109 protein-coding genes, 2 tRNA genes, 1 other RNA gene and 2 other annotated features (2 of these 114 cut by a window edge) are annotated in these 112,599 nt (G+C 57.7%); of the genes, 44 read left to right on the plus strand and 68 right to left on the minus strand.

What is annotated here, in order from left to right:
- Both DXA66_RS01305 and DXA66_RS01310 read right to left on the minus strand, forming a co-directional pair.
- On the minus strand, positions 1-2,749 hold the 5' portion of the coding sequence (locus DXA66_RS01305; protein WP_118526328.1) for a UvrD-helicase domain-containing protein. Its footprint begins 974 nt before the window's first position; only the first 2,749 of its 3,723 coding nucleotides appear in the window; it begins with the start codon at positions 2,747-2,749; its stop codon lies beyond the left edge, outside the window.
- Positions 2,746-6,102 (minus strand): PD-(D/E)XK nuclease family protein, encoded by a 3,357-nt coding sequence (locus DXA66_RS01310; protein WP_118526330.1) that lies wholly within the window; start codon positions 6,100-6,102, stop codon positions 2,746-2,748. Before DXA66_RS01310 ends, DXA66_RS01305 begins: the two co-directional genes overlap by 4 nt.
- Positions 6,103-6,244: 142 nt before the next feature.
- Here DXA66_RS01310 and ruvX point away from each other — a divergent pair, with 142 nt between their 5' ends.
- A complete protein-coding gene (ruvX, locus tag DXA66_RS01315) occupies positions 6,245-6,676 on the plus strand; it encodes a Holliday junction resolvase RuvX (RefSeq protein ID WP_118526332.1) in 432 nt (143 codons plus the stop codon).
- 30 nt (positions 6,677-6,706) lie between these two features.
- On the opposite strand, the gene DXA66_RS01320 is transcribed toward ruvX, so the two are convergent.
- Positions 6,707-7,450, minus strand: a complete 744-nt coding sequence (locus DXA66_RS01320; RefSeq protein ID WP_243089008.1) for a peptidylprolyl isomerase — start codon at positions 7,448-7,450, stop codon at positions 6,707-6,709.
- 239 nt (positions 7,451-7,689) lie between these two features.
- On the opposite strand from DXA66_RS01320, the gene DXA66_RS01325 reads away from it, so the two are divergent.
- The 3 genes from DXA66_RS01325 (at position 7,690) to DXA66_RS01335 (ending at position 8,971) form a co-directional block, all read left to right on the plus strand.
- The gene (locus tag DXA66_RS01325) at positions 7,690-8,001 is read left to right on the plus strand and encodes a DUF1292 domain-containing protein (protein WP_097776541.1); all 312 of its coding nucleotides are present in this window, start codon (positions 7,690-7,692) and stop codon (positions 7,999-8,001) included.
- 22 nt (positions 8,002-8,023) lie between these two features.
- Positions 8,024-8,228, plus strand: a non-coding RNA gene (ssrS, locus tag DXA66_RS01330) — 6S RNA.
- A gap of 95 nt (positions 8,229-8,323) precedes the next feature.
- Complete coding sequence (locus tag DXA66_RS01335) at positions 8,324-8,971, plus strand: AhpC/TSA family protein (RefSeq protein ID WP_118526334.1); 648 nt, start codon at positions 8,324-8,326, stop codon at positions 8,969-8,971.
- 60 nt (positions 8,972-9,031) lie between these two features.
- Here DXA66_RS01335 and DXA66_RS01340 read toward each other — a convergent pair whose 3' ends face one another.
- From DXA66_RS01340 to DXA66_RS01355, 4 genes are read right to left on the minus strand one after another with little or no spacing between them, the layout of a single operon-like run.
- The gene (locus tag DXA66_RS01340) at positions 9,032-9,241 is read right to left on the minus strand and encodes a DUF378 domain-containing protein (RefSeq protein ID WP_242959126.1); all 210 of its coding nucleotides are present in this window, start codon (positions 9,239-9,241) and stop codon (positions 9,032-9,034) included.
- Positions 9,242-9,300: 59 nt separating this feature from the next.
- The gene (ispE, locus tag DXA66_RS01345; protein WP_097776538.1) at positions 9,301-10,176 is read right to left on the minus strand and encodes a 4-(cytidine 5'-diphospho)-2-C-methyl-D-erythritol kinase; all 876 of its coding nucleotides are present in this window, start codon (positions 10,174-10,176) and stop codon (positions 9,301-9,303) included.
- Positions 10,177-10,186: 10 nt separating this feature from the next.
- Entirely contained in the window at positions 10,187-11,371 is a 1,185-nt protein-coding gene (locus DXA66_RS01350) for a pyridoxal phosphate-dependent aminotransferase (protein WP_118526336.1), read from the minus strand.
- Complete coding sequence (locus DXA66_RS01355) at positions 11,371-11,850, minus strand: Lrp/AsnC family transcriptional regulator (protein WP_005935606.1); 480 nt, start codon at positions 11,848-11,850, stop codon at positions 11,371-11,373. The genes DXA66_RS01350 and DXA66_RS01355 overlap by 1 nt, the downstream gene beginning before the upstream one ends.
- A gap of 232 nt (positions 11,851-12,082) precedes the next feature.
- Between DXA66_RS01355 and DXA66_RS01365 the strand changes: the two genes are divergently transcribed.
- The 9 genes from DXA66_RS01365 (at position 12,083) to DXA66_RS01405 (ending at position 20,763) form a co-directional block, all read left to right on the plus strand.
- Positions 12,083-12,352, plus strand: a complete 270-nt coding sequence (locus DXA66_RS01365; protein ID WP_005944416.1) for an ACT domain-containing protein — start codon at positions 12,083-12,085, stop codon at positions 12,350-12,352.
- A gap of 24 nt (positions 12,353-12,376) precedes the next feature.
- Positions 12,377-13,738, plus strand: coding sequence for a PFL family protein (locus tag DXA66_RS01370; protein ID WP_044954086.1), 1,362 nt, complete (start codon positions 12,377-12,379; stop codon positions 13,736-13,738).
- A 65-nt stretch (positions 13,739-13,803) separates the two neighbouring features.
- Positions 13,804-14,433, plus strand: a complete 630-nt coding sequence (locus tag DXA66_RS01375; RefSeq protein ID WP_243089009.1) for a stage II sporulation protein R — start codon at positions 13,804-13,806, stop codon at positions 14,431-14,433.
- Positions 14,434-14,484: 51 nt separating this feature from the next.
- The gene (locus DXA66_RS01380) at positions 14,485-14,955 is read left to right on the plus strand and encodes a peptidoglycan-binding protein (protein ID WP_118526340.1); all 471 of its coding nucleotides are present in this window, start codon (positions 14,485-14,487) and stop codon (positions 14,953-14,955) included.
- Positions 14,956-15,268: 313 nt separating this feature from the next.
- Positions 15,269-16,411 (plus strand): exonuclease SbcCD subunit D, encoded by a 1,143-nt coding sequence (locus DXA66_RS01385; protein ID WP_118526342.1) that lies wholly within the window; start codon positions 15,269-15,271, stop codon positions 16,409-16,411.
- On the plus strand, positions 16,408-19,212 hold the full coding sequence (locus tag DXA66_RS01390; protein ID WP_118526344.1) for an AAA family ATPase: 2,805 nt from the start codon (positions 16,408-16,410) through the stop codon (positions 19,210-19,212). Before DXA66_RS01385 ends, DXA66_RS01390 begins: the two co-directional genes overlap by 4 nt.
- A 220-nt stretch (positions 19,213-19,432) precedes the next feature.
- Positions 19,433-19,861: a hypothetical protein gene (locus DXA66_RS01395; RefSeq protein WP_243089010.1), complete on the plus strand. Its 429-nt coding sequence runs from the start codon at positions 19,433-19,435 to the stop codon at positions 19,859-19,861.
- Between the two features lie 96 nt (positions 19,862-19,957).
- Positions 19,958-20,179: a YdbC family protein gene (locus DXA66_RS01400; RefSeq protein ID WP_044954026.1), complete on the plus strand. Its 222-nt coding sequence runs from the start codon at positions 19,958-19,960 to the stop codon at positions 20,177-20,179.
- Positions 20,180-20,181: 2 nt separating this feature from the next.
- The gene (locus DXA66_RS01405) at positions 20,182-20,763 is read left to right on the plus strand and encodes a hydrolase (protein ID WP_097776530.1); all 582 of its coding nucleotides are present in this window, start codon (positions 20,182-20,184) and stop codon (positions 20,761-20,763) included.
- A 65-nt stretch (positions 20,764-20,828) separates the two neighbouring features.
- Here DXA66_RS01405 and DXA66_RS01410 read toward each other — a convergent pair whose 3' ends face one another.
- From DXA66_RS01410 to DXA66_RS01430, 5 genes are all read right to left on the minus strand, one after another.
- Positions 20,829-23,177: a diguanylate cyclase gene (locus DXA66_RS01410; RefSeq protein ID WP_118526348.1), complete on the minus strand. Its 2,349-nt coding sequence runs from the start codon at positions 23,175-23,177 to the stop codon at positions 20,829-20,831.
- A gap of 146 nt (positions 23,178-23,323) precedes the next feature.
- The gene (locus DXA66_RS01415) at positions 23,324-23,845 is read right to left on the minus strand and encodes a hypothetical protein (RefSeq protein ID WP_118526350.1); all 522 of its coding nucleotides are present in this window, start codon (positions 23,843-23,845) and stop codon (positions 23,324-23,326) included.
- A gap of 53 nt (positions 23,846-23,898) precedes the next feature.
- Positions 23,899-25,071, minus strand: coding sequence for a cell division protein FtsZ (gene ftsZ / locus DXA66_RS01420; protein ID WP_097776527.1), 1,173 nt, complete (start codon positions 25,069-25,071; stop codon positions 23,899-23,901).
- Between the two features lie 108 nt (positions 25,072-25,179).
- A complete protein-coding gene (locus DXA66_RS01425; protein WP_118526352.1) occupies positions 25,180-26,484 on the minus strand; it encodes a UDP-N-acetylglucosamine 1-carboxyvinyltransferase in 1,305 nt (434 codons plus the stop codon).
- 153 nt (positions 26,485-26,637) lie between these two features.
- On the minus strand, positions 26,638-27,777 hold the full coding sequence (locus DXA66_RS01430) for an FtsW/RodA/SpoVE family cell cycle protein (RefSeq protein ID WP_118526354.1): 1,140 nt from the start codon (positions 27,775-27,777) through the stop codon (positions 26,638-26,640).
- Between the two features lie 102 nt (positions 27,778-27,879).
- Here DXA66_RS01430 and DXA66_RS01435 point away from each other — a divergent pair, with 102 nt between their 5' ends.
- A complete protein-coding gene (locus tag DXA66_RS01435; protein WP_118526356.1) occupies positions 27,880-29,769 on the plus strand; it encodes a penicillin-binding protein 2 in 1,890 nt (629 codons plus the stop codon).
- A 58-nt stretch (positions 29,770-29,827) separates the two neighbouring features.
- Here DXA66_RS01435 and DXA66_RS01440 read toward each other — a convergent pair whose 3' ends face one another.
- The gene (locus DXA66_RS01440; RefSeq protein WP_097775238.1) at positions 29,828-30,421 is read right to left on the minus strand and encodes a xanthine phosphoribosyltransferase; all 594 of its coding nucleotides are present in this window, start codon (positions 30,419-30,421) and stop codon (positions 29,828-29,830) included.
- 228 nt (positions 30,422-30,649) lie between these two features.
- On the opposite strand from DXA66_RS01440, the gene DXA66_RS01445 reads away from it, so the two are divergent.
- Positions 30,650-31,519 (plus strand): patatin family protein, encoded by an 870-nt coding sequence (locus DXA66_RS01445; RefSeq protein WP_097776523.1) that lies wholly within the window; start codon positions 30,650-30,652, stop codon positions 31,517-31,519.
- 369 nt (positions 31,520-31,888) lie between these two features.
- Here the strand turns inward: DXA66_RS01445 and DXA66_RS01450 are convergent, their stop codons facing one another.
- The 6 genes from DXA66_RS01450 to DXA66_RS01470 all read right to left on the minus strand — a co-directional run bounded on the left by DXA66_RS01450 (position 31,889) and on the right by DXA66_RS01470 (position 36,295).
- Complete coding sequence (locus DXA66_RS01450; RefSeq protein WP_118526358.1) at positions 31,889-33,466, minus strand: recombinase family protein; 1,578 nt, start codon at positions 33,464-33,466, stop codon at positions 31,889-31,891.
- Positions 33,467-33,479: 13 nt separating this feature from the next.
- Positions 33,480-33,800: a type II toxin-antitoxin system RelE/ParE family toxin gene (locus DXA66_RS01455; protein ID WP_117553375.1), complete on the minus strand. Its 321-nt coding sequence runs from the start codon at positions 33,798-33,800 to the stop codon at positions 33,480-33,482.
- Positions 33,797-34,102: a type II toxin-antitoxin system RelB/DinJ family antitoxin gene (locus DXA66_RS01460; protein WP_118526528.1), complete on the minus strand. Its 306-nt coding sequence runs from the start codon at positions 34,100-34,102 to the stop codon at positions 33,797-33,799. Before DXA66_RS01460 ends, DXA66_RS01455 begins: the two co-directional genes overlap by 4 nt.
- Before the next feature lie 324 nt (positions 34,103-34,426).
- The gene (locus tag DXA66_RS14030; protein WP_005929376.1) at positions 34,427-34,867 is read right to left on the minus strand and encodes a hypothetical protein; all 441 of its coding nucleotides are present in this window, start codon (positions 34,865-34,867) and stop codon (positions 34,427-34,429) included.
- Between the two features lie 439 nt (positions 34,868-35,306).
- The gene (locus DXA66_RS01465) at positions 35,307-35,717 is read right to left on the minus strand and encodes a hypothetical protein (RefSeq protein ID WP_015564578.1); all 411 of its coding nucleotides are present in this window, start codon (positions 35,715-35,717) and stop codon (positions 35,307-35,309) included.
- Positions 35,718-35,905: 188 nt separating this feature from the next.
- Entirely contained in the window at positions 35,906-36,295 is a 390-nt protein-coding gene (locus DXA66_RS01470; RefSeq protein WP_118526360.1) for a hypothetical protein, read from the minus strand.
- Positions 36,296-36,639: 344 nt separating this feature from the next.
- Between DXA66_RS01470 and DXA66_RS01475 the strand changes: the two genes are divergently transcribed.
- Positions 36,640-36,888 carry a DUF6061 family protein gene (locus DXA66_RS01475; protein WP_118526362.1) on the plus strand — a complete coding sequence of 83 codons (249 nt, stop codon included), beginning with the start codon at positions 36,640-36,642 and terminating at the stop codon, positions 36,886-36,888.
- A gap of 102 nt (positions 36,889-36,990) precedes the next feature.
- On the opposite strand, the gene DXA66_RS01480 is transcribed toward DXA66_RS01475, so the two are convergent.
- From DXA66_RS01480 to DXA66_RS01505, 6 genes are all read right to left on the minus strand, one after another.
- The gene (locus tag DXA66_RS01480; protein ID WP_044959580.1) at positions 36,991-37,302 is read right to left on the minus strand and encodes a hypothetical protein; all 312 of its coding nucleotides are present in this window, start codon (positions 37,300-37,302) and stop codon (positions 36,991-36,993) included.
- A gap of 268 nt (positions 37,303-37,570) precedes the next feature.
- The gene (locus tag DXA66_RS01485; protein ID WP_118526364.1) at positions 37,571-37,777 is read right to left on the minus strand and encodes a hypothetical protein; all 207 of its coding nucleotides are present in this window, start codon (positions 37,775-37,777) and stop codon (positions 37,571-37,573) included.
- Positions 37,778-37,964: 187 nt separating this feature from the next.
- Positions 37,965-38,657, minus strand: coding sequence for a DUF4367 domain-containing protein (locus tag DXA66_RS01490; RefSeq protein WP_118526366.1), 693 nt, complete (start codon positions 38,655-38,657; stop codon positions 37,965-37,967).
- A complete protein-coding gene (locus DXA66_RS01495; RefSeq protein WP_118526530.1) occupies positions 38,650-39,180 on the minus strand; it encodes an RNA polymerase sigma factor in 531 nt (176 codons plus the stop codon). The genes DXA66_RS01490 and DXA66_RS01495 overlap by 8 nt, the downstream gene beginning before the upstream one ends.
- A gap of 64 nt (positions 39,181-39,244) precedes the next feature.
- Entirely contained in the window at positions 39,245-39,910 is a 666-nt protein-coding gene (locus tag DXA66_RS01500; RefSeq protein ID WP_118526368.1) for a sigma-70 family RNA polymerase sigma factor, read from the minus strand.
- Positions 39,894-40,724: a helix-turn-helix domain-containing protein gene (locus tag DXA66_RS01505; RefSeq protein WP_118526370.1), complete on the minus strand. Its 831-nt coding sequence runs from the start codon at positions 40,722-40,724 to the stop codon at positions 39,894-39,896. Before DXA66_RS01505 ends, DXA66_RS01500 begins: the two co-directional genes overlap by 17 nt.
- Before the next feature lie 684 nt (positions 40,725-41,408).
- On the opposite strand from DXA66_RS01505, the gene DXA66_RS01515 reads away from it, so the two are divergent.
- Positions 41,409-42,674, plus strand: coding sequence for a plasmid recombination protein (locus DXA66_RS01515; RefSeq protein ID WP_118526374.1), 1,266 nt, complete (start codon positions 41,409-41,411; stop codon positions 42,672-42,674).
- Positions 42,675-42,691: 17 nt separating this feature from the next.
- On the plus strand, positions 42,692-42,871 hold the full coding sequence (locus DXA66_RS01520) for a hypothetical protein (protein WP_243089011.1): 180 nt from the start codon (positions 42,692-42,694) through the stop codon (positions 42,869-42,871).
- A gap of 97 nt (positions 42,872-42,968) precedes the next feature.
- On the opposite strand, the gene DXA66_RS01525 is transcribed toward DXA66_RS01520, so the two are convergent.
- From DXA66_RS01525 to ybaK, 20 genes are all read right to left on the minus strand, one after another.
- Positions 42,969-43,220 (minus strand): DUF6061 family protein, encoded by a 252-nt coding sequence (locus DXA66_RS01525; protein WP_118526378.1) that lies wholly within the window; start codon positions 43,218-43,220, stop codon positions 42,969-42,971.
- 152 nt (positions 43,221-43,372) lie between these two features.
- Positions 43,373-43,457: transfer RNA gene (locus tag DXA66_RS01530), tRNA-Tyr, on the minus strand.
- Positions 43,458-43,611: 154 nt separating this feature from the next.
- Positions 43,612-43,686 (minus strand) — tRNA-Thr (locus DXA66_RS01535).
- A 320-nt stretch (positions 43,687-44,006) separates the two neighbouring features.
- Entirely contained in the window at positions 44,007-44,861 is an 855-nt protein-coding gene (gene rsmA / locus DXA66_RS01540) for a 16S rRNA (adenine(1518)-N(6)/adenine(1519)-N(6))-dimethyltransferase RsmA (RefSeq protein ID WP_118526380.1), read from the minus strand.
- A 252-nt stretch (positions 44,862-45,113) separates the two neighbouring features.
- Positions 45,114-46,475, minus strand: a complete 1,362-nt coding sequence (locus DXA66_RS01545; protein ID WP_118526382.1) for a S41 family peptidase — start codon at positions 46,473-46,475, stop codon at positions 45,114-45,116.
- 150 nt (positions 46,476-46,625) lie between these two features.
- Positions 46,626-47,942, minus strand: coding sequence for a murein hydrolase activator EnvC (locus DXA66_RS01550; protein ID WP_118526384.1), 1,317 nt, complete (start codon positions 47,940-47,942; stop codon positions 46,626-46,628).
- Positions 47,943-47,958: 16 nt separating this feature from the next.
- A complete protein-coding gene (locus tag DXA66_RS01555; RefSeq protein ID WP_005944448.1) occupies positions 47,959-48,867 on the minus strand; it encodes an ABC transporter permease in 909 nt (302 codons plus the stop codon).
- The gene (ftsE, locus tag DXA66_RS01560) at positions 48,864-49,631 is read right to left on the minus strand and encodes a cell division ATP-binding protein FtsE (protein ID WP_097781588.1); all 768 of its coding nucleotides are present in this window, start codon (positions 49,629-49,631) and stop codon (positions 48,864-48,866) included. The genes DXA66_RS01555 and ftsE overlap by 4 nt, the downstream gene beginning before the upstream one ends.
- 108 nt (positions 49,632-49,739) lie before the next feature.
- Positions 49,740-50,825 (minus strand): CdaR family transcriptional regulator, encoded by a 1,086-nt coding sequence (locus DXA66_RS01565; RefSeq protein WP_005944450.1) that lies wholly within the window; start codon positions 50,823-50,825, stop codon positions 49,740-49,742.
- A 264-nt stretch (positions 50,826-51,089) separates the two neighbouring features.
- Complete coding sequence (locus tag DXA66_RS01570; protein ID WP_118526386.1) at positions 51,090-51,791, minus strand: pseudouridine synthase; 702 nt, start codon at positions 51,789-51,791, stop codon at positions 51,090-51,092.
- 290 nt (positions 51,792-52,081) lie between these two features.
- Complete coding sequence (gene purB, locus DXA66_RS01580; RefSeq protein ID WP_044954035.1) at positions 52,082-53,527, minus strand: adenylosuccinate lyase; 1,446 nt, start codon at positions 53,525-53,527, stop codon at positions 52,082-52,084.
- A 140-nt stretch (positions 53,528-53,667) separates the two neighbouring features.
- Complete coding sequence (locus DXA66_RS01585) at positions 53,668-57,360, minus strand: phosphoribosylformylglycinamidine synthase (RefSeq protein WP_118526390.1); 3,693 nt, start codon at positions 57,358-57,360, stop codon at positions 53,668-53,670.
- A gap of 183 nt (positions 57,361-57,543) precedes the next feature.
- Positions 57,544-58,848 carry a phosphoribosylamine--glycine ligase gene (gene purD, locus DXA66_RS01590; protein WP_118526392.1) on the minus strand — a complete coding sequence of 435 codons (1,305 nt, stop codon included), beginning with the start codon at positions 58,846-58,848 and terminating at the stop codon, positions 57,544-57,546.
- A 185-nt stretch (positions 58,849-59,033) separates the two neighbouring features.
- Positions 59,034-60,215, minus strand: coding sequence for a phosphoribosylaminoimidazolecarboxamide formyltransferase (locus DXA66_RS01595; protein WP_097775217.1), 1,182 nt, complete (start codon positions 60,213-60,215; stop codon positions 59,034-59,036).
- A 29-nt stretch (positions 60,216-60,244) separates the two neighbouring features.
- Complete coding sequence (locus DXA66_RS01600) at positions 60,245-61,051, minus strand: IMP cyclohydrolase (protein WP_097775216.1); 807 nt, start codon at positions 61,049-61,051, stop codon at positions 60,245-60,247.
- Positions 61,052-61,227: 176 nt separating this feature from the next.
- Entirely contained in the window at positions 61,228-61,824 is a 597-nt protein-coding gene (gene purN, locus DXA66_RS01605; RefSeq protein ID WP_005944461.1) for a phosphoribosylglycinamide formyltransferase, read from the minus strand.
- Positions 61,818-62,864: a phosphoribosylformylglycinamidine cyclo-ligase gene (purM, locus tag DXA66_RS01610; RefSeq protein WP_118526394.1), complete on the minus strand. Its 1,047-nt coding sequence runs from the start codon at positions 62,862-62,864 to the stop codon at positions 61,818-61,820. The genes purN and purM overlap by 7 nt, the downstream gene beginning before the upstream one ends.
- Before the next feature lie 4 nt (positions 62,865-62,868).
- The gene (purF, locus tag DXA66_RS01615; protein WP_118526396.1) at positions 62,869-64,347 is read right to left on the minus strand and encodes an amidophosphoribosyltransferase; all 1,479 of its coding nucleotides are present in this window, start codon (positions 64,345-64,347) and stop codon (positions 62,869-62,871) included.
- 10 nt (positions 64,348-64,357) lie between these two features.
- Positions 64,358-64,858 carry a 5-(carboxyamino)imidazole ribonucleotide mutase gene (gene purE / locus DXA66_RS01620; protein ID WP_097775213.1) on the minus strand — a complete coding sequence of 167 codons (501 nt, stop codon included), beginning with the start codon at positions 64,856-64,858 and terminating at the stop codon, positions 64,358-64,360.
- Positions 64,859-65,304: 446 nt separating this feature from the next.
- Positions 65,305-65,787: a Cys-tRNA(Pro) deacylase gene (ybaK, locus tag DXA66_RS01625; RefSeq protein WP_005944468.1), complete on the minus strand. Its 483-nt coding sequence runs from the start codon at positions 65,785-65,787 to the stop codon at positions 65,305-65,307.
- A gap of 443 nt (positions 65,788-66,230) precedes the next feature.
- On the opposite strand from ybaK, the gene aroF reads away from it, so the two are divergent.
- The 3 genes from aroF (at position 66,231) to DXA66_RS01640 (ending at position 68,963) form a co-directional block, all read left to right on the plus strand.
- Positions 66,231-67,244: a 3-deoxy-7-phosphoheptulonate synthase gene (gene aroF, locus DXA66_RS01630; RefSeq protein WP_097776488.1), complete on the plus strand. Its 1,014-nt coding sequence runs from the start codon at positions 66,231-66,233 to the stop codon at positions 67,242-67,244.
- 217 nt (positions 67,245-67,461) lie between these two features.
- Positions 67,462-67,884, plus strand: a complete 423-nt coding sequence (locus DXA66_RS01635; protein WP_118526398.1) for a DUF3783 domain-containing protein — start codon at positions 67,462-67,464, stop codon at positions 67,882-67,884.
- A complete protein-coding gene (locus DXA66_RS01640; RefSeq protein WP_118526400.1) occupies positions 67,881-68,963 on the plus strand; it encodes an FAD:protein FMN transferase in 1,083 nt (360 codons plus the stop codon). Before DXA66_RS01635 ends, DXA66_RS01640 begins: the two co-directional genes overlap by 4 nt.
- 54 nt (positions 68,964-69,017) lie before the next feature.
- Here the strand turns inward: DXA66_RS01640 and DXA66_RS01645 are convergent, their stop codons facing one another.
- From DXA66_RS01645 to fucO, 3 genes are all read right to left on the minus strand, one after another.
- Entirely contained in the window at positions 69,018-69,980 is a 963-nt protein-coding gene (locus DXA66_RS01645; protein ID WP_118526402.1) for a calcium/sodium antiporter, read from the minus strand.
- A 240-nt stretch (positions 69,981-70,220) separates the two neighbouring features.
- Positions 70,221-71,528: a putative ABC transporter permease gene (locus DXA66_RS01650; RefSeq protein WP_118526404.1), complete on the minus strand. Its 1,308-nt coding sequence runs from the start codon at positions 71,526-71,528 to the stop codon at positions 70,221-70,223.
- A 167-nt stretch (positions 71,529-71,695) separates the two neighbouring features.
- Positions 71,696-72,844 (minus strand): lactaldehyde reductase, encoded by a 1,149-nt coding sequence (gene fucO / locus DXA66_RS01655; RefSeq protein ID WP_118526406.1) that lies wholly within the window; start codon positions 72,842-72,844, stop codon positions 71,696-71,698.
- Positions 72,845-73,104: 260 nt separating this feature from the next.
- Between fucO and DXA66_RS01660 the strand changes: the two genes are divergently transcribed.
- The 3 genes from DXA66_RS01660 to DXA66_RS01670 are packed head-to-tail and all read left to right on the plus strand — an operon-like array spanning position 73,105 to position 74,982.
- Positions 73,105-73,482: a GntR family transcriptional regulator gene (locus DXA66_RS01660; RefSeq protein WP_005944480.1), complete on the plus strand. Its 378-nt coding sequence runs from the start codon at positions 73,105-73,107 to the stop codon at positions 73,480-73,482.
- Positions 73,475-74,176, plus strand: a complete 702-nt coding sequence (locus DXA66_RS01665; protein ID WP_118526408.1) for an ABC transporter ATP-binding protein — start codon at positions 73,475-73,477, stop codon at positions 74,174-74,176. The genes DXA66_RS01660 and DXA66_RS01665 overlap by 8 nt, the downstream gene beginning before the upstream one ends.
- Positions 74,170-74,982 (plus strand): hypothetical protein, encoded by an 813-nt coding sequence (locus DXA66_RS01670; protein WP_118526410.1) that lies wholly within the window; start codon positions 74,170-74,172, stop codon positions 74,980-74,982. The genes DXA66_RS01665 and DXA66_RS01670 overlap by 7 nt, the downstream gene beginning before the upstream one ends.
- A 161-nt stretch (positions 74,983-75,143) precedes the next feature.
- Here DXA66_RS01670 and DXA66_RS01675 read toward each other — a convergent pair whose 3' ends face one another.
- The 8 genes from DXA66_RS01675 to DXA66_RS01710 form a co-directional block, all read right to left on the minus strand.
- The gene (locus DXA66_RS01675; RefSeq protein ID WP_118526412.1) at positions 75,144-75,992 is read right to left on the minus strand and encodes a sugar phosphate isomerase/epimerase; all 849 of its coding nucleotides are present in this window, start codon (positions 75,990-75,992) and stop codon (positions 75,144-75,146) included.
- Positions 75,993-76,164: 172 nt separating this feature from the next.
- Entirely contained in the window at positions 76,165-76,572 is a 408-nt protein-coding gene (gene atpC / locus DXA66_RS01680; protein ID WP_118526414.1) for an ATP synthase F1 subunit epsilon, read from the minus strand.
- Positions 76,572-77,984, minus strand: a complete 1,413-nt coding sequence (gene atpD / locus DXA66_RS01685; RefSeq protein WP_118526416.1) for a F0F1 ATP synthase subunit beta — start codon at positions 77,982-77,984, stop codon at positions 76,572-76,574. Before atpD ends, atpC begins: the two co-directional genes overlap by 1 nt.
- 33 nt (positions 77,985-78,017) lie before the next feature.
- Entirely contained in the window at positions 78,018-78,899 is an 882-nt protein-coding gene (atpG, locus tag DXA66_RS01690) for an ATP synthase F1 subunit gamma (protein WP_118526418.1), read from the minus strand.
- Positions 78,886-80,613 carry a F0F1 ATP synthase subunit alpha gene (gene atpA / locus DXA66_RS01695; protein WP_118526420.1) on the minus strand — a complete coding sequence of 576 codons (1,728 nt, stop codon included), beginning with the start codon at positions 80,611-80,613 and terminating at the stop codon, positions 78,886-78,888. Before atpA ends, atpG begins: the two co-directional genes overlap by 14 nt.
- Positions 80,597-81,094, minus strand: a complete 498-nt coding sequence (locus DXA66_RS01700) for an ATP synthase F0 subunit B (RefSeq protein ID WP_118526422.1) — start codon at positions 81,092-81,094, stop codon at positions 80,597-80,599. The genes atpA and DXA66_RS01700 overlap by 17 nt, the downstream gene beginning before the upstream one ends.
- A 15-nt stretch (positions 81,095-81,109) precedes the next feature.
- Positions 81,110-81,337, minus strand: coding sequence for an ATP synthase F0 subunit C (atpE, locus tag DXA66_RS01705; protein ID WP_118526424.1), 228 nt, complete (start codon positions 81,335-81,337; stop codon positions 81,110-81,112).
- Positions 81,338-81,380: 43 nt separating this feature from the next.
- Complete coding sequence (locus DXA66_RS01710; protein WP_165853702.1) at positions 81,381-82,067, minus strand: F0F1 ATP synthase subunit A; 687 nt, start codon at positions 82,065-82,067, stop codon at positions 81,381-81,383.
- 1,546 nt (positions 82,068-83,613) lie between these two features.
- Between DXA66_RS01710 and DXA66_RS01720 the strand changes: the two genes are divergently transcribed.
- The 8 genes from DXA66_RS01720 (at position 83,614) to DXA66_RS01760 (ending at position 89,310) form a co-directional block, all read left to right on the plus strand.
- Positions 83,614-83,931: a hypothetical protein gene (locus DXA66_RS01720; protein WP_118526426.1), complete on the plus strand. Its 318-nt coding sequence runs from the start codon at positions 83,614-83,616 to the stop codon at positions 83,929-83,931.
- 19 nt (positions 83,932-83,950) lie between these two features.
- The gene (locus DXA66_RS01725; protein WP_097776475.1) at positions 83,951-84,256 is read left to right on the plus strand and encodes an SdpI family protein; all 306 of its coding nucleotides are present in this window, start codon (positions 83,951-83,953) and stop codon (positions 84,254-84,256) included.
- Positions 84,257-84,265: 9 nt separating this feature from the next.
- The gene (locus DXA66_RS01730; RefSeq protein WP_118526428.1) at positions 84,266-84,484 is read left to right on the plus strand and encodes a hypothetical protein; all 219 of its coding nucleotides are present in this window, start codon (positions 84,266-84,268) and stop codon (positions 84,482-84,484) included.
- A gap of 75 nt (positions 84,485-84,559) precedes the next feature.
- Positions 84,560-84,862: a Dabb family protein gene (locus DXA66_RS01735; protein WP_118526430.1), complete on the plus strand. Its 303-nt coding sequence runs from the start codon at positions 84,560-84,562 to the stop codon at positions 84,860-84,862.
- A gap of 45 nt (positions 84,863-84,907) precedes the next feature.
- Positions 84,908-85,148 (plus strand) — a binding site (T-box leader).
- Between the two features lie 67 nt (positions 85,149-85,215).
- On the plus strand, positions 85,216-87,213 hold the full coding sequence (gene metG, locus DXA66_RS01745) for a methionine--tRNA ligase (RefSeq protein WP_118526434.1): 1,998 nt from the start codon (positions 85,216-85,218) through the stop codon (positions 87,211-87,213).
- Positions 87,214-87,216: 3 nt separating this feature from the next.
- Positions 87,217-88,176 (plus strand): DMT family transporter, encoded by a 960-nt coding sequence (locus DXA66_RS01750; RefSeq protein WP_118526436.1) that lies wholly within the window; start codon positions 87,217-87,219, stop codon positions 88,174-88,176.
- Complete coding sequence (locus DXA66_RS01755) at positions 88,173-88,988, plus strand: TatD family hydrolase (protein ID WP_118526438.1); 816 nt, start codon at positions 88,173-88,175, stop codon at positions 88,986-88,988. The genes DXA66_RS01750 and DXA66_RS01755 overlap by 4 nt, the downstream gene beginning before the upstream one ends.
- 88 nt (positions 88,989-89,076) lie before the next feature.
- Positions 89,077-89,310, plus strand: coding sequence for a hypothetical protein (locus DXA66_RS01760; RefSeq protein ID WP_005944505.1), 234 nt, complete (start codon positions 89,077-89,079; stop codon positions 89,308-89,310).
- Between the two features lie 149 nt (positions 89,311-89,459).
- On the opposite strand, the gene DXA66_RS01765 is transcribed toward DXA66_RS01760, so the two are convergent.
- The 4 genes from DXA66_RS01765 to DXA66_RS01785 all read right to left on the minus strand — a co-directional run bounded on the left by DXA66_RS01765 (position 89,460) and on the right by DXA66_RS01785 (position 95,608).
- A complete protein-coding gene (locus tag DXA66_RS01765) occupies positions 89,460-90,272 on the minus strand; it encodes an ABC transporter ATP-binding protein (RefSeq protein WP_044954088.1) in 813 nt (270 codons plus the stop codon).
- A 7-nt stretch (positions 90,273-90,279) separates the two neighbouring features.
- Positions 90,280-91,224 (minus strand): ABC transporter permease, encoded by a 945-nt coding sequence (locus tag DXA66_RS01770; protein ID WP_118526440.1) that lies wholly within the window; start codon positions 91,222-91,224, stop codon positions 90,280-90,282.
- A 452-nt stretch (positions 91,225-91,676) separates the two neighbouring features.
- Positions 91,677-92,774, minus strand: a complete 1,098-nt coding sequence (locus DXA66_RS01780) for an ABC transporter substrate-binding protein (RefSeq protein ID WP_118526444.1) — start codon at positions 92,772-92,774, stop codon at positions 91,677-91,679.
- Positions 92,775-93,220: 446 nt separating this feature from the next.
- Positions 93,221-95,608 carry a YfhO family protein gene (locus tag DXA66_RS01785; RefSeq protein WP_118526446.1) on the minus strand — a complete coding sequence of 796 codons (2,388 nt, stop codon included), beginning with the start codon at positions 95,606-95,608 and terminating at the stop codon, positions 93,221-93,223.
- Between the two features lie 131 nt (positions 95,609-95,739).
- Here DXA66_RS01785 and yfbR point away from each other — a divergent pair, with 131 nt between their 5' ends.
- Positions 95,740-96,330: a 5'-deoxynucleotidase gene (gene yfbR / locus DXA66_RS01790; protein WP_118526448.1), complete on the plus strand. Its 591-nt coding sequence runs from the start codon at positions 95,740-95,742 to the stop codon at positions 96,328-96,330.
- An 8-nt stretch (positions 96,331-96,338) separates the two neighbouring features.
- Here yfbR and dusB read toward each other — a convergent pair whose 3' ends face one another.
- The 5 genes from dusB to DXA66_RS01820 form a co-directional block, all read right to left on the minus strand.
- Positions 96,339-97,358, minus strand: coding sequence for a tRNA dihydrouridine synthase DusB (gene dusB / locus DXA66_RS01795; RefSeq protein ID WP_097776466.1), 1,020 nt, complete (start codon positions 97,356-97,358; stop codon positions 96,339-96,341).
- Positions 97,359-97,582: 224 nt separating this feature from the next.
- The gene (gene argS, locus DXA66_RS01805) at positions 97,583-99,397 is read right to left on the minus strand and encodes an arginine--tRNA ligase (RefSeq protein ID WP_118526452.1); all 1,815 of its coding nucleotides are present in this window, start codon (positions 99,395-99,397) and stop codon (positions 97,583-97,585) included.
- 33 nt (positions 99,398-99,430) lie between these two features.
- On the minus strand, positions 99,431-99,907 hold the full coding sequence (locus DXA66_RS01810) for a DUF1934 domain-containing protein (protein WP_118526454.1): 477 nt from the start codon (positions 99,905-99,907) through the stop codon (positions 99,431-99,433).
- Between the two features lie 15 nt (positions 99,908-99,922).
- Entirely contained in the window at positions 99,923-100,750 is an 828-nt protein-coding gene (murI, locus tag DXA66_RS01815; RefSeq protein ID WP_118526456.1) for a glutamate racemase, read from the minus strand.
- Positions 100,743-101,834, minus strand: coding sequence for a D-alanine--D-alanine ligase family protein (locus DXA66_RS01820; protein WP_097775185.1), 1,092 nt, complete (start codon positions 101,832-101,834; stop codon positions 100,743-100,745). Before DXA66_RS01820 ends, murI begins: the two co-directional genes overlap by 8 nt.
- A 323-nt stretch (positions 101,835-102,157) precedes the next feature.
- Here DXA66_RS01820 and rpmG point away from each other — a divergent pair, with 323 nt between their 5' ends.
- From rpmG to DXA66_RS01865, 9 genes are all read left to right on the plus strand, one after another.
- Positions 102,158-102,307 (plus strand): 50S ribosomal protein L33, encoded by a 150-nt coding sequence (rpmG, locus tag DXA66_RS01825; RefSeq protein ID WP_005920501.1) that lies wholly within the window; start codon positions 102,158-102,160, stop codon positions 102,305-102,307.
- Positions 102,308-102,323: 16 nt separating this feature from the next.
- Entirely contained in the window at positions 102,324-102,575 is a 252-nt protein-coding gene (secE, locus tag DXA66_RS01830) for a preprotein translocase subunit SecE (protein WP_097776462.1), read from the plus strand.
- Positions 102,576-102,605: 30 nt separating this feature from the next.
- The gene (nusG, locus tag DXA66_RS01835; protein WP_005944521.1) at positions 102,606-103,139 is read left to right on the plus strand and encodes a transcription termination/antitermination protein NusG; all 534 of its coding nucleotides are present in this window, start codon (positions 102,606-102,608) and stop codon (positions 103,137-103,139) included.
- Positions 103,140-103,275: 136 nt separating this feature from the next.
- Positions 103,276-103,701, plus strand: a complete 426-nt coding sequence (gene rplK / locus DXA66_RS01840; protein WP_005920496.1) for a 50S ribosomal protein L11 — start codon at positions 103,276-103,278, stop codon at positions 103,699-103,701.
- Positions 103,702-103,758: 57 nt separating this feature from the next.
- On the plus strand, positions 103,759-104,451 hold the full coding sequence (gene rplA, locus DXA66_RS01845; RefSeq protein ID WP_005920494.1) for a 50S ribosomal protein L1: 693 nt from the start codon (positions 103,759-103,761) through the stop codon (positions 104,449-104,451).
- Between the two features lie 277 nt (positions 104,452-104,728).
- A complete protein-coding gene (gene rplJ / locus DXA66_RS01850; protein ID WP_005944524.1) occupies positions 104,729-105,244 on the plus strand; it encodes a 50S ribosomal protein L10 in 516 nt (171 codons plus the stop codon).
- A gap of 73 nt (positions 105,245-105,317) precedes the next feature.
- A complete protein-coding gene (gene rplL, locus DXA66_RS01855) occupies positions 105,318-105,692 on the plus strand; it encodes a 50S ribosomal protein L7/L12 (RefSeq protein WP_005944525.1) in 375 nt (124 codons plus the stop codon).
- Between the two features lie 179 nt (positions 105,693-105,871).
- Positions 105,872-107,008, plus strand: a complete 1,137-nt coding sequence (locus DXA66_RS01860; RefSeq protein ID WP_118526458.1) for an aldo/keto reductase — start codon at positions 105,872-105,874, stop codon at positions 107,006-107,008.
- Positions 107,009-107,059: 51 nt separating this feature from the next.
- Positions 107,060-107,830: an HAD family hydrolase gene (locus tag DXA66_RS01865; RefSeq protein WP_118526460.1), complete on the plus strand. Its 771-nt coding sequence runs from the start codon at positions 107,060-107,062 to the stop codon at positions 107,828-107,830.
- An 85-nt stretch (positions 107,831-107,915) separates the two neighbouring features.
- Here the strand turns inward: DXA66_RS01865 and DXA66_RS01870 are convergent, their stop codons facing one another.
- Positions 107,916-108,575, minus strand: coding sequence for a GntR family transcriptional regulator (locus DXA66_RS01870; RefSeq protein WP_097781559.1), 660 nt, complete (start codon positions 108,573-108,575; stop codon positions 107,916-107,918).
- Positions 108,576-108,919: 344 nt separating this feature from the next.
- On the opposite strand from DXA66_RS01870, the gene DXA66_RS01875 reads away from it, so the two are divergent.
- Together DXA66_RS01875 and asnB are read left to right on the plus strand one after the other, a co-directional pair.
- A complete protein-coding gene (locus DXA66_RS01875) occupies positions 108,920-109,405 on the plus strand; it encodes a Fur family transcriptional regulator (protein WP_097775183.1) in 486 nt (161 codons plus the stop codon).
- Positions 109,406-109,419: 14 nt separating this feature from the next.
- Positions 109,420-109,682, plus strand: a binding site (T-box leader).
- 52 nt (positions 109,683-109,734) lie between these two features.
- Positions 109,735-111,321: an asparagine synthase B gene (gene asnB, locus DXA66_RS01880; protein WP_044954057.1), complete on the plus strand. Its 1,587-nt coding sequence runs from the start codon at positions 109,735-109,737 to the stop codon at positions 111,319-111,321.
- A 456-nt stretch (positions 111,322-111,777) separates the two neighbouring features.
- Here asnB and DXA66_RS01885 read toward each other — a convergent pair whose 3' ends face one another.
- Both DXA66_RS01885 and DXA66_RS01890 read right to left on the minus strand, forming a co-directional pair.
- Positions 111,778-112,329 carry a TetR/AcrR family transcriptional regulator gene (locus tag DXA66_RS01885; protein WP_118526462.1) on the minus strand — a complete coding sequence of 184 codons (552 nt, stop codon included), beginning with the start codon at positions 112,327-112,329 and terminating at the stop codon, positions 111,778-111,780.
- A 96-nt stretch (positions 112,330-112,425) separates the two neighbouring features.
- Positions 112,426-112,599, minus strand: partial view of a transcription repressor NadR gene (locus DXA66_RS01890; RefSeq protein WP_005944532.1) — the final stretch only. It continues 345 nt past the right edge of the window; only the last 174 of its 519 coding nucleotides appear in the window; its start codon lies off the right edge, out of view; its stop codon occupies positions 112,426-112,428.

Consider the following 112,599-nt stretch of genomic DNA (forward strand, 5'->3'; position numbering starts at 1 on the left):
CGGTCTTGGTCATGCCCAGCGGCACCGTGAGGATCAGCTTATCCTGTGCACGGGTGAGCGCCACATATAAAAGGCGCATCTGCTCGCTGCGCGTTTCCTGCGCATGGACGCTGGCAAGGGCCGCGTAGGCTGCAGTCTTGTACATGCTCTCGCCCTGTTCCGGGCGCAGGCGCAGGCCCGCGCCGTATTCCCGGTGCAGCAGCACCGGCTGGTAAGTGTCGCTCAGGTTGAAGTGCCGGGCCGTGTCGCCCACGAACACCACCGGGAACTGCAGACCCTTGGAGCGATGGATGGTCATGATGGTCACACAGCCAGGCCGCGCACCGCCGGGCACAGTGTCCTGCCCGGTAGAACCGGCCTGCGTCGCCGCGTCGATGGCACGCACCAGCGCCGAGATGCCGTTTGCACCGGTCTGTGCACAGAAAGCCGCAAAGCGCCGGGCATCTTCCCGGCGGTGCGCACCGTTTTCCAGTACGCCCAGCGCAGCAAGATAGCCGGTGGAGACAAAGATCTCTTCCAGCAGCTGTTCTGCCGGAGCACTGCGGGCCATGCGCCGCAGTGCGGTGAGTCGGTCATAAAAGTCTTTCACCTTTCGGGTGAACGGCGTTTCATTGCCATTCTGCACCACCTGCAGCACTGCGCCGTACAGACTCATGCGGGAAGCCCTTTTGCCCGTTTCCTTCGCGCCCTGTTCCTCCTGCGCCTTTTTCTGCATTGCGGCGCTCTGGGCACGCAGGCGTACAAGGTCGTCGTCCGTAAAGCCGAACATCGGCCCCAGCATGGCGGCGGCAAGGTAGATATCCTGCGCCGGGTTGTCGATGACCTTCAAAAGCGAGATCAGCGGCCGGATGTGCGCTGCTTCCATCAGGTTTTCGCGCGCATCCGCATACACCGGGATGCCCCGGGCCGTGAGCGCTTCCTCATAAGCGAGGAAGTCGCCGCGCGCCGCCAGCAGGATGCAGCAATCCTCGTACTGCACCGGGCGGGTGGAGCTGCCGTCCCGCACTGGTTCGCCGTTTTTCACCAGTTCTTCAATGCGCTGGGCGATCCACGCCGCGTCGGTCTCAGCGGTGTCGTCGGGCAGGAAGTGCGCTTCCACGCTGCCTGCGTAGTCGCCGGGTGCACCGCACACCAGCCGCTGGCCGTCACCATAGGCGGTATCGCCCAGTTGGGGGGTCATGAGCTGTTCAAAGATAAAGTTGATGCCTGCCACCACCTGCGGGGCGGAGCGGAAGTTCGCATCCAGCGCCAGCAGAGCGTTTCCGCCTGCCGTACCCTCCTCCGGGCGGGGGCGGGCAGTGCCGCCGGGCAACGGTGCCCATGCGTTCAGCTTAGCCCGGAAGATGCTGGGGTCGGCCTGACGGAAGCGGTAGATGCTCTGCTTCAGGTCGCCCACAAGGAACAGGTCATCCCCCTCCGGGGAAGCAAGGCAGCGGTAAATGGCATCCTGCAAAGCGTTCGTGTCCTGATATTCGTCCACCATCACGGCGGCATAGCTCTGCCGGATGCTCTGGCACAGCGGGGTGCACACGCCATCCGGTGTGCGCAGCAGCCGCAGGGCCTGATGCTCAAAATCGCTGAATTCCAGCAGCTTGCGCTCCTTTTTCTTTGCCGAGAAGCGGGCATCAAAATCCCGCACGGCGGCAAACAGCGCCCGCAGCCGGGGCAGGGCCTCCCTGCGGTCGGCTTCGGCCTCCTCCTCGCTGCAGGAGATAAGCTCCGTGATCTGCTCGAACAGCTTGGCGGCTTCGTCCGTGCGGGTGCGCACCGCCGCCTTGTGGTCACCGGTCAGCCGTTTTTTCATACCCTTGAAGCCGGGCATCTCCTCCATGCCCAGCACGTAGGGTGTCAGCTTATCGTACAGCGGTGTCCACTGCCCTGCCGCAGCCAGCCGTTCCACCTCGCCCAGCAGGGCGGCGGCGCTTTCCAGCCGGGAGAGCGGCTCTGCAAATTTATCGTTGACACCGGCCACAGCCTTTGCCTTGGAAGCAGTGGTCTTGCCTTTTTCCTTGGCCTGTGCCTGTGCAAGGACAAAATCTTCCTTACAGTCTGCCAGCGCTGCCGTCAGCAGTTCCCGCGCGGCCTTTGCGCAGCGGGCCGCTTCCGCCAGCAGCAGGTCATGCCAGCAGGTAAAGGCAAAACCGTTTTCCTGCTGCCATGGTGCCAGATATTCGTCCAGCCTGCGGTCGTAGTCCGGCAGAGCGCGCAGAAAATCGTATACATGCAGGATGGTATTGCCTGCGGCCTGATCGGTGCGGCCCTTGCCGTAAAGGTCGGCAAAGGCACAGAAGTCCGGGTCGCGGTAGGCATTTTCCAGCGTTTCGGCCAGCGCCGAAGCCCGCAGCACCTCCACGCTGCCGGGGTCTGCCGGGGCAAAGTCCGGCGGGATGTCCAGTGCCTGAAAGTGCTTGTGCAGCAGGTCCAGACAGAACGCGTCAATGGTGCAGATAGGCGCACGCTGCAAAAGCATCCGCTGGCGGCGCAGGCTCGTGTTGTGGGGCTGCTGCTGGCTGAGCCGCAGCAGTGCCTGCCCGATGCGCGCCCGCAGCTCTGCCGCCGCCGCATTGGTAAAGGTGACGATGAGCAGTTTGTCCGCATCCACCGGGTGGTCCGGATCGGTGATGAGCCGCACCGCGCGTTCGGTCAGCACGGCCGTTTTGCCGCTGCCCGCCGCCGCGCTCACCAGCAGCGCACCACCCCGGTCCTCAATAGCAGCGCGCTGGGCCGGAGTCCATTTGGGTCCACTCATGCCTGCTCACCTTCCTTCTCGTTCTCGGTCTCTTCCGGCTCAAAAGGCTTGGCCGGGGCTTCCAGTGCCCGCTCGCCGATGCCGGTCTCGTGGCAGCAGATAAAGCTGTAGTCGCACCAGACGCAGGGGTTCCTGCCTGCGCCTGCCACCAGCGGTTCCGCAGCGATCTGTCCATCGTAAAGCTGCTGGCCCATCTGGGTGACAAGATCATCCAGATGCAGCTGGATGCGGTTGAGCTTTGCAATATCGGCACGCTTATCCTTCTGGCTGGGGCTGGGTACACCGTTGCGGTAGCCAAAGGGCAGGTAGCAGCCCGTCTCATCCGCATCCATGGCATCGAACACCTTCTGCTCGTCCCGCACAAGGCCGTCCAGCTCGTACTGCACGTCCTGCTGTGCCTGCTGGCGGTTGGTGGTCTTGGGGGCCGGGTCTGCCAGCAGATACAGCACGCCTGCCGGTTCCGCACCGGTAAAGCGGCCGCTCTTATCCCGCGTCAGGCTGAACAGATACAAAAGCATCTGGCAGTCCAGCCCGCAGTAGACCTCCTTCAGGTTCAGTTTTTTGGTGCCGGTCTTATAGTCCACCACCCGCACCCAGCGGGTGCCGTTTTCCTCCACCCACTCGTCGGCACGGTCCACCGTGCCCACCAGCTGCACCGTGCGCCCGTCCGAGAGATGATACACATGCCCGGGCACAGCGTCCTCCCCGGAGCCGATGCGCAGCTCACAGGCTGCCGGGTGGAAGCAGGACTGCTTCTGTTCGTCCCGCAGGTAGCACAAAAGGCTTGTCATGCTTTTTTTGAGCCGCGAGAGCAGATAGGCGAACCGGGCCGTATCCTCGGGCAGATAGCGCTTTGCATATTCGTCCACCAGCAGGCTGGCAAGGCCTGCCATAGCTTCGTCGTCCAGTTCCAGAAAAGGCGTCAGCGCATTGCAGGGGTTATCCGCATCCGGGTGCGGGTCCAGCGCCATCTGCAGCACCCAGTGCATCAGGGTGCCGCTCTGGTCGGCAGAAAGCTCGGCCCGTCTGCGGGGCTTCAGGCCCAGCACATACTGCAAAAAATAGCCGTAACGGCAGGTATAGTATTTTTCCAGCTGGCTGGGCGAGATGCGCAGCCGCTGCCCCAGCAGGCCGCTCAGCGCAGACAGATCGTTCACCTGCCGGGGCGGGTCCTCCTCCATGCGCTGCAGCAGCGCAAGGCCCCGGGGTGCATCCGTCTGCGGCAGACGCAGCGCCTCCGTCAGGCTGGCGCGTTCCGTGTCGGTCAGCGGCCAGCCGCCCAGCGTATCCAGTGCATCGGCGGGGGTGGCTGCAAGGTCGGGAAGCTCCAGCTCCGGTGCCGCCGGGTGCAGGGCCTCCACGATGGGTTCCAGCGCTGCGCACAGGGTCTTGCCCTGCCCCTTGGGCCAGCTGAGCCACAACCCCTTTGCCGGTGCGGTGAGGGCTTTGTAAACGCACACCTGCTCGCGCACCACGCGGTTCTCAAAGCAGTCCGGCAGATCGATCTGCTTTGCCATCAGAACATCGCGGTCGGCGTGGGTCAGAAGGCCCGTCTCGGACGGTGCACAGGGAAATTCGCCCTCCGCAAGGCCCAGCACGAACACATAGTCCGGCGCGTCCAGACGCATTTTGCCCGCGCTTGCCAGCACCACGGCATCCAGCGTCTGCGGGATGTGCCCAAGGTCCGAAGAGCGCAGCAGCAGGCTGAAAAGGTCCTCATATTCTGCAAAGGTCACGCCCTGCCCGCCCAGCAGGTGGGCCATTTCGTTGAGCAGCTGCATCACCACGTTCCACTCGCGGGCAGCTTCCTCTGCCGCCGGGATGCCCCGGGCAGTGCGGACGGCTTCCACCAGCGCTGCCTGCTGCTCTTCTGCACCCAGCTTTTTCAGGCAGAAATACAGTTCCCGGCTGATCTGTTCGGCGCTGCCGCCCCGCACCTTGCTGCGCAGTTCGTCCACGGCTGTTACCAGCAGCTGGCGGGCAGTCTCGGCATCCTCCAGCGTTTTTGCATCCTCATCGGACAGTTCATTTTCGCCGAAGCCCTTGGGGCTTTTCTCAAATTTTGTGCGCCATGCCGCCGCATTGGGTGACCAGGTATAGGCATAGTTTTCCAGCGCGCAGACCTGCGGCTCGGTCAGAGCGCACAGGCCGGTCTTGGCAAGAATGGTCAGGTTTTCGGTCATATCCGCACCGCGCAGCAGTGCCAGCAGTGCACGCACCGCCGTAGCCGGGGCGCTGAACTCCGGGGTGGTGGGTTCATCGCAGTAAAGCGGGATATCTGCCATACGGAACTCGTACCGGATGGCCGCACGGTAATCCGGGATATTGCGGCAGACCACGGCCATTTTGCCGCAGCGCACGCCCTGCCGCATCAGGCGGCGGATGGCCGCAGCGGTGCAGCGGGCTTCCTCTTCCCGGCTGGCAGCGGCAAACAGCCGCACCTCCGGCGCAGCGGGCGGCACCTCACAGGTGCCAGTCTCCAAAAGCTCTGTCACAGCCGCAAGGCCGGGCGCATCCTTATGGCGCAGGTCGCGGCGCAGCAGCTCCGGCACTGCCGCTTCAGCACCGTTTTTGCGGGCCAGCTGCCGCAGCTGTGCGGCCACCTGCTTTGCGCCGGAAAAAAGCCCCATATCCCCCGGCACCATGGGCGCACCGTCGTCGCACAGGGCCACCGTAACGGTGGGCAGCGCTGCCAGCATCGCGCCCATCAGCCGCTTTTTGGGTGCGTTGAAGGTATCGAACTCGTCAATGAACACTTCCCGCTCCCGCAGAAAGTCCGGCAGTTCGCCCCGGGCAAGAGCGGCTTCCAGCCGGTCAGCCGCCAGCTCCAGCCGGTCGGCGGGGTCCATGCCGGTGCCCGCCAGCAGCGTTTCGTACCCCTGAAAGATCAGTGCCAGCTCGCTCAGCTTGCCGCTTTCCGGCCCGCAGTCCGGCGCAAGCTCTGCCAGCTGTGCGCCGGAAAGGCCGGCACTTTTCAGCTCGTCGATGGTCTGGGCCGCCATCTGGCAGAAGGCCGCACTGCGGCGGTGGCGGTAGTAGTAATGCACATGATCCTGCAGCTCTTCCAGCGCGCGGCGCACCAGCACGGCGCGGCCCGCGTCCGAAAGGGTCTGCACCGCCGCGCCGCCCTCGGCAGAGAGGATGCGCTCGGCCAGACTGGTAAAGGAAAAGCTTTCCACCATGCCGGAAAGAGCATCGCCCAGTTCCCGGTAGATGCGGCCCTCCGTGCTGGAAGTGAACTGTTCCGGCACCAGAAGGATGCTGCGCCGGCCCTGTTCGGCCCGGGCCTTGATGCGGGAATAGAGCAGAGTGGTCTTGCCGCTGCCGGAGCCGCCTAAAACCAGTTTGAGCATGAGGCACTTCCTCCTAAAAAATCGATCTGTGTTTATTGTAACACGAAAATCCTCTCAAAAAAAGTGTGATTCTCTACCTTTTAGCCTGCAGCTGTGGTACACTTGGACCGACAAACTTTTCCACACAAGAGAGGAAGCCTGTATGAAAATTTTAGCTGTTGATTACGGCGACAGCCGCACCGGCCTTGCCACCTGTGACCGCACCGAGTTCCTTACAACGGCCATCACCCCGCAGATCACCCTGAAAGCCCGCAACAAGGTGGCGGCACGGGTGTGCGAAGTGGCCAAGGAGATCGGAGCCGAGCTGATCGTGATCGGCCTGCCGCTGAACATGGATGGTACCGAGGGCGAACGCGCCATCAAGAGCCGCAAGCTGGCAAAGACGGTCGAGATCTGGAGCGGCCTGCCGGTACGCATGTGGGACGAGCGCCAGACCACCTGCGCCGCTGCCGACCTGCTGGACGAGAGCGGCACCTTTGGCACAAAGCGCAAGGAGATTCTGGATTCGGTCAGCGCTACCGTCATTCTGGACGATTATCTTGCATGGCGGAAGGAACATCCGGGGGAGATATAAGAAAAAGGACACCTGACGGTGTCCTTTTTCTTATTCGTACTGCGTAATGCTCACGCTGTTGATGGTGATGTCCTCACTGGGCTTCTGGTTTTCGTCCACGGCGGTCTGGCCGATGGCATCCACCACGTCCATGCCCTCATACACCTGCCCCAGCACGGTATCAGTGTAGTCAAGATAAGGCGCGCCGCCGGCGGTCTGATAGGCCGAAACCACCTCCGCGCGGTAGCCCGCGCTGTTCATCTGGTCCACAAGCTCCTGCGTCACCGACTGGTCTCCCGGCAGCGTCTGCATCACGTAAAAAACGCTGGCGCACTCGCCGGAAGCATCGGTGCCCATACACAGCGCGCCAGAGTAGTGGTGCAGGCTGTCGGTGGTCTCAGCCGGGTAGCGGCTGCCGTTCCAGATGGTGCTGCCCCTGCCGTCGGCCCCCTGTCCGGCTTCCACCACAAAGCCGCTCTCCACGCGGGAGAAGGTCAGGCCGTTGTAGTAGCCTGCCTGCACAAGGCCCGCAAAGTTATCATAGGCCTGCGGGGCCTTGTCCGGGAAAAGCACCGCCTTGAACACGCCTGCCGAGGTATCGAACACCGCAATGGTGTCCCCCGCCGCAGGGTGGGCAAACTGCAGCTCTGCCGATCCCACTGCCGGGCGGTCGATTTTCTGGGCTGTACTGCCGCCGCTGCCTTTGCCAAAGTGCAGAAAGCTCCCGGCACTGCAGCCCGTCAGCACCAGCGCCGCTGCCAGCACAAACGCCGCCCATCTTTTTTTATGCATCATTTCCGCCCACGCTCCATACTCTATAGTAACCTGCACGGCACACCGTGCACAGAAGATTCAGAGGATAGTATATCATATTCTGCTGCAGAGTGCGAGAGCAAATGCGTGAAAATTTGCTGCACAATTTCTGTGCGAAAAAGCATCTTGACGAGCAGGCAAAAAAACGCTACACTATATGCAGGCCAAGCGGGCGGCACACAAACAGCCCGTTTTATGACACGATACAGGAGACAATATCTATGTCTGACGAAATCAAGAACCCTAACACCGAAGAAGATCAGCCCGACCTGATGACCCTGGAGGATGAGGACGGCAACGAGATCACATTTGAGGTGATCGATGCGCTGGACTACAAGGGTGTGCATTATCTGGCTGCTGTGGAATACGCCGAGACCGAAGAGGAAGCTGAGAATGCTCAGCTGGTCATTCTGAGCGTTGGCGAGGATGATGAAGGCGAATATCTGGATGTCGTGGACGACGACGAGCTGCTGCTGGAGCTGGGCAAGCTGTTTGAAGAGCGCCTGAGCGACGAGTACGACATCGAAGAATAATTCCAGACAAATTACCCGGCAAAACTTCCTGCCCGGCTCGATTTGTTGCGGTTTATATGATCCTACTAATCATTCAACGGGAGCCCGGAGTTCTCCGGCGGATTGCAGACCTCCCCGCCATGGGTCGACCATGGAGGTTCGATGAGGAAGCGCGAATCCGGCGACAGGGCACCCACCTGTCCGTAAGGGTAGGTTTGATTGACCGCAGACGACCGGGCGGGATCTTTTTATAGCAATCCATCCACCGCTGTCCTCTGCAAAAACAGAGACAGTGTGTGGATTTTTTTATTTTCCTGAATATGGAAAGGATGTGCATTGCGGCATGAAGTCAGAACATCTGGTTGGCACCTCCATCCCCCGTTTCACCTTTGATACCCCCACCACACCGGGCAATGATTTTTACAAGCTGTGCGAAGGGGAGCACCCTCTTGTCATGATCTTCCTGCCTGCCTTTGACCACCCTGTCACCCAGGAATACCTGACCCGCTACCTGCAAACCCTGCCCAGACTGCGCGGCGTGCGGCTGGCCTGCGTGGTGCGTTCCTCGCCCCGCATGGTGGCAAAGGCCACGCAGGGGGCCGAGTTTCCCTTCACCCTCATCTGCGACGCGCCGGGGGTGCTGTACGGCTACCTTGGCGTAGAACAGGCCCGCGGCATCCTGAGCTGGAGCTTTGCGGCCCAGCGCATCTACAAAGCGGCCAAAGAGCAGGGCTACCGCTACAACAGCAATGCTCCGCAGCAGCTGCCGCTGACGCTGGTGGTGGGCCACATGGGTAAGATCCTGTTTACCCACTCCGGCCGCAGCCAGACCGACCTGCCGGAGGACTGCGCCGCCATCCGTGAGATCACCCGCGAGGTGGTGCGCACCATGGCCGAGGACCAGCGGCGTGCACACCCCCACTGCTCCGACGAGACGCTTACTCTGCCGGATCTGGTAGGCTGGGATGATCTTGACGGAAGCAGTCATTGAGTCAACAAGCAAAAGCACCTGCAATTGGTTTTGCAAGTGCTTTTGTTTTTGCATGATTTTTCAGCTTTCAGAGGAACTATCGTCCGTAAAAAGCCCCGGGATGCCGCACAGGGCTGCGATGCCCACCAGCGTGAACACAATGCGCGACCAGATGGATGCGCTGCCGCCCAGCAGCCAGCCCACAAAATCGAACTGGAACAGCCCCACAAGGCCCCAGTTGATGCCGCCCACGATCAACAGGATCAGGCAGATTTTATAAAAGGTCTGCACAAAAAAGACCTCCTTCCCTTGCGGGCAGTATGCCCCGTGGAAAGGAGATCTATGCATTTTTATCGGCTCACCCGTGCGCCGCCGCGGTCAGGCTGCGCCACGTACACCTGCTTCCAGCGCCGCTTTGCGGCCTGTGCAGCAGCCCGTGCGGCCCCTTCGTCCCGGAATACGCCGAACACCGCCGCACCGCTGCCGGTCATCAGGGCGGTGACAGCACCATGCTCCCGCAGCAGGGTCTTGATGGCCCCGGTATCCTTTGCCCCACTGCACTCTTCCAGCGCATTGCCGGCAGCGGCACAAAGGGCATCCAGATCTCCGGCACGGATAGCGGCTTCCTGCGCTCCGCAGTCCGGGTGGATGCTGCTGCCCACCTTATCGTAAGCTGCAAAGGCTTCCGGGGTGGAAACGCCGTAGTCCGGCATCACCACCGTGAACCAGCACTCCGGCACCGGCGGCAGCGCCTTGAGAAAATCGCCCACACCCTGCACCCGGCAGGTGCCGCCCATCAGGGCAAAGGGCACGTCCGCACCGATCTTTGCGCCCAGTGCACACAGCTCACTCATGGAAAGGTGCGCACCGTACAGCTCGTTCATGCCCACCAGCACAGCGGCGGCATCGGCGCTGCCGCCTGCCATACCTGCCCGCACCGGGGTATTCTTATAGATGGTGATGTCCACCCCCGCCAGAAGGCCGGTGTAGTCAAAAAAGGCCAGCGCTGCCTTGATGGCAGTGTTTTTGTTGTTGGGGGCCACCAGACTGCCCGGCAGCCGCAAGTCCAGATAGGGACTGCGGCGCAGCACCACCCGCTCGTAGAGGGTGATAGCCTGCATGGTCATGTCCAGATCATGGTAGCCGCCCGGCAGAAGGCCCACCACATCCAGCGCCAGATTGAGCTTTGCGGGGGCCAGAACGGTCACGCAGTTGAACCTTGCCATTTGTTCCTCCTCAGATTCCGTGATAGATGCCGTTTTCCTGCAGGAATTCCCGGATGCGCCGGAGCGCTTCCTTCAGATGCTCCACGCTGTAGGCGTAGGAAATGCGGGCGTAGCCTTCGCCGGAAGCGCCAAAGGCGTCGCCGGGGATGATGGCCACATGCTTCTGTTCCAGCAGCTTCGTGCAGAAATCCTGACTGCTCATGCCCGTGCTCTTGATGCAGGGGAAGGCGTAGAACGCACCGCGCGGCTCAAAGCAGGTCAGGCCCATATCGTTAAAGGCCTTCACCACAAGGCGGCGGCGCATATTGTACTCGTCGCGCATGCGGTCGATCTCGCCGTCGCACTCCTTCAGGGCAGTGATGGCGGCGTACTGGCTGGTGGTGGGGGCACTCATGATAGCGCTCTGGTGGATCTTGGTCATGATCCGGATGATGGGTGCCGGGCCGCAGGCATAGCCCAGACGCCAGCCGGTCATGGCGTAGGTCTTGGAGAAGCCGTTCACCACGATGGTGCGCTCTGCCATGCCGGGCAGGGTAGCAATGGACACATGGGGCCGCAGGCCGTAGTTCAGCTCGGCGTAGATCTCATCCGAGAGCACCATGATGTTGGTGCCGCGCAGCACCTTGGCAACGGCTTCCAGATCCTCGCGCTCCATCACCGCGCCGGTGGGGTTGTTGGGGAAGGGCATGATGAGCAGCTTGGTGCGGGGGGTGATGGCAGCCTTCAGGGCATCGGCACGCAGGCGGAATTCGTCCTCCTGACGGCAGGCCACATGAACCGGTACACCGCCGGACAGGGTGGTGATGGGCTCGTAGCACACAAAGCAGGGCTCCGGGATGATGACCTCGTCCCCGGGCTGCACCAGCGTGCGGATGCACATATCAATGGCTTCGCTGCCGCCCACCGTGATGAGCACCTCGTGCAGCGGGTCGTAGTGCAGGCCCATGCGGCGCTCCAGATACTTTGCCACCTCGGCGCGCAGCTCCTTCAGGCCTGCGTTGGAGGTGTAGCGGGTGCGGCCATGCTCCAGACTCTCAATGCCGGCTTCGCGCACGGCCCATGGCGTTTTAAAGTCCGGCTCGCCTACGCCCAGACTGATGCACTCGGGCATTTCGGCAGCCAGATCGAAAAATTTGCGGATGCCGGAGGGGCGCATGGCCTCAGCGGCAGGCGCGATCAGCTTATCGTAGTCCATCACAGCACCGTGCACTCTCTTTCATCGATTTCTTCGTCCTGATACAGGCGGCCCTCCTTTTTATAGGTGCGCAGCACAAAGTGGGTGGCGGTGGACAGCACATCGTCCAGCGGGGACAGGCGCTTTGCCACGAACAGGGCGATCTCCTGGAAGGTCTGGCCCTTGATCACCAGCTGCAGGTCGTAGCCGCCGCTCATCAGCAGCACGCTCTCCACCTCGTCAAAGGCGGCAATGGTGGCTGCGATCTCGTCAAAGCCGCGGCTCTTCTTGGGGCTGACGTTCAGCTCGATGACGGCCTCCACACGGTTCACACCGGCCTTTTCCCAGTCCACAAGGGTCTTGTAGCCCTTGATGATGCCCTGCGCCCGGGCCAGATCGATCATGGCCGCCACCTCGGCGGGGGATTTATTCAGCATCGTGGCGATATCCTCAATGGGCAGCCGCGCATTGTCTTCCAGGATCTTCAAAAGCTGTTCCATAGTATTTTGCTCCTTCTCAGCCCGTAACCGGGAAATAAATTATTTATAAGTATAGCACAAGCTGTAAAAGATTGCACCCAATTTTTGGGATAGAATGTCTTTTTCCCTTCGTGTCTGTTCTTTTTTACAAAAAGTGTGTTCAAATTTTGCCAAATCTGCTATACTGGAATGGTAAGAGTGTGCCGGAACGCTTGCGGCACCGTTCATCAAAAGGAAAACGAGGGTGGAAACGATGAAAGCATTCATTACCGTCATTGGTCACGATACCGTGGGCGTTGTTGCCAAGGTCGCCGGTCTGTGCACCGAACTGAACATCAATATCGAGGACGTGACCCAGAGCATCCTGCAGGGCATGTTCGCCATGATCATGCTAGTGGATATCAGCAACTGCAATGTGAGCCACGAAGAGCTGCACAAGCGCACCGACGCACTGGCTGCCGAGATGGGCATGCAGATCAATGTTACCCGTCAGGAAGTTTTTGATGCCATGCACACCATCTGATGGAGGGAGTACACAGCTATGAGTATGTTTAATACCGGTGACATCCTCGAGACCATCGAGATGTTCACTCAGGACAATCTGGACGTGCGCACCGTCACCATGGGCATCAGCCTGCTGGACTGCATCGACCCGGACCCGAAGAAGGCGTGCGAGAACATCTATAACAAGATCACCACCAAGGCCGCAAACCTTGTGCCCACGGTGGAGCATATCAGTGCCGAGTACGGTATTCCCATCATCAACAAACGCATCAGTGTCACACCCATCGCCATGCTGCTGGGTGCCTGCCCGGATGCCGACCCTGTGGAGTTTGCAAAAACTCTGGATGCCGCCGGTAAAAAGGTGGGTGTAAACTTTGTGGGCGGCTACAGTGCTCTGGTGCACAAGGGCTTTTCTGCCGGTGACCGCCGCCTGATCGAGTCCATTCCCCGCGCACTGGCCGAGACCGACATCGTGTGCAGCTCGGTGAACATCGGTGCCACCAAGGCAGGACTGAATATGGATGCTGTCAAGCTCATGGGCGAGGCCGTCAAGAAGGCCAGTGAGCTGACGGCTGATCGTCAGTGCATCGGTGCCGCAAAGCTGGTGGTGTTCTGCAACGCACCGGAGGACAACCCCTTCATGGCCGGTGCATTCCACGGCCCCGGCGAGCCGGACTGTGAGATCCACGTGGGCGTTTCCGGCCCCGGCGCTGTGCGCGCTGCACTGGCCCGCCTGCCCAAGGATGCCCCCATCGACGAGGTGGCAGAGCTGGTCAAGCGCACCGCCTTCAAGATCACCCGCGTGGGCCAGCTGGTGGCCAATCTGGCTTCTCAGGCACTGGGTGTGCCCGCCGGCATCATCGATCTTTCGCTGGCACCTACCCCCGCCATCGGCGACAGTGTGGCCAACATTCTGGAAGAGATGGGCCTTGAGACCTGCGGCTGCTGCGGCACCACCGCCTGCCTCGCCCTGCTGAACGATGCCGTGAAAAAGGGCGGCGTGATGGCCTCCAACCATGTGGGCGGTCTGTCCGGTGCCTTCATCCCGGTCAGCGAGGATGCCGGCATGATCCACGCCGCCGAGACCGGATGCCTGACCATTGAAAAGCTGGAAGCCATGACCGCCGTCTGCTCGGTGGGCATCGATATGGTCATCATCCCGGGCGACACCACCCCGGCTGTCATCAGCGCCCTGATCGCCGACGAAGCTGCCATTGGCATGGTGAACAGCAAGACCACCGCCGTGCGCGTGATCCCTGCCATTGGCCGCAAGGCTGGCGAGGTGCTGGACTTTGGCGGTCTGCTGGGCTATGGCCCCATCATGGCCGTGAACCAGCACGACCCGTCCGTGTTCATCAACCGCGGCGGCCGCCTGCCTGCCCCCATGCAGTCGCTGAAGAACTAAGAGAATAAATCCACTCCAACAGGCCCATCCTCTGGATAACATTTCCAGAAGAAGGGTCTGTTTTTATGTTATCCAGAATGCTTACACGCGCTCAGATGGCTCTGCTCTGCCTTGGCCTGTTTCTCGCCCTTGCTCTGTGTGGCGCATGGCAGGCATTTGCATGGGGCCGCACCCAGCTGGACACCGGGGCGCTGGTGTGCGCCGACACCCTGCGCCTGCACATCCGGGCTGAGAGCGATTCCATTGCCAGCCAGAGCGCAAAGCTCCATGTGCGGGATGCCGTGCTTGCCTATCTGGACACCGCCTGCCCGGCACAGAGCAAACCGGAAGCGATCGCCTGGGCGGCACAGCATCTATTTGAGCTGCAGCTCACAGCCCGGCACGCGCTGGCACAGCTGGGTATCCGCACGCCGGTGCGGGTGCAGCTGGTGAACATGTACTTCGACACCCGGCGCTACGCTTCGGGCACTCTTCCCGCCGGGCGGTACGACGCTTTGCGCATCGATCTCGGTGCCGGAAAAGGCCGCAACTGGTGGTGCGTGCTCTACCCGGGCCTGTGCCGCTCTGCCTGCGGCAGTTACGCCCAGCCTGCCGAAAACGACCTGGTCTGCGGGGAGTACATCCTGCGCTTCAAAGTGGTGGAGTGGGTGCAGCAGCGCACCGCCCGCCGGGAGGACGTGGTGCTGCTTGGGTAACGCCCGGCGCTTTCGCCGCATAGCATAGGGCGAAAGGAGCGTGTGATCATTATGGCGATCCCTGCTTATTATTCCCTGCTCCAGCGCGGCTCCTCCGGGCCGGACGTAGCTCTTGTGCAGACCTGGCTCAACGGTGTGCGCGACGCCTGCACATGGTACAGCGAGCTGAAGGCCGATGGAAAATTCGGCATTTCCACCGAGAACGCCGTGAAGGAATTCCAGCTGAAAAACAAGATGAATGTGGACGGCAAGGTGGGCGCGAACACATGGAACGTGCTCTACACCCGCTACACGGCCAAGCACGGCCTGCATGTGCCCTACCCCGGCATTGCCCTGCGCAGCGGCTCTTCCGGCGGCACGGTGCGTCTGGTGCAGCAGAAGCTCAACTCTCTGGGTGAGCGGCTGACCGCCGACGGCAGGTTCGGCGCGGCAACGGCAGCGGCTGTGCAGCGGTTCCAGCGCCGCAACGGCCTTACCGCCGACGGCGTGGTCGGCGAAGGAACATGGGAGAAGATGTTCTAGTGTGAACAGCCTTGCCCTCTCAGTCTCGCTTTGCTCGACAGCTTACACCCCTTTTTGTCACCTGCGGTGACATCTTTCCCCGGCACGGGGAAAGTCTATCAAAGGGAGAGCCCTTGGCAAAACCAGAAACTTTGCGTGGACTGCCAAAGCCTCTCACTTTGGGAGAGGTGGCATTGCGCAAGCAATGACGGAGAGGGCGAGCCGCCTTACCTCGTCTGCAGGATTTTCCGTCCTGCAGACGCTTTTGTTTTCCTTGCCCCCACCCCCGCCCTGCTGTATAATAAAGAAAACTCTGAAAAGGCGGTGTTTCCGTTTGCGTTTTCTGCATCTTTCCGACCTGCATCTGGGCAAGCGGGTGTGCGAGTTCTCCATGCTGGACGACCAGCGGTACATTCTGGAACAGATCCTTTCCCTGCTGGATAAAACGCCCGTGGACGGTGTGCTGCTGGCGGGCGACCTCTACGATAAGCCCGTTCCCCCTGCCGAAGCCGTGCGCCTGCTGGACTGGTTTTTGACCCAGCTGGCCGAACGCAGGCTGCCGGTGTTCGCCATCAGCGGCAACCACGACTCCGCCGACCGCATTGCCTTCGGCTCTGCCCTGCTGCAAAACAGCCGGGTGTACGTCAGCCCGGTGTTCTCCGGTGCGCCGGTGCCCATCCCCCTCACCGACGAATACGGCACGCTGGATGTGTACCTTCTGCCCTTCCTCAAGCCCGCCATGGTGCGGCATGTCTGGCCGGACGAGCCTGTGGAGAGCTACAACGATGCCCTTGCCTGCGTGCTGCGCCACTGCCCGCCGGACCCGGCCCACCGCAGCGTGCTGGTGGCCCATCAGTTCGTGGCCGGTGCTGCCTGCTGCGAGAGCGAGGAAGTCTCGGTGGGCGGTGTGGACAGCGTGGATGCCAGCCTGTTCGATGCCTTTGACTACGTGGCGCTGGGCCACCTGCACAGCCCCCAGAAGGTGGGCCGCGATGCCGTGCGCTATTGCGGCACCCCGCTGAAATACTCCTTTTCGGAAGCAAACCAGCACAAGAGCGCCACCTTTGTGGAGTTCGGTCTCAAGGGCGAAGTTTCCATCACCACCGCGCCGCTTACCCCGAAGCACGACCTGCGGGAAGTGCGCGGCAGCTACATGGAGCTGACCGACCGCCGCAATTACGACGGCACTGCGGTGGACGACTACCTGCACATCACCCTGACCGATGAGCAGGACGTGCCGGACGCACTGGCCCGCCTGCGGGTGATCTACCCCAACCTGATGCGGTTGGACTACGATAACCTCCGCACCCGGGAAGATCAGGAGATCACCGCACCGGAGCGCGCCGAGAGCATCACCCCGCTGGAGCACTTCTCGGCGTTCTACCAGCTGCAGAACAATCAGCCGCTGACGGCGGAGCAGGCGGCATTCTGCCAGCAGCTCATTGAGGAGATCTGGAAGGAGGGCGAGGACGCATGAGACCGCTGAAGCTCACTCTTTCGGCCTTTGGCCCCTATGCCGCCGAGACGGTTCTGGAACTGGCAAAGCTGGGCAGGGGCGGCTTATACCTTGTCACCGGCGACACCGGCGCAGGCAAGACCACCCTGTTCGATGCCATTACATATGCGCTGTACGATCATTCCAGCGGCGGCGTGCGCGAGGGCGCCATGCTGCGCTGCAAATATGCCGGCCCTAAAACGCCCACCTTTGTGGAGCTGGAATTTGAGGTGAACGGCCAGCGCTATACCGTGCGCCGCAACCCGGAGTACCAGCGCCCCAAAAACCGCGGCGAGGGCATGACCACCGAGAAAGCGGATGCCACCCTCACCTATTCCGATGGCCGTCCGCCGGTGACCAAAGCCAAGGATGTGACTGCCGCCGTGCAGGAGATCATCGGGCTGGACTACAGCCAGTTCTGCCAGATCGCCATGATCGCACAGGGTCAGTTCACAAAGCTGCTCAACGCTTCCACCGAGGAGCGCAGCCGCATTTTCCGCAAGCTGTTCCGCACCCAGCGCTATGCCCGGCTGCAAGAGCGCCTGCAGGCCGAAAGCGCCGCCCTCAGCCAGCAGCGCACCACCCAGAATGCAAAGCTGGACAGTCTGCTCTCCGGCATCCGGTTTTCTCCCGACGACCCGGATGCCGATGCCCTTGCCGCACTGAACGCCCAGACCGAGCCGGAAACGGCCCTTGCCCTGCTGGAAGGTCTGCTGGCCCGCCAGCAGGCCGCGCAGGAGACCGTTGCTGCTGCCCTCAAGGACACCGAAGCCAAGCTGGACGAAGTACAACGTCAGCTGGGTGCCGCCCAGCAGGCCCGACAGCTGGCCGCACAGCTGGCCGCAAAGCAGGCAGAGCTTACCGCTGCCCTGCCTGTGCTGGAAGCTGCCCGTGCCGAGAGCGCCCGCCACGCAGGCGATGCCGCCCAGCTGGATGTTCTTGCCGGCCAGGTGACGCAGGCACAGACGGCCCTTGCCGCCTACAATGAGCTGGATGCCCTGTGCCATCAGCAGCAGGCCGCGCGGGATGCTGCCCAGCTGGCCGCTGCCAAGGCCAAAGCGAAACGCACCCAGCTGGCCGCACTGGACACAGCGCTGGCCGCTGCTGAAAAGGAGCTGACCGCGCTGGAAGATGCTCCCACCCGGCTGCTGGCCTTGCAGAACCGGGAAAAGGAGCTGGCCCAGCGCAGCACCGCCCTTACCACCCTGAACCAGCGGCTTGCCGCCTGCCAGCAGCAGGCACAAAAGGCCCACCGTGCGCAGGATGCCTACCGCACTGCCTCCGAAGCCAAGGAGCAGGCCCATGCCCGGCGGGATGCGCTGGACAAAGCCTTTCTGGACGCACAGGCCGGACTGCTGGCGCAGGCGCTGGCCGAGGGTGCGCCCTGCCCCGTGTGCGGCAGCGTCCACCACCCGGCAAAGGCCCAACTGCCCCACACAGCCCCCACGCAGGCGCAGGTGGATGCCGCCAAGCAGGAAGCCGAAAAGGCCGATGCACTGGCCCAGACTGCCAGCACTGCCGCACAGAGCGCCCTTGCCGCAGCCGACGAAGCCCGCCGCTCCCTGCGCCGGGATGCTGAGAGCCTATTGCCAGAGCGCTTCACCTCCCCGGATGGGACGGTACAGCTGACCTTCAAGGGGATGAACACTGTCCTGACGGAAGAAGCCTGTGCCCTGCACGCAGCACAGGCCGAGTGTGTCGCCGCGCTTCGGCAGGCCGAAGCAGACTGCGCCCGCCGCACCGCATTGGAGGCCGACCGTCAGGCAAAAAGCCGCCAGCGCCCGGCACTGGAACAGGCCGCCGCTGAAGCTGACAGCACCGCCGCCGCGCAGAATGCCAGCGCCGATGCGCTGGAACAGCAGGCCGCTGCCGCTCGTGCAGCCCTGCCCTATCCGCAGCGGGCCGAGGCACAGGCCGCGCTGGATGCATTGGAAGCCAGTCGCACCGCCCTGCGCACCGGCATGGAGCGGGCGCAGGCCGTCCTCAAGCGGGCGGAGCAGGCCTATGCCGCTGCCAAAGCCGCTGTGGATGCCCTGCAGACCCAGCAAGCCACTGCCGAAACCGCCGGGCCTGCCCAGCCGCTGGAATTTTTACAGGCAGAACAGGCCCGCCTTGCCGCTGCCCGGAGCGCTCTGCGCGAGCAGGCCCAGCAGCTGGCCGCACAGCGGCTGCCCAACCGTGCAGCCGCTGAAAAATACCGCACCGCTGCCGAAGCGCGCACTCAGCTTGAACAGCGCTGGCAGTGGGTGAGTGCCCTTGCCGCCACGGCGGGCGGCACCTTGACCAGCAAACAGAAGATCAAATTGGAAGCCTACATCCAGATGAACTATCTGGACCGCATCCTGCGCCACGCCAACACCCGCCTGATGCAGATGACCGCCGGGCAGTACGAGCTGGAGCGCATTGGTGCCGAGAACCAGCGCAGCCAGTCCGGCTTGGACCTTGGCATCATCGACCACTACAACGGCACCCGCCGCAGCGTCAAGACCCTTTCCGGCGGCGAAAGCTTCAAGGCATCGCTGGCGCTGGCACTGGGCCTTTCGGACGAAGTACAGAGCGCGGCAGGCGGCATCCGTCTGGACACGCTCTTCCTCGATGAGGGCTTCGGCAGTCTGGATGACGAATCGCTGGAACAGGCCATGCGCGTACTTGCAGGGCTGACCGAGGGCGACCGGCTGGTGGGCATCATCTCCCACGTAGGCGCTCTGAAAGACCGCATCGACCGACAGGTGGTGGTGCGCAAAGCCCGCACCGGCGGTTCTACCGTAGAATTGATCGTGTGAAACACCGCAGGCCTCGACACAGGACACTCCGGCAAGATGCGCGATGCCATGTCTGAAGTGCAGGCTGCAATTAAAATCGACAACGAAACTTGACGGGAAGTGCGAGGGCTGCACCACGCTGGTGGTCTGGCAAGCGCAGGCGGGACAGAGTGTCCGGTGCCAAGGCCCCTTTATAAGTTGCGTCTTTTCGGGGCATCCTATGGGCGGAGGTGATTTTCCAATGAGCTTGACGCCCTTTATCCGCCACGAGCTGGAACACCAGCCCGGCATTGCCGCCGCACCGGAAAACAGCTGCACCCGCTGCAGCCCGCCGCTAGGCAGGGAGCCGGATATCCTGCTGCCAGGCGACCCCGCTGCCCCCGGCACACAGGTGCCGCCGCACATTGAAACGCCGGGCCAGACCCCGCACCCGGACACAAACAGCGCCCCGCAGGGTGTGCCCATGACCAACGGCACCCCGGCCGCCTGTTACCAGAAGAACGCCCGGGAATTTTTGGCTGGGGATGTGCAGACCAGCGTGATGGCCCACTATGCACCCGGACTGTTCAGCACAGACCAGCACACCCATTCCTGCCATCCGGCCCCGGACGAGGATACTTCTCAGGTGCTGAGCCTTGTGGACTGGCGTGAGGATGCACCTTACGGCTAACAAAAATTTTTCAAATTATTTTTGCTCTACCTGTTGAAATCTGCGTCCGCTTCCCTTATTATGGTAGCAAACAAAGATAAAGGCAGGTTTTGCATCATGGCAGAGATCAAATATGAAGTTGTTCAGCGCATTGCAGTGCTCTCGGAGCGCCCCCGCGGCTGGGAGCGTCAGCTGAACCTCATCAGCTGGAACGACGGCGAACCCAAGTACGACATCCGCGACTGGTCCCCGGACGGCACCCGCATGGGCAAGGGCATTTCCCTGAGCCACGATGAAATGGCCATCCTCAAGGGCCTTCTGGACGATCTGGAGCTGTAAGCATGGGCGGCCGCGAAGAGTTTTTGCAGATCTGGCAGCAGCACATCACCCGCCCCGGCAGCGAAAAGCTGCTGGACTGGCTGGACCATAAGACCGATTTCTTCACGGCACCGGCCTCCACCCGGTTCCACGGTGCGTGTGAGGGCGGGCTGTGTATGCACAGCCTGAACGTCTACCATGCGCTGCACGACACCTTTTTTGCCGAGGGCGACAGCGAGGAGACCTTTGCCATCTGTGCACTGCTGCACGATCTGTGCAAGGCCAACTACTACAAGCCCGGCACCCGCAACGTGAAAAACGAAGCCACCGGCCAGTGGGAAAAGGTGCCCAGCTACAGCGTGGAGGATCTGTTCCCCTACGGCCACGGCGAAAAGAGCGTGTTCCTCATTGAGCGGTTCATGAAGCTGCACATCGAGGAAGCCGTTGCCATCCGCTGGCACATGGGCGGCTTTGACGATGCGGCCCGGGGCGGCTGCTTTGCCATCTCGGAAGCCTACGACAAGTATCCCCTTGCCGTCAAGCTGCACATCGCTGATCTGGAAGCCACCTATCTGATGGAGCACCGCACCAGCGCTGTGCGCTGAAAAAACAAAAATACCCGGACAGGCACAGCAGTGTGATACTGCAGCCTGTTCGGGCTTTGTTTTGTTTAATTTTTGCGCTCGGCCTTGTTCTGGTACATTTTTTCATCTGCCTGACGGATGGCCTCGGTGAGCGGATGCACACCGCACACACCGCCAACACTGGCCGAAAGCTCCAGCTCCGGGTAGCCTTCCACTCTGGCACTGGCCGCAGCCTCCCGCACGCGCTGTATCACATGTTCCCCGGGCCGGATGTGCGGCACCAGCAGCAGGAATTCATCGCCGCCATAGCGCACCAGCACATCGGTCTGGCGCAGGTTGCTCAGGATGGACTGTGCCACGCTCTGCAGGGCCTTATCGCCCACCAGATGGCCGAACCGGTCGTTGACCTCCTTGAAGTGATCCACGTCGATCATCACTACGCCTTCCACCTGTTCGCTCTCCGCAAGGAAGCACTCGAAGTACTGGCGGGAGTATGCCCCGGTCAGTGAATCCACAAAGGCGCTGCGGTCAAAGTTGGAGCCACGGTCCAGCAGCATCCGGCGGCCACCCATATCCAGCCAGCGTCCGTCCGAAAGCTTGGACACCATTTCCAGCACGCAGCCGCGTCCGCCCACTTCCACATACTTTGCCATGACAAAATAAGCCTGCTCGTCCTTGAACTCGATCTTGTTCAGAGATTCCTTGCGGGCAAGGGCCTTACTGGAAATGCAGTTTTCGCACCGGCCCGATTTGTTCCACACCATGTGGCAGGTGCCGGGCATCTCGGTCAGCCGGCCATCCTTGCCCAAGCTCAGCACCTTGGTGTTTTCCGGGTCCACCAGACGCACAATGTCAAAAAAGCCCTTCAGGCATTCCAGCAGTGCTTCCGGCTGGTCGCTGTTCACATTGCCCAGCATCAGCTCCTGCAGGCGGGCATGGTCATCTGTGATCTGGCCCACCACGCTTACGCAGTGGCGCACACCGGCGCGGCTCCACATGGTGTGCATCACCAGCCGGTGCAGCCGGTATTCCTGATCCACCGCGATCAGCACCGGGAATGCGGCATCCGGCTCTTCCGGCGTTGCGGCTGCAATGGCATCCAGCAGCTTGCGGCGGTCCTTGCCGGAGAGGAATGTCAGGCCCATGCCCTTATCAAAGTCCAGCTTCTGGGTTCGGTTGACCGGGTCCTCGTAGCGGTTCACCACGGTCACGCTGCCGCTGAGGATATCGTAATCGAACTGGATACCGCCGCGCTGCTCGGCATAAAAAGCGGTGCGCTCCCGTTCCAGATCCAGCAGACGCTGGGCACGATCCTCACGGGGCAGAGCTTCGCGGTGCAGGATCTCCTCCGAAAGGCGGCGGGTCTCGTGGCGGAAACCGCGGTCATACTCCGAGCGCTGCAGCTCTGTGCGCAGCAGCTCCGAGGATTCTTTCAGGCACTCCATCATCAGCGGATTGAAGCTGCCGCACTCGCCGTGCAGGATCATGTCAACGGCCTTTTCGTGGCTGTAGGCCTGCTTATAGCAGCGCTCGCTGGTCAGTGCGTCGTACACATCGGCCAGTGCCACCACCTGTGCTGCAATGGGGATCTCGTCGCCCTTGAGCCTGTCCGGGTAGCCGCCGCCGTCCCACCGCTCGTGATGCCAGCGGCAGATAGCGTGTGCCACCTTTACCAGCGGTTCGTCCTGCCCGATGGCAAGCCCCTTCAGGATCCTGGAACCCTCGGTGGTGTGGGTCTTGATGGTGGCGTACTCTTCCTCGGTCAGGCGGCCGGGCTTGTTCAGGATCTCTTCCGGGATCATGATTTTGCCGATATCGTGCAGCGCCGACGCTGTGCTGATCAGCGAGATATCACTCTCATCCAGCTGGTAACGGTCAGTCTTCTGCACCAGCTGATGCAGGAGCAGGTCGGTCAGGGTGCGGATGTGCAGCACATGCTGGCCGCTCTCGCTGTTGCGGAACTCCACCACATGGCTCAGAATGTTAATCATCAGCACACTGTTGTGCTCTTTTTCGTACACCTGATCGGTCACAAGGCGGGTAAGGCGCTTCTGCTTTGCGTAAAGCATGAGCGCATTCTTCACCCGGCGCAGCACCATGACCCGCTCGAACGGGCGGCGGATGTAATCGGCCACGCCCATATCATAGGCGCGCTCGACGCTTCGGGTGTCCTCTGCCGCGCTGATCACAATGACCGGGATTTCCTCCTGCCATGCATAGCACTGCATCACCCGCAGCACATCAAAGCCGTCCATTTCCGGCATGATCAGGTCCAGCAGCACCAGCGCGATATCGGTGCGTCTGCGCAGAATTTCGATCGCGCGCAGGCCGTTCTCGGCTTCCAGATATTCGTAGCCCTCACCCAAAATCTCCTTGAGCATGGCGCGGTTGATCTCCGAGTCATCCACGATCAGTATTTTCTGTTTTGGTTCCATCTTAACCGCTCCTCGCTCCTGTACTTCCGGCCGCAGGGTCTTCCGTTTCCTACCGGACCACAAAAAAGCTGCTGCAACAGCTTTGCGCTTTGCAGCAGCTTTTCATTTCACTCATATCTGCTTTTTGCAGATCATCCAGCTTTCTGTCATGCGCCCATCATATCGTCGAACCAGTTCATCAGCTCCACCGAGAGGTGCTCCAATCTGGTCTGGGGCTTCCAGTCCGGCTGAGCAGACTGCGGAGTCTCCGGCCCGGGCTGTGGAGGCTGTTCGGCCTCCGGCTCCGGCCGCGGACTCTGCGCTGCCGATGGTTCCGGCTGCGGGGACGTATGTGCCGCAACCGGCACAGGCCGCACAGCTTCGGCATGGCGGGCCAGCTCCTGACGCAGCTGCTCTGCATGAGCGCCCGCGCACTCAGCCTCCTGCCGCGCCTGCTCGCAGGCCGCTTCCAGCTGGGCATTTTCCTGCCGCAGCGCGGCCATCTGCCGTTCACAGGCAAACAGACGGGTCTGATAGCGCAAAATTTCCGCACTGGCCGCTGCCAGCTTTCGGTTCATCTGCTCCAGCTGGGCACACACCGCCTTGGGCGGCTCTGCCGGAGCCTTTGCCGCGGCAGACTGGGCACAGCGCTGCCGCGAACCATTGTTCTGCTGCCTGCCCTGCGCCATGGTGTCCCTCCGATCCATCCGATACGCCCGATCTGCTTATGACGGCCAGCTTTTTATCTGCGCTTGTTCAGCATGGCCATCAGCTGGTCGTAATAGCCATTATCGCTGTTGTCCTCTTCCACGGGCTTTGCAGCAGTGGGTGCCGGTGCAGCGCCGCCTGCGGCAGAAGCTGCCGGACTTGCAGTCTCGCTGCTGAACACAGCAGACGGAGTGGACTGTGCGCCGCCCATTGCATTGCTGATGCTGCTGCGCAGGTCGCTTGCGCTCTTGTTGTCAAAACCGGTAGCAACCACGGTCACACGCATCTCGTCCGAGAGGTTCTCGTCGAATGCAGTACCCCAGATGATGTTTGCATCGGGATGTGCGCTCTGGGTAATGAGACCTGCTGCAGTCTCCACATCCTCCAGACCGATGTCCGGGCTGGAAGTGATGTTGATGATCACGCCGTGTGCACCGGCAATGCTGGTCTCCAGCAGCGGAGAAGAAATAGCAGCCTTTGCGGCGTTCTCGGCCTTGCCTGCGCCCTTGGCACTGCCCACGCCCATGTGTGCGTAGCCGGCATCCTTCATGATGGAGCGCACGTCGGCAAAGTCCAGGTTGATGAAGGCGGGCACATTGATCAGAGCGGAAATGGACTCAACGCCCTGACGCAGCACGTTATCGGCTGCCTGGAAGGCATTCATCAGGGTGATCTTTTCCTGACTGATCATCTTCAGGCGCTCATTGGGAATGACGATCAGACTGTCCACATGCATGAGCAGGTTTGCAATGCCCTGCTCTGCCAGGCCCATCTTGCGCTTGCCCTCAAAGGAGAAGGGCTTGGTGACGATGCCAACGGTCAGAATGCCCAGATCATGGGCGACCTCGGCCACAACGGGTGCTGCACCGGTGCCGGTGCCGCCGCCCATGCCGGCAGTGATAAACACCATCTGGGAACCCTTGAGCGCATTTGCGATCTCGTCCTTGCTCTCTTCAGCGGCGCGCTGGCCGATCTCGGGGTCTGCACCGGCACCGCGGCCCTTGGTCAGCTTGGAACCCAGCTGCACCTTGGTGGCAGCGTGGTTCTTGGCCAGAGCCTGCTGATCGGTGTTCATTGCGATAAATTCGACGCCCTGCAGGCCGTCGCTGACCATGCGGTTGACAGCGTTGCCGCCGCCGCCGCCCACGCCGATCACCTTGATCGTCGTAACATTTTCGTCCATTTCTTCATCGAGCATGAGTGCCATAACTTTGTCCTCCATCGGATTTTATCGTAAAACTGCGCATAGCGCACAGAAATTATCTGCTTACACTTATATAACTGTATCGTATCATCTTTTTGCCCTGAATGCAAGTCAATTTTGCTTTTTTGAAGGTGTTTTTTTCTCGCTGGCGCTTTCCCGCGGCATTTCCCGCTCAATTTGGGCACCAAGTTCCGCCAGCATCTGTGCAAAACCGGCATATCCGCGGTCGATATAACCGGTTTCGGTAATGCGGCTCCGTCCCCTTGCCGCCAGCGCGGCCACCACCAGTGCCGCGCCTCCGCGCAGGTCCGCAGCCCGTGCACACGCGCCCTGCAGCTGCCGCACCGGTCGGATGTCCAGTGTGCGTCCCTGCACCTGCACAGCGGCCCCAAAAGCCGCAAAACCCTCTGCACAGCCAAATCTCCGCTCAAACACCACGTCCTCGATGCTGCTGGCGCTGTCGGCGGCAAGCATGGCAGCGGCAAGCAGCGGCGCTGCGTCCGTTGCCAGTGCCGGGTATACCCCGGTGAACACTCTGCCCGCGCCGTGCAGCGCGCCCAGCCGGGTAATGACCGCACTTTCCGGCCCTGTTTCTACCCTGCAGCCCATTTGTGCCAGAATTTCCAGCAGCGGTGCATAGGTCTCCGGCCTGCAGCCGGTCAGTTCCACCCGGCCTCCTGCCGCCGCGCAGGCACAGGCAAGGGTGGATGCCACGATGCGGTCGGCCATGGGCGCAAAGCTGCAGCTATACAGCATTCGTCTGCCCTGCACCCGGATGGTGCCGGTGCCCGCGCCCTGCACACAGCCGCCGCACCGGTTCAGGAATGCTGCCAGATCGCTGATCTCCGGTTCCCGCGCGGCCCCGCGCAGGACCGTCTCGCCCTGCGCCGCAGCTGCTGCCAGGAGCAGTGTCTCGGTAGCACCCACGCTGGGAAACCCAAGTGTGATGTCCGCACCGTGCAGCCCGGCAGGCGCTGTCAGGATCAGCCTTGCCCCCTCCTCCCGGCAGTGCACGCCCATCTGCGCAAGGCCGGAAAGGTGCAGGTCCACCGGCCTTGCACCAATGCGGCACCCGCCGGGCAGCACCGTTTCCACCCGGCCAAGCCGCGCCAGAAGCGGTGCGCAGAACAAAATGGATGCCCGCATCCGCGCGGCGGCTTCCGGCGCAAGGCGGCAGGTGGAAGGCACGCCCTGCACCGTGATGTCGCTGCCCTGCCAGCGGGCCGTGCAGCCCGCACCCTGCAAAAGCTCCACGCTGGTGTCCACATCCGCAAGATGCGGCACCTGCAGAAAACGCACCGTGCCATTGCACAAAAGGGCCGCTGCCAGCAGCGGCAGCACGCTGTTTTTGGCTGCCGGGATGTGCACTGTGCCGTTCAGCGGCATGCCGCCCGTGATGATAAGATCTCCGCCCATGCAAAAAGCCCCCGTTCCGCAAAAGATACCTCATGCTATGCGGCGCGAAGGCTTTTTGTTTATTTTGTCTGCAGTTGTGCCATTTGTTTGTCCGGTCATTTGTGGATGCACCGGCAGCGGATGCTGTCGTTTTATGGCAAGGAACGCCCGGTTTTATGTTTCCCCGCGGGACACCGACAGCACGATGCCCATTTCGCCCAGCAGCATCATCAGACTGGTGCCGCCGGAGGAAAAAAACGGCAGGCTGATGCCGGTATTGGGGATGGTGTTGGTGACTACCGCCATATTCAGCACTGCCTGCAGGGCCACCTGCACCACAAAGCCCACTACCAGCAGCGCACCGAACCGATCCGGTGCATGCGCCGCCAGCGTGATGCCCCGCCACAGCAGCAGCGCAAACAGCAGGATCACCGCGCAGGCTCCCACAAAGCCAAGCTCCTCGCACAGGATGGAAAAGATGAAGTCGTTCTGCGGTTCGGGCACGAACAGGTGCTTCTGGCGGCTGCTGCCAAGGCCAAGGCCCGCCGCGCCCCCGGAGCCGATGGCATACAGGCTCTGGATGGTCTGGTGGCCGTCGCCCAGCGGGTCGGCAAAGGGATCCAGCCATGAGCTGAGACGGCTGGCCGCGTAGGGCACAAGGTCCGGCATAATGATGATGGCAGCTCCAATGGCCGCTGCACCGCCCGCCCCGGCCAGCACGAACCACTTGAGGCCGGTGCCGCCCACGAACATGAGCACCGCGCCGATGCCCAAAATGAGCACGGTGCCGGAGAGGTGCGGTTCCAGCAGCATGAGCACGGCCACCGCTCCCAGCACCAGTGCAAAGGGCAGCACCCCCACCGCAAAGCTGCCCATGCGGTCGTGGTTGAGCGCAATGATATGCGCAAACACCAGCACCACCGCAAATTTGGCGATCTCGCTGGGCTGCAGTGTGCCCAGGCCCGGCAGCACCAGCCAGCGCTTGCAGCCGTTGTACTCCGGCATGAACAGCACCGCCGTCAGCAGTACCATTGAAAGCGCCAGCAGCGGCCATGCCAGCTTGTGGTAAACATGGTAGTCCACCCGGCTTGCCACCCACATGGCCCCGATGCCCAGCGCAGCATACAGCAGCTGCGGCCGCAGGTAGGCAAAAGCATCGCCCCGCCGGTACAGCGCCACTGCACTGCTGGCACTGCCCAGCATTACAAGGCCAAAGCCCACCAGCGTGAGCACCAGCACCAGAAACGGCAGGTCCATGGCCGGCAGATGCCGCAGCGGCAGGCCGCGCTTTGCATGGGCAGCAGCTTTGTGCATCCGTATCACCTCCGTTCCTTTATTGTACGCGGCGGCGGTGCCGGTTAGTCATATCCCCGGCACACCGGCGCATACACTTGCCCAGAGAAGGAGGTGCCTGCCATGCCAAAACCAGAGCCGCGCCTCTTGCGCACCCTGCCGGAACGGGCATTCCATGCCCGGGCACGGCTGGTGGCCGCGTTGATGTGCTGCGTCTGCTTTGCGGGGCTTGCCGCGCGGCTGGCGTATCTGCAGCTGTTTTCAGGCGACTGGTATACGAACCGTGCCCTCGGCCAGCAATTGCGCGATACTGTGGTGCCTGCCGACCGGGGCCGTATCTACAGCGCCGACGGTGTACTGCTTGCCGCCAACAGCAGCTGCTGGACATTGCGGGCCTCCCCGCGCGAGATGCCGGAGGAAAAGCTCAGCCTTGCCGCGCAGGGCCTTGCGGAAATATTGGAGCTGGACGAAGCGAAGCTGCTGGAAAAATTCAGTGACCGCACCTCCAACGACTGCCTTTTGCGCTACCGCGTGGAGCGCGACACCGCCGACCGCGTGCGGGATTTTTGTGAAGAGAACGGCATCACCGGCATCCGCATCAATCAGGACTCCAAGCGCTGGTACCCGGAGGGGGAATTTCTGGCCAGCGTGCTGGGCTTTACCAATGTAGACAACGCCGGTGTGAGCGGGCTGGAGCTGAAATATAACGATGTGCTCACCGGGCAGAATGGTGTGGTGCTCACCGCCGTCAACGCTTGGGGCTACACACTGGAGCAGAGCTACGAGACCGAAAAAGTGCCCTTGGAAGGCAGCGGCCTGCGGCTGACTGTCGATGCCAACATCCAGCATTACCTTGAAAACGCGCTGGATTATGCGGTCAAGGAGCATCATGTGGCGGCGCGCGCCGTGGGCATCGTGATGGACGTGAACACCGGGGCCGTGCTGGCCATGTCCACCACGCCCGCCTACGACCCGAACCAGCCGCGCGTGATCTACGATGCAGCCGCCCGCAAGGCCGTGGATGCCCTTACCGGCAGCGAGCGCGCTGCCGCCCTGCAGCTGGCCCAGCAGACCCAATGGCGCAACAAGGCCGTCAGCGACCTGTACGAGCCGGGCAGCGTGTTCAAGCTCATCACCTGCGCCGCCGCGCTGGATGCCGGGGCTGTGAGCAAAAACTCTACCTTTTACTGCGGCGAGTCCATCTCGGTGGCGGGCACACGGTTTCACTGCGCCAACCACAAGCGCCACGGCAGCCAGACCGTGACCCAGGCGCTGGAAAATTCCTGCAACCAGAGCTTTATCCAGATCGGCGCGCGGCTGGGCAAGGAAGCCTTCTGCGATTACTTTGCCGCTTTCGGCCTGCGGGAGCCAACCGGGGTCGATCTGCCCGCCGAGCCCAAAAAGAGTCTGTACTACACCGCCGACCGCATGGGGCCGGTGGAGCTAGCCTCCTGCGCCTTCGGCCAGAGCAGCAAGATCTCCTATATGGAAATGGCCGCAGCCGTGTGCGCTGTGGTGAACGGCGGCAGGCTGATGCAGCCTTATCTTGTCAGCGATATCCTGAACCCGGACGGCAGCATTCTGCAGCACACAGAGCCGGTATGCAGGCGGCAGGTGATCAAACCGGAAACCTCTGAAACCATGCGTGAGATGATGGAAGCTGTGGTGCTCTACGGCGGCGGGCGCAATGCCCGCATCCAAGGCTACCGGGTGGGCGGCAAGAGCGGCACCAGCCAGAAGCTGGACAGCGCCGACGAAAAAGCCCGTATTGCCAGCTTTGTGGCCGTGGCTCCCATCGACGACCCGCAGTTTTTGTGTCTGGTGTGCTTGGACGAACCCCACAGTTGGACGACTGCCGGCGGCAGCCTTTCAGCCCCGGTGTGCGCCGAGGTTCTGGAACAGACGCTGGTGTACAAGGGCGTGCCCCGCGCCGTGGAACCGGAAACCGATACCGATCCCGCCCAGACCGCTGCCGACCTGCCCGCCGACGGTGACAGCTTTGACGGGGCGTAAGCAAAAAAAGGCCCCGGAAAGGTCTTCCGACTTTCCCGGGGCTGCAATGTTTTTTTGTTTAATTCTGCTGCGGCTGCTCGCGGAAGACGATCTCGCCGGTCTCGCTGTTCATGGACTCCACAATGGCAAGGCTCTCCAGCTGGATGCCCTTGCTGCGAATCAGCTCGCCGCCCTGCTGGAAGCCCTTTTCCACAGCAATGCCGATGCCCTCCACGGTGGCGCCGGCTTCCTTGGCCAGATCCAGCAGGCCCATCAGGGCACAGCCGTTGGCAAGGAAATCGTCAATGATCAGCACATGGTCTTCCGGGGTGAGGAACTTTTTGGAGACGATCACATTGTAGATCTTTTTGTGGGTGAAGGACTGGATCTTGGTCTCGTAGTTGTTGTAGTCCAGATTGATGCTCATGGACTTTTTGGCAAATACCACCGGCACGTTGAACTCGCTGGCCACGATGGCTGCAATGCCAATGCCGCTGGCCTCGATGGTGAGCACCTTGTTGATGGGCTTGCCTGCAAACAGGCGCTTCCACTCCTTTGCCATCTCCCGGAACAGCGGAATGTCCATCTGGTGGTTGATAAAGCTATCCACCTTGAGCACATTGCCCTCGCGTACGATACCATCTTTGCGAATACGATCTTCCAGCATCTTCATAGTGCAGCAGTTCCTCCAACCTGATTTTTTCCATGCCCATGCGTTTGCAGCGCATATTTTTCTTTTTATTTCACCTAGTATACCGGATGCTCTTTCCTTTGGCAAGAGGTTTTCTTGATAAATTTATAGGTTTTCCGCTCTTGTACTTTTTACAGATTCGAGTATACTGTAGTTAATATAAGGTGTGTCCGGCATCTGTGCACCGGCGCACAGGAGGGGAGAGCATATATGAAAACGGGTCTTGTGCTGGAAGGCGGTGCCATGCGCGGCATGTTTACCGCCGGTGTTCTGGATGTACTGATGGAGCATGGCATCGTGCTGGATGGTGCCATTGGCGTTTCGGCCGGTGCGGTGTTCGGCTGCAACTACAAGTCCCATCAGATCGGCCGTGTGATCCGCTACAACACCCAGTATTGCAACGATAAGCGCTACGCAAGCTTCGGCAACCTGCTGCGCACCGGCAACCTGTACAGTGAGCAGTTCTGCTACCACACCGTGCCGGAAAAGCTGGACGTGTTCGACACAAAGGCATTTGCAGAGAACCCCATGGACTTTTTTGTGGTGTGCACCGATGTGCGTACCGGCGACCCCATCTATCACAAGTGCCGCACCGGCGATGCCGAGGATATCCAGTGGATGCAGGCATCCGCTTCCATGCCGCTGGCGGCCAAGATCGTAAAGATCGGCCATTATCAGCTGCTGGACGGCGGCATTGCCGATTCCATCCCCGTGCGGTTCTTCGAGTCCATCGGCTACAAACGCAACCTCATTGTGCTGACCCAGCCCAAGGGCTTTGTGAAAAAGAAGAACAAGATGCTGCCCGCCATCCGGGCACGCTACCTGCGCTACCCCGCTTTCGTGGAAGCCGTTGCCGACCGTCACGAGCGCTACAACGAAACGCTGGATCACATTGCCATGCTGGAGCAGACCGGCAAGGCGTTCGTCATCCGCCCGCCCATCCCGCTGGAGATCGGCTCCATGGAGCGCGATCCGCTCCAGCTGCGCCGCGTCTACGAGACCGGCCGTGCCGTTGCCGAAATTCAGGTGGATAAGATTGCCGCCTTTGTGAACGAATCCAAAGCTGCAGCGGAAGAGTAACGGCGGCACAAACAGATATCCTGCATGTGCATAGCCCCCACGGGGAAGCAGCTCTTTTGATCGAAGCGCAGGTGCGCAGCCAGAAGGTCTACATGTGATGTTTTCGCGGCATCACGAAAATGTTAACGTCAACAAAATCATGGTATAGCAGCAGCCCCGGTGAACCTGACGGTCCATCGGGGCTGTTTTTGCGCCGTCTTCTGCGACATCGCCGCAGCTGTTCGAATCCACCCGCCCAGTGAGTTTAGCCTTATCGCAAAACAAAAACCTCAACGCACTTGCATACGTTGAGGTTTTTTGGTGGGCGCGGGTGGATGTCGCGAGCCGCGCATCTAAAAAAGCCCCACAGGGGCTTTTTTACCCGCCGGACTATTCGGCGGGCCGATGCTGTTCGAATCCACCTGCCCAGTGAGTCTGGCTTTGCAGCAAAACAAAAACCTCAGCGTACTTGCATACGTTGAGGTTTTTTGGTGGAGCGAAGCAACCCAAATCCGAACCATTGCCCTCTGAGGCATCTTTGGCGGCGATTTCATCGAAAGTGATGGTTTTTGTGCCGTCTTTGTAGTTGAATGTAATCAAAACTTTTTCATCATAGAGATAAACAGCATTCACGAATGTATTGATAAGCGTCTCACGGTGGCTTTTCACGTTCGGGTCGAGCTTGCGGAACCGGGTCAGCCAGAACCGAACCTGATTTTCGCTTAACCGTGGCCGAGCGATTTTTTCTTCGGCGATCCGAACTTCAAGTTCTTTCTGCTGGGCTTCCAGCTTTTCCAAACGCGATTTGGTGGAGTTGGTCAGCACACCTGCTTGAATGGCGTTCAGCATATTTTCAATGCCGTTCTCCACCTCGCGCATCTGCTTTTCCAGCAAAGGGAGCGTGGTGTTTTCCTGATCCTGCAGCTCCATCACTTCCGCAACGATGGCATCAATCACGGCATCGTTCTGAATCAGCTTCATGGTTTCAGCCACGACCAAATCTTCCAGCCACTCTTTACGGACGGTCTTTTTCTTGCAGGTCTTGAAACGCTTCGCGGTGGCGCACTTATAATAATGATGAACGACCTTGTTTCTACCCGTACCGCACTCGCCGAACATCATGGCACCGCACATTCCGCAGAACAGCTTGGTGGTGAGCAAGTAATCGTCCTCAGCCTTGTGACGGGCAGGAGCGCGACTGTTCTTCTTGATTTTTTGCTGCACTTCTTCAAACAAGTCCTTGTCCACGATGGCCGGGATGCTGTCGGGCATCACAATGTCCTTGAAGTGGTTTTCTCCGATGTACCGTTTGTTCGTCAACAGCTTCTGAACACTGTTGTAGGTGAACTTCTGGTTGCGGTTGGTGGTCACGCCGCTGTCGTTCAGCCAGTTCATCAGTTCCTTCATAGTTGCGCCATCGTTGTACCGCTGAAAGGCTTCTACCACAAAGGGAGCTTTCAGCGGATCGACTTGAAAGAACTTCTCCTCGTCCACCTTGAAGCCAATGGGAATCGTGCCGCCGTTGTACTTGCCTTTCAGCACATTCTCAGTCATGCCGCGCACAACTTTTTCAGAAAGCTCTGCCGAGTAGTATTCAGCCATGCCGGTGAGCATACTCTTGACCATGATACCCGCAGGGCTGTCAGAGATAGGCTCCGTGGCAGATACCAGCTTAACATGGTTTCGGTCCAGCAGATACTCATAGTGTGCCGAATCATAACGGTTTCGGGCAAAGCGATCGAGTTTCCAGACCAGCACGATGTCAAACAGTCGCTTTTCGCTGTCCTTGATCATCTGCTGGAAATCCGGGCGGTTGTCGGTTTTTGCGGAAAGGGCGCGGTCAATATAATGCTTGATGACTGTGATGCCGTTCTTCTCTGCATAGGCCGTGCATTCCCGGATCTGTCCCTCGATGGATTCCTCGCGCTGGTTGTCGCTGGAATAACGGGCGTAAATCACAGCGGTCATGCGAACACCCCTTTCACTTCATTCTCCGCAGGCGGCGGACAAGGTCGGATGCACTGTACAGCACACGCGCCACCGACACGGCATCCTCGCCCACGATGTAGAACACCGAGTAGTTATCCACCAGCATCTGCCGCAGCCCTTGGGTGCGCTCCGGCTCGCTTTCCACCAGCGCACAGCGTTCCGGCAGGATGTTCAGCGACTGGATGGCTTCTGCAATGCGGTTATACTGCCCCATAGCCGTGTCAGGTTCCAGCAGACGGTCAGCAATGTAGCCGTAGATCTGCTCCATATCGCTGAGGGCTGCATGGGAAATTTTCACGTCATACTGCTTCATCTATATTGTTCCCTGAACTGTGCGAATGCGCTTGCAGCATCCACGGTGTCACCGTTCTGAATCTCCTTGATGCCTACCTGCAAGGCGGCGTGGAGCTGGTCATCGGTCATGGTGTCAGCATTGAGTGCAGCCGGTGCTTTCGGCAGGGACAGCGAGAACGGAATGCCGCCGGTCAGCGTGATCTGGCGCAGGTACATATCAATGGCGGTTGCCATCGGGATACCGAGCTGCTTCAACACATCCTCGGCTTGCTGCTTGACAGTAGGGTTCACACGAAGATTGAGTGTCATCGTTTTTTCCATGGTTATCACCTCAATGCCATTGTAACGCATTTTGCGTTGCAAGTCAATCAAGCACGAAACCTCAATTGAAAATTCTCTGTATTGTACAATATACTTATTGCCGAATTGTCGATGTTCGATATCAAAATCGCTTACTCCTCTTGCGATAGTAAGTTCCCACTGGAGTTTAGCACAATCAGAAACTATATATCCACCACCGGCTTGACGGCATTGGTTTGAGTGACCGAACATCAAAATCAAGTCATGGAGGCTCGCATATTGAGCAATCCATTTTCTTTCCACTGCATCATAGGGATAACCGGAATTCCCCAGCATCTCTTTTATTCAGGATTTTTCTACTGAAATCCGGATTCCAAATCCTCCCTCTGAGTATGCAATGCTTATCCATGTTTCATCTTTTCTTAGCAAAACGCCTGTCGAAACGCTTTCTGAAGCCGATGCCTCTTCAGCGTATCCTAAGGTTTTCAATTGGTCAATATATTTTTGTATTTCTTCTTCAGAGATATTATTATAAAAGATTGCATAATACCCAGCATTAGAACCATCCAATATATATTCTATCGTTCCACTTTCCGGCTCACAAATAAGCCTAGTGTATTCATTATCCGGCCAAACTGAAGTATAAATACATTTTACATCAGACGGATTGGTTCCTCCATGTGTAGCAAATTTTCCCTGACCTGAAAAACGAATGCAAAGAAAGACCAATATCAAAACTATAAAGGCAACCGCCATACTGCTAAAAAATTCCAATTTCTTATTCATTTGGTTTGCTCCATAATTCAAACGTACAAAGCCACGATTCTTTTCTTTCGACTCTAAAGAATCGTGGCTTTTATACCCATTATCTAATGCTTTTATTACGGAATCGTGATGTCGTAGGAAATGGAGAACTGGCCACCGTTTGCCAAAGCATTCAATTTGTTTTCAAGGAAATTATCTGCATTGGAATCACCTCCATCACGGTTTTCATTTTAGATGTTGATAATAGCAAAGCACAAATAGAAAAAAATCCACAATATTGTAGCAAGACGGAGAAAAAATGTCACCAAAACGGTGTAAGCGCAAAGCAGGGATTGGTTCTTGATCTCTGTTGTGAGAGTTCACAAACGTCCGGGGTGCTGTTGCCGGAAGGATGCTTTCTTCAATTTTCTTCCAGAATTCTCTGCAAATAGCGGGCTGTTTATGCTTCTTGAGAATCCATCTAGTGAATACCGACACCCTCCATAATCTTTTCTATCCAATTTGTGGAAGAATCATTTTTCTCACTAAATGACCCCAAATAATGTGACGAACTCTCAACCTCTATTATTACACCATCCGGCATTCTGTATTTTTCTAAACTGAGATTCAAACCTTTAAGTGGGATTGTTCTAGCCAGTTGAGGGATAGAAACTGTATGGAGAATATCAATTTTTGATAAACCTCTATACGTTTCTGTCTTTTCGGCTTCACTTAGCAACCGTTCTGCATACTGATTTGAAATAACCTGTATGCGAAATTGTTCTTTTTCATCCTCGGTCATCTCAAGTGGAACGCCGTGCAATGTGTCCACAATATAGGACGAAATTTTAGCGAAGTGCTCGTCAAAATCAGTGGTATCTTCGTTGGTCATATTTCTGTTCTACCCTCATTATAAGCTTTCCGGTCTGCTTAAAGTTACAGCTTTCAGCGTAAAGCTTCCGTAGTTTTTAATGCTAAACGATAGTTATCGAACTTTTCCACAGCTTTTGCAAAATCGTCGAGAAAAAGTTCTGTATCTTTTTCATTCGTACCACTTTACCCCATTATTAGAATTGAAAATTAGTAGCCCTTTGATATAAATAAGTAAACGATGAATCCACCCCACAAAACAACTTCAGCAATTATCAAACACTTCAAGTGTTGCTGCAATTTTTCGGGGTCAATTTCGCCTTTTTTCAGAAAATCATAAATTGAATTTCGCAATTTATCTATGTCTTCCTGCTTGATTTCCAGTTTCAAATAAAAATTTTTCCCGAAAAGGAGCTGGTGCATCCCATAATATATTGAAAGCAATATTAAAAATGAAGTAATACTTACAAGCGCTGGCTGGGTCCAGCTTATTGTCATACCTTCTACCGATGTAAGATTTCTATAAAAAATAATATCACTTAAACCAGCTACAAACAACAGAAAATTCCAAACCAAAAATGTATATAAAGTTTTCTTCATTGTCTATACCTTCTTTCACTACTGCCCACATCGCTGGCAATATCGAATTCCTACTTTATTTTTATGCTCTCAATTTTTACAAATCATCAAACCTACCCTCCTTGCTTTTTGTTTAGATAACGAAATTTAAGCCTGATTTATTTCGTTTGTCCACAAAATTTTTCAAAATCGTATGGTTGCACATAAATTTCCAGAAAGCTTGTAGCACAATCACGTTTTTTTTCTTTTTATTCAAAGAAACCACCACGGCAGTTCCAGCCACAGGTTATCCATATCCCCCACCGACTTGACGGCATTGGTTTGAGTGGCCGCACACCAAAAATCAAGTCTTGGAGGATACTATTATGACAAAATTGCTTTCCTGCCGCTACAATATGGACACCAACCGGGTGGAAGCCCGGTTCGCGGACGGTTCCACCCTTGCCATCGACTGCATCGCCATTGAGGATGAATACGGCAACACCCCGACACGGCGGGCGGAACTGGACTGGCTGCTGTACAATAAGCCGCTGGAGTATGCCCAGCTTGTGCTGGGTGGTGAGATTGAGCATTATCTCTCACTTGGCTGTGACCATGGCATATTAGAAGACTAACCTTTAATTAAAATATCCAAAGCAGACAAAACATCCCTCTACTTTGCAGTCGTTGCAAATAGAGGGATGTTTGTCATCATCACAAGATGAAAAGCTATAAATTTATTTCAATTTTCCTCCACTCTCATAATCGTGTAGAACAGATGTCCCTAGTACCAAGAGAATCACACATATAATGCAGATCCAAGGAGTATCAAACCACAGCGAAATCAGCACTGGAACACAAGAAATCGCTATTATCCAAAAACCAACAGCCAAGAATCTTGATGTCTTTTTCAAGTTGTAGTGTTTTTTCTTGCTATACGCTTCTGCGATTGAATTTTTAGGAATCACCCAAAAATAGATTCCAACAGCAACTAAAAGAATAATCACCCAAAAACTATTGACAAATTTTTCTTGATTGCTTAAAGACATTTGCACTTCCTCGGCATTACGCCCATCCTACAACATTCCATGCATTATAAGTGAACATTTCATTGTGAAAGTTCACAGCAAGAGACTGCGTTTTCCAGTCTTTCGGAACATAGCCTTCGTAGTAATTGTTGTTTTTTGCGGCAGACTTCACATCTGTTATATAATATTTATATGCTTTAAGTTCTGCATTGGAATCACCTCATATCAAGTTTGAATTCATATTCTATGCGTCAAATTGTGACTGATTTCAATGATTTTTTGGTGATGACTAAGATGTTTTATTTAGCTCATTTCGTCCAATTTGATAGATTTTCTTGTCTTGTTCTTCTACTTCAACAATAAGTCCATCTTTTTGATGATGAACAATCACCGGAATATAAGCATCCGAATCCTCAACCATCAAACAAGTGATTCCATTGTCCCATTTCTCGTCCAACTCCGTTGACAGCATAGAAATAATTTCTTCTCGTGTCATTTTGATTCGCTGTTCACCTCCATTTTTTGCTCCCAATAGGAGCTTTTGTTTAGTCAACGTAGTTCACATTGTGTTTGTGACAGCTTTTTGGGAAAAAGTTTAAGGTCTTGTCAACTTTGGATGTTTCGACAAAAAAACGCCCGCACATTTGTAAGCAATTACAAGTGTGTGGGCAAGAATTAGCCCGTCAGGAAATGCTCTCTGCAATTTTTAGAATCTCTTTACGTGGTATCTTTCCAATAATCGTATGTGAAATGCCATCTTTCTCCCATACTAGTACATATCCTGTATGTCCTCCATTATTACTCGTTCCGAGTGTGGCATCAGCTGTTCCAGCTTTAATGCGCTCATAAACCGTATGCTCATTGTCGAAAGTTTCGACTTGTCCATAGTCTTGAATTATGGAACAGTCCACATAATAAAAGATGTTCTTATCATTGGCATCAACGTAGGCATGAAGGAATGATATTTCGTTATCATATCCTTGTTCATAATCTCGTTCAAAACCGTCCGGCACATAATGATCGTTGTATCCATCCGGCAATCGTTCCAACGGCTCGCCATCCACCTGATATGTCAGCTGCATCTCAACAGGCAGGAACTTCTGAATCATCGTATAAACTGCCTTGCGGAAGTCTGCGCTTACTGCAAGTGCGCCGAGAGTTAAAATTACCAGCGTCATGGCTGCAACAAGCACTCGTTTCAGCACAGGGCGGCGTTTATGCAACGCCGCTTGCAGGCGAGCATCCCATCGGAAAGTATCCGGGTAGCGTTCTTTAAGCTGTGCCGGAGTTGGCAGCTCGTCCAGTTCTTTCTGTGCATCTGCACGGAGTGCCATCATCAAAGCTGCATCAAAAGAGATCTCTGTCCGCTCACTCACGGCTGTTCAACTCCTTCCACAATATTTTTCTTCCACGGAAAAGCCGCATCCGAACTACTTCATCTGTCAGTCCAAGCGATTCTGCAATCTCCCGGTTTGTGTAGCCCATCGCCAAAAGGCGCAGAGGATCACGGTACATCGGTTTCATCTGTCCGATCAGTTCTGTCAGGTGTTGGATGTTATCGGTGCTGACTACGGCATCATCCGGCACCGGGGCATCATCTGGTGCGTCCGGGACTTCTTCCAGCGGTTCTTCTCGCTGCTTGCGAAGCATATCGTATGCACGGCTTCTACTACAACTAACGAGATAAGCGGCGAGTTCGTGACAGTTTTCTCGATGAATTTTAGAAAAATTTTTGGTGACGTATAAAAACACCTCTTGCAGCACATCCTCTGCCAGATACGAATCGCCCATGATTTTGTAAGCAGTATGGTAGACCAGCCGCTTGTAGGTATTATATACATCTATAAATTGTTCTTCGCTGCTCCGGTCATCCAGAACTGCCAGATACATTGCCAGCATTTTCGCCCACATCCCTCTTATCGGGAGGAATTATGTCAATTTGACACAATTCCTCTCTGCCCATTCAGATAAACCACCACGGCAGTTCCAGCCAAAGGTTATCCATGGCCTGTTCCTCGGTCTTTTTTGCGCGGCCTTTTGTCAGGTGAAAGTATATCGCCGTGCCGATCAGAGGATGCTCCTCGCCATCGGTGAAGCCATAGCGGTACAGCAGATAGGTCTGCTCCCGCTGGCTCAGCCGTTTCAGTGCATCGTACAGTTCCCGGCGCGATTCCTGTTCTTCCATAATACTCTGCGGCTGCATGGCATAAGGGTCAGCTATGGCTTCAATGCGCCGCAGCTGCTCTTCTCCCGGCAGAACATCGTCCAGCGAAACACACTGATAGCACACACCATCCTTGTCCTCCGTTACCATCCGCTGTTCAAAAGCGGCAAAGGCATCCCGCACCATGTCCATCATGGCGTTGCGGATGGCAGGAGCCGCATAGGTCAGGAACTTCATGCCGCGCGCTGCATCGAACTTCGGCACAGCTTTCCATAAGCCCAGATTGCCCGCCTGTTTCAAATCGTCCGTGTCAAGGTTCAGGCCGGACTGTGCCAGATTCATGCTGCGGAAAAGGTCATTTGCCACCTTGCCAATAAAGGACTTGTTGTTTTCGATCAGGCTGTCCAGTGCGGTGGCGTCCCCTTTCTGTGCCAGCGCACAAAGCCGTTCATTCGTCTGCTTCATGGGCGTTTTCCTGCTCTGCGGCAGACTGCAAGATTCCCAGCAGACCGTTCCGCAGCTGTTCCAGTGCCTCCGGCGTGGCTCCTTCCATGCCCGAAACGCTGTCCAGCATGGCATCCACCAACTGCTCTGCCGTGATCGTTGGGTACTGCACATCCTGCCCTTTGGTCAATTCGGTGAACATTTTCTCTGCCACTTTCTTGCTCATGGCTTCCTGTTCGGCGTAATGGCTCCCAATGCCCTTTTTGATCTCCTTGACCGCCGCCATGAAGTACATTTCAATGTCATCAAGGTCGCCTTGGTGCACCGGCTTTCTCCGAAGGCTGATGTCCTTTGCGGCTTTCACTGCCTCCGGGGTCTTGACCCTTGTACGCAGCAGGGTGCTCAATGTCGTGAGCATGGCGTTCTGTGCCGCGATACCGGATGCAAAGGTATCATCAAAATACTGCGCTATGCGGTAAGTAAGCTCTGCAAAGCGAGCGTTTTCCAACAGCAGGTTGACCACCTCTGTATTGACACGCCCTGTGTAGAGGTTCTTTGCAGCTTCTACGGACAAGCCCAGTTCGGCAATGTCGTAATTTTTGCGGTCGGGGATGTTGGTTTCTCCCAGCAGGAAATCCGTGGACACATTAAACAGCCTTGCGATTTTCAGCACCTGCTCATGGGTCAGCGTCCCTTTTGCGCCGCTGATGAAGCGGCTGATGGTGCTTTTGGAGCAGCCGATTTCCTTGGCAAGCTCCGGTTGGCTGATGTTGTGCTCTTTCATCAAGTCCGCAAGACGGACGTTGGATGGTGCGGGCAGATATTCCTGTGCCATGTGGTCGGCCCTCCTTTTTGATCTTTTTCCTCATTATAATACGCTCTGCCGTTTTGTTCAATATACGGCTTTCTCTCCGCCTTTGCTGTTGCAGCCCTGCAACCAGTAAGGGCTTTTTTCTTTTTCCGTTGCAGTTTTGCCGCTTTTTCGCCTTTCCAGCAAAATTTTCCGTATATTCAGGCAGGAAGCAAAAAACACCAGAGTTCCCACTTTGGGTACTCTGGTGCAGTACATAACATCTATCTGCCCGGTGGCCGCAGGGTGCGGGGTTTTGTCGGCATCGAACCGCTTGTCCCCCCTGCCCGTAAAAAGTGCATTTTTTCACAGAAGAAGTTCGTACAACCTGTACGGTCTGTACTTGTACGCACCTGTACGGCAAATTTGCGTAAATTAAAGCGTATTATCGTTTATATTTCGGATTTTCGTACATCGTACGAACCGTACAGGCTATTTGAAGTCCGTACGCAATTTTTTCAGATGCGTACAGAGCAATCAAGTTCGCATTGTGCGAACTTGATTGTAATTCTCCCGCAGGAGACGTTCCCCCTCGGAGAGTCCTCGAAGAGCCCACTACACTTTGCAGCCCATAGGGATGAAAGTGTTATAGTGGGTTATTACACTTCCGAAGAAGTGCATCTTCGTTCCCCGTCACCTCTCGATGAACCTTGAAAGGAGGGATGCCCTTTGGCAAGAAACGATGGCGTTGACCGCACCAGCGTCCGAAATCTCGCCGTTTCGGACAAGGCCGTTGGCAACACCCAGCAGCACAATGAGCGCGAAAAGGACAGCTATCGAAACCCCGATATTATCCCCCAGCGCGCTGCATGGAACGTCCACTTCAAAAAGCCAACCGACAGCTACACTGACCTGTTCACCCAACTGGAAACCGCTGGCACGATTTCAACGCGCGGCTTGAAGCCGGATGCCACCCATTACTGCGAGCTTGTCTTTGATGTCAACTCGGCCTATTTTGACAATCACGGTGGCTACGAGTTCGCCAAGCAGTTCTATGAGGATGCCTACAAAGCAGCCGTTCAAATCGTGGGTGGTGAGCAGTATATCCTCTCGGCAGTCATGCACGCTGATGAGATCAACCGTGCCATGACCGAAGCACTAGGCAGGGAGGTCTACCACTACCACCTCCATGTGGTCTATGTACCTGTGGTGGAAAAGCAGATCCTGTGGTCGAAACGCTGCAAGGACAAGGCACTGGTCGGCACAGTCAAGGAGACCGTCATGCAGGTCAGCCGGAGCAAGAAGTGGGCATCCAAACCTCTGCTGGACGAATCGGGAAAGCCTGTTTTGCAAAAGAACGGCAAGCCAGTCCTGAAGAAGTCGTACAGCGTCCTGCAAGACGATTTCTTCAACTATATGCGTACTGCCGGGTACACCGATGTGGAGCGCGGCGAGCGTGGCAGCACCGAAGAACATCTGACTGTCACCCAGTTCAAAGTCCAGCGGGAACAGGAGCGTCTGGACAGTCTGACCGCCCAGATCGACCAGAAAGAGCAGCACCTCACCCAGACCAGCAAGACCCTTTCCAAAAAGGAGAAGGAACTCGCCGCTGTTCAGAAGAAAGCCATTATCACAAAAGATGCGCTCATTCACGCGCGGGACTTGGATGATATCGGCAAGCGCACGTTTCTCGGCAACTATTCGCTGACCGAAGATGAATTATCCGCCCTGAAAAAACAGGCCACACACGGCTATATGATGGACATTGAGAACCGCCGCCTGAAAGAAGAACTTTCCACCGCCAAGAAAGAATCTGCCCGTTGGAGCAGCAAGTACCATGACCTTTGGTACGATGTGAAGCCTTATCTGGACGCGCTTCATCATGCGCCGGAATTGGTACGCAGCTTTCTGGAAAAGGTTCTGGTTTCCAAGCAGGGGCGTACTGTGGATACACAGCAACGAAACCTCCATCGTGGACAGGATATTGAACTTTGATTTTCGGAGGACACTATTTGAGTAAAAAGAAAAAGTCTGTAAACAAATCCGGCTACCCGGATGAAGCAATCAAGTCGCTGGCACGTTGTTTCTATCCCTCTATGATGGAATTTTTCAATAGCGAAGAAGGCCAGCGTGAATATGAGGAGTGGCTGAAAGAGCAGGAAGCTCTACAAGCTTTGCCTGTTGCAGCATAAAAACAGCAGGACGTTCCCGGTAAAGGAACGCCCTGCCTTACATAGATGTATCTCACCGAGGTGTGTCCAGTTGGGCACACCTCTTATTTTTTTGTCCTTAATCTTCTAGCCCATGGCTCCCGGCTGCATTTTTCAAATATTCCTCCGGGTCACCGTTCAGAATCAAATCGGCATAGCTCAGCGGGTCATTGTAGATAAGGTAGTCCAGTTCGGTTTGCTGTGCCATGGTCACGTCCAGCGCATCCTCAACCCCGGTACAGTCGATGGAGATTTTTCTCCCATCTTGGAGAGTCAACTCCACACACCCGGTATCCATGTTAAACTTGCAGGCTCTTTCATCGTACTTCATAATCGCATCCTCCAATTCTCGTTATCGGCTTACGGTCTATGACAAGGCATCAGAGTTTTGCGCCGTCCACGGGAGCCTTCATTGTTGTACCCGAAGAAAACGAAAAATCCGAACCCTTCTCCAATCGGAAACAGGTTCGGATTTTTCTTGTTTGGTGGGCGCGGGTGGATTCGAACCACCGAAGCTGAAAGCAGCAGATTTACAGTCTGTCCCCATTGGCCACTCGGGAACACGCCCATATTCAGTTTTTGCAGTCCATGGATTGCCTGTATATATTACCACCCGGATGGTAGTTTGTCAACATCTTTTGCGGAATTTTTGGATTTTTGTGCCGAAAGCAAAAACACAAAAGCAAAAGCCGCCCAGGAATCAACGTTCCTGAGCGGCTTTTTGGAGCTGGTGACAGGAGTTGAACCTGCAACCCACTGATTACAAATCAGTTGCGCTGCCATTGCGCCACACCAGCATGGACCAAGCGGTCTTTTGATAGAATACCAAAAAACGCGCGGCTTGTCAATATCTTCTTGGCGCGCAAAAAACCCATTCCTCAAACAGTATACTATACCGTTTAACAAATGAGGTGCCATTGCCATCAGTTCATGCTTTCGTCTGCTTTTAGCATTCTTTTCTGTTGTATCACGTTTTGATACCAGGAATTTTCAACGCAATACATCGATAATAAAATCGAACCATTCGATTCTATTATCATAAAAACCCCACAGGAACCGCGGACGGCTCCTGTGAGTTTCAAAGTCTGTTGTATTCTTTTTTGAGCAGCGGGCTGCTTCACCGGGCAAGGGCCTGCTGGATCTTTGCAAAATCCTCCAGTGTGAGGGCTTCCGGGCGGATGCGGGCATCAAAACCGGCGGCTTCAATGGCGGCTGTCACCGCGTCCTTGGGCATCCCCAGGCCGCTGGCAATGGCGTTTGCAGCCGTTTTGCGGCGCTGTCCGAAGGCGGCACGCACCAGCGCAAAATAGCCTTCTTCGTCCTCCACCTGCACAGCGGGCTGCGGACGGATCTCCATGCGCACCACGGCGCTGGTCACCTTGGGGGCCGGGTAAAAACTGCCGGGCGCAGCGGTGAACATCATTTTGGAGGTGGCATAGTAGCTCACCGCGCAGCTGATGGCACTGGATGCACGGGTGCCGGGCGCAGCAGCCAGACGGTCGGCAGCTTCCTTCTGTACCATGACGGTCAGGCTTTCAATGGGCAGGCGGTCGCCCAGCAGCTTCATGACGATGGGGCTGGTGATGTAGTAGGGCAGGTTGGCGCACACAGCCACCGGCATACCGGGGAATTCTTCCGCAATAAGAGCCTTCAGGTCAACTTTCAGTACATCCTGTAATACCAGTTTGAAATTGTCCACTCCGGCCATCGTTTCGGCCAGCAGCGGCGGCAGGCGTTCGTCCACCTCAATGGACACCACCTTGGCGGCGCGCTTTGCCAGTTCCCGGGTCAGCACACCGATGCCGGGGCCGATTTCAATGACGCCATAGCGCTTATCCACGCCGCTGGCATCCACAATCTTGGGCGGCAGGCCCGGGTTGATGATAAAGTTCTGTCCAAAACCCTTGGAGAGTGCAAAATCGTATTTTTCACACAGGGCGCGGACCACCGAGAGGTCGGTCAGTTCGGGCATAGATTCCATCCTTTTTCATAGTACGATTTGAATGCCCTCCGCGTCGCTTTGGGCATATTCAGCGGAAATATTATTATAATATGGCAACCCAGCCAGACCTGCGGGTCTGGCTGGGTTGCCTTTTCACGAGAAGGGGTCGGTACGGTAAACGGGAGCGCTGCGGGGCGCTCCAAAACGCCTTTTCACGTGAGGATAAGCCGGGTTCCTTTTTACGAGAAGAAGCCCATGCAGCATTTCTGCCGGTTTTACCCTTTATTCTGCGCTGGATGCTGCTTCGCTGCCGGCTTCTGCTTCGGCGGAGGAAGCCGTTTCCTCAGAGGAAGCGTTCTCCGGCTCAGTGGCAGCGCTGTCGGCTTCTTCGGAAGCGGCAGCCGAAGAAGCTGCTTCGTTGACACCGCCCAGAGTCGTGGTACCGCTCAGCTGCTGTGCTGCGCTGACCGCACGCTGGATCTGCGGGTCATCCTCGGGGGTATAATCGTAGAAATTCGTGGTCTCTTCGGCACTGAGGGCACGCTCCACATCCACGCTCAGGCCGGTGCCATCAAAGCAGGAGCCGTCGCCGCAGATGAGCTTTGCCACCGTGATGCTCACGGCGCTGCCATCCGAAAGGCGCTGCGGGCTGCTCTGGATGGTGCCCTTGCCCATGGTGGTGGTGCCCACCAGACGTGCGCCGTTCATGGTGCGCAGGCTGGCAGCAAACAGCTCTGCCGCGCTGGCGGTGTTACCGTTGACCAGACAGACGATGGGCAGCTCCACCTTGCTCTCATCGTCGCTGCTGCCAATGATGGTTCGGTTTCCGTTCTTATCCTCGGCATAGGCCACAGTGCCTTCCGGGGCGATCAGATCGATGCAGCTGATGGCATCATCCAACACGCCGCCGCCGTTATCGCGCAGGTCGAACACAAGGCTCTGGGCGCCGCTGGTAGTGAGAGACCGGATGGCATAGTCCAGCTCGCTGGGCGTGCTGCCGTCGAACTGGCGGATCTTGATGTAACCCACGCTGTCCAGCATCTGGTAGTCCACAGTCGTGCTGGTGTAGCCGGAGTGGGTCAGGTCCGCCGTCCGGGAAGCAGCCTTGCTGTCGAGCCATGTAACATTGACGATGGTGCCGGCTTCGCCCTGCAGGCGGGACTGCACGGCATCCACCCCGGAAAGGCTCTTCACATCGGTGCCGTCAATAGCAGTGATGTAATCGCCCACCACGATACCGGCTTCCTGCGCAGGCGAGTCCTCATACACCCTGGTCACTCTGGCATAGCCGGTCTGGTCCATGCCAAGCTCCACGCCAATGCCCATCACCTTGCCGCTCTGCTGGTTCATCAGCTCGGTGTAGGCGTTGGCGGTGTAGTAACGGGCGTACTTGTCGCCGATACCCAGCAGGTAGCCTGCAGTCAGGCGGTCGTACAGCACCGTTTCATCAATGGTGTAGTAGTCGTTGCTGCGCACATAGCGGTCCACCTCGGCCACTTTGTTGTACATGCTTTCCTTTTCCTTCACGCTGCTCACCGTGCTGTCAAACAGACGCATGGCAATGAGCATGGTAATGGAAAAGGTCACGGTCATGGCAAGGATCACAATGGTGACAGCCATGCCCACAGAGATCTTACGGTTCATGCTTGCCCCTCCCTGTTAATACAGCAGCATCATGATCACACTGCTCAGCAGCGAGAGTGCAAACACGCCTGCCAGAACAAGGCAGCCGATACGCAGCCAGCGCTTGTGTTTTTGTTCGTTCATAGAATACCAGACTCCTTATAAACACACTCAGTTGTGCGGGAACGGGATATAACCGCGCGGATTGACCGCATTGGCCTTTTTGCCGCCCTTCCAGACCTCCAGATGCAGATGGTTGCCGGTAGAGTTGCCGGTAGAGCCAACGTAGCCGATCAACTCGCCCTGCTTGACATACTTGCCTGCGCTGGTGGCGACCGACCTCATGTGGCCGTACAAGGTACTGTAGGCGTTGCCGTCCGACATGCTTCCGTGGTAGATGATGACATAGTTGCCATAGCCGCCGCTGGACCAGCCCGCCACCTGCACATAGCCGCTTGCGGCTGCGTAGATGGGGGTACCGCCCGGGGCCGCCAGATCGATGCCGGCATGCAGCCTGTTGACGCCGGACACCGGATTCTTACGCCAGCCGTACTCACTGGAAATGCGGGTATAGCTCTTCAGCGGGCAGGCAAAGCCGGTAAAGCTCAGCTGCGGCTTGCTGGATGCAGCGGCCGCGATCAGCTTCTGGATCTCTTTCTTGACGGCCTCATAGTTCAGCTCGTCCGATTCAATAGCGGCCTGTGCCGTCTGCTGGGCCTTCTGGGCATCCTGTGCAGAAAGCTGCGCCGCAGAAATGCTGCTGTTCAGCTCGCTCTGCTTTGCCTTCATCTGGTAGTTCTGGGTATCCAGCTCCGCCTTCTGGCTCGTCAGCTCCTTGCGCTGGGCTTCCAGCTCCACCTTATCTGCTTCCAGAGCGCTCTTGGCAGCCTTCATGTTGTCCATGATCTCGGTATCTTTAATGGAGATATCCTGCATGACCTCGTTGAAGGTGAGCAGCTCATACAGGTCGTTCACTGCGCTCAGCATGGCCACGCTGCCGCCGTCGCGCAGCTCTTGCATGGCAGCCATGTGCTTTTTAAAATCGCCCCACTGGCTGTCGATTTCGGCCTGCTTCTGGGTGATTTCGCCTTCCTTGGCGGTGATCTTCTGCTCGGTCTGGCCAATGTTATTCTGCACAGCAGCGATCTGGGTGCTCAGCACACTGATCTGAGACTGAATGACGCCCACGCGCTCCTTCAGCTCACTTTCCAGCGCTTTTGCAGCAGCTTCCTTTTTCTTTGCGTCCGAAAGCTCCTTCTTGTGCTGGTCGATGGATTTGGAAAGGCTGTTCAGCTTGTTCTGCAGGCTGGCCATGCTGGTGGCTGCCGTGGCCGGCTGGAAGCTGACGCTTGCCGCAAGGCATACCGCCGCCAGGCACAGACTCACGCCGCGCAGCAGCTTGCTGCGGGCAGGCTCCGGCCGTGCATGGCGCGGCGTATGGCCGGGCATCTGCAGCCGGAAGGGCTTTGCATGAAGTGCTTTTTTCATGTGCAGCTCCTTTCGATCACACGTTCAGGTGCTTGCGGATGGAGAACATACTGCCCAGACCACCCACAACGGCACCGCCGATGAGGCTGTACGGGATGATAGTGGACCAGACGGCGCTCACCGGCACCAGTGCCTGACCCATGATCATTTCCCACACGCCGCCCAGACCGTCGGAGGCCTGCACCATGTAGGAGTAGCCGCCCAGACTGATCGCTGCAGTGAGCACGCCGGAGATCAGGCCCATGGCCAGACCTTCCACAACGAAGGGCAGAGTGACCAGACCGTTGGTGGCGCCCACGTACTTCATGATCTCAATTTCGCGGCGGCGCGCAAACACGCTCAGGCGGATGGTGCTGCCCACCGTGATGATGCTGACGACCATCAGCACCAGCACGATACCGCGGCCCACTTTGGTAACAGAGCGCTGCACCTGCACAAAGACGTTGGTCATTTCCACCGGGGCGGTAACGCTGTACACGCCCTGAATGGCCTGCATCTGCTTGCTCATGCTCTCCATCTGGCTCAGATCCGCGATGGAAACGCGGTAGTTGGCCTTGAAGGGGTTGTCATTTTCAAACTCATCCCACAGGGAGGAGTAATCTTCCATGTAATTGCGGTAGGTGTTCAGCACGTCCTGCTTGGAGACGAACTGCACATTGGTCACGCCGGGCATTGCCGCCAGCTTTTCGCCCACGGCCTGCGCAGTGGCATCATCACACTCCGGGTCCAGATAGACCACGGTCTCGTTCTGGCTGCCCAGATAGTTCACCATGCTGTCCACGTTCACCTCGGCAAGACTTGCAAAGGTGTTCAGGGTCATACAGACACTGAGGGACAGGATGCACACAAAGGTCATGGCCCAGTGCTTGCCCAGATTGCGGATACCGCGCCGGACCAGAAAAAAGAAGGTAGAAGGTCTCATCATACGGTGGCCGCCTCCTTTTCTGCAGTGTCAGCAGGTTCCAGCTCGGTCTCGAACAGGCGTTCTTTGCGCTCTGCGCGTGCGCGGATGGCTTCCTTGTCGGCAGGCACATCCGAAATGATGCGGCCCTTTTTCAGGGTGACGACGCGCTGGTGGAACTGGCGCACCAGCTCGTGCTCATGGGTAACGACCACCACGGTGATGCCCGTTTCGCTCACCCGCTCCAGCAGCTCCATCATTTCCAGGCTCAATTCCGGGTCGATGTTGCCGGTGGGCTCGTCCGCAATGACCAGCTTGGGGCCGTGGGCAAGGGCGCGGGCCACAGCCACGCGCTGCTGTTCACCGCCGGAAAGGGTGTCCGGATAGGCCTTGGCCTTATCCTCCAGATGCACCAGCTCCAGCATGTACTCCACACGGTCGCTGATCTCCCGGCGCTTGACGTTGGTCACATGCATGGCAAAGGCGATGTTTTCGTACACAGTCATGGTGGGGATCAGCCGGAAATCCTGAAAGATAATGCCCATCTGACGGCGCAGATACGGCACCTGATGGCGGTGCAGGCTGGCAACATCCTTGCCCAGCACGGTCACCTTGCCCTCACTGGGCAGCTCTTCGCGCAGCAGCAGCTTGAGCAGGGTGGATTTGCCTGCGCCGGAATGGCCCAGCAGGAACACGAACTCGCCGTCGTCCACATGGAGATTGATATCGTCCAGTGCCAGCGGTCCGCCCCGTTTATATTCCTTGGAAACGTGTTCTAAATCGATCATAGGGTAATATTAGCTCCTGACATTAAAATCTGTTTTCACAGCAAAAAGAACCGGCCAGCATCGGTTTCGAGCGGCCGGTTCTGCACTGCAGGCAGAGCCTGCAGCTTATTAGTATTTGGCCGGATTGTTGGACAGGTACTTCTTGACCATCAGTGCTACCTTAAAGACGATAGCATCGTCGAACTCACGCAGATCCAGGCCAGTCAGCTTTTTGATCTTTTCCAGACGATACACCAGCGTGTTGCGGTGCACAAACAGGCCGCGGCTGGTTTCAGACACATTCAGGTTATTCTCGAAGAAGCGCTGGATGGTGAACAGGGTCTCCTGATCCAGGCTTTCGATGCTGCCCTGCTTGAACACCTCGCGCAGGAACATCTCGCACACGGTGGTGGGCAGCTGATAGATCAGGCGTGCAATGCCCAGATTATCGTAGCGGATGATCTGCTTTTCGGTGTCGAACACCTTGCTCACTTCCATGGCGATCTGTGCTTCCTTAAAGGAGGTAGCCAGATCCTTCACGTTGGAGATGGGGGTGCCGATGCCCACCACAGCCTTGATGTAATGCTCGCCGGACAGGGTATCCACGATGCTGGCAGCCAGCTTTTCCATATCGGTGCGGTCGATGCCCTTGCGGATCTCCTTGACCAGCACGGTATCCGTCTCGCTGATATTGAACACAAAGTCCTTCTGCTTGTCGGGGAACAGGCTGCTGACCACATCGTAGGCGGAGATATCGCCGCCGCTGGTAACACGCACGATGAACACCACGCGGGAAACATCGGTGGCAAAGTGCAGCTCACGGGCCTTGGCATAGATATCGCCGGGCAGGATGTTATCCAGCACCACATTCTTGATAAAGTTGGACTTATCAAACTTTTCGTCGTGGTACTGCTTGATGCTCTGCAGGCTGATGGACAGCATGGCGGCAAACTGACCAGCCGTCTCGTCCACGCCTTCCACGAATACTGCATAATCATTATGCTTGGCGCTGGAGAACTGCTGATAGGTGTAGCCATCGCGCACAAAGCGGTCGCCCGCGGTCAGACGCTCCGCCATGAAACCCTCGCGCACCTCGCCGATCAGGTTCAGTTCCGAGCAGGAAATAACAGCGCCGGTCTCATCCACCACGCCGACCACCCGGTTGATCGCGTCTTTCATCTGGTAGATCACGCTTTGAAATACTCTATTGGCCATAATGGATACCCCTTTTCCTCGTTTGTGCAAACCGCAGCGGCAGCCGGTCGTGATTTTTAACAATTTAGCTGCATTACATTTTATATTTTACACAAAAGAATTTACTTTTGCAACATATTTCAACAAAAAAGATAGTTTTTTCTTGTGAATATTATCTTCAGGGGCCATTCTGAACCAAAAAAGTGCCTTTTTGCGTGGTTCTGCCCCCTATTCTACCGGAAAAATGTGTTGCTTTTTTGAAATTCGGGTGAAAAGCCGACCCTGTCAGCTGGAAATTTTTGACACTTCTTCGGCAGAAAGCTCCCGCCACTGGCCCGGTGCAAGGGCCGGGTCGAGTGCAAGGCCGCCGATGGCATCCCGGTGCAGGCCGTTCACGCCTGCGCCGTACACGCCGAACATCCGCTTGATCTGGTGGTATACGCCCTGCTTGAGCACCACCCGCACAGTGCAGCCATCGGCAGAAAGGGCCGTCACCTCCGCAGGCGAAAGCGCTGTGCCGTCGGCAAGGGTCACGCCCGCCGCAAAGCCGGTGCGCATCTGCTCGGTCAGCGGCGTGTCCAACACCACGGTGTAGGTCTTGGAGACGTGGCGCTTTGGAGCAAGGATGTCGTGGGCAAAGGTGCCGTCATCGGTCAGCAGCACAAAGCCGGTGCTGGTCTTGTCCAGCCTTCCCGCCGGGAACAGCTGCCGCCGGGGATAGGCATCCCCCACCAGATCGACCACGGTGGTGTCACGCTTGTCGGTGGAAGCGCTCACCACGCCCTCGGGCTTGTTGAGCATGATGTACACGAACTGCTGATAGCTGAGCGCCCTGCCATCCACAGCCACCGTATCGGTTTCCCTGAGCTGAGTGTCTCCCTTTTTGCAGACAGCACCGTTCACCTGCACCCGCCCTTTGGAAAGCAGCGCCTTAGCCTCGCTGCGGGTGCACTGGGCCGTCTCGGCTAAGTATTTATCCAATCGCATACGCGGTTCTCCTTTTACATAGGTTTGGAGTTTTAGTGTAACATGATAAAATGATTTGCGCAAGAGAACTCCTTCCGTCATCGCTGCGCAATGCCACTGTTCCCCTTTTTGTCACCGAAAGGTGACAAAAAGGGGAACGGCTGACGCACGAAGTTCAGCTGAAGGAGTTTTTCTTTCCGGCCCTTTTCGTGAAAAAGCAAGAAGGAGAAGCCCACAGGCTTCTCCTTCTTGCAAAACAAACTGTAACTTCCGCTGTTTATGCTCAGAGCGTAAGCGGAGAGCATTTAAAATCAAACACTCAAAGATGCGTGCTGCTCCACGGCATCGGGGTTAGCATCGAAGATGGGCTTGAGCACATTGGCGATGAACTCCTCCACCTGCTGCGGTGCACGGCCCACAAAGTTCTCCGGCACAAGGCCCGCCACGATCTCCTCGCGGGTCAGGCCAAAGGCAGGGTCGGCAGCAATACGGTCCACCATATCGTTGGGCAGGCCCTCTTCCTTGACCTGCTTGCCGGCGGCGATGGCGTGCTGGCGCAGACGCTCGTGCAGCTCCTGACGGTTGCCGCCCTTTTCCACAGCCTGCATCATGATGTTCTCGCTGGCCATGAAGGGCAGCTCTGCCATCAGACGGCTGCGCACCACCTTGGGATACACCACGATGCCGTCGGTGACGTTGAGCATGATGTTCAGGATAGCGTCGGTGGCAAGGAAGCCCTCAGCCATGGCGACACGCTTGTTGGCGCTGTCGTCCAGCGTGCGCTCAAACCACTGGGTGCCGGTGGTGAAGCTGGGGTTCAGCACATCTACCATCAGGTAGCGGCTCAGCGCGCAGATACGCTCGCAGCGCATGGGGTTGCGCTTGTAAGGCATGGCGGAGGAACCGATCTGGTTCTTTTCAAACGGCTCTTCCATCTCCTTGAAGTTAGCCAGCAGACGCAGGTCGGTGGCAAACTTCATGCAGCTCTGGCCAATGCCGGCAAGGGCGTTCAGGATGAAGGCATCCACCTTGCGGCTGTAGGTCTGGCCGGACACCGGAATGACGGCCTTGGGGTCAAAGCCCATCTCCTTGGCGATGGAAGCATCCACGGCGCGGATCTTATCGGCATCGCCCTTGAACAGCTCCATAAAGGAAGCCTGCGTGCCGGTGGTACCCTTGACACCGCGCAGCTGCAGAACAGCAAGACGGTGGTCGATCTCCTGCAGGTCCATCACCAGCTCGTTGGCCCACAGGGTGGCGCGCTTGCCCACGGTGGTGGGCTGAGCGGGCTGGCAGTGAGTGTAGGCCATGCAGGGCATGTCCTTGTATTCCTCGGCGAAGCGGCCCAGCTTTGCCAACACACCAATCAGCTTTTTGCGCACCAGTTCCAGACCCTGACGCATCACGATGATGTCGGTGTTGTCGCCCACATAGCAGCTGGTGGCACCCAGATGGATGATGCCGGCAGCCTTGGGGCACTGCTGGCCGTAGGCGTACACATGGCTCATCACGTCGTGGCGCACCAGCTTTTCGCGCTCGATGGCCACTTCATAGTTGATATCGTCCACATGGGCTTCCAGCTCAGCCACCATATCGGGGGTGATGTTGGTCAGGCCCTGCTCCATTTCGGCCCGGGCCAGCGCCACCCACAGGCGGCGCCATGTGCGGAACTTGTTATCGTCCGAGAAGATATACTGCATCTCGTCCGAGGAATAGCGGGTGGAAAAGGGGCTGATATAACGATCATGCTGAGACATTGATTGTTTCCTCCTGAAAGTGACTCCCCCAGTCGCCTTCCGGCGACAGCCCCCTCGGGGAGGGGGCCTTTCAGCCTCTCTCTCCGAGGGAGGTGGCATCGCGTCAGCGATGACGGAAGGAGTTTTTCTCTATTCTACCATCAAATCTTGAAATAGTCCACGCCGCCCTCAAAGATCGGCTGATATTTGTCACCGGTAACGTTCTTGTACAGGTACTCGCCGCTGCGCTCCGAGTGCCCCATCTTGCCGAACACACGACCATCCGGGCTGGTGATGCCTTCGATCGCCAGCACAGAGCCGTTGGGGTTATAGCGCTGGTCCATGGTGGGGTTGCCCTCGATGTCCACATACTGGGTGGCGATCTGGCCATTCTTCATGAGGGTGTCCAGCACCTCCTGCGGAGCCACGAAGCGGCCCTCGCCGTGGCTGATGGCAACGGTGAACTGTTCGCCCACCTCGCACTTGGACAGCCACGGGCTGCCGGTGGATGCAATGCGGGTGCGCACCAGCATGCTCTGGTGGCGGCCGATGGTGTTGAAGGTCAGGGTGGGATCGTAAGCGGTGATGGGGCGGATATCGCCGTAGGGGACCAGACCCAGCTTGATGAGGGCCTGGAAGCCGTTGCAGATGCCCAGCATCAGGCCGTCGCGCTGCTGCAGCAGACGGCGCACCGCCTCGGTGACTTCCGGGTTGCGGAAGAAGGATGCAATGAACTTTGCACTGCCGTCCGGCTCGTCGCCGCCGGAGAAGCCGCCGGGCAGCATGACGATCTGGCTGTTATCGATGGCCTTGACCAGTGCCTTGCAGCTCTCGGCCACGTCGGCGGGGGTCAGGTTGCGGATGACCAGGATCTCCGGGTCGGCACCGGCGCGGGCAAAGGCCTTGGCGGTGTCGTACTCGCAGTTGGTGCCCGGGAACACCGGAATGATGACCTTGGGCTTTGCCACACCGATCTTGGGTGCGGCGGGTGCAGTCAGCTTGCCGTTGATCTTTTCCACGGTGGGACCTGCCTTGCGGTAGGGGTACACCGGCTCCAGCTTGCCTTCCCAGATCTCCTGCAGCTGGGCCATATCCAGCTTTTCGCCGCAGGCTTCAAAGACGTATTCCTTGGTGGTCTCGCCCAGGATCTCACCGGCGGGCGAATCGGACACCATTTCCAGAACGATGGAACCGTACATGGGCTGGAACATCTCATGGGTGGTCTTATCCGCACGCATCTTGAAACCGATGTGGTTGCCAAGGCCCATCTTGAACAGAGCCTCGGCAATGCCGCCGTAGCCCACAGAGCAGGCGGATGCCACCATGCCCTCTTCGATCATGTCCTCCACGATCTTGTAGTTGGCCTTCAGGGAGAAGAAGTTGGGGCAGCCGGTCTCGGGGTCGATGATAGGCCGTACCAGCACCACCGTGCTCTCCGGCTTCTTGAATTCGGTGGAGACCACCTTGTTTGCCTTGCCGATGGCGGTTGCAAAGGAGACCAGCGTGGGAGGCACATCCAGCTTTTCAAAGGAGCCGGACATACTGTCCTTGCCGCCGATGGATGCAATGCCCAGACCCATCTGAGCATCCAGTGCACCCAGCAGAGCGGCCAGCGGCTTGCCCCAGCGCTCCGGGGCGGTGCCCAGACGCTCGAAATATTCCTGGAAGGTGAGGTAAGCATCCTCATAGCGGAAGCCGGAGGCCACCAGCTTGGTAACGCTCTCGATGACAGCCATCTGAGCGCCCTTGTACTGGTCTGCGCTCATCAGGAAGGGGTTGAAGCCCCATGCCATGCCGGAGCAGGTGCTGGTCTCGCCGTCCACCGGCAGCTTTGCCACCATGGCGTTCTGCGGGGTCAGCTGATAGGCACCGCCAAAGGGCATGAGCACGGTGGCGGCACCAATGGTGGAGTCGAACTGCTCAGACAGGCCCTTCTTGCTGCAGATGTTCAAATCGCCCACCATGTTCTTCATCTTCTGGCTGAAGGTCAGGCCCTCCCACTGGGGCTGCCAGACCGTGGCCTTTTCCACATGGACCTTCTGGTGCTTCTCGGCACCGTTGGAGTTCAGGAACTCGCGGCTGATGTTCACGATGGACATGCCGTTCCACACCATATTCAGGCGGGGCTCAGCCGTCACCTTTGCCACAGGAGTGGCCTCAAGGTTCTCTTCGTTGGCGAGAGCAATGAACTTGTCCACGTCCTCGGAGGCCAGCGCCACAGCCATGCGCTCCTGGCTCTCGCTGATGGCCAGCTCGGTGCCGTCCAGACCCTCGTACTTCTTGGTGACCTTGTTCAGGTCGATGTACAGGCCGTCGGCCAGCTCACCGATGGCAACGGACACACCGCCTGCACCAAAGTCGTTGCAGCGCTTGATCATCCTGCAGGCATCCTCGCGGCGGAACAGGCGCTGCAGCTTGCGCTCGATAGGAGCATTGCCCTTCTGCACCTCGGCACCGCAGTGCTCAAGGCTGTCCAGCTTGTGGGCCTTGGAAGAACCGGTAGCACCGCCCACACCATCACGGCCGGTGCGGCCGCCCAGCAGAACGATGACATCGCCGGGGGCGGGGCACTCGCGGCGGACGTGGGAAGCGGGGGTAGCGCCTACAACGGCACCGATCTCCATGCGCTTTGCCACATAGCCGGGGTGATAGATCTCGTCCACCTGACCGGTAGCAAGACCGATCTGGTTGCCGTAGGAGGAATAGCCTGCGGCAGCAGTGGTCACCAGCTTGCGCTGGGGCAGCTTGCCGGGCAGAGTCTCGCTGACCGGCTTGAGCGGGTCGCCTGCGCCGGTAACGCGCATGGCCTGATAGACGTAGCTGCGGCCGGACAGCGGGTCACGGATAGCACCGCCGATGCAGGTAGCTGCACCGCCGAAGGGCTCGATCTCGGTGGGGTGGTTGTGGGTCTCATTCTTGAACAGGAACAGCCAGTCCTCGTCCTTGCCGTTCACATCGCACTTGATCTTGACGGTGCAGGCGTTGATCTCGTCGGACTCGTCCAGATTTTTCAGGATGCCCTGCTTTTTCAGCTCCTTGGCGCCGATGGTGGCAAGGTCCATCATGCAGCGGGGCTTGTTCTCGCGGCCCAGATCGGCGCGTATGGCCATGTAGCGGTCAAAGGCCTTCTGCACGATGGCATCGTCGATCTGCACATCGTCCAGAATGGTGCCGAAGGTGGTGTGGCGGCAGTGATCGGACCAGTAGGTGTCGATCATCTTGATCTCGGTGATGGTGGGGTCACGGTGCTCAGAGCGGAAATACTTCTGGCAGAACTCGATATCGCCAAGGTCCATGGCAAGGCCGTTGTCCGCAATGAACTTTTTCAGCTGCTCTTCGTCCAGCTGGTTGAAGCCCTCCAGCACCTTGACCGGTGCGGGCACGGGGTATTCCATTTTCAGGGTCTGCCTAGTGTCCAGCGAAGCCTCGCGGGCCTCCACCGGGTTGATGACGTATTTCTTGATCTCGGCCACCTGCTCGTCGGTCAGGGTGCCTTCCAGCAGATAGACGCGGGCAGAGCGCACCAGCGGGCGCTCGCCCTGACTGATGAGCTGGATGCACTCAGCAGCGGAGTCGGCGCGCTGGTCGAACTGGCCGGGCAGATACTCCACTGCAAAGGACACGCCGTCGCTGGCGGGCAGCTCGGCATAGGTGTTATCCACCGGCGGCTCACTGAACACGGTGTTTGCACACTGGTTGAACAGTTCTTCGTCGATGCCTTCCACATCGTAGCGGTTCAGCAGACGCAGACCGGTAAGCGACTGGATGCCCAGCAGGCTGGTCAGCTCATTTTTCAGGCCGGTGGCTTCCACATCAAAGCCGGGCTTTTTTTCCACATAAATACGATAGACCATTGGGTAGGTTCCCCCTTATGATTCTAAAATTTATCTAGCGTCCTCGCCCTCTCAGGCCGCTTCGCGTCCAGCTCTCCCAAAGGGAGAGCCCTTGGCAAAACCATGGACTTTGCGTGGACTGCCAAGGCCTCCCTCTTTGGGGGAGGTGGCAGCGCGTGAGCGCTGACGGAGAGGGCGAGCCATTTATTCCTTCTCTGCCAGTGCCTTCAGGGCGCGCAGGCCGATATCGCTGCGCTTGTGCAGCTTTTCAAAGCTGATCTTCTCTGCCGCCTCATAGGCATGGCTCAGCGCATTGGTCAGCCGCGGGCCGGTGGCGGTGACACCCAGCACACGGCCGCCGGCCGTGACAAGGGTGCCGTCCTCGGTGATGGCGGTGCCGGAGTGGTAGACCGTCACGTTTTCTTCGTCGGGCAGCTGGCCGTCCACAAGGCCTGTGATGGGCTTGCCCTTCTCGTAAGCCACCGGGTAGCCGCCGGAAGCCAGAATGACGCAGGCGGCAGCACCGTCCGAGAACTTGACCTCCTCGTTTTCCAGCGTGCCGCCCGTGCAGGCCTGCATGATGTGCAGCAGGTCGCCTTCCAGCAGGGGCAGCACCACCTGCGTTTCGGGGTCACCAAAGCGGCAGTTGTACTCGATGACCTTCGGGCCGTCCGGGGTGAGCATCAGGCCGAAGTAGAGGCAGCCCTTGAAGGGGCAGCCCTCGGCGTTCATGGCCTTGATGGTGGGCAGGAAAATTTTCTCCATGCACTCAGCGGCCACTTCCGGGGTGTAGTAGGGGTTGGGAGCAATGGTGCCCATGCCGCCGGTGTTCAGGCCGGTGTCGTGGTCGTTGGCACGCTTGTGGTCCATGCTGGACACCATGGGCTTGACCACCTTGCCGTCCGTAAAGCTCAGCACACTGACCTCGGGGCCGGTGAGGAATTCCTCCACCACCACATGGTTGCCGGATGCGCCGAATTTCTTATCCAGCATGATCTCCTTGACGCCCTCGGCAGCCTGCTGCTCGTTCTCGCAGATGAGCACGCCCTTGCCCAGTGCCAGACCATCGGCCTTGATGACCACCGGGTACTTGCCCTCGGCCTTGATGTACTCCATGACCTTGGCGGGGTCGTCAAAGGTCTCGTACTTTGCGGTGGGGATGCCGTACTTCTTCATCAGGTCCTTGGAGAACACCTTGGAGGCCTCGATGCGGGCAGCGGCCTTATCCGGGCCAAAGGCCGGGATGCCCACTGCTGCCAGCGCATCCACCATGCCCAGAGCCAGCGGGTCGTCCTGCGCCACCACAACGTAATCGAACTTTTCTTCTACGGCAAAGCCCACCATGGTGTCCACATCGGTAGACTTGATGTTTTTGCACTTTGCGTCATAGCTGATGCCGCCGTTGCCGGGTGCGCACCAGATCTCGCCGCAGTCAGGGCTTTTTTTCAGTGCCTTGATGATGGCGTGCTCGCGGCCGCCGCCGCCAACCACTAAGATTTTCTTAGCCATATCGTTTTCTCCTAAACTTTCGTTCTTTCCGTCAGCTACCTCGCCCTCTCAGTCCGCTTCGCGTCCAGCTCTCCCAAAGGGAGAGCCCTTGGCAAAACCGGAAACTTTACCGTACTGCCAAAGCCTCTCCCCTTGGGAGAGGTGGCATTGCGCAAGCAATGACGGAGAGGGCGAGCCCGTTTCCCTTAGTGATGGAACAGCCGCAGGCCGCAGAAGGCCATTGCGATGCCGTACTTGTTGCAGGTGTCAATGACCTGCTGGTCGCGGATGGAGCCGCCGGGCTGCACGATGGCGGTCACGCCGGAGCGGCGGGCACGCTCGATGTTGTCGCCGAAGGGGAAGAAGGCATCCGAGCCAAGGCACACGCCGGTCACTTTGCTCAGATATTCCTTCTTTTCCTCGGCGGTCAGGGGCGCGGGCTGCTCGGTGAAGGTCTCTGCCCAAACGTCATCACCAATGACATCCTCCGGCGTATCGCCGATGTAAACATCAATGGCGTTGTCACGGTTAGGCTTTGCCACATCGTCGCGGAAGGGCAGGTTGAGCACCTTATCCATGTGGCGCAGCTGCCAGTTGTCGGCCTTCTGGCCTGCCAGACGGGTGCAGTGGATGCGGCTCTGCTGGCCTGCGCCCACGCCGATGGTCTGGCCGTGGTAGGTGTAGCATACGCTGTTGGACTGAGTATACTTCAGGGTGATGAGTGCAATGACCAGATCACGCTTCTGCTCTTCGGTCACATCCTTGTTCTCAGTGACCCAGTTGTTCAGCATGGTGTCGGCGTTGATGACCAGCTCGTTGCGGCCCTGCTCAAAGGTGATGCCGTACACCTGCTTGTGCTCGATGGGAGCGGGCTTGTAGGCCGGGTCGATGGCGACCACATTGTAGTTGCCCTTCTTCTTGCCGGACAGGATAGCCAGTGCCTCCGGCTCGTAGCCCGGGGCGATGATGCCGTCGGACACCTCGTGCTGGATCAGCTTTGCGGTGGGCACATCGCAGATGTCCGAAAGGGCGATCCAGTCGCCAAAGGAGGACATGCGGTCCGCACCGCGTGCACGGGCATAGGCATTTGCCAGCGGCGACAGCTCCATATCCGGGGCAATGTGGTACATTTTGCGTTCCACATCGGTCAGGGGCAGCCCCAGCGCTGCGCCTGCCGGGGAAACGTGCTTGAAGGAAGCTGCTGCGGGCAGACCGCAGGCAGCTTTCAGCTCCTTGACCAGCTGGATGGAGTTGAGGGCATCCAGAAAATTGATGTAGCCGGGCTTGCCGTTCAGCACAGTGACCGGCAGGTCAGAGCCATCTTCCATATAAATGCGGCTGGGCTTCTGGTTGGGGTTGCAGCCGTACTTCAGTGCCAGTTCGTTCATTGGTGCATCCTCCTTATTTCTCTATTGTTTTAGTCCTGTTTTTCCTCTGCGTCAAGCTTTTTGAGCAGTTCCAGCTCTTCGGGCAGCAGCTCCGGCTCCTCGGGGTCGTCCAGATCGCTGCACACGGCATCGTACTTGTTAAAGATCATGTCACCGGTCTCGCCGGAGTCCAGATCAATGACCCGGGCAAACAGGCTCACCTTGTTGTCCGGGTTCAGGCTGCTCCACAGACCCTGTGCAAAATCGCCGATGGTGCGGGGGCAGGCAAAGCGCAGCGGCTCACCCTCAAAGCTGGGGATGGGATTTCCGTTGTGCTTGTAGGTGCTGATGAAATGGCCCTCGCCTGCAACGGGCTGCGGATAATCAAAGAAATAGCGCTGCACGCTGTCGCCATTGCCGTCCGCAGACTTGAGAATGCTCATCTGATAGCTGCCGTCGGCGTACACCACAGCGGAGATGCGGGGGGTGTAGTTGGGGCCGTCCGGCTCAAAGGTGCGGGTGCGCAGGGCATCGGCAAAACTCTTGCCCTGACTCATCAGGTCATAAATGGTATCGGTCTGGTCGCCGTTGGTCACGATATGGGTCTTGCCCAGCGTCAGCACCGGATTGTAAATAATGAGGCTGGGGTCCTCCAGCTTCGCGGGGTCCGCTGCGATGGTGCAGATGCCGCCGCGCTCGGGCACGGGGTCAAACACGCGGTTGCGGCTGTTCTCGCTGCGGCCCATGATAAAGTAGCCAATGAACATCTGGCGGCCATCCGGAGCCATTGCCACAGCAATGCCGCGGCCGGGATACTCGTTGGATGCCAGATACTCGTTCAGGTTGATCTTTTCCATTGTTGTTCTCCTTTACGGATAACGACCTCGCCCTCTTCGTCAGCGCTGACGCGCTGCCACCTCCCCCAAAGTGGGAGGCTTTGGCAGTCCACACAAAGTTCATGGTTTTGCCAAGGGCTCTCCCTTTGGGAGAGCTGGACGCGAAGCGGCCTGAGAGGGCGAGCCAGTTTATCTCTTTACTCGATCTCTCCGCTGCACACCATAGCCACGGCCTTGGGCAGCAGCTTCCATTCGGCCTGCTCCATCACACGCTTCTGCAGCACCTCGGGGGTGTCGCCGGGCAGGATGTCCACGGCCTTCTGCAGCAGGATGGGCCCGCCGTCGCACTCTTCGTTCACGAAGTGGACGGTGGCACCGGTCACCTTACAACCCCGGGCCAGAGCCGCCTCGTGCGGACGCAGACCGTACATGCCGGGCCCGCAGAAAGACGGGATGAGTGCCGGGTGCACATTCAGGATGCGGCGGGGATACGCTTCAATGACACTGGGCCCCAGCACGGACAGAAAGCCTGCCAGCACCACCAGATCGATGTTGTGGTCTTTCAACGTTTTCAGCAGAGCTGCGTCAAAATCCTCACTACTGGCGTAATCCTTGCGGCGCACCACGCAGCCTTCCACACCGGCCTTTGCGGCCCGTTCCAGCGCATAGACACCGGGCTTGGAGGCCACCACAAGGGTGATCCTGCCGTTGGGGTTCTCGCCTCGGGCTTCGCTGTCCAGCAGAGCCTGCAGGTTGGTGCCGCCGCCGGAGACTAAAACTGCAATGTTCAGCACAGCTCCACGCCCTCACCTTCTGCAATGACGCCCAGACGGTAAGCTTCCGGCTCACCGTTTGCGTGCAGGATGTCCAGCGCCTTGTCGGCCTGCTCTGCGGGGACGGTGAGCACCATGCCAACGCCCATGTTGAAGGTGTTGAACATATCGTGCTCGGAGATATTGCCGGTCTTCTGCATCAGCTGGAACAGAGCCGGGGTGCGGACATCTGCCTTGTTGATGCGTGCGCAGCAGCCCTTTTTCAGACTGCGGGGGATGTTCTCGTAGAAGCCGCCGCCGGTGATGTGGGAAATGCCCTTCACATCCACCTCTTCCAGCACCTTGAGCACAGGCTTTACGTAGATCTTGGTGGGAGCCAGCAGGGCCTCGCCCAGCGTCTTGCCGCCCAGCTCTGCAGGGGCAGTGTGCAGCACATCGGGGTTTGCGTCAATGTCAAAGATCTTGCGCACCAGCGAGAAACCGTTGGAGTGCACACCGGTGGAAGGCAGAGCGATGATGACATCGCCGGGCTTCATGGAATCGTTGTTCAGGATTTTTTCCTTATCCACAACGCCCACGGTGAAACCGGCCAGATCGTACTCCTCCTCCGGCATCATGCCCGGGTGCTCGGCAGTCTCGCCGCCCACCAGAGAGCAGTCGGCCTGCACGCAGCCCTCAGCCACGCCCTTGACGATCTCGGCGATCTTCTCGGGAATGTTGCGGCCGCAGGCGATGTAATCCAGGAACACCAGCGGCTTTGCACCGGCGCAGATGACATCGTTCACGCACATAGCCACGCAGTCGATGCCGATGGTATCGTGCTTGTCCATGATCATGGCAATTTTCAGCTTGGTGCCCACGCCGTCGGTGCCGGAAATCAGCACCGGGTGCTTGTAGCCGGTGCAGTCCAGCTCAAACAGGCCACCAAAGCCGCCCAGACCGCCAATGCAGTGCTCGTTCATGGTGCGGGCCACATACTGCTTCATCAGTTCAACAGAGCGATAACCGGCGGTGATATCCACACCGGCGGCTGCATAGCTTTCAGAATAGCTTTTTTCCATGGTCTTACTCTCCTAACTTTTTCTCGTCCTTGGGACGGTCGTTCAGGTGGCGTTCGTGAATATCGGTGGAAAGCACCTCGTCCGGCTTCACGGCATATTCGCCGGTAAAGCAGGCGGTGCAGAATCCGCATTTTGTGTTCTTTGCAAGCTGGACAACATGCTCAGTGGAAAGGTAGCCCAGCGTATCGGCCCCGATCACTTCATTGATCTGCTCGACCGTGCGGCCGGTGGCCACCAGCAGCTTCTGATCCGGAATGTCAGTGCCGAAGTAGCAGGGGTACTTGAACGGCGGTGCCGACACCATAAAGTGCACCTCGGTGGCACCTGCGTCCCGCAGCAGCTTGATGATGCGGGCAGATGTGGTGCCGCGCACGATGGAGTCATCCACCAGCACCACACGCTTGCCCTTGACCGTGCTGGAAACGACGTTCAGCTTGATGCGCACGCTATTCTCGCGCTGCTTCTGGCTGCCCTGAATGAAGGTGCGGCCGATGTACTTATTCTTAATAAAGCCGATGCCATAGGGGATGCCGCTCTCCTGCGAGTAGCCGAGAGCTGCATCCAGACCGGAATCCGGCACGCCGATGACCACGTCCGCTTCCACGGGGTGTTCCTGTGCAAGGAACCGGCCGGCCTGCTTGCGGGCCTCGTGCACCGAGCTGCCCTCGATGATGCTGTCCGGGCGGGAGAAGTAAATAAACTCGAACACGCACATCTGGGTGTCCGGCCGACCGCAGTGATCCTTGATGCTGCGCAGCTCACCGGTTTTTGCGTCTGCCACCACGATCTCGCCGGGCTCCACGTCCCGCAGCAGGGTGGCACCGGCAGCGTCCAGTGCACAGCTCTCGCTGGCAAACACATAGCCGCCGCCGGGCAAGGTGCCGATACACAGGGGCCGGTAGCCGCGGGGGTCGCGCACTGCAATGAGCTTGGTGGCCGACATGATCACCAGACTGTAGGCACCCTCCAGCACATCCATCGTCTTGCTGATGGCGGTCTCGATGCTGCCCATGCGCAGGCGGTTGCGGGTGATCAGGTAGCAGATCACCTCGGTATCGGAGGAGCCGTGGAAGATGGCTCCTTCATTTTCCAGCTGGCGGCGCAGCTCGATGGCATTGGTCAGGTTGCCGTTGTGGCACAGTGCCATGGTGCCGCGGCCGTGCCGGACGATCATGGGTTGTGCATTGGCGCGCACACGGCTGCCTGCCGTGGCGTAGCGCACGTGACCGGTAGCCATGTGCGCATTGGGGTTTGCCAGACTTGCCAGCACCGCCGGGGTGAACACCTCGTTCACAAGGCCGAGGTCGCGGTGGCCGTTGATCACGCCATCATCGTTCACGGCGATGCCGCAGCTCTCCTGACCACGGTGCTGCAGGGCATACAGAGCCGAGTAGGCCGCAGCGGCCACATCCTCGGTACCGGCACGGTCGTAAATGCCGAAAACGCCGCATTCTTCGTGCAGCGGATATGCAAAATCAGACATTGGTTCTCCTTTACAGCTGGGCGATCTCAGCCTGCAGCTTTTCCTCTTTGGCAGCGATCTGTGCGGCCATGGCGGTGCGCTCTGCTGCCAGCTTTTCGGCCAGAGCGTCGTCGCTCAAAGCCAGAATTTCCGCAGCCAGCCATGCGGCGTTCTTGGCACCGTTCAGAGCCACCGTTGCCACCGGGATGCCGCTGGGCATCTGCACCGTGGCAAGCAGGGCATCCATGCCGTCCATGGCACCGCCCTTCATGGGAATGCCGATCACCGGCAGGGTGGTGTTGGCAGCAAAGGCACCCGCCAGATGTGCTGCCATGCCTGCTGCGCACAGGATCACGCCGAAGCCGTTGGCACGGGCGCTTTTGGCAAACTCCGCTGCCCCGGCAGGGGTGCGGTGTGCCGAAAGGATGTGCGCCTCAAAAGGGATGTCCAGCGCTTTCAGCTGGGCACATGCGCCCTTTACCACCGGCCAATCGCTGTCAGAACCCATGATCACAGCCACTTTACGAACCATATCCAAACCTCTCTTTCTCAACCGACAAACAAAAAAGGCTGCGGTACACCCGTACCACGGCCTTTAATTCTGCGTATGCTCTCCCGACGCTTTGCACAAAGTTGCACGATGCCCCTGACATGCCCGAATGTTGTTTCGACCCATGAGACCCGGCAGCATCTTCATCATTGAAGTTCTCCTCCGCAGTTCCTTGTGCTTGCGTTTTCAGGCGGCGGAAAAGCCCTTTCTGCGGGCCGCCGTCCCTGTACTACATACAGTTTACGGCAAAAAAACATCTTTGAAAAGAGTGTTCCCACAAATTCTACCTTGTGTTTTCATGCCGTCAAAAAACTTTCAAAAGTTTTGTGCAGTTTCGACATTGTTTTTCTTTTTAAGTATGACTTATATTTTAAGTATATTTTATGTAAATAGGATGCGTTAACTTTTTGTACAATAGACGGACTTTTTTAAAAAATAATTTTTGCTGTAATTGCCCGTGCAGCACGGATGAGGTCCGCTGGGGCACAGCACACCTGCGTGCCGATGCGCCCGCCGGAGACATAGACCTTCTCCTGCGTCAGCACGCTCTCATCGAACACGGTCTTATACTGCTTTTTCATGCCTACCGGGCTGCAGCCACCGCGCACATAGCCGGTGACCTTGTTGATATCGGCCACATGGATCATGGCAACGCTTTTTTCGCCCACACTGCGGGCAGCGGCTTTCAGGTCCAGCTCTGCTGCCACCGGAATGACGAACACAAAATAGTTTTTGCTATTGCCCTGCGTCACCAGCGTCTTATACACGCAGGCAGGGTCTTCGCCCATGCTGCCGGCCACATCCACACCTGCCACGGCAACGCCCTCTTCATGAGCGTACTCGTGGGCGGTGTAGGGCACCTTTTCACGTTCCAGAATGCGCATGGCATTGGTTTTTGCTTCTTTTCCCATCTCTGATATCCCCTTCTGATTGCATTAAACAGACTCCTTCCGTCATCGCTACGCGATGCCACTGCTCCCCTTTTTGTCACTTGCGTGACATCTGTTCCTCTCTTTGTCACCTGTGGTGACATTTCTCCCCGGCGCGGGGAGAATCTGTCCCGGCCGGGGGAAGTCTTTCTCATTGAGGGAGGCTTTGGCAGCCCACACAACGTTTCCTGTTTTGCCAAGGGCGCCCTCTCAGAGGGAGCTGTCGAGCGTATGCGGGACTGAAGGAGTTTTTTCTATTCTACCACTTTCTTCAAAAAAATTCAAAATTCTCTTGACTTCAGTTTCCTGAAGTGATATCATAGCGTCACACACTTCAGAACCCTGAAGTTTGACACTGCAAGCTGCGGCAAAGGAGCCGGTCTCCCTCGCCGTTTCACACGATAAGGCAAAGGAGACAAAACACTATGATCATCGTACTCAAACAGGACGCACCTGAGGTACAGGTACGCGAGTTCTGCCACGAACTGCAGGATATGGGCCTGCAGATCAACGATTCCAAGGGCAGTGAGAGCCACATTCTGGGCCTGATCGGCGACACCAAGGCCGTGGCCGAGAGCTGGGTGCTGGCAAACCCGGTGGTGGAGACCTGCCGCCGCGTGACCGAGCCTTATAAGAAGGCCAACCGCAAGTTCCACCCGGACGACAGCGTGATCGATGTGGACGGCGTAAAGATCGGCGGCGGCAGCTTTGCCGTGATCGCCGGCCCCTGCAGCATTGAGAGCGAGGAGCAGATCACCTACTGCGCACAGCGCGTAAAGGCTGCGGGTGCTTCCCTGCTGCGCGGCGGCGCATTCAAGCCCCGCACCTCGCCCTACTCCTTTCAGGGTATGCGCAGCGAGGGCCTCGACCTGCTCAAGCTGGCACGCCGTGCCACCGGTGCTCCCATCGTGACCGAGATCATGAACACCGAGCACCTGCCCCTGTTCGAGAATGTAGACCTCATTCAGGTGGGTGCCCGCAACATGCAGAACTTTGAGCTGCTCAAGGCCGTCGGCCGTCAGAACAAGCCGGTGCTGCTCAAGCGCGGCCTTGCCAATACGCTGGAAGAGTTCGTGATGAGCGCCGAGTACATCATGGCTGAGGGCAACGAGAACGTCATCCTCTGTGAGCGCGGCATCCGCACCTTTGAGACCAGCATGCGCAACACCCTCGACCTTGCCGGTGTGGTGATGCTGCACAAGATGACCCACCTTCCCGTTATTGTGGACCCCAGCCATGCCTGCGGCCACGCATGGATGGTGCCGGAGCTGGCAAAGGCCGCTGTTGCTGCCGGTGCCGATGGCCTGATGATCGAGGTGCACAACAACCCCGCCAAGGCAAAGTGCGATGGTGCCCAGAGCCTGACCCCTGACCAGTTCGACGAGCTGATGCAGTTCATTGGCAAGGAAGTGGAGTTCTTTGGCAAAAAGCTGAACTAAGGCATTTTACATCCTCCTTCAGTCTGCTGCGCAGACAGCTCCCTCAAGGAGGGAGCCTCTGGCGAACCGAAAAAACTTTCCGGTTCTGTCAAAGGCCCCATCTTTGAGGGGGCTGGCATCGCGCAGCGATGACTGGGGGAGTTTTTGTTTTCTTTTGCTCTTATTTATGGTATACTATAGTGTATTTTGAATCTGTCCTTTAAAAAGAGGTATCATTATGAAAGCACATATCGCACGCAACCAGAACGCCGGTGTCCCGCTGGTTCTGGGCTGGAACCTTTCCCCCGCCGACCGCGGCAAGCTGGAAGGCATGGCTCCTGCTTTTGGCATGAAGCTGCTGCTCGTCTCCCCTGCCGATGCGGGCAAGACCGTGGCCCAGCTGCTGGGCGAGGTGGAGACCAAGGCCGCCCGCACGCTGGTGCTGGAGCCGGGTGCCTACCCGCCGGCAGTGGTTCTGGCCAACTTCAAGGAGAAGGATGTGGACACCCTGCTGGATCTGATGAAGCAGGCACAGGTCACCATTCCGCTCAAGGCCGTTGTGACTCCCTCAAACCGCAGCTGGGTGTTCGGCGATCTGCTGGCCCACCTGCAGGAGGAGCACGCCGCCTTTACCGCCGCAAAGGAGAACCACACCGTATGAAGACCCGCGCAAACCGTTTCGTCAGCGCCCTGCTGGCCGGGGTGCTCTGCCTGAGCCTGCTGGCAGGCTGTGCCTCCAAAAAGAAAGAGCTTACCCGCTATTCCACCGTTTTTTATGATGTGTTCGATACCGTAACGCAGGTGATCGCCTACTGCGAGAGCGAGGAAGAATTCAACACCCAGATGGATGCCCTGCACGCAGACCTTATTACCTATAATCAGCTGTATGATATCTACAACGATTACCCCGGCGTGACTAACGTCAAGACCATCAACGACAATGCCGGCAGCGCTCCGGTGGAGGTGGACGACCGCATCCTCTCCATGCTGGAGCTGGCCGACCAGATGTACCAGACCACCAACGGCAAGCTGAACATTGCCATGGGCAGCGTGCTGAATATCTGGCACAATTACCGCGAAGCTGCCGAAGCCGCCGAGACGGATGCCGACAACAAGCTGCCCACCATGGAAGAGCTGGAAGCAGCCGCCCAGCACTGTGATATCAACAACGTGATCATCGACGCGGATGCCAAGACCGTTTATCTGGCCGACCCGGAAATGTCGCTGGATGTGGGCAGCGTGGGCAAGGGCTACGCCGTGGAAATGGTGTGTCAGGCTGCCGAGGCCCGCGGCCTGACCAGCGCTCTGGTGAGCGTGGGCGGCAACCTGCGCGCCATTGGTGTAAAACCGGACGGCAGCCAGTGGACCGGCGGCGTGGAAAACCCGTGGAGTTCTTCGGATGTATACACCTCGGATTCCATGCTGGACGGTGCCATCAACATGAGCGATATGGCCCTTGTGACCAGCGGCGACTACCAGCGCTACTACGTGGTGGACGGCAAGCGCTACCACCACCTGATCGACCCGAGCACCCTGTTCCCCGCTGCCTACTTTAACGGCGTGACCGTGCTGTGCAGCGACTCCGGCCTTGCCGACTGCCTGACCACCGGCCTGTTCTGCCAGCCGCTGGAGGACGGGATGAAGATCGTGGAAAGTCTGGACGGCGTGGAAGCCATGTGGTGCACACCGGATCAGCAGGTCATCACCTCTTCCGGCTGGGATTCCCATTTGAAAAAGTAACCCTTAAAACGGCAAAAGGCCGACGCAGCACTGCGTCGGCCTTTTGCCGTTTTATCAGATGGTGAACTGCACCACACAGAATGCAGCGTAGATGCACAGCAGCGCAATGCCCTGCGGGCGGCTCAGCTTGCCCTTGAAGAGGGCGGGCAGGGTGAGCAGCAGCATCACGGCGAACATGACCGGGAACTCCAGCACCAGCGATGCATTGTGGCCGAAGAGCAGGGAGTTCTGCGGGATGGTGAAGGGTGCCACCGCGGCGGAAACACCGCTCACCAGAACCAAATTGAACACGTTTGCACCAATGACATTGCCCAGCGAAAGTGCACCGTGGCCCTTTGCCAGCGAGGTGATGGCCGTTACCAGCTCCGGCAGCGAGGTGCCCAGTGCCACAAAGGTGAGCGCGATCACCGACTCCGGCACGCCCAGTGCCTGTGCGATCAGGGTGCCGTTATCCACCAGCAGATTCGCGCCCACAGCAATGAGCACCGCGCCCACGGCCAGCAAACCCAGCTCCTTGGCAAAGGATGCATTTTCTTCCGGTTCTTCCTCTTCTTCCGGGGCGGGGGCGTTCTTCATGGCCATCACGTTGCAGATGATATACGCTGCGAACATGGCCAGAAGGATCAGGCCCACCGGGCGGGAGAAGTAGCCGGTGGTGTAGGCCACCCCGGCATAGAAGGCCGCTGCCACAAAGAAAAAAAGCACCGGCGTGCGCAGGCTCTTGGGGTCTACCTTGCCCGGCTTCACCGCAATGGTGATGGCCGCAATGAGCGATGCATTGCAGATGATCGAACCGATGGCGTTGCCGTAGGCGATCTCGCCGTGGCCGGTGAGAGCCGAGGTGGTGGAGACCATCACCTCCGGCAGGGTGGTGCCGATGGACACCACGGTGGCACCGATGAGCAGCTCCGGCACATGGAAGCGACGGGCAATGCCCGTGGCACCATCCACGAACCAGTCACCGCCCTTGATGAGGCACAGCAGGCCCACGATGAACAGCAAAACAGGAATGAGCATAGTTTTTCTCCTTTTGTTTTTGGCAGAGCGGCAATAAAAAAGAGACCTTTATTACATCCTGCCCAGAAATGGGAAGGTGTAATAAAAGTCTCAAGCATCCGGTGACACAGCGGGCATTTCTGCCGGGATGTCGCTGCGCCACAGCGCACCGTTTTTGCAAAACGAGCGCCCTTTACTCCCTTTTATCCGAAACGTATTATACCGGTTTTTGCACCAAAGTGCAAGAGGAACGTTGAAATTTCAGCCAGCCTTGGCTACTTTTTTGGCATTGGGATAAATGCGCTCCATGCGGGCATCGTCAAAATGCGCATCCAGCAGCGTATCGATGCTGTTTTTGGGCGCTTCGCCGCTGGTGCGGGCATCGTAGCGGGCAAGGGCCAGCGCACTGGTGAGCATGTTCACCGCCATGAATACGGCCAGCACCGCAGTTACCCACGGGCGGATATGGCTGCGCACCTTTGCCATGCCCTTTTCCACCAGCGGATAGCCGTAGCGCATCCACGCCACCGCTGCAATGCCCCAGAAAAAGCAGTACAGCAGGTTGATGCGCCCGCCCAGATTGAACTTGAACTTGCTGTAGTCCCAGAACACGGTGCCGAACAGCAGCTCGGTGACGGCGCTGCACACGTATTCGTACACACCGCCCATGACGGTGCCGAAGGCGAACAGATAGCGGTCGCTTTTGTCCTTTTCCTGCCGCAGCAGCACTGTAGCCATCACCAGTGCCAGCCCCCACACCACGCTGAACGGCCCCCAGACCAGACTGGAGCGGCTCATCCACACGCCTGCCGTCACGCGGCAGAACACCGTCTCCACCATGTCGCCCAGAAACGCGCCGATCACGAACAGCCACAGCAGGTCGGACACGCTGAGAAAGTTCTTTTCCCCCTTCCGGAGCGCAGTCTGCTCCTGCCGGGCCGCAGCCGGGTAAGCATACTGGATGCGTTTTTCAATGTAAAGCGCGATCCTGCGGCGCAGCGTGTCCGACCGCTCCCCCAGTCTCTGGTTGAGCTGCTCCAGCATCGGGTGCCGGGCCGCATACTGCTGCACCAGCACCGCCGAACCGATCTGGTCCAGTACCGCCACCGTCAGCGAGACCCATACTGCCGGGCGCAGCAGCCAGACAGGGATATGCGCGCACAGCTGCAGCAACACATTATTGCCCCACAGCACACTTGCCGTGCCCAGCGCACCCCACAGCAGCGAATACTGCAGGCACACATAGCCGTTCAGATTGAATTTTTTTCCGGAATAGTCCCACCACTTGCGGCGGTGCAGGCGTTCCAGCAGCTTGGCGGTGATCCATTCCATCACCGTTGCCGCCATCATACAGGCAAAGAACAGGTAGACCGGCTCGGTGCGCAGGTCGCTGAAACTCACGGCCAGCAGCACACCGGTGGTACCGTAGATAAAGCAGAACGGGCCTGCCGCCGCACCGCGGTTGGCAAACCTTCCGCCCCGGATGGTCGCGACTACCGTCTCAGCCACCCAGCCCAGAAAGGAATATACTAGATAAATAACACCCAGAGTATAGAAGTTCAGCGTCATAGGCATCCTTTCGCTTGTGGAATTTTGTCGATACACTGATTGTACCCGGTTTAAGCATATTCTACAAGAGCTGTTGTGAAAAATTCACAAAAGCCGTCCTGCCTGCAAAAAGGGCCGCCGTGCATTCAAACGCACAGCGGCCCTTTCTTATTGATTCAGTTTACAGCTCACAGCTGGCTCTTATACAGCTCCACGATCTCCTCCACGCTGGTGTCGCGGGGATTGCCGGGACGGCAGGCATCTGCAAATGCGGACTCGGCGAGGAACTGGATATCCTCTTCCTTCAGGATGCCGTGCAGATTTGCGGGGATGCCCACGTCTGCGCCCAGCTGCTTGACGGCGGCGATGGTTGCATCGGCGGCAGCAGCATCGTTCATCGCATCGATGCCCACAACGCCCATGGCCTTGCCCACGGCGCGGTAGCGCTCACCGGCAACGGACTTGTTGTACTCCAGACCCACCGGCAGCAGGATGGCGCAGGCCACACCGTGCGGGGTGTCGTATAGAGCGGACAGGCCGTGTGCCATGGAGTGGACGATGCCCAGACCCACGTTGGAGAAACCCATGCCGGCGATGTACTGGCCCAGAGCCATGCCCTCGCGGCCTTCCGGGGTGTTCTGCACTGCGCCGCGCAGGCTCTGGCTGATGAGCTTGATGGCTTCCAGATGGAACATATCGGAGATGACGCAGTGGCCCTTGGTGATGTAGCCCTCGATGGCGTGGGTCAGAGCGTCCATGCCGGTGGCGGCGGTCAGGCCCTTGGGCATGGAGGACATCATATCGGGATCGACCACGGCGATCTCGGGGATATCGTTGGTATCCACGCAGACGAACTTGCGCTTCTTCTCCACATCGGTGATGACGTAGTTGATGGTGACCTCAGCAGCAGTGCCGGCGGTGGTGGGAACAGCGATGGTGAACACAGCGTGCTTCTTGGTGGGTGCAACGCCTTCCAGAGAGCGGACATCCGCAAACTCGGGGTTGTTGATGATGATGCCGATGGCCTTTGCGGTATCCATGGAGGAGCCGCCGCCGATGGTCACGATGCAGTCAGCTTCAGCAGCCTTGAAAGCGGCCACACCGTCCTGCACGTTGGCGATGGTGGGGTTGGGCTTGATCTCGCTGTAAACAGCGTAGGCAAAGTTTGCAGCATCCAGCAGGTCGGTGACCTTCTTGGTGACGCCGAACTTGATCAGGTCGGGATCGGAGCAGACGAAAGCCTTCTTGTAGCCGCGGGCGGTCAGTTCGGGAACGATGTTCTCAATGGCACCGTGGCCATGGTAGGAGATGGTATTCAGAACAATGCGGTCAGCCATAGTTATTTTTCCTCCAAATCTCTTTTCCGCCGCTTTTCGGGCGGAACTCTCTATTTTTCAGCATAACACATTGTCAAAAACTTTGCAATGTGAAATTGTTTGAATTTATTGTAAATTTTTATCAATGTGCAGTGTTTTATGGGCACTTTTTCCAATTTCCCACAGTTTTATGTTGTTTTTTCTTTTTCCCCTTGACAAACAGAGCAAATCGTGTATTATTGTATCAAGCGCTTAACACAGTAAGACGAGGAGATGATACCATGGGCGAACAGTTTGATGCCAGCCGCCCGATCTATGCCCAGCTTGTGGAACGGCTGAAGGCCCGGATCCTGGCCGGCACCTACCCGCCGGGCGGGCATCTGGATTCGGTACGGGATCTGGCCGCAGCCGCCGGGGTGAACCCAAACACGATGCAGCGGGCCCTTGCCCAGCTGGAGACGGAAGGTCTGGTGCGCACCGAACGCACCGCAGGCCGCTATGTTACGGAGGACACTGCATTGATCGAACAGCTTCGCGCCGACACCGCCCGGACGCTGGCGTCGGATTTTCTGGAAAAGATGCGCGGCATCGGCTACAGTCCCGCACAGGCAGCCGCGCTTTTGGAACACTGGGACGCAAAGGAGGACCGCAATGAGTGAACTTTTGAGCTGTGAAGCACTGACCAAGTGCTACCAGAAGGATAAGACCGCACTGGAAAATGTAGACCTGCACATCGGCTTTGGCCGCATCGTGGGGCTGCTTGGCCCCAACGGCAGCGGCAAGACCACCCTCATCAAGCTGGCAAACGGTCTGCTGCAGCCCAGTGCAGGCAGCATCCGGATCGCCGGCATGACCCCCGGGCCGGACACCAAAGCCATCGTGTCCTATCTGCCGGATGCTGACTGGCTGCCGGACTGGATGCGTGTGGAGCAGCTGGTGGAAATGTTCCACGAATTTTATGCCGATTTTGACCCCGCTAAGGCAAACGAAATGCTGGCCCGGCTGGAACTGGAACCGAAGGCGCGGCTCAAGACCCTCTCCAAGGGCAGCAAGGAAAAGGTGCAGCTGATCCTTGCCATGAGCCGTGCCGCAAAGCTCTACCTGCTGGATGAGCCCATTGGCGGCGTGGACCCTGCTGCCCGGGACTATATCCTGAGCACCATCCTGAACAACTACAGCCGGGATGCGACCGTCATTCTATCCACCCACCTCATCGGCGATATCGAGCCAATTCTGGACGAAGCCGTCTTTTTGAAGGATGGCCGGGTGTTCGCCCACCGCAATGCCGAAGAGCTGCGCGAGACCGAGGGCATGAGCGTGGATGCATATTTCCGGGAGGTATTCAAATGCTGAAACAACTGTTAAAATATGAATTCAAGGCCACCGGCCGCACCTATGGCGGGCTGTATCTGGCCCTTGTTGCGCTGGCAGTGCTGAGCGGCTTTTCCCTGCGCAGCTCTTCCAAGGACGACTTTGCATCTCTGCTGCTGTTCGCCTATATGATCGTAGCCGTTGCGGTGGCAGTGGTGTCCGTGATGACCATTGTGACCCGCTTCACCCGCAATCTGCTGGGCCGCGAAGGCTACCTGATGCACACCCTGCCGGTGACGGAAAGCCAGCTCATCCTTTCCAAGCTGATCTCCAGCGTGGTGTGGATGCTTTGCAGCAGCATCGTGGGTATTTTCTCCTTTGCGGTGATGCTGCTGGCTCTGTCTCTGAACAGCGCGGCCCTGCAGCAGCTGCCGGAGCTGTGGCAGAAAGTGGTAGAGATCTTCCGAGAGATCTTCCGCATGACCGGCAGCTCCGGGTGGCTCTGGCTGATCTTTGAAACGCTGAACGGGCTGGTGGCACTGGTGTCCAGCATCCTGTGCATCTATGCCGCTTGCATGATCGGCCACCAGTTCAAAAAGCACATGGTCCCGGCCGGTATTCTGGCATTTTTCCTGCTGTCCTTCCTGCAGAACTGGCTGAGCTCCGGTGTCAGCAGTGCCGACATGCTGCAGGCTGTTTCCTATCCCACCCTTGGCGGTGTAGATGTTTCCATTGCTGCGCCCAGTGCGTTCACCACCCTGTTCGGGCTGGCGGTCAGCATTGCCTTTGCCGCAGGGTACTTTCTGCTGACCCGCTGGCTGATGGAGCATAAGCTGGATCTGGAATGATCTTAATGTCCTCCGCTTTCGCTCTGGACATTTTCAGCGGAACTATTTCTTAATTGCAATTTGTAAAAGGCCGAACCATAAACTTCATCTGATACAAAAAACATCTGCAAGCTGCCCCATTCCGGGCAAAGCTTGCAGATGTTTTTCTTGTTATAAAGTGTTCAGCACTCGTCGTACTGCTTTTTTAGGTAGTTCAGGCATTCCACCGCGTTTTCCGGGGTGGTATTCTCCAGCGTTGCAAAGATATAGGGCTTTTCCTGCTTTGCAAACCGCAGGATGGCGCGGTAGTTCTCCATGCCTCCCTGCCCTGCACCCGTAGCAGCCAGCTGGCCGCCCGCATCTTTGCGCAGGAAATCCTTGAAGTGGATCATGGCGATGTCCTTGCCCAGAAGCTCGATGGCCTCGGCGAACACTTCCTCGCGGCGGTCCACATTTTCCATGTTCAGCAGGTTGACGGGGTCGAACAGGATCTGCAGGTTCGGGCTGCCGATCTCGTCCAGCACGGTGCGGGCGCGTCTGGCATCGTACACGATGTGCTTGACCACCGGCTCAATGGCAATGGTCACGCCGTACTGCTCGGCACAGCGCACCACCGGCTTGAAGTTCCGGATAAAAGTAGCAAGGGCTTCGTCGCTGCGGCACTCCGGGCAGAACTTGTACTCTGCGTTGGGCGCACCGGTCTCGGTGCCCACCATACCGCAGCCCAGCAGGCTTGCAAAGCGGATGTGCGCATAGTATTTTTCCTGAATGGTGTGCAGGGCATCCGCATCCGGGTGGGCAAGGTTCAGGTAGTTGCCCAGCACGGCAATGTCGATGCCGTTTTTCTCAAACAGATGCCTCAGATACAGCGCGTAGCCGGGGGTCAGGGCGCTGGGGGTGCAGGGCAGCTCCTTGAAGGATTTGCTCAGAGCCACATGGGCGCAGGTAAAGCCTTTCTGGCGCACCAGCGGCAGCACCTGTTCAACGGGCAGCTTTTCCGCGTCATGCAGACGCAGGCCGAATTGGATCATGGAAAACCTCCTCCTTTCCCGCACAACACGCGGGGTTGCATTGACCTTATTATACACGAAAGCTGCGTTCCATGGAACCGCCTGAAACAAAAAAAGAGCATCACTTTGCACCCTCAATGGATACAAATGATGCTCTTTTTGCAGATCTGGTCCTGGCAGACGCGGCTCTTTCTCAGCGCCGGTACTTTGCAGCGGCCTGCAGGCGCTGCATCGCACGGTCGAGCGCGATCTTGCTCTGATAATATTCATGCATGCTCTGCTGATGCTGCAAACGCTCTGCGGCACGGATGCGGGCAGCCTCGGCACGGTTCTTGTCGATATCCTCCGGGCGCTCGGCGCTGTCCACCAGCACCATCACATAGGCAGGCGTCACCTCGGCAATGCCGTCGCCTACCAGGATGTCCCGGCTTTCACCGTTCACCTCAAAGTGCAGGATGCCCATGTGGATGGCCACCAGTACCGGGCTGTGTCCAGCCTGTATGCCGTACACGCCATCACTGATGGGCAGCACAAGGTCTTCGCAATCGCCCTGATAGTACTCACCGCTGGACGCAGTGATGTTCAGCATGAACTTGTTCATCAGACGGCACCGCCCTTTTCTTCAGCCAGCTTTTCCGCCGCCTTCTGGCGGGCATCTTCCAGCGTACCAACGTTGAAGAACGCCCACTCCGGCAGGTCGTCGGCTTCGCCGTCCACAATGGCGGCAAAGCTGCGCACGGTATCCTGCAGGGGCACATACTTGCCCTTCAGGCCGGTAAAGTTCTCGGCCACAGCAAAGGGCTGGGACAGGAACTTCTGCAGCTTGCGGGCGCGGGCGACGGTGAGCTTGTCGTTCTCGTCCAGCTCGTCCATGCCCAGAATGGCGATGATGTCCTGCAGCTCCTGATAGCGCTGCAGAATGGACTGCACCTTGCGGGCCACGCGGTAGTGCTCCTCACCCACGATATCCGCTTCCAGAATGCGGGAGGTGGATGCCAGCGGGTCCACGGCCGGGTAAATGCCCTGCTCCACGATCTTACGGGACAGCACGGTAGTGGCATCCAGATGTGCAAAGGTGGTGGCGGGGGCTGGGTCGGTCAGGTCGTCGGCGGGGACGTAGACGGCCTGCACCGAGGTGATGGAGCCTTCCTTGGTGGAGGTGATGCGCTCCTGCAGAGCGCCCAGCTCGTTGGCCAGAGTGGGCTGATAGCCCACAGCAGAGGGCATACGGCCCATCAGAGCGGACACCTCGGAGCCTGCCTGCACGAAGCGGAAGATGTTATCAATGAACAGCAGCACGTCCTTGTGGGTCTCCTCACGGAAGTACTCTGCCATGGTCAGGCCGGTCTCGGCAACACGCATACGTGCTCCTGGGGGCTCGTTCATCTGACCAAAGACCAGTGCGGTCTTATTCAGAACACCGGACTCGTTCATCTCGCCCCAAAGGTCGCAGCCCTCGCGGGAGCGCTCGCCGACGCCGGTGAAGATGGAGTAGCCGCCGTGCTCGGTGGCCACGTTATGGATCAGTTCCTGGATCAGCACGGTCTTGCCGACGCCTGCACCGCCGAACAGACCGATCTTGCCGCCCCTTGCATAGGGGGCCAGCAGGTCGATGACCTTGATGCCGGTCTCCAGGATCTCGGTCGCGGGCTTCTGCTCCGCAAAGCTGGGGGCCTTGCGGTGGATGGGCCAATGCGGCACATCATCCACAGAGCCCTTGCCGTCGATGGGTCTGCCCAGCGGGTCGAACATGCGGCCCAGCGTGGCTTCGCCCACCGGTGCGGTCAGGCCGTGGCCGGTAGCGGTCACGGTCATGCCCTTGCCAAGACCCTCGCTGGCGGAAAGCATGATGCAGCGCACAGTGGTCTCGTTGACATGCTGTGTCACTTCCATCGTGCGCTCGGTGCCCTCAGCGGTCACGGTAAGCGCTTCCTGCAGGGCAGGCAGCCTGCCTGCGGTGAACTGCACGTCCACCACAGGGCCGGCTACGCGAATAATAGTTCCCTGTATCATACGATTGCCTCTATACTAATTTGTAAATACGTTTTATTCCGCCCGGTTCTGCACAGCAGCCGCACCGCCGATGATCTCGGTGATCTCCTGCGTGATAGAGCCCTGACGGGTGCGGTTGTACTCCAGCTGCAGCTCACGGATCATATCGTTGGCGCTCTTTGTGGCGGAATCCATGGCGGTCATGCGGGCGCTCTGCTCTGCGCAGAAGCTCTCGGTCATGGCACCAAAGATCATGCCGTGCATGTAGATGGGCGCGGTCTGCTCGAACACCGTCCATGCAGACGGGAACATCTCCACCTCGCCCTTCGGGTCGCCCAGACCCTTGGGAGCGGGCTGAAGATGGGCGCGGTCCAGCGGCAGCAGACGCACCATGGTCGGTTCGCTGGTCAGTGCATTCTCGATGCGGGTATAGATGAGATAGATCTCATCCAGCTTGCCGGTCTTGAAATCATCGATGGCATCCACCGTGATATCGCGGGCGCGCTGCAGCGTAGGCTCGGTAGCGCTGTAGTGGAAATCCTCCACCAGACGCGGGTCCTTGTGGTACAGGGCGCGGTAGCCGGTCTGACCGATCACATAGAACCGGTCGTTCTCATCCGCATTTTCCTTGAGGAACTTGATGATGTTCTGGTTGTAAGCGCCTGCCATGCCCTTATCTGCCGTCAGCACAATGTAGGCCCGCTTGGGGTTTGCGATATTGCGCTCGTGGAAGAACGGATGCACCGGCTCTTCCGGCAGGTGGGGCACCACGCGGGAAATTGTGTCGCGCATACGGTTGAAGTAGGGCGACACATTCTGGTAGTTCTTGCGCGCTTTGCGCAGCTTGGACGAGGAGATCAGATACATGGCGTTCGTGATCTTCATGGTGTCCTGAATGCTCTCAATGCGCTCCTTCAGCAGCTTACTGGACGGCATGGCTGTCGCCTCCCGCATAAGCTTTCCAGGCGTTCAGGATGGCATCGACCATATCCGGTTCGAGCTTGCCGGCAGCAGTGATCTTATCCATCGTACCGGACACATCCGCGCGGAACTGACGCACAAATGCGGAAGTTTTGGCGCGCAGCTCGGCAGTGGGCAGCTGATCCAGCATACCGTGGGAAGCCAGCACCAGCGTGACCACCTGCTCTGCATCGGACTTGGGCTGGTACAGCGGCTGCTTGAGCATTTCCGTCAGTGCCTTGCCGTGATCCAGCTGGCGGCGGGTCTCTGCATCCAGATCAGAGCTGAACTGTGCAAAGGACTCCATATCCTTGTACTGTGCCAGTTCGATACGCAGGTTTGCGTTGGCCTTCTTCATAGCCTTGGTCTGGGCAGCGCCGCCCACACGGGACACCGACAGGCCCACATTGACAGCCGGGCGGTTGCCTGCATTGAACAGGGCGCTCTCCAAAAAGATCTGGCCATCGGTGATGGAAATGACGTTGGTGGGGATGTAGGCGGAAACATCGCCTGCCTGCGTCTCAACGATGGGCAGTGCAGTGATGGAACCGCCGCCCAGCTTGTCGCTCATGCGGCAGGAGCGCTCCAGCAGACGGGAGTGCAGATAGAATACATCGCCGGGGTAAGCCTCACGGCCCGGAGAGCGGCGCAGCAGCAGAGAGATGGCACGGTAAGCCACTGCATGCTTGGACAGATCATCGTAAACGATCAGCACGCTCTTGCCCTTGGACATGAAGTATTCGGCCAGTGCGGTGCCGGCATAGGGTGCGATGTACTGCAGGGGAGCAGAATCCGAAGCAGTTGCCGCCACGATGGTGGTGTAGCTCATGGCACCGTGCTTCTGCAGATCGCCTGCCACGCGGGCGATGGAAGAAGCCTTCTGGCCGATGGCCACATAGATGCACAGCACGCCGGTGTCCTTCTGGTTCAGGATGGCATCGGTGGCAATGGAGGTCTTGCCGGTCTGGCGGTCGCCGATGATCAGCTCACGCTGGCCGCGGCCGATGGGGAACATGGAATCGATGGCGAGGATGCCGGTGTGGAGCGGAGTATCCACGCTCTGACGCTCCAGAATGCCGGGGGCCTGCTTTTCGATGGGGTTGTAGCCCACAGCTTCAATGGGGCCTTTGCCGTCGATGGGCTCGCCCAGCGGGCTGATGACACGGCCCAGAAAGGCATCGCCCACCGGGATTCCGGCACGCTTGCCGCTGCGGGTCACCAGAGTACCCACGCCCACCTTCTCGATATCGTCGAACAGCATGACACCCAGATGATCGGGTTCCACACTTTCCACCATGCCCTTTGCACCGGTGTCAAAGGTAACGATCTCGCCGTAAACGGCCTTGTCCATGCCCTTGACATCCACAACGCCGTCGGCGGCGGAAATGACCGTACCGCCCTCAGAAGCCTCGGCAGCGGGCTTGTAGTCCTCTGCGCGGGTCTGCATGGTGGCAAGATCGGGGGTGCCTGCGGTGATGTTCTCCAGCATATGCTTTGCAGAGTTGTCGATCACCTGGTCGCCCACCTGCAGCACATAGCCGGAGATCAGCTCCGGCTCCACGCTGACGGTGATCACCACCTCAGCGCCGTACTGCTTTTTGAGCTGGGTGCGGATGCGCTGCAGCGCCTCCTCAGAGGGAGTGCGGGCGCAGTGCAGATATGCTTTCAAGGTCTCAGCTGCGCTTGCCATCGCTGTCCCCCGCTTTCTGCAGCAGGTCGTCCAGCAAACGGGCATCGTCCTGCTGCGTCAGGTTGCGTTCCAGCACCTTGGCGCACACGGTACGGGTCAGGTCAGCGATCTGAGCATCGGCCTGACGCAGCTTGCTGGCACGCTCTGCCTCTGCAGCTGCCTTGCCCTCGGCCACGATGGCATCGGCCTGACGCTGTGCGTCGGCCAGCAGCTGTTCTTTCTGTTTCTCAGCCAGCTGCTCACTTGCCTCGCGGCGGGCAGCAGCTTCCACATCCACATTGTGCAGCTTGTCTTCTGCTGCATTCAAGGCAGCCTGTGCCTTGTTCTTTGCTTCCTGCGCATCAGCCATGCTTGCATCCACCATCTGCTGGCGCTTTGCGATCACATCCTGAACAGGCTTGAACAGGAACTTACGCAGCAGCACATACATGATGAGGACGTTCACAACGGTCCACAGCAGGTTCATATCCAACTTCAGCATTCGTACGCGCCTCCGTTACTGACCCAGGAACAGGATGATCAGCAGTGCAACGACGAAGCCGAAAATTGCAGTACCTTCTGCCAGAGCAGCGCCCAGCAGCAGGTTCGTCTGGATCTTGCTGGAAGCTTCCGGCTGACGGCTGATAGCCTCAGCTGCCTTGCCAGTTGCAATACCAATACCAATACCACCGCCAATGCCGGTCAGCGCTGCAATGCCAGCGCCCAGAGCAACCAATCCGCTCATAGTTAAATCTCCTTTTTCATTTGAAATAAGTAAAAGTTTTGGTTTATTCCTCTTCATCGCCGATGGTCTCTTTCATGAACAGCGAAGTCAGGAACACGAACACGTAGGTCTGAATCAGACCATCGAACAGGTCAAAGTACAGGCTGAACACCGCCGGGACGAACACAGGCACCACGAGCTTGATCAGCTCCATGATAACAAATGCGCCCAGCACATTGCCGAACAGTCGCATGCACAGGCTGGTGGGGCGGATGGCGATCTCGAGGATGTTCATGGGGGTCATGACCGGGGTGGGAGCGGCAAGGCTCTTGAGAAAGCCAACGCCGCCGCGTGCACGGATGCCGGCACCCTCGATCAGCACAATGCTCATCAGCGCCAGCGCTGCGGTCACGTCCAGATCCTTCGTGGGGGGCTTGACACCGAACACACCGATCAGGTTCGAGAAGGCGATGTAGATGGCTACGGTCACCAGATACGGCACATAGCACTTATTTTTTTCGCCCAGCAGACCTACAAAGAAATCGTTGCCTGCGGTGTAGGCCATTTCCAGCACAGCCTGACGCTTGCTAATATGGTCCACCTTCAGGTTCCGGGTAAGCAGGATCGAGCCGATGACGACGATCAGCATGATCACCCAACTGATGACCACGGATTCCGGGATCTGCATCGGGCCGACCTTGACGTACTCGACAGTCAGTTCTTCCATCAGGGCTTTGGTCAGATTGCTCAATTTATTTTTCCTCCTTCCTGAAGAATGGGATTTTGGGGGCAAGGTGCCATGCCGGTGTGCGGCACAGCGTCCTTCTTATCGCTCGAAGAAAGGCGCAGCTTTGTGAAAAAAGTAAGGAAGGTGTTCGGCTCTGTCCGGTCACACCCTCCCTCCTGCACGGGTCACTTCGTCTTTTTTCGTTGTGTATGATAGTACGATTGACGAAAATTGGCAAGTGGCTTTGTGCACATTCTACATTTTAGGTGATTCTACTGCATTGATATATTAAAAAAGTTGTGCATCTTGTCCAACAAAGCACTCTTCGCATGTACTTTTTCCACAAATTTCTTAGCCAATTCTTAGGTTTCAATGGCTTTTTCAGGGCATTCCGGGAAATATTTCCATCAAAAATGCCCCATTGTACATACTTTATATGCCCGATATATAAAATTCGTATAGGTGTCTCGTCTGGGATTACACCCGCTCTTATACATATTTATTATAACTGCATATCTAAAATCTGTCAGTCCTCCTGTTTTGCGCCGCGGCGGAACACCAGCCGGAAGATGGCACGGGCAAGCGGCCCGCAGTACAGCATCTGCTTTTCGTCGTGACTTCCTCGGCAGCCCTCCCTGCAGGGCACAGAGTTCCTCTCCAAAGGGTCTGATTGCCCGGACACACCGCGCAGAAAGCAGCATTTTGCACGTTCTATCTGCTATTTTTCAAGAACTGCACAATTATATGTTTCTATCCTTGTGCACTCTGCGAATAGACAAATCGATCAGAAATATGTATAATAAAGCCAGAAACCAGAGAAGTACAGCAGAAGCTCAAGAGAGAGCTAATCCCGCTGACTTGAAGCAGAAAGGAGCGAGACCGATGGTCGATATGGAACCCGCACAGTTTGGACAGGCTGTCGGGATTCGCTGAGAAGCAAAACAGAGGCTCACCACAGACGGGATGTTTCCCCCGTATAAAAACACAACAAAAATGAGCCAGTCTTGAGCATCAAAAATGCGATTACACGACAACCTGTCGATAAACTTAACCCCCAGCGATTCAAATAGATCCGCCGGAGATGATTCCTATGAAGGTATCTTTTGTACGGAGAACATTATTTGAATAGCAAAAAAGGAGTTCTACCAATGTACTAAGTAGTTTGCCCCTGGCGAATCTAACTCGAAAGAATGTGGTAATATGAAATTCATCTTCCGAATCTCGGTGCCGCACTCCATCAGTTAAGAGAAGGGTCAATCCAATGTACTAAGTAATCAGTCCCCTTGAAATAGATTCTCAGTTTCCAGTAGTTTCTAAGGAGAGTCACCCTATGAAACGTTTACTCCGAAAATGAGGAACCCCAAGGAGAAGAGGCTTATGACTCCGAAGAAGTAAGTATCCAGCCGGACGAAGGCTTGCAACCGCCTCGTCCGGCTGGTTTTATTTTGTGCTTTTTCAACCAACAGTTGATGCCCGATTTGTGCAAATTTTACGCTGCGCGGTTGAATACCGTCCTTTGTTTTTGCACTTTTCTGTGGTATACTGTGGAAAAAGATGGGAGGTGCATTTCATGGAGTCATTCTTTTCTTTTTCCACTCTGTTCAACCTTGTGCTGACCGTTATCTGGTTCATCTCCGGCATTCGGGATCTTCAAGGCAAAGACCCGTTCCTCGATCTGCCGTTCAACCAGTATCACCGCGACCCGGAATACCGCGCCTTCTGGCAGAAAAAGAACGGCGTATTTTACATACTCAACAGCATCGCCTTTCTGATCTTAGCCTTCACACCTGTTACATCGCTGATCTACCGTATCCTCTTCGGCATTGCCATCGTGGGGGACCTTCTTTATCTTGTCGCCTACGAAAGCTGGAACCATAGTGCGGATTGACAGCCGGAAAGGGGCCACCATGAATTTGAATCTTTCGGATTGGGACTGGCTGAATGCTGGGCTGGGCGTATTGTTTTTATACCGCGGCATTCGGGACCTGTACAATGGCACCGGCACCGGCTGGAGCAGCGAGGACGAAAAGCAGCACTTCCACAGATCCTTCGGCATCCTGTCGATCCTTTGCGGTGCACTCTATCTAGTCAACATTTTTCTGCCCAAGGTCGAGCCGCTGCGCTCCATTTTGATGGTGGCAGCGCTCGTGTTCAGTGTTGTTCTGCTGATCTCGCATCTGTGCTATCTCTTGAGCAAGGACGACAAAAAATGAGGGGGTTCCATGGAAGTTATCTTTTCGATTTTAGTCGCACTTTTCGGCATTGGGTTCGGCATTTTTATGGCACTGCAGCCGGAGGATGCCATTGCCCTGCATGACCGTGGGCGGTATACGCAGACCGAGCCAACGGAAAAGTACATCAAGCAGACCCGGTTGGAAGGCATTGGGCTTTCGGTGCTCTGTGCCGTACTTCTGGTGGTGCTGCTGTTCGCACCCCAATAATACTTTGCAGCTTGCCTCTTGCGGATTTTTTCTCACCCTGTTACAATGAGAAAAAAACGCAGGAGGTATTTTATTATGGTCAAGCATGTGATCCTGTGGCAGCTGAAAGACGAGCTGTCCGACGCCGAAAAAGCCGCCGTCAAGGAAGGCATCAAGGAAGGGCTGGAAGGTCTGGCAGGCAAGGTCCCGGGCCTTGTGGAAGTGCATGTCAACATCCACGGTCTCCCCTCTTCCACCGCCGACCTGATGCTGGACACCACCTTTGAAAGCGCCGAAGCCCTTAAGGGCTACTCCGTCCATCCCGCCCATGTGGCTGTGGCCGACGGCAAGGTGCGGCCCTACACCAAGGCACGGTTCTGTCTGGATTACGAGATTTAATGTTGACAAACCCACCGTTTTTGCGTATTATAGACATAACAATGTAAATTGGCTGTGAAGAGAAGAGTACGCACCGTCTGCGCCTGACAGAAAGCCCGAAGGATGGAACCGGGCAGGCCGCGCGATGCCGAAGATGGTCTCGGAGCTGCGCAGGTGAAAATTGAGCCTGCGACGGGTGCGCCCGTTACTGCGCTGCGCCGGGTTCTGTGTCCGGCAAAAGGCTGTGCCTGCAAAGGTGCAGCGAAGCAAGGTGGTACCACGAAAGTTACAGGCTCTCGTCCTTGTCCGGCTCAGTCCGGCAGGATGAGGGCTTTTTTCGTCGCTACCAATCAGGAAAGGAAGAGTATCAACCTATGAGTGAGCACAAGACATTCTACATTACCACTCCCATCTACTACCCCAGCGACAAGCTGCACATCGGCCACAGCTATACCACTGTCGCCTGCGACGCACTGGCACGCTTCAAGCGGATGCAGGGCTATGACGTCATGTTCCTGACCGGCACCGACGAGCACGGCCAGAAGATCCAGGACAAGGCCGCCGACGCCGGTGTGACCCCCAAGGAGTATGTGGACAAGATCGTAGCCACCGTCAAGGATCTGTGGAAGCTGCTGGACGTCAGCTACGACCGCTTCATCCGCACCACCGACGACTACCACATGGAGTCCTGCCAGAAAATTTTCACCAAACTGTATGAGCAGGGCGACATCTACAAGGGCGAGTACATCGGCCACTACTGCAAGCCCTGCGAGAGCTTCTGGACCGACAGCCAGCTGGTGGACGGCAAGTGCCCGGACTGCGGCCGCGAAGTGTACGACGCACACGAGGAAGCCTACTTCTTCAAGACCAGCAAGTATGCTGACCGCCTGCTGAAGCTCTACGAGGAGAACCCCCAGTTCATCCAGCCTGAGAGCCGCAAGAACGAGATGATCGCCTTCATCAAGCAGGGCCTGCAGGACACCTGCGTGTCCCGCACCTCCGTGAAGTGGGGCATCCCCGTACCCTTCGACCCCAAGCACACCATGTATGTGTGGGTGGATGCCCTGAGCAACTATATCTCCGCGCTGGGCTACGGCAACGAAAAATATCACGACTACGACAAGTTCTGGCCTGCCGACCTGCACATGGTGGGCAAGGAGATCCTGCGTTTCCACACCATTCTGTGGCCCGCCATGCTGATGGCTCTGGATCTGCCCCTGCCCAAACGGGTGTTCGGCCACGGCTGGCTGCTGATGAACGGCGGCAAGATGTCCAAGTCCGTGGGCAACGTGGTGGACCCTGTGATCCTGTGCGACCGCTACGGCGTGGATGCCATCCGCTACTTCCTGCTGCGTGAGATTCCCTTCGGCAACGATGGCATGTTCACCAACGAAGCCCTGATCACCCGCATCAACAGCGATCTGGCGAACGATTTGGGCAACCTGCTCAGCCGCACGGTCGCCATGTGCGAGAAGTACTTCGGCGGCACCGTGCACAATGTGGCCGGTACCGAAGCCATCGACACCGAGCTGGAGACCATGGTCAACGAGCTGACCGCCAAGGTCACGGCCGACATGGACAGCCTGACCATCCCGCAGGCTCTGATGGAGATCTTTGCGGTGATCCAGCGTGCCAACAAGTACATCGACGAGACCGCTCCCTGGGCACTGGCAAAAGACGAGGCCAACAAGGCCCGTCTGGAGAGCGTGCTGTACCACCTGTGCGAGGCACTGCGCGTGTGCGGCATCCTGCTGAACGCATACCTGCCCACCACTGCACCCAAGATGATGGAACAGCTGGGTCTGGACGCATCTGCTCTGGACCTGACCAAGACCACCTACGGCGCACAGGAGACCTATACCGTGCACAAGGGCGAGGCACTGTTCCCCCGCATCGATGTGGCAAAGGAAATTGCCCACCTGAAGGAAGAGGACGAGAAGCGCAAGGCCGCTGCCGAAGCTGCCAACAAGGCCAAGGCTGAAGCGGAGAAGAAGGCTGCCACCCCCGCTGAAGAGAGCACCGTGGACTTTACCCACGAGGAAGAGATCGACTTTGACACCTTCTGCAAGGTGGAACTGCGCGTGGCCGAAGTGCGCGCCTGCGAGAACCTGAAGGAAAGCAAGAAGCTGCTGCACCTGACCGTGTTTGACGGCGAGCGGGAGCGCTGCATCCTTTCCGGCATTGCAAAATGGTTCAAGCCGGAAGACCTGATCGGTAAGAAGATCGGCATTGTGTGCAATCTGGCACCTCGCCCCATGATGAAGGGCAAGTATGTCAGCGAGGGCATGATCTTTGCTGCTGATACCGCCGACGGCGGCTGCTCCATCGCTTTCTACGGCGACGACACCCCCGTAGGCAGCCGCATCCACTGAGCCATGGAAACTGTAAAGCTTTCCCGTGCCGAAAGGCTGGATAAAATTTTCGGCACGCCGGTGTTTGCCGTGCTGCTGGCCATTTTCTGCAATGTACTGTGGGGTTCGGCGTTCCCGTTCATCAAGCTGGGCTACCGGCTGTTCGCCATTGATTCCAGCAGCACCGCGTCCATTTTCTGCTTTGCCGGTGTGCGGTTCATGCTGGGCAGCTTTCTGGTGCTTCTGGGCAGTGTGCTGCTGCAAAGCCGCCTGCCCAAGTTCCCCCGCGGCAAAGTGGCAGCGGAGTGCTGTGCTCTGGGCCTGTGGCAGACCACGACCCAGTACGCATTCTATTACATCGCTGTTGCCATGCTCACAGGTGCCTTTGGCGGCATCCTGAACAGCACCCAGAGCTTTCTGGGCGTGATCTTTGCCCACTTCATCTATGGCAATGCCGACCGCATGACCCCTGCCAAAACGCTGGGCTGCGCCGTTGGCTTTGCGGGCGTGCTCATCGGCACGCTGGGCAACCACGGCAGCGGAAGCGGCTGGGGCGTGTTCTGCATGATGGCCGCTACCATCATCTTTACCCTGTCCGGCCCGTGGAACAAATCCGTGACCAAAAAAGCAGACAGCTTTGCCGTCTGCTTCATCAACCTGTTCGTGGGCGGTCTGGCACTGTTCGTGCTGGGCACTGTGCTGGGCGGCAGTCTCCATGTGCAGAGCGCACTGGCGGTGGTGGTCATGCTGTATCTGGCCTTCATCTGCGGGGCAGGCTATGTGCTGTGGGCCCTGCTGATGAAGAACAACCCGGTCAGCCGCATTGCCATCTTTGGCTTCGTAAACCCGGTGGTCAACGTGCTGCTGAGCGCCGTGCTCAACGGCGAGCCCCTGTTCCGCTGGCAGTATCTGGCGGCGCTGGTGTTCGTGTGTGTTGGCATCTGGCTGGTGAACAAGGCCCCCGCCAAAAAGGAGGGCAAATGACCGGCCCCATTTTTGACACCCATGCGCACTACAGTGCCCGCGCTTTTGACGCAGACCGCGATTTCCTGCTGGGCAGCCTGCCCAGCAAGGGCGTGGTGGGCGTGTGTGAACAGGCCACCCACTCCGGGGATGCACCCAAAGTGCTAGAGCTGGCGCACCGCTACCCGTGGGTGGTGGCAGCTGTTGGCATCCACCCGGAAAGCCTGCTGCCCGCTGCCGACTGCGGCGAGGAAGGCCCGGCTCCTACGGTCTCGGTGTACGGCGGGGACTGGGCCGCAGAGATGCGCGCTCTGGCCCCGTATTACGAGGACCCCAAGGTGGTAGCTGTGGGGGAGTGCGGGCTGGACTACCACTGGCCTGTGCCCAAGGATGCCCAGCTGGCCATGTTTGAGGCGCACATCCAGCTGGCGCTGGAACTGGACAAGCCCATCATCGTGCACGACCGCAACGCCCACGCCGACGTTTACGCCCTGCTGAAAAAATACCAGCCCAAGGGCATCGTCCACTGCTATTCCGGCAGTGCCGATGACGCGGTGTGGCTGGCAAAGCAGGGACTGTTCATTGGTTTTGGCGGGGCGTGCACCTTCAAGGGTGCCAAGCGGGCGGCAAAAGCTATCAGCGCCCTGCCACTGGAAAGCATCGTGCTGGAGACCGACTGCCCCTACATGGCACCGGAGCCGGTGCGCGGCACCCGCTGTGACAGCTCCCTCATCCGCTATGTGGGCGAATACATCGCCCAGCTGCGGGGCATCTCTGCCGAAGAGGTGTTCCGCACCACAGCCGAAAATGCCCGCCGGGTATACGGGCTGTGATCCGTTTTTCGCAAGTTGCACAGGTTTTTCTCTGTGCTTCTGTATAAATCAATAATCAAAATCCAAACTGTTATAAGGAGAACCTACCATGAAAGCACGTATTCCTAAGCACCGCGAGTTCATCATCAACTTCCCCGACAGCATCGACCAGAACAAGGCCAACGAGGGCTGGGCAAAGCTGCAGCAGATCGTTGAGGACTACAAGAAGGCCCACAATGGCGCTTCCGTCTACGCCCCCACCTTCATCGAGGACTGCGAGGCCGAGGTGAAGAAGCTGCAGGAAGAGTACGGCTTCGAGTATACGGTCGAATACGTTCAGTAATTTCTGATATTTAAAATCCCCTCTGTGCATCTGTGCAGGGGGGATTTGCTGTTTCAGGGGGAACCGCTTTTCCCTACGGCGCACTTCCCCGCAAAAATACAGCCCCGGCAGACTGCATGGTCTGTCGGGGCTGTGCTTTTCTGTCCGGGTCACTTTTCCACTTTACTCAGCAGGATGCGGTCGTTATCCAGATTCTTGCCTGCATTCTCGCGGAACTTTTCAAGCAGGTCGTCCACAGTCATCCGGCTGCGTTCCTCGCCCTTCACGTCAAAGACGATGCGGCCGGAATCCATCATCAGGGTGCGGTTGCCCAGCTCCAGTGCCTGATGCATATTGTGGGTGACCATCAGGCAGGTGATCTTCTTTTCGGCCACGATGCTCTTGGTCAGCTCCAGCACCTTTTCGGCGGTGGCGGGGTCCAGTGCGGCGGTATGCTCGTCCAGCAGCAGCAGCTTGGGGGTGACGAGCGTTGCCATGAGCAGGGTCAGCGCCTGCCGCTGGCCGCCGGAAAGCAGTCCCACCGGCTGCTTCATGCGGTCCTCAAGGCCCATATCCAGCAGCGCCAGCTTTTCGCGGAACACTTCCTTGTCCTTGCGGGAGATGCGGGAGAAGATGGCGTGGGGCGCGGTGCCGGCACGCAGATAGGCCAGTGCAAGGTTTTCCTCAATGGTCATGTTGGGTGCCGTGCCCTTGAGCGGGTCCTGAAACAGGTGGCCAATGACCTTGCTGCGCTGGTGCTCCGGCTCAAAGGTGATATCCTGTCCGCCCAGCAGGATGCTGCCCTCGTCTGCGATGAAGCCGCCGGTGATGGCGTTAAACAGGGTGGATTTGCCCGCGCCGTTGGAGCCCACGATGGTGGCAAAGTCCCCTGCTTCCATGTGCAGGCTGACACCGTTCAGGGCCACTTTTTCATTGACCGTGCCGGGGTTGAAGGTCTTGTGCAGATCGTTCAGCTGAAGCATTTCCATCTTACTTTCCCTCCTTGCCGGTAGTTACGCGGCGGCGGCAGGCCCCATGCTTGCGCTGCTCAAAGGCGATTTTTTCCTTGATGGCCGGCATCGAAATGGCGATGGCCACGATGATGGCGGACACCAGCTTCATGGCGGCGGCGGGCACATTGAAGCGCAGGGCCACAGCCACGATAAAACGGTACAGGCAGCTGCCGAACACCACGCCGATGATGCGGCGCGGCATGGTGCGCTTGCCAAGCAATGTCTCGCCGATGATGAGGGAAGCCAGTGCGATGGTCACCATGCCGGTGCCCACATTGATATCGCAGCTCTTCTGATACTGTGCCAGCAGGCCGCCGGAGAGGGCGCACAATGCGCCGGAAACGCACAGGCCCACCGTGATGGTGAAAGCCGGGTTGATGCTGGAAGCGCGCACCATGGCGGCATTATCGCCGGTGGCGCGGATGGACAGGCCCAGACGGGTGCCGAGGAAGCCCAGCATCGCCGCGCCTGCAAGCACGATGATGACCAGCGCGATGGCCAGCTTATACCAGCCGCCAAGGAAGCTCAGCGGGCCTTTTGCCAGCGAGAAAACAGTGTCGGTCTTGACCAGCGACATGGTGGAGGAAAAGCCCATCACGGCCAGATTGATGGTGTAAAGGCCGGTGTTGACGATGATGCCTGCCATGATGCTCTCCACGCCAAGGCGGGTCTGCAGAAAAGCCGTAACAAAGCCGGAGCACACGCCTGCCGCCATAGCTGCAACAAGTGCCAGAATGGGGTGGCCGGTCAAAGCCACCTGACAGGCTACCGCGCAGCCCAATGTGAAGCAGCCGTCGGTGGACAGGTCTGCAATGTTCAGGATGGAATAGCTCAGGAACAGTGCCAGCGCCACCAGGGCATAGATACAGCCCAGTTCCAGCGCCGTCTGTAGGACGTTGAGCGAAAAGATACTCGCCAGCATGTGTGTGCTCCTTTTATGTTTCTTTTTGATTGGACGATTTAAAATGGCCTCCGCTTTTGCTCTGGCCATATTCAGCGGAATTGGGTTTTTATTCGGGATTCAGAAAAGCCTGCGGGCTTTTCTGAATCCCCTTTTCACGAGTAGGGTCGTGACGGAAAGCAGGCTCGCCCTCTCCGTCACCTACGGTGACACCTCTCCCAAAGGGAGAGGCCTTGGCAGAAAGATGAACTTTACGTGGACTGCCAAAGGCTCCCACTTTGGGGGAGCTGGCAAATCCGTAGGATTTGACTGAGAGGGCGAGCCTGCTAACCACGAAGATACCGGACTTATTTAATTTAGCTTCTTGTGATGCGGTGCACTGTGGGCAGCAAAACACTTCCTCAGAACTGCCAAAAGCTCCCCCTTCGGGGGAGCTGGCAAAACCGTCAGGTTTTGACTGAGAGGGTACTTTTTTAAGAGAAGTTCTCTGCGGTGGTCACTTCCACGATCTCGGTGCAGTAGGGCTTGAAGGCTTCCTTCACGGTGTCAAGGTCCAGGCCCAGCGCTTCGCAGGTCTCGGTGTTGATGGTGACGATGCCGTTGTCAAAGGTCTGGTACGGCAGGTCTGCGGTAGTCTTGCCGTCGCAGAGGATCTCCGCCACCATATCGGCAGTGGCTTCGCCCAGCTGGACGTAATCCACGCCGTAGCCCACAAAGGCCCCGTTCAGTGCAAAGCTGTCGGCACCGGTGTAGTGCTGCACGCCTGCCTCGGTAAAGGTCTCGTAGATGGACAGCTCTGCGGTCATCACGGTGTTGTCGGTGGGGGTAAACACGGCCTTGACACCGGCGGCGATCAGAGCCTCAGCTGCCATCTGCACCTCAGCGGTGGTGGTGCCGTTCTTCTCAATGTACTTGATGCCGTTGGCATCACAGAAAGCCTTGGCATCGGCAATGGCCTGGGTGGAGGCATCCTGACTCAGGTCGTACAGCAGGCCAATGGTGTCAATGTCCGGGTTGACAGCGGTAATCAGGTTCATGATGGCCTCGGTGTTCAGTGCGTCGGAGGTGCCGGTGATGTTCTCCTCGCCGTCAAAGCCTGCAGCGGCGGGGTCGGTGACAGCAGAGTAGACAACGGGGATATCGGTATCCTCCACAGCGGCCAGCATGGTTGCAGCGGTGGGGGTAGCCACAGCCACGATCACATCCACGCCGTCCCCTACGAGGTCGGCACCGATCTGGTTCAGGTTGGACTGGTCAGCCTGTGCATTTGCGTAGTAGTCGGCGTAGTCGAAGGTAACGCCCTTCTCAGCGCCCAGCTCATCCAGACGGCTCTCCACAGATTCCACGATCTGGTTGAGGGAAGCATGATCCACATAGTTGACGATGCCCACCTTGAAGGTCTGGCCGCCCTCGGCTGCTGCGGAAGCGGCAGCGGAAGAAGCGGTGGAAGATGCAGCCACGGTGCTGGAAGCGGAGCCGCCGCAGCCGGTGAATGCCAGTGCAGAAACGGCGGAAGCAGCCATAGCGGCCTTGAGGAAGCTGCGGCGGGAGATCATGGTAACGTTTTTCATAATAGCAAACTCCTTTCCCGGAGCGGGCGGCAAAAGTAAAAGACCCGCTCCCCTTGCGGGACGGGTCTTACAAATAAAAACGACCCTGTCCCTGTGTGTTATCCACAAGGACAGGATCGGTAAAGTTCGATTCTGCGGTGCCACCTTGCTTGCCCTGCTTTGCAAACTGCAGAGCCTCTCACGGAGAGCCAACACTCCCCTGTCCTGTAACGGAGACTTCCGTCCAAAGCTACTAAGGCTTGCTGCCCATTTGCCCGGCCCTCGGCGGCCCACGAAGCTCTGCCCCGCTCTCGCCCGTTTTCACTGTCCGGGCTCACTGAAGATGCGCTGTGCAGGTTCTCTTCCGCCTCATCGGTTTGATTGCATTATACACTTTATTGGCATAAAGTCAAGGGGAAATTTCAAAAATTTCTTTTTTCTGCAGCACAAAGTCATTCTTCCGTGCATCAAGCCCGCTTTGTGCGACGCTTGCGCCAGACGAAGTACGCCGTGTACGCCAGCCATACCACAATGCCGCCCAAAGTCAGCGCATGGCTCAGCCGGATGCCGTCGGGCTGGTAGACAAAATCGATGCTGTTTTCACCTGCCGGGCACAGCACAGCCATCAATCCCTCGTCCACCTCCACAATGTCGGCCTCCTGCCCGTTGACATAGGCCGCAAAGCCGTCATCGTAAGGCACGGAGAAGAACACGAGGTTCTCTTTTTCCAGCGTGATCTCGGCGTGGAAGCCCGAATTGTTCATCTTGAACACACTGGCAGCCGTCGCACGGCGCTCGCGGCAGTCCTGCACGTAGGACTCATAGTACAGCTCCTCCCGTCTGCCTTCCGGCAGATGGGTGAGGTACTTGCCGTAGACTGCAGCATCCTCGTCGGTAAGCACCAGTGCACGCATCAGGAGGTTTGCGCGGGTGGCCTTGGCTGTTTCTTCGTACTCGGTCTGGGTGAGGTAATAATCATAGGCAAAGCCCATGGGCACGTAGTTCGTGTTGCGGTAGACCGCATAGCCGTCCTTTGCAAAGGCATATTCCCAGCCGTCGTCGGCTTCGTTTTCAAAGTCGGTCTGCTTTTCCGGCGTGGTGATAAGGTACTCCACACTCAAAAGGCCCCGCAGTGCATAATTGGAAAGCTCCGGCTCACTGCGCACATCCCGCTTGACCCCCAGCGCCGGGTAGAAGCTGAGGATGCTGGGGGCCGCCGTGCTGCCAAAATACTGCAGGCAGCTTTTATCCAGCCACATGCCGATGTTGTCGTGGATCTTGTACGTGTCGATGCGGTAATCGCCTTCGGGCAGGTCGTTTTTCAACAGCAGGGCGCTTGTGTCCTGCTTCACAAGGTCGCTGTCGGTATACCACTGGCCGAACTTGCCAATGCCGATGTGCACCACGCTGAACAGGAAGGCAAACGCCAGCACTGCCGCCGTCATGCGCTGGGCAAAGCGGCTGTCGCCCCGCCACTTCTGGCAGAGATAGCGGTACAGCAGCAGGCCCAGCAGGCCAAAGCCCAGCACCGCACAGTACTGACCGGGGTTCTTGAGCACGCCGAACGACCAGCTGCCCGTGTCGCTGTCCTTTACCGGCACCACCGCAAAGGCTACCGTGGCGATCATCAGCCAGCTGATGCCGCGGGCCGGGCTGTCCAGATCGGTGTTGTGGTCTTCCAGCGCGTTCACGGTCATTGCGGCCAGCACCAGCACCGGCATATAGTACCAGCGCGCATAGTAGCTGGAATTGAGGGCGTAGAACGCACTGTTCAGGATGGGCACCAGTGCGAACACGGCGCAGGTGCCCACGATGCGCTTTTTACTGTCGCCGCACTTTGCTTTCCAGTAGGCCACGGCACCGGCCAGGCTGCACAGCGGCAGATAAGCCGACATGCTGGTCCACTTGATCACGCCCTCCGACCAGATGGATGTGAGATAGGGAGAATCCGGCGGCATGATCCAGCTGACGAGAATTGCAAGGTACTGCTGCACCTTGCTGTAGGTCAGAAAGCCCCAGCCGGAGGAAAGGTCGATGGTGCGCGGGTTCTGCAAAATGGAGAGCACCGCAGGCACCAGCAGGATGCTGCCCATGGCAACGCCCAGCAGGCTTTCAAAGGCCAGCAGTCCGAACTTTTTTGCAGTGAGACGGAAGTCCCTTGTGCTGAACTTGCAGATGAAGTAGATGGCCAGAAACACCACCTGACCGATGAAGAAGAAGTAGTTGTTGACAAGGTTCACCGCCACCCAGAACGCAAACCAGCTGCGGCGGTCGTTGTAAAGGGCCTCGTCCAGCGACCACAGCAGATACGGGAACAGCGCCACCACATCTACAAAGTGGTTGAAGAACACATTGTATACCGTAAAGCCGGAGAAGGTATACAGACAGGCTCCCAGCACGGCGTAGTCGATATTTTTGACGTAGCGGCGCAGATACAGGTACGCACCGCCGCCCGCCACGGCAAACTTGAGCACCAGCAGCGGCACCATGAGGTAGGGCAGCCACCCCTGCGGGAAGAGCAGCGAGAACCAGAAGAACGGCGAGCCGTACAGGTAGAACGAATAGGCGTTCATCACGCCGCTGCCAAGGTCGGTAGCCCATGAGAAGGTATTGTGCACCGAGGTGAACGCACTGTCCGGGTAGCCTGCGCCCTTGATAAAGCCGTTCATATAGCGGTAGAAGCTGATCTGCTGGCTGTTGAAATCGCCTGCATAGTGGAAAAAGCCGCCGTCGATGATATAAAACGGCAGAAAGAACAGGGCCGCCGTGAGGGCACACAGGCCCACCGTCAGCCAGAATTTATCCTTTTTTTGTCCCAGCAGCTGCGGCTGCCGGGCAGTACCAGACCGCTCCATGGTTTCCTCTTTTCTCTGCCAAAGCGGCAGAAAGTTGGTTTATTTTAGTATAGCACGAACACTGCGCAGAAAAAAGGGCTTGACAACGCTCTGCCGGACAGGTATGTTGGAGAAAAAAGGAGGAAGCTGCCATGCTGTACCCGTTCAGCGCCCTGCTGGCGCGCATGAAATACATTACCCGCTGGAGCCTGATGCACTCCACCCGGGCCGAATCTCTCAGCGAGCACACCTGCGATACCGCCCTGCTGGCCCACATGCTTTGCCTGATCGCGCGGCGGTACACCGGCACGCCCTGCCGCCCCAAAACGGTAGCAGTGGCGGCGCTGTACCACGACGCGCCGGAGATCATTACCGGCGACATGCCCACACCGGTCAAGTACAGCAGCCCCACCCTGCGGGATGCCTACAAGGCATTGGAAACCGAGAGCGTGCGCTGCATGACCGGCCTTCTGCCGGACGAGTTGAGCGAAGAGCTGTCCCCGTTCATCTCCGGGGAACTGCTCACCGCCGAGGAAAAGCGCCTGCTGAAGGCCGCCGACCGGCTGAGCGCCCTCATCAAATGCATGGAGGAGCAGCGCAGCGGCAACCATGAGTTTGACGCGGCGCTGGCCCAGCAGAAAGCGGCCCTGCAGGCCATGCACTGCCCGGAAGCCGACTGGTTCATAGAGCACTGTCTGCCCTGTTACACCCAGAATCTGGATGAGCTGACCCGGCAGCAGTAATATTTCCCTTACGGAAACGGCACCTCGCGCACGTCGTCCGGATCGATGCCCGCTTTGCGCTGCTCTTCAAAAACAGCATCGATCAGCTCGTCCAGATCTTCCAGATGGGTCAGGGTGCAGCAGTAGCGGCGCAGATTGGCCGCACCTTTCAGCCCCTTCATATAGTGCATGGTCTGAGAGCGGGCCTGCGGCATGGCGACGAACTCGCCCTTCTGCTCCACCATTTCCTCCACCTGACGGCGCAGCGCATTCATGCGGGCCTGCAGGTTGGGTGCCTTGGGTGCGGGCAGGCCTTCAATGGCGGCGTTCACCCGCTCAAAGAGCCACGGGTCGCCCAGCGCGCCCCGGGCGATCATCACACCGTCACATCCGGTGGCCTGCATCATCCACACAGCATCCTCAGCCGAGTGGATGTCGCCGTTGCCCAGCACCGGCACTTTGACGGCATCCTTCACCCGGGCAATGATCTCCGGATCGATGCCCGGGGTGTACATCTGCTCCCGGGTGCGGGCGTGCACCGCAATGAGGGCTGCGCCGGCCTGCTCACAGGCCTTGGCACACTCCACTGCGGTAATGTGGTCCGCATCCCAGCCCTTGCGCATTTTCACGGTGACAGGCCGTTTTGTATTTGCCACAACCTGCTCCACGATGCGGCCGCAGCGGTCCGGGTCCAGCATCAGCTTGCTGCCTGCGCCGCCGGAAACGATCTTGGGGGCCGGGCAGCCCATGTTGATATCCACAAAGTCGAACTCGTACTGTTCGATGGCGGCGGTGGCTTCGCCCATGATCTCGGGCACTTCGCCAAAGATCTGCACGCCATAGGGTGCACCGTTGGGTTCGGCCTTGAGCAGGCTCACCGTCTTGTGGTCGCCGTACACTAGCGCCCGGCTGGACACCATTTCGCTCACAGTAAAGCCTGCACCGTGCTGGGCCATCAGGCGGCGGCAGGGTGCATCCGTAAAGCCCGCCATCGGGCCGAACACCGCCCGGTGGGGCAGGATGATATTGCCGATCTTCAAAGGTTCCATAGGTTTCCTCAAATCTGATTGATTTAAAAAGGCTCCTCCACCGGGAGGAGCCTTTTTTGTTATTTCGGGCAGCGGCTTCGCCCTCTCCGTCATTGCTTACGCAATGCCACCTCCCCCAAAGTGGGAGGCTTTGGCAGTCCATAGAAAGTTTCTGGTTTCACCAGAGGCTCTCCCTTTGGGAGAGCTGTCTGCAAAGCAGACTGAGAGGGCGAGCCCGTTCGCCTTTACATCTTCTCCGGCACGTTGATCTTGAACATGGTCAGCACGTTGAAGATGACGTTCTTCACGCCGATGCACAGGGCCAGACGTGCCTGCTGCACAGCCGGGTCTGCACCCTGAATGCGGCAGCTGCCGTAGAAGCGGTGGAAGGCGCTGGCCAGATCAATGACAAAGCGGTTGATGCGGCTGGGGTCGTACTTTTCTGCCGCCATGACGATCTCCTGCGGGAAGGCTGCCAGCATCCGGATCAGATCCATCTCGGAAGGCTCGGTGAGCAGGGTGGCATCTACCTTCTCGGCACCGGCAAACTGCACGCCCTCGCTCTCCATCTTTTTCAGAATGGAGCAGATGCGGGCATGGGCATACTGCACATAGTACACGGGGTTATCGTTGTCGGTCTTGACAGCCTGATCGAGGTCAAAATCGATGCCGCTGCCTGCGTCGTGCATATTGAACAGGAAGCGTGCGCTGTCGATGGGCACCTCTTCCAGCAGGTCGGTCAGGGTGATGGCATTGCCGGTGCGCTTGGACATCCGCACAGGCTGGCCGTCGCGCATCAGGTTGACCATCTGCATCAGCACAACGTCCAGATCTTCGCCGTTCAGGCCGATGGCATCCATGGCACCCTTCATGCGGGCCACATGGCCGTGATGGTCTGCACCCCAGACATCGATGGCCTTGGCAAAGCCGCGGGTGGCCAGCTTATTGTAGTGGTAGGCGATATCGGCGGCAAAGTAGGTGGGGATGCCGTTGGCACGGACGAGCACTTCGTCCTTGGCTTCCTCCTCGGTTCCGTCCTCGGTCTTTTTCTTGTTCACCGTGCCGTACTTGGCAGCGTACTGGGCGCTGCGGTACATGATGGCACCGTCCTCTGCCTTATAGCATGCGCCCAGCTCCAGCAGCTTATCCACCACGGCCATCACCGCGCCGGACTCGTGCAGGGTGCTCTCATGGAACCACACATCGTAGTCGATGCGGTACTTGCCCAGATCGCGCTTGAGGGCAGCAATGTTCTTGGGCAGAGCGTAGGCCACCAGTGCGTCCTTCAGGGCGGCAAAAGCCTCGCTCTCGAACAGAGTCTCCTCGTCCATTCCCTTGCAGGCGGCAACGTACTTGTCGCCGTTCAGCTCGGCAAACTCACCGGCCAGCACCTTGATGTCGCCGCCCTGATAGCACTCGGCGGGCAGCGGATAGGCTTCCTCGCCGCAGTACTTCTGCAGGTAGCGCACAGCAAGGCTCTTGCCGAACTTCTGGATCTGGTTGCCGGCATCGTTGATATAGAACTCACGGGTCACATCGTAGCCGGACCAGTCCAGCACAGCGGACAGACAGTCGCCCAAAGCGCCGCCGCGGGCGTTGCCCATGTGCATGGGGCCGGTGGGGTTGGCGGAAACGAATTCCACATTGTACTTGGCGCCCTTGCCGTGATCGGTGCGGCCATACTCCTTGTTGGAGCAGGCACCCAGCACCACACTGGCCCAGAAGGACGGAGCCAAAAACAGGTTGATGAAGCCGGGGCCAGCCACTTCCACCTTGGCAAACACACTGTTCTCGATGGAGGGCAGATGTGCCAGCAGCGCATCGGCGATCATCTTGGGAGCCTTGCGCCAGCTGCGTGCACCGGCCATGGCGATGTTGGAGGCGATATCGCCGTTCTTGGTATCGGCGGGGATCTCCACGATGAAGGCGGGCAGCTCAGCTTCCGGCAGAGCACCATCGGCCATGGCGGCCTTGGCGGCAGCGGTCAGCAGAGCGCGTGCCTCGTCCAGCGCAGCCTGACGGGGGTTATAGTTCTGGTAGATCTTTTCAAATTCAGTCATTGGTCTGGTTCCTTTCACAGTCTGGGAAATATCTCAGTTTACGTGGGTCACGGTCACTTCAAGGCGGTTGCGGCTCACAAGCTCGGCGCTGTTGGCATCCAGCAGGTAGCCGAACCTTGCGGTGCCGCCCTTCTCGGTCAGGCCGCACTCGATCTCGTCGGCGGTCACGCCCAGCGTCATGGAGCCGTAGCCTGTCTCGTAGTGGCAGAGGTTGCGCTTGCCTTTTTCGATCAGCAGCTGGGTGCCGGCCCCGCCGCCCTTGCCAAACCGCAGCATCGCCACGCGGCTGCCGTCGGCGGCAATTTTCAGGGTGGTGGTGCAGCCCTCATAGCCGGTGGTCTCGGTCTCTTTATAGGTAATGTAGTAGCTGCCGCCCTTCTGCACGAACTGGCCGCGGGTCATCAGCTCCACAAACTCTTCCTTTTCTTCCTTCTCCACAGGCTCTTTCACATGCTGCTCAATGCGGCTCTTGATGCGGATGATATAATCTTCCTTCAGCGGTTTGCTCACGTTTTTCTGTCCTTATCAATATTTATCAATGGCGATCTGATCCACCGGGCCGCCCTTGTACTCGCCCAGGAACAGGTCTGCCGTCTGCACAAAGCTGTCCGGCACATCGCTCACATAAAAGTGCGCCTGACCCTCGTGCTCCTGTGCAGCGCGCAGGCCGCGCTCGGAGAGCATCTGTTCCAGATGGTGGGCGGCGGTCTTGGCCGGGTCCACCAGCGTCACGCTCTGGCCCATGAACTCGCCGATCATGGTCTTGAGCAGCGGGTAGTGGGTGCAGCCCAAAATCAGGGTGTCCACACCGGCTTCACGCACCTCGGTCAGGTACTGAGCGATCACCAGCTTCGTCACCTGCTGTCGGCTCTCCTCGCTGTGGTCCACGTAACCGGCCTCCACCAGCGGCACAAACAGCGGGCAGGCCCGGGCGGTGATCTCCACCCCCGGTACCAGCTGACGCAGCAGCTTTTCGTAGCTGCGGGAGCGGATGGTGGCAGCGGTGCCGATCACGCCGATGCGGCGGTTGCGGGTAGCAAAGGCTGCCTCCCGGGCAGCGGCATCCACCACGCCCAGATAGGGCACCGGCAGCTTTGCCGCTTCTGCAGCCGAGTAGGTGCTGGACACGGTGCCGCAGGCCGCCATGATGCACTTTACGTTTTTAGAAAGCAGGAATGCCACGTCCTGACGGGCATACTGCAGGATGGTCTCCGGGCTGCGGCTGCCATAAGGCACGCGGCCGGTATCGCCAAAATAGATGATCTCCTCGTGGGGCAGGCGCTTGCGCAGCTCCCGCACACCGGTCAGGCCGCCAAGGCCGCTGTCGAATACGCCGATCGGGCGGTTATCCATGCTGCTTTTCCTTCCTTTCCAGCGCCAGCGCGATCAGCCGGTCGATGAGCTGCGGCACCGGCAGGCCCTCGTGCTCCATCAGCTTGGGGTACATGCTGATGGACGTGAAGCCCGGGAAGGTGTTGATTTCGTTGATCAGCACCCGGCCAGTACCCTTTTCCACAAAGAAATCGCAGCGGGCAAGGCCCTCGCAATTCAGGGCAGTGTAGGCCATGGCGGCGTAGGTCTTCACCTCGTCCAGCTTTGCTTCCGGCAGGTGAGCCGGGATGACGGTCTGGCTCACGCCGTTCTTGTACTTGTCGTCGTAGGTATAGAACTCGGCACCGGCAAGGATCTCGCCCGGACGGGTCGCCACGGCGGGGTCGGAGCCGATCACGGCGCACTCCACTTCCTGTCCATCCACAAAGGCTTCAAACACCACCTTGCGGTCGTTTTCCAATGCAAGGTCGATGGCCTTTTTCAGCTCGTCACGGCTGGACACCTTGGAGATGCCCACGCTGGAACCGGCGTTTGCGGGTTTGACGAACACAGGCCAGCCCAGCTTCTTTTCCACACCCTCGCACACGCCTTCCAGATCGGACTCGATCTCCCAGCGGTCGGCAGCCAGCCATCTGGTGTGGGGCACACCGTTGGCCTCGAACAGAGCATTGGCCACGGCTTTGTCCATGCACACCGCGCTTGCCAGCACGCCGCAGCCCACGTAGGGGATGCCGGCCAGCTCCAGCAAGCCCTGCACCGTGCCATCCTCGCCCCACAGGCCGTGCAGCACCGGGATGACCACATCCACATGCACTTTTTCCACATGGCCTTCCGGGGTGAACAGGATCATGCCGTGGTCGGCGCGGTCCGGACTGATGACGCAGGCCATATTGCCTGCCAGCTCTTCCCAGCTGCCATCGGCCATCTGGGCGGCCGTGGCCTCGGTGTACAACCAGCGGCCCTCCTTGGTGATGCCCACAGTGAGCACCTCATATTTTTCACGGTCAATGTTGTTGACGAAGTTGCCCACAGAAACGCGGCTGACCTCGTGCTCGCTGGACATACCGCCGAACAGCAGCACAACGCACATTTTTTCAGACTGCATGATAACTCTCTCCTATTTATAAAGCCCAAGACCTGGAAGCCCAAGACCTGGGTGGGATATAACCGGTAAAAATGCCGTTCTGGCTTATTATACAATATCTATGCGCGCGATGCAAGCAGAATGCCAAAAAGCTGCCGGTGGGTAAAAGAGATATTTTTCAAAAAAACTTTCCAAAAATCGAAGATTTCCGCTTGACGGATGGAAAAGTGCGTGGTACAATGATATCACCTCTTTTGCGGGGTTATTAAGTGCGCCTGTTTTACAGGTACCACCCGCAACCCGAGGGAGGTTCAAAACAACCGTTATAATGGAGGTGTCAACAAATGACCGTTAAAATCACTCTGGCCTGCACCGAGTGCAAGCAGCGCAACTACAACACCACGAAGAACAAGAAGAACAACCCCGATCGTCTCGAGATGAAGAAGTATTGCCGTTTCTGCAAGAAGCACACCGTTCATCGCGAAACCAAGTAAGAAAGGCGGACGCATCATGGCAGACAAAACCGAGAACAAGCCGGGCTTTGTGGCCAGAGCAAAGGCCGCTGTGAAGAACTTCTTTGGCAAGTGTGCCAAGTTCTTCCGCGACACCAAGAGCGAGCTGAAGAAGGTGGTGTGGCCGTCCAAAGAGGACGTTAAGACCAACACCATCGTCGTGCTCGTGACCGTCGCCATCGCAGCGGTCGTGATGATCTTGCTGGATGCCATCTTCGGCGGCATTCTGGGCCTGATCATCGGCGCCTGAGAATCATCTTGAAACGGAGGGCAGACCAAAATGGAAGAACAATCCAATGAGGCACTTTGGTATGTAGTGCATACCTATTCCGGCTATGAGAACAAGGTCGCGAATGACCTGCAGACCATGGTGGAGAACCGTCACCTGCAGGATCTGATCTGCGATATTAAAGTTCCCGTCGAGATGGTTCCCGAAATTGACAAGAACGGCAAGCAGAAGATGGTGGAGCACAAGCTCTTCCCCGGCTACGTTCTGGTCAAAATGGTGATGAACGACGATACCTGGTACGTGGTGCGCAATACGCGCGGCTGCACCGGCTTCGTCGGCCCCGCATCCAAGCCCGTTCCCCTCTCTGCTGAAGAAGTAGAGAAGATGGGCGTGGAAAAGGCTGCACCTCTGGCAGTCGACTTCAACGTCGGCGACACCGTGCAGATCACCGCCGGTCCTCTGGAAGGCTTTATGGGCCTTGTGGAGGAGATCGATACCGAGAACTTCAAAGTGAAGCTCAAGGTCAACATGTTCGGCCGCGAGACCCCCGCAGAGGTGGAGATCGGTCAGGTCGAGCTGCCGTAACCAACCGGCACAAATCGTTTACCAAGGTAAGACCGCAGTGCGGTTCTTATAGAGCGTGTGCACTGTGCACATGCTCGTGGGAGGCACGGAGACACCGTGCCGCAACTCACCACAGATTTTTGGAGGTGCATTTATTATGGCACAGAAAGTTACTGGCTACATTAAGCTGCAGATCGAGGCCGGCAAGGCAACTCCGGCTCCCCCTGTTGGCCCTGCTCTGGGTCAGAAGGGTGTCAACATCATGGCATTCACCAAGGAGTTCAACGAGCGTACCAAGAACCAGATGGGTTATGTGATCCCCGTCGTCATCACTGTGTATGCTGACCGCTCCTTCAGCTTCATCACCAAGACTCCTCCGGCAGCCGTTCTGATCAAGAAGGCAGCTGGCATCAACACCGCTTCCGGCAAGCCCAACAAGGAAAAGGTCGCTTCTCTGACCGCCGCTCAGGTGGAAGAGATCGCCAAGACCAAGATGCCCGACCTGAACGCTGCTTCTCTGGAAGCTGCATGCAGCATGGTTCGCGGCACCTGCCGTTCCATGGGTGTCACCGTCGAGGGCTGAGACATAAACAGTGGGAGGGCATAAAACTGCCCGCATGACCACACAGGAGGATATACAATGAAACATGGCAAGCACTATGTCGACGCTGCGAAGCTGGTCGATTCTACTAAGGCATATGATGTGAACGAGGCTCTGGAGCTGGCTTGCAAGACCGCTTCTGCCAAGTTCGACGAGACCGTTGAGCTGCACGTCCGTCTGGGCGTTGACGGCCGTCACGCTGACCAGCAGGTCCGCGGCGCTGTCGTTCTGCCCAACGGCACCGGCAAGACCGTCCGCGTCTGCGCGATCGCCAAGGGTCCCGCAGCTGCCGCTGCTGAGGCTGCTGGCGCTGATATCGTCGGTGATGACGAGCTGATCGCAAAGATCGCCGGCGGCTTCATGGATTTCGACGTTGTCGTGACCACTCCCGATATGATGGGCCGCGTTGGCCGTCTCGGTAAGGTCCTGGGCCCCCGCGGCCTGATGCCGAACCCCAAGGCTGGTACCGTTGCTCCCGACCTGGGCAAGGCTGTTTCCGAGGCCAAGGCTGGTAAGATCGAGTACCGTCTGGACAAGCAGAACATCATCCATGTGCCCGTGGGCAAGGCTTCTTTCGGTGCAGAGAAGCTGTACACCAACCTGGACACTGTGATGGAGGCTATTGCCAAGGCAAAGCCCGCTGCAGCAAAGGGTACCTACTTCAAGAGCGCTACCATCGCCACCACCATGGGCCCTGGCATCCGTCTGAACACCCTGAAGTACGGTGTCTGATTTGAAGTTCTGATCGTTTTTCTGCCGTTCGTATGGGCGGCAGAAAAATTTTGTCAGAAAACTTCAAAAAAGACTTGACAACTCCGCACGTTTGCGGTAAAATAATTATGCTGTTTTTGAGACAGCAGGTACTGGAGTCCAGTGTAAGGCTATGCCGCCTGCCGAGAAACGTGCGTAAAGTTGTTTTATGCCTCTTTCTCGACCAAGTGCGGGAAAGAGGCTTTTTTCATACTTGCTCCGGTTTTCGATACAAGTTTTTGAAACGAGGTGAAACCGAATGCCCAGTGCAAAGATTCTTTCTGAAAAGCAGGCTTATGTCGCTGATCTGAAGGCAAAGTTTGAGAGTGCGGTTTCCGGCTGCGTCGTCGCTTACGGCGGCATTAACGTCGAGAACGACACCAAGCTCCGTAAGGAGCTGCGTGAGGCAGGCGTCGATTACATGGTCGTGAAGAACACCATGCTGCGTCTGGCTGTCAAGGGTACCTCTCTGGAGGGCCTGGCTGAGCAGTTCAAGGGCGATACCGCTATCGCTTTTGCTCACGAAGCGGATCCCATGTCCGCTGCCCGCATCCTGTGCAAGTATCAGGATGGCGATAAGTCCAAGAAGTTCGTCGTGAAGGCTGGCTTCATGGAAGGCAAGGTCATGGACGCTGCCGAGACCAACGCAATCGCAAAGCTGCCCAACCGCGAAGGCATGCTGTCCATGTTCGCAGGCGCCCTCACCAGCACTCTGTCTGGTCTGGCCGTTGCAATGCAGGCTTATGCCGACAAGCAGGAGGAGCCTGCAGCCTGATTGCTGCATGACCGCTGCTTAAACAAAACAAGAAACTAACAAACAAAACCATTGATATTGGAGGGTTACTACTATGGCTTCTGAGAAGATTACTGCCATCATCGACTCCGTTAAGGAGCTGTCCGTTCTGGAGCTGAAGGAACTGATCGACGCTTACTGCGAAGAGTTCGGTGTTTCCGCTGTTGCTGCTGCTGCTCCCGCTGCTGCTGGCGCTGCTGCTGCCGCTGAGGAAGAGAAGACCGAGTTCGACGTCATCCTGGCTGAGGCTGGCGCTACCAAGATGCAGGTCATCAAGCTGGTGAAGGAGATCACCGGTCTGGGCCTGAAGGAAGCTAAGGCTATCGTCGATGGCGCTCCCAAGGCTGTCAAGGAGAAGGTCTCCAAGGCTGAGGCTGAGGACATCCAGAAGAAGCTGACCGAGGCTGGCGCTAAGGTCGAGGTCAAGTAATTGAACCTCTTCTGAGAGTCGTTCATTCTTGAACAATGAGGTGTCCGTACCGAAAGGTGCGGGCATCTTTTTTTGTTTGATGATCGGCATGTCTTTTCCGCATTCAAAAACTATGCTATACTGTTCTCAACAGGAGGCGCGGCAGAGTCTTTGTCCCCTCTGCCGCAAAAAGAGAGTTTATGGAGCACCGCAACTGGAACAAAAACAACATCCGCACTTCCCTTTTGGGCTACGGCTGTATGCGCTTTCCCATCAAAGCCGACGGCACCATTGACGAAGAGCGCGCCGAAGCTTTGCTGAACACCGCTAAGGCCGCCGGTGTCAACTACTTCGATACTGCCTATCCCTATCACAACGGCCAGAGTGAGCCGTTTGTGGGCCGCGTGATCGCCAAATGGGACCGCAGCAGCTTTTATCTTGCCACCAAAATGCCGCTGTGGAACTGCAAAAGCCTGAACGATGCCAAGCGTATTTTTGAAGAGCAGCTGCAGCGGCTGGGCGTGGACTACATCGACTTCTACCTGCTGCACTCCCTGCACAAGGCCCGGTACGAAAAGGCAAAAGCCATGGGCCTTGTGGACTGGCTGTGGCAGCAGAAGGCCGCAGGACGCATCCGTAATTTCGGCTTTTCCTGCCACGACAACTCTGCCGGATTTGAGTATATTCTGCGCGACCAGCCGTGGGATTTCTGCCAGCTGCAGTACAACTATCTTGACCGGGACGACCGTGCCGAGGAGATCTCCGGTGACCGGGGCTATCAGCTGACCGAAGAATGCGGCGTGCCGCTTATCATCATGGAGCCCATCAAGGGCGGCACGCTGGCATCCCTGCCTGCAGACGCCGCCGCACCGCTGCACGCCCTGCGTCCGGATGCCACCGATGCCTCTTGGGCTCTGCGCTGGGTGGGCAGCCACAAAAATGTGCACGTGATCCTCTCCGGCATGAGTGCTGAGGATCAGCTGACCGACAACCTTGCCACCTTTGACCATTTTGAACCGCTTTCCCCCGCCGAGAATGCCGCTGTGGAAAGCGTAGCCAACGAGCTGCACCGCCGCATCAAGATTGGCTGCACTGGCTGCCGGTACTGTATGCCCTGCCCCATGGGGGTGGACATCCCGGACAATTTCAGCATCTGGAACAAGCTGGGCATGTTCGGCCAGAAGGATGCCATCAAGGCCCAGTGGACCACCCGCTTCCCGGACAGCGAAAAGGCCCTGCACTGTGTGCGCTGTGGTAAGTGCGAAGCCGTCTGCCCGCAGAAGCTGCCCATCCGCGATTCTCTGGCACAACTGCAAAAGGAGCTGGACGCACTGTAAAAATCAAGCCATGAGGTCCTATAGGATATCTCATAAACCGAGGGTGATCGTATGATAAAAATAGCTTTTTTTGACGTAGACGGGACCCTGCTCCAGCTAGGCAGTAAGGAGCCGTCCCCCAAAACTGTGCAGGCTTTACAGAAGCTACGGGCAAACGGGGTCTTGTTATGCATGGCAACTGGCAGAGGCTATCTCTCCGTCCCGCATTTTGAGAGCGTTGACTTTGATATCTGGCTGACTTTCAACGGCTCTTATGTCCGCAGCAAGGATACTGTGCTCTTCAAAAACCCACTGGATGTTGACGACAAGTATCGAATTTTGCAAAATCTGAAACAGATGCACCGGGCGGCTGCCATCAGCAACGAGCACTTTATCGTGACGAACGGAACCGACCCGGATCTGGCACAGTATTTTTCCTTTGGCAGTGAGAAGCTGATGGTCTCCGATCGTTTCGATGCACTGTGCGAGGAGGAGATTTATCAGATCATGTGCTCCTGCAACAGCGCCGAATACGCGCAGATCTTACAGGGGACCCACGCCACACAGATCACCGCATGGTGGGACAAGGCAGTGGACATTATTCCGCTCTCCTGTGGCAAAGGAAACGCCGTGAGAGCCATCTTGGCGCATTACGGCTTTTCAAAGGCAGAAGCCATTGCTTTTGGAGATGGTCGAAACGATATTGAGATGCTGGAAGCAGTTGGTACCGGCGTTGCCATGGGAAATGCGCTCAACGAGGTCAAGGCAAGGGCTGCTGTTATCTGCCGTTCCGTGGAAGAGGACGGCGTCTACCATTACTGCCTTGAAAACCACCTCATTTGAACGAAACATCTTTCATCTTCCGGCGTTTATTACAAAAGGCTGCTGCACAGCATTTGTGCAGCAGCCTTTTGAGGTTCTTATCGTCTTACCACAACCGGATGACCTTGATCACACTTTCAGCCTTATCGCGGGCCAGCTCCAGATGGTGCTGCAGGGAATCTGCAGCACTGTCCCAGTTGTCGGCCAGAGCGGCATCCAGAATTTCCAGATGTTCGTCACAGGTCTGCTCCTGATTGATCATGCTCACCTTGCCGGTCATGATGCGGAAGCGGGTGTTCAGACCGGTGATGCGGTCATACGCCGAACGCAGGTACTTGTTGGGCAAAGTGCTCATGAGCAGTTCGTGGAACTCATCGTCCGACTCGCAGAAGTCGGTGATGCTGTCCGGGTGATGCATCAACTCGGCAAATGTCTCCAGCTGTTCCCGCGGGATGCCGCTGCCATAAGTACGCAGGGCGTAAGGCTCCACCAGCAGGCGCATCTCGAACATGCTGTGCACGTCCTCCTCGGTGATGCCGGAAACCATCAGGCCCTTCTTGGGCAGAATGGTGATCAGGCCTTCCTGCTCCAAGCGGCCAAGAGCATCCCGCATGGGGGTGCGGCTGATGTTGCCCATCTCGGCACAAAGCTTCTGCTCGTTCAAAAACTCGTTGGGCCGGTACTCGCAGTTCAGGATCTTGGTCTTAAGGTACTGGTATGCCTGCAGCTTCAGGCTCGGTTTGGTCTGCGACTCCATTTCTTTCATGTTCTGCACAACTCCTATTCCCTTTTCCCTTGTAAAGAAAAAGGTTCTTCTCCTATAATACTCTGGGGCGCATGCTTTTTAACTTCAAAGCATCTTGTATTCTTGCTGCAATCCAAGTAGTATTCCAGTTCTATTATTTCATAATAGGGCAATTATTACAATACTTTTTTATGAACTTTGGCGCGTTTTATGTTTTATCCAATTTTTATGCCTCATTTTTGCCAAAATCAACAAGTTTTTTTGTGCTTGTAGCCAATGCCGCTTCTTTTAGCCCGGTTCTTTTGCATCCAATGCAAAAATATGCTACAATGTAAAAAATATTGAAAAGGGTGTGGATCTCTCTTATGGCACGAAGCGACGGCTACAATACCAAGACCCGTCAACTGATTTTAGATTATCTCATCAACAACCGACAGCACGCGGTGAGTGCTTCCAACATTCTGGAGCATCTGGAAGAGCAGGGCGCAAGTCCCAACCCCACCACGGTGTACCGCTATCTGGACAAGCTGGCCGGGGAGCAGCGCATCATGAAATACGTTGCCGACAAGGGCGAAAAAGCCGTGTTCCAGTACGTGGACGAGGGCCGCCACTGCCGGGAGCATCTGCACCTCAAATGCGTGCAGTGCGGGCGCATCTATCATCTGGACTGCCACTTCATGGACGAAGTGCGCGCCCACCTGATGGCAGAGCATGGCTTTACCCTGCAGTGTGAGGGCAGCGTTCTGTATGGTTTGTGCCGCCACTGCGCCCAAAAAGAGGAACAGTCCGACTCTGATGGTCAAACCGCACAAAAATGCGCCTGCTGTGTTGACACGGACAAAAAGCCGTGATACAATGCATGCAAGAAAAAGCGTTGACCGGGAAAAGTAAGGTTTCAATGTCCTCTTTCAGAGAGTGCGGGTAGGTGGAAGCCGCGCAGAGAGCGAAACCCGAACGAACACCCGCAAGCTTCCCCCTGAACCTGTTTGTGCAGCAGTAGGGGCCGACGTGCGCCGCTCGTTATCGCGGCAGTGCTTTCAACGGGGAGAGCGCACAAAAGTGACTGGCATGGTTTTATGCCGGTAATTTAGGTGGCACCACGGATACGGCAGCATATTCGTCCTAGCAATTGGGATGAATGAGCTGCCGTATTTTTTATTTAAAAAGAGGGGTAAGAAATATGTGTTGTGTTATGGGCTATACCGGGCACGATCTGAGTGCCGCCAAATTCAAGGAATACCTGCTGCGCACGGTCATGCGCGGCCCGGATGACCAGCGTGTGGTGGAAGGGCCTTTCGGTCTGATGGGCTTTGGCCGCCTTGCCATCATGGGCCTGACCCCGGAAGGCATGCAGCCGTTCTACCGCGGTGCCGACTGCGTGGTGTGCAACGGCGAGCTGTACGGCTTCCGCTTTGAGAAAGAGATCCTCAAGCGCCGCGGCTACAAGTTCCAGTCCGACTGCGACTGTGAGATCCTGCTGCCGCTGTACTATGAGTACGGTCTGGATATGTTCCGCCACATGGACTCCGAGTTCGCGCTTATCATGTACGATTCCCGCAAGGACCGGCTCATCGCCGCCCGCGACCCCATCGGCATCCGTCCGCTGTTCTACGGCTACTCCAAGTCCAGCCACCAGATCGCATTCGCCTCCGAGATGCAGAACCTCATTGGCTGGTGCGATGACATCCGGCCCTTCCCCATTGGCAGCTACTACTGTGATGGCCGCTTCGTCCGCTATGAGGACATTGCCGATGTGCCCGCCCCCATGCAGGACGACATGGACACCGTGCTGCGGAACATCCGCGAAAAGCTGATCGCAGGCGTAGAGAAGCGTCTGGACGCAGATGCCCCGGTAGGCTTCCTGCTTTCCGGCGGTCTGGATTCCTCGCTGGTGTGCTCCATTGCCGCCAAGAAGCTTGGCAAGCCCATCCGCACCTTTGCCATTGGCATGGACACCGACGCCATTGATCTGAAATATGCGCGCCAGACCGCAGAATATCTGGGCAGCGAGCACCACGAGATCATCATCAACCGGGATATGGTCATCAACAGTCTGGAAGAGGTCATCCGCCTGCTGGGCACCTGGGACATCACCACCATCCGCGCCAGCATGGGCATGTACCTGCTGTGCAAGGCCATCCACGAGCAGACCGATGTCCGCGTGCTGCTGACCGGCGAAATTTCCGATGAGCTGTTCGGCTACAAGTACACCGACTACGCCCCCACCGCCGATGCCTTCCAGCAGGAGAGCCAGAAGCGCATCCGTGAGCTGTACATGTACGATGTGCTGCGCGCCGACCGCTGCATCTCCTCCAACAGCATCGAGGCCCGCGTGCCCTTTGGTGATCTGGATTTTGTGCGTTACGTCATGGCCATTGACCCGGAAAAGAAGCTGAACAGCTACGGCAAGGGCAAGTATCTGCTGCGCAAGGCCTTTGAGGGCGATTGGCTGCCGCCGGAGATCCTGTGGCGCGAAAAGGCCGCCTTCTCGGATGCCGTAGGCCACAGCATGGTAGACGACATCAAGGAGTATGCCGAAAGCCTTTACACCGACGAGGAGTTCCAACTGCGCCGTGCAAACTATTCGGCCCACTGCATGCCGTTCACCAAGGAAAGCCTGTTCTACCGCGAAATTTTTGAGAAGTACTACCACGACCAGAGCCGCACCATCGTGGGCTTCTGGATGCCCAACAAGGCATGGCCGAACTGCAACGTCAACGACCCTTCGGCCCGTGTGCTGGCAAACTACGGTGCTTCCGGCGTGTAACGCCAGACCATTTTGAATGCGCTCCGCTTTGCTTTGCGCATGAATAGCGGAAAGAATATTCTATAATTTGTAGATCGGGAAAATCTGCGGATTTTCCCGATCTACTTTTTCACGAGAGGGAACCCTCTTCGTCACCTGCGGTGACACCTCTCCCAAAGGGAGAGGCTCTGGCGAAACTGGAAACTTCGCAGTTGAGCTGGAAACCTTGCCGCCATGCCAAGGGCTCTCCCTTTGGGAGAGCTGCCGAGCGGAACGAGGCTGAGAGGGCGAGCTCTTCCCCCACTGCGCCGCCGCTTCCATAGGAAGCAGGCGCAGCATCCGCCCCTTGACGTCCAAGCACCATCTGTGAAAATGCAATGCCGGGCGGTCCGCAGACCGCCCGGCATTGCTCTATTAAAATTATTTTTCCGCTATTCATGCCCAAAGCGCACGCGGCGGACATTCTAAATTGTTGTGTTACATCCTGATTTTTTGTGCCGCGCGTGCAATGGACGCAAGCAGAGCCACCAGCCGCTTTTCGTCCATCTGGCCGCAGTAGCTGGTGAAGGTGTAGTAGCAGCCCTGCACGCAGAAGGAAAGCACGATCTTACGCACCACATCGGCATCAAACGAGGGGTCGCTCTCCGAGATGCATTTGCTCATTGCAGCTTCCACGCGGTTGATGAACAGCCCCTGACGGGAGCCGGAAAACAGAATGCCGATCTCGGTCTGCTTCCGGGTAAACGCCCGGAACATTTCCCGGGTCAGCCACTCGGTGCGCTCGCTTACATCACGGGCGGTCAGCTGCGGCAGGCTTTCCACCACCACCTCCACCATTTCGTCCTCCATGGCGTTGGCCAGCGCATAGATATCCTGATAATGCGCATAAAAGGTGGACTTATTGATGCAGGCCAGATCGCACAGTTCCTTGACCTTGATCTTTTCCAGCGGTTTCTGCGCCCGCAGCTCCATGAATGCCTGCTTGATGGCACGCTCCGTTTTTTCAATGCGAATATCCAGAAAACCCACCTCTTTTGCTTTTTCGTTGATTATCCAACCATTTTCCTGTTTTGCGGATAGACAAGGCCCTCAGCCTTTTTTATACTGGGTCTATCCCCATCCGCATCACTCCTTGCGGTACAGGATGCCTTTTTCTTCCAGCTCTTTTTTGATGCGCTCAAAGCTCCCGGCATCCGGGCAGTGCAGGGTGTGCAGATGCACTCCGCCAGTCATGCGGCTCAAAAGCGCTTCCGGCGTGTCCTTGGCCTGCTGGATGAAGTTGTCCACATCGTAGCGGCT

The sequence above is a fragment of the Faecalibacterium sp. OF03-6AC genome (assembly GCF_003478175.1).
Classification (GTDB): Bacteria; Bacillota; Clostridia; order Oscillospirales; family Ruminococcaceae; genus Faecalibacterium; species Faecalibacterium taiwanense.

What these genes read in the sequence shown, in the direction of transcription:
- DXA66_RS01310 (WP_118526330.1), bottom strand. Translation starts at nt 6,102, where the DNA reads ATGCTCAAACTGGTTTTAGGCGGCTCCGGCAGCGGCAAGACCACTCTG.
- ruvX (WP_118526332.1), top strand. Translation starts at nt 6,245, where the DNA reads ATGAAAATTTTAGCTGTTGATTACGGCGACAGCCGCACCGGCCTTGCC.
- DXA66_RS01320 (WP_243089008.1), bottom strand. Translation starts at nt 7,450, where the DNA reads ATGATGCATAAAAAAAGATGGGCGGCGTTTGTGCTGGCAGCGGCGCTG.
- DXA66_RS01325 (WP_097776541.1), top strand. Translation starts at nt 7,690, where the DNA reads ATGTCTGACGAAATCAAGAACCCTAACACCGAAGAAGATCAGCCCGAC.
- DXA66_RS01335 (WP_118526334.1), top strand. Translation starts at nt 8,324, where the DNA reads ATGAAGTCAGAACATCTGGTTGGCACCTCCATCCCCCGTTTCACCTTT.
- ispE (WP_097776538.1), bottom strand. Translation starts at nt 10,176, where the DNA reads ATGGCAAGGTTCAACTGCGTGACCGTTCTGGCCCCCGCAAAGCTCAAT.
- DXA66_RS01350 (WP_118526336.1), bottom strand. Translation starts at nt 11,371, where the DNA reads ATGGACTACGATAAGCTGATCGCGCCTGCCGCTGAGGCCATGCGCCCC.
- DXA66_RS01355 (WP_005935606.1), bottom strand. Translation starts at nt 11,850, where the DNA reads ATGGAACAGCTTTTGAAGATCCTGGAAGACAATGCGCGGCTGCCCATT.
- DXA66_RS01365 (WP_005944416.1), top strand. Translation starts at nt 12,083, where the DNA reads ATGAAAGCATTCATTACCGTCATTGGTCACGATACCGTGGGCGTTGTT.
- DXA66_RS01370 (WP_044954086.1), top strand. Translation starts at nt 12,377, where the DNA reads ATGTTTAATACCGGTGACATCCTCGAGACCATCGAGATGTTCACTCAG.
- DXA66_RS01375 (WP_243089009.1), top strand. Translation starts at nt 13,804, where the DNA reads ATGTTATCCAGAATGCTTACACGCGCTCAGATGGCTCTGCTCTGCCTT.
- DXA66_RS01380 (WP_118526340.1), top strand. Translation starts at nt 14,485, where the DNA reads ATGGCGATCCCTGCTTATTATTCCCTGCTCCAGCGCGGCTCCTCCGGG.
- DXA66_RS01390 (WP_118526344.1), top strand. Translation starts at nt 16,408, where the DNA reads ATGAGACCGCTGAAGCTCACTCTTTCGGCCTTTGGCCCCTATGCCGCC.
- DXA66_RS01395 (WP_243089010.1), top strand. Translation starts at nt 19,433, where the DNA reads ATGAGCTTGACGCCCTTTATCCGCCACGAGCTGGAACACCAGCCCGGC.
- DXA66_RS01400 (WP_044954026.1), top strand. Translation starts at nt 19,958, where the DNA reads ATGGCAGAGATCAAATATGAAGTTGTTCAGCGCATTGCAGTGCTCTCG.
- DXA66_RS01405 (WP_097776530.1), top strand. Translation starts at nt 20,182, where the DNA reads ATGGGCGGCCGCGAAGAGTTTTTGCAGATCTGGCAGCAGCACATCACC.
- DXA66_RS01410 (WP_118526348.1), bottom strand. Translation starts at nt 23,177, where the DNA reads ATGGAACCAAAACAGAAAATACTGATCGTGGATGACTCGGAGATCAAC.
- DXA66_RS01415 (WP_118526350.1), bottom strand. Translation starts at nt 23,845, where the DNA reads ATGGCGCAGGGCAGGCAGCAGAACAATGGTTCGCGGCAGCGCTGTGCC.
- ftsZ (WP_097776527.1), bottom strand. Translation starts at nt 25,071, where the DNA reads ATGGCACTCATGCTCGATGAAGAAATGGACGAAAATGTTACGACGATC.
- DXA66_RS01425 (WP_118526352.1), bottom strand. Translation starts at nt 26,484, where the DNA reads ATGGGCGGAGATCTTATCATCACGGGCGGCATGCCGCTGAACGGCACA.
- DXA66_RS01430 (WP_118526354.1), bottom strand. Translation starts at nt 27,777, where the DNA reads ATGCACAAAGCTGCTGCCCATGCAAAGCGCGGCCTGCCGCTGCGGCAT.
- DXA66_RS01435 (WP_118526356.1), top strand. Translation starts at nt 27,880, where the DNA reads ATGCCAAAACCAGAGCCGCGCCTCTTGCGCACCCTGCCGGAACGGGCA.
- DXA66_RS01440 (WP_097775238.1), bottom strand. Translation starts at nt 30,421, where the DNA reads ATGAAGATGCTGGAAGATCGTATTCGCAAAGATGGTATCGTACGCGAG.
- DXA66_RS01445 (WP_097776523.1), top strand. Translation starts at nt 30,650, where the DNA reads ATGAAAACGGGTCTTGTGCTGGAAGGCGGTGCCATGCGCGGCATGTTT.
- DXA66_RS01450 (WP_118526358.1), bottom strand. Translation starts at nt 33,466, where the DNA reads ATGACCGCTGTGATTTACGCCCGTTATTCCAGCGACAACCAGCGCGAG.
- DXA66_RS01455 (WP_117553375.1), bottom strand. Translation starts at nt 33,800, where the DNA reads ATGAAGCAGTATGACGTGAAAATTTCCCATGCAGCCCTCAGCGATATG.
- DXA66_RS01460 (WP_118526528.1), bottom strand. Translation starts at nt 34,102, where the DNA reads ATGGAAAAAACGATGACACTCAATCTTCGTGTGAACCCTACTGTCAAG.
- DXA66_RS14030 (WP_005929376.1), bottom strand. Translation starts at nt 34,867, where the DNA reads ATGAATAAGAAATTGGAATTTTTTAGCAGTATGGCGGTTGCCTTTATA.
- DXA66_RS01465 (WP_015564578.1), bottom strand. Translation starts at nt 35,717, where the DNA reads ATGACCAACGAAGATACCACTGATTTTGACGAGCACTTCGCTAAAATT.
- DXA66_RS01470 (WP_118526360.1), bottom strand. Translation starts at nt 36,295, where the DNA reads ATGAAGAAAACTTTATATACATTTTTGGTTTGGAATTTTCTGTTGTTT.
- DXA66_RS01475 (WP_118526362.1), top strand. Translation starts at nt 36,640, where the DNA reads ATGACAAAATTGCTTTCCTGCCGCTACAATATGGACACCAACCGGGTG.
- DXA66_RS01480 (WP_044959580.1), bottom strand. Translation starts at nt 37,302, where the DNA reads ATGTCTTTAAGCAATCAAGAAAAATTTGTCAATAGTTTTTGGGTGATT.
- DXA66_RS01485 (WP_118526364.1), bottom strand. Translation starts at nt 37,777, where the DNA reads ATGACACGAGAAGAAATTATTTCTATGCTGTCAACGGAGTTGGACGAG.
- DXA66_RS01495 (WP_118526530.1), bottom strand. Translation starts at nt 39,180, where the DNA reads ATGCTGGCAATGTATCTGGCAGTTCTGGATGACCGGAGCAGCGAAGAA.
- DXA66_RS01500 (WP_118526368.1), bottom strand. Translation starts at nt 39,910, where the DNA reads ATGAAGCAGACGAATGAACGGCTTTGTGCGCTGGCACAGAAAGGGGAC.
- DXA66_RS01505 (WP_118526370.1), bottom strand. Translation starts at nt 40,724, where the DNA reads ATGGCACAGGAATATCTGCCCGCACCATCCAACGTCCGTCTTGCGGAC.
- DXA66_RS01525 (WP_118526378.1), bottom strand. Translation starts at nt 43,220, where the DNA reads ATGAAGTACGATGAAAGAGCCTGCAAGTTTAACATGGATACCGGGTGT.
- rsmA (WP_118526380.1), bottom strand. Translation starts at nt 44,861, where the DNA reads ATGCCCGAACTGACCGACCTCTCGGTGGTCCGCGCCCTGTGTGAAAAA.
- DXA66_RS01545 (WP_118526382.1), bottom strand. Translation starts at nt 46,475, where the DNA reads ATGAACCGTAAGATCTCTGTGGGCATGGCTGTCACCATTGTGATCCTT.
- DXA66_RS01550 (WP_118526384.1), bottom strand. Translation starts at nt 47,942, where the DNA reads ATGAAAAAAGCACTTCATGCAAAGCCCTTCCGGCTGCAGATGCCCGGC.
- DXA66_RS01555 (WP_005944448.1), bottom strand. Translation starts at nt 48,867, where the DNA reads ATGATGAGACCTTCTACCTTCTTTTTTCTGGTCCGGCGCGGTATCCGC.
- ftsE (WP_097781588.1), bottom strand. Translation starts at nt 49,631, where the DNA reads ATGATCGATTTAGAACACGTTTCCAAGGAATATAAACGGGGCGGACCG.
- DXA66_RS01565 (WP_005944450.1), bottom strand. Translation starts at nt 50,825, where the DNA reads ATGGCCAATAGAGTATTTCAAAGCGTGATCTACCAGATGAAAGACGCG.
- DXA66_RS01570 (WP_118526386.1), bottom strand. Translation starts at nt 51,791, where the DNA reads ATGCGATTGGATAAATACTTAGCCGAGACGGCCCAGTGCACCCGCAGC.
- purB (WP_044954035.1), bottom strand. Translation starts at nt 53,527, where the DNA reads ATGTCTCAGCATGATCGTTATATCAGCCCCTTTTCCACCCGCTATTCC.
- DXA66_RS01585 (WP_118526390.1), bottom strand. Translation starts at nt 57,360, where the DNA reads ATGGTCTATCGTATTTATGTGGAAAAAAAGCCCGGCTTTGATGTGGAA.
- purD (WP_118526392.1), bottom strand. Translation starts at nt 58,848, where the DNA reads ATGGCTAAGAAAATCTTAGTGGTTGGCGGCGGCGGCCGCGAGCACGCC.
- DXA66_RS01595 (WP_097775217.1), bottom strand. Translation starts at nt 60,215, where the DNA reads ATGAACGAACTGGCACTGAAGTACGGCTGCAACCCCAACCAGAAGCCC.
- DXA66_RS01600 (WP_097775216.1), bottom strand. Translation starts at nt 61,051, where the DNA reads ATGGAAAAGATCAACCTGAACGAGTATCTGGCATCCAACGAGTATCCC.
- purM (WP_118526394.1), bottom strand. Translation starts at nt 62,864, where the DNA reads ATGGAAAAAAGCTATTCTGAAAGCTATGCAGCCGCCGGTGTGGATATC.
- purF (WP_118526396.1), bottom strand. Translation starts at nt 64,347, where the DNA reads ATGTCTGATTTTGCATATCCGCTGCACGAAGAATGCGGCGTTTTCGGC.
- purE (WP_097775213.1), bottom strand. Translation starts at nt 64,858, where the DNA reads ATGGTTCGTAAAGTGGCTGTGATCATGGGTTCTGACAGCGATTGGCCG.
- ybaK (WP_005944468.1), bottom strand. Translation starts at nt 65,787, where the DNA reads ATGGGAAAAGAAGCAAAAACCAATGCCATGCGCATTCTGGAACGTGAA.
- aroF (WP_097776488.1), top strand. Translation starts at nt 66,231, where the DNA reads ATGATCATCGTACTCAAACAGGACGCACCTGAGGTACAGGTACGCGAG.
- DXA66_RS01635 (WP_118526398.1), top strand. Translation starts at nt 67,462, where the DNA reads ATGAAAGCACATATCGCACGCAACCAGAACGCCGGTGTCCCGCTGGTT.
- DXA66_RS01640 (WP_118526400.1), top strand. Translation starts at nt 67,881, where the DNA reads ATGAAGACCCGCGCAAACCGTTTCGTCAGCGCCCTGCTGGCCGGGGTG.
- DXA66_RS01645 (WP_118526402.1), bottom strand. Translation starts at nt 69,980, where the DNA reads ATGCTCATTCCTGTTTTGCTGTTCATCGTGGGCCTGCTGTGCCTCATC.
- DXA66_RS01650 (WP_118526404.1), bottom strand. Translation starts at nt 71,528, where the DNA reads ATGACGCTGAACTTCTATACTCTGGGTGTTATTTATCTAGTATATTCC.
- fucO (WP_118526406.1), bottom strand. Translation starts at nt 72,844, where the DNA reads ATGGCTGACCGCATTGTTCTGAATACCATCTCCTACCATGGCCACGGT.
- DXA66_RS01660 (WP_005944480.1), top strand. Translation starts at nt 73,105, where the DNA reads ATGGGCGAACAGTTTGATGCCAGCCGCCCGATCTATGCCCAGCTTGTG.
- DXA66_RS01665 (WP_118526408.1), top strand. Translation starts at nt 73,475, where the DNA reads ATGAGTGAACTTTTGAGCTGTGAAGCACTGACCAAGTGCTACCAGAAG.
- DXA66_RS01670 (WP_118526410.1), top strand. Translation starts at nt 74,170, where the DNA reads ATGCTGAAACAACTGTTAAAATATGAATTCAAGGCCACCGGCCGCACC.
- DXA66_RS01675 (WP_118526412.1), bottom strand. Translation starts at nt 75,992, where the DNA reads ATGATCCAATTCGGCCTGCGTCTGCATGACGCGGAAAAGCTGCCCGTT.
- atpC (WP_118526414.1), bottom strand. Translation starts at nt 76,572, where the DNA reads ATGAACAAGTTCATGCTGAACATCACTGCGTCCAGCGGTGAGTACTAT.
- atpD (WP_118526416.1), bottom strand. Translation starts at nt 77,984, where the DNA reads ATGATACAGGGAACTATTATTCGCGTAGCCGGCCCTGTGGTGGACGTG.
- atpG (WP_118526418.1), bottom strand. Translation starts at nt 78,899, where the DNA reads ATGCCGTCCAGTAAGCTGCTGAAGGAGCGCATTGAGAGCATTCAGGAC.
- atpA (WP_118526420.1), bottom strand. Translation starts at nt 80,613, where the DNA reads ATGGCAAGCGCAGCTGAGACCTTGAAAGCATATCTGCACTGCGCCCGC.
- DXA66_RS01700 (WP_118526422.1), bottom strand. Translation starts at nt 81,094, where the DNA reads ATGCTGAAGTTGGATATGAACCTGCTGTGGACCGTTGTGAACGTCCTC.
- atpE (WP_118526424.1), bottom strand. Translation starts at nt 81,337, where the DNA reads ATGAGCGGATTGGTTGCTCTGGGCGCTGGCATTGCAGCGCTGACCGGC.
- DXA66_RS01720 (WP_118526426.1), top strand. Translation starts at nt 83,614, where the DNA reads ATGGAGTCATTCTTTTCTTTTTCCACTCTGTTCAACCTTGTGCTGACC.
- DXA66_RS01725 (WP_097776475.1), top strand. Translation starts at nt 83,951, where the DNA reads ATGAATTTGAATCTTTCGGATTGGGACTGGCTGAATGCTGGGCTGGGC.
- DXA66_RS01730 (WP_118526428.1), top strand. Translation starts at nt 84,266, where the DNA reads ATGGAAGTTATCTTTTCGATTTTAGTCGCACTTTTCGGCATTGGGTTC.
- DXA66_RS01735 (WP_118526430.1), top strand. Translation starts at nt 84,560, where the DNA reads ATGGTCAAGCATGTGATCCTGTGGCAGCTGAAAGACGAGCTGTCCGAC.
- metG (WP_118526434.1), top strand. Translation starts at nt 85,216, where the DNA reads ATGAGTGAGCACAAGACATTCTACATTACCACTCCCATCTACTACCCC.
- DXA66_RS01750 (WP_118526436.1), top strand. Translation starts at nt 87,217, where the DNA reads ATGGAAACTGTAAAGCTTTCCCGTGCCGAAAGGCTGGATAAAATTTTC.
- DXA66_RS01755 (WP_118526438.1), top strand. Translation starts at nt 88,173, where the DNA reads ATGACCGGCCCCATTTTTGACACCCATGCGCACTACAGTGCCCGCGCT.
- DXA66_RS01760 (WP_005944505.1), top strand. Translation starts at nt 89,077, where the DNA reads ATGAAAGCACGTATTCCTAAGCACCGCGAGTTCATCATCAACTTCCCC.
- DXA66_RS01765 (WP_044954088.1), bottom strand. Translation starts at nt 90,272, where the DNA reads ATGCTTCAGCTGAACGATCTGCACAAGACCTTCAACCCCGGCACGGTC.
- DXA66_RS01770 (WP_118526440.1), bottom strand. Translation starts at nt 91,224, where the DNA reads ATGCTGGCGAGTATCTTTTCGCTCAACGTCCTACAGACGGCGCTGGAA.
- DXA66_RS01780 (WP_118526444.1), bottom strand. Translation starts at nt 92,774, where the DNA reads ATGAAAAACGTTACCATGATCTCCCGCCGCAGCTTCCTCAAGGCCGCT.
- DXA66_RS01785 (WP_118526446.1), bottom strand. Translation starts at nt 95,608, where the DNA reads ATGGAGCGGTCTGGTACTGCCCGGCAGCCGCAGCTGCTGGGACAAAAA.
- yfbR (WP_118526448.1), top strand. Translation starts at nt 95,740, where the DNA reads ATGCTGTACCCGTTCAGCGCCCTGCTGGCGCGCATGAAATACATTACC.
- dusB (WP_097776466.1), bottom strand. Translation starts at nt 97,358, where the DNA reads ATGGAACCTTTGAAGATCGGCAATATCATCCTGCCCCACCGGGCGGTG.
- argS (WP_118526452.1), bottom strand. Translation starts at nt 99,397, where the DNA reads ATGACTGAATTTGAAAAGATCTACCAGAACTATAACCCCCGTCAGGCT.
- murI (WP_118526456.1), bottom strand. Translation starts at nt 100,750, where the DNA reads ATGGATAACCGCCCGATCGGCGTATTCGACAGCGGCCTTGGCGGCCTG.
- DXA66_RS01820 (WP_097775185.1), bottom strand. Translation starts at nt 101,834, where the DNA reads ATGCAGTCTGAAAAAATGTGCGTTGTGCTGCTGTTCGGCGGTATGTCC.
- rpmG (WP_005920501.1), top strand. Translation starts at nt 102,158, where the DNA reads ATGACCGTTAAAATCACTCTGGCCTGCACCGAGTGCAAGCAGCGCAAC.
- secE (WP_097776462.1), top strand. Translation starts at nt 102,324, where the DNA reads ATGGCAGACAAAACCGAGAACAAGCCGGGCTTTGTGGCCAGAGCAAAG.
- nusG (WP_005944521.1), top strand. Translation starts at nt 102,606, where the DNA reads ATGGAAGAACAATCCAATGAGGCACTTTGGTATGTAGTGCATACCTAT.
- rplK (WP_005920496.1), top strand. Translation starts at nt 103,276, where the DNA reads ATGGCACAGAAAGTTACTGGCTACATTAAGCTGCAGATCGAGGCCGGC.
- rplA (WP_005920494.1), top strand. Translation starts at nt 103,759, where the DNA reads ATGAAACATGGCAAGCACTATGTCGACGCTGCGAAGCTGGTCGATTCT.
- rplJ (WP_005944524.1), top strand. Translation starts at nt 104,729, where the DNA reads ATGCCCAGTGCAAAGATTCTTTCTGAAAAGCAGGCTTATGTCGCTGAT.
- rplL (WP_005944525.1), top strand. Translation starts at nt 105,318, where the DNA reads ATGGCTTCTGAGAAGATTACTGCCATCATCGACTCCGTTAAGGAGCTG.
- DXA66_RS01860 (WP_118526458.1), top strand. Translation starts at nt 105,872, where the DNA reads ATGGAGCACCGCAACTGGAACAAAAACAACATCCGCACTTCCCTTTTG.
- DXA66_RS01865 (WP_118526460.1), top strand. Translation starts at nt 107,060, where the DNA reads ATGATAAAAATAGCTTTTTTTGACGTAGACGGGACCCTGCTCCAGCTA.
- DXA66_RS01870 (WP_097781559.1), bottom strand. Translation starts at nt 108,575, where the DNA reads ATGAAAGAAATGGAGTCGCAGACCAAACCGAGCCTGAAGCTGCAGGCA.
- DXA66_RS01875 (WP_097775183.1), top strand. Translation starts at nt 108,920, where the DNA reads ATGGCACGAAGCGACGGCTACAATACCAAGACCCGTCAACTGATTTTA.
- asnB (WP_044954057.1), top strand. Translation starts at nt 109,735, where the DNA reads ATGTGTTGTGTTATGGGCTATACCGGGCACGATCTGAGTGCCGCCAAA.